Origin of the sequence: Pseudoalteromonas sp. SR43-5 (assembly GCF_014163835.1) — a bacterium.
GTDB lineage: Bacteria > Pseudomonadota > Gammaproteobacteria > Enterobacterales > Alteromonadaceae > Pseudoalteromonas > Pseudoalteromonas distincta.
This window is the reverse complement of sequence record NZ_JACJEA010000001.1, coordinates 1-115,343: the sequence shown is the minus strand read 5'-3', so window position 1 is coordinate 115,343 and position 115,343 is coordinate 1. Positions and strand designations below refer to the sequence as shown.

Annotated in this window: 114 protein-coding genes and 1 other RNA gene (1 of these 115 running past the window's edge); 64 read left to right on the top strand and 51 right to left on the bottom strand. The window is 39.2% G+C overall.

Annotated elements, in window-relative coordinates; translation table 11 throughout:
- The 10 genes from rapZ to H5090_RS00530 form a co-directional block, all read right to left on the bottom strand.
- Positions 1-424, bottom strand: the 5' portion of a protein-coding gene (gene rapZ, locus H5090_RS00575) for an RNase adapter RapZ (RefSeq protein WP_002957938.1). 422 nt of this gene lie to the left of the window's left edge; the window shows 424 of its 846 coding nt (coding positions 1-424); the start codon lies at positions 422-424; the stop codon falls past the left edge of the window.
- Positions 425-442: 18 nt separating this feature from the next.
- Complete coding sequence (ptsN, locus tag H5090_RS00570) at positions 443-895, bottom strand: PTS IIA-like nitrogen regulatory protein PtsN (protein WP_024595797.1); 453 nt, start codon at positions 893-895, stop codon at positions 443-445.
- A gap of 4 nt (positions 896-899) precedes the next feature.
- Positions 900-1,187 (bottom strand): ribosome hibernation promoting factor, encoded by a 288-nt coding sequence (gene hpf / locus H5090_RS00565; protein ID WP_007580301.1) that lies wholly within the window; start codon positions 1,185-1,187, stop codon positions 900-902.
- A gap of 26 nt (positions 1,188-1,213) precedes the next feature.
- Positions 1,214-2,713, bottom strand: coding sequence for an RNA polymerase factor sigma-54 (locus tag H5090_RS00560; RefSeq protein WP_002957941.1), 1,500 nt, complete (start codon positions 2,711-2,713; stop codon positions 1,214-1,216).
- A gap of 69 nt (positions 2,714-2,782) precedes the next feature.
- A complete protein-coding gene (gene lptB / locus H5090_RS00555; protein WP_002957942.1) occupies positions 2,783-3,508 on the bottom strand; it encodes an LPS export ABC transporter ATP-binding protein in 726 nt (241 codons plus the stop codon).
- Entirely contained in the window at positions 3,505-4,050 is a 546-nt protein-coding gene (lptA, locus tag H5090_RS00550) for a lipopolysaccharide transport periplasmic protein LptA (protein ID WP_002957943.1), read from the bottom strand. Before lptA ends, lptB begins: the two co-directional genes overlap by 4 nt.
- The gene (lptC, locus tag H5090_RS00545; protein WP_154903849.1) at positions 4,040-4,594 is read right to left on the bottom strand and encodes an LPS export ABC transporter periplasmic protein LptC; all 555 of its coding nucleotides are present in this window, start codon (positions 4,592-4,594) and stop codon (positions 4,040-4,042) included. The genes lptA and lptC overlap by 11 nt, the downstream gene beginning before the upstream one ends.
- Positions 4,591-5,142, bottom strand: coding sequence for a 3-deoxy-manno-octulosonate-8-phosphatase KdsC (kdsC, locus tag H5090_RS00540; RefSeq protein WP_007580311.1), 552 nt, complete (start codon positions 5,140-5,142; stop codon positions 4,591-4,593). The genes lptC and kdsC overlap by 4 nt, the downstream gene beginning before the upstream one ends.
- Entirely contained in the window at positions 5,143-6,114 is a 972-nt protein-coding gene (locus H5090_RS00535) for a KpsF/GutQ family sugar-phosphate isomerase (RefSeq protein WP_002957946.1), read from the bottom strand.
- A 3-nt stretch (positions 6,115-6,117) separates the two neighbouring features.
- A complete protein-coding gene (locus H5090_RS00530) occupies positions 6,118-7,086 on the bottom strand; it encodes a calcium/sodium antiporter (RefSeq protein WP_002957947.1) in 969 nt (322 codons plus the stop codon).
- 255 nt (positions 7,087-7,341) lie between these two features.
- Here H5090_RS00530 and H5090_RS00525 point away from each other — a divergent pair, with 255 nt between their 5' ends.
- Genes H5090_RS00525 through murA form a run of 7 tightly spaced genes read left to right on the top strand, consistent with a single transcriptional unit; the run spans position 7,342 to position 12,006 of the window.
- A complete protein-coding gene (locus H5090_RS00525; RefSeq protein ID WP_080945050.1) occupies positions 7,342-8,157 on the top strand; it encodes an ATP-binding cassette domain-containing protein in 816 nt (271 codons plus the stop codon).
- Entirely contained in the window at positions 8,157-8,936 is a 780-nt protein-coding gene (gene mlaE, locus H5090_RS00520) for a lipid asymmetry maintenance ABC transporter permease subunit MlaE (protein WP_002957949.1), read from the top strand. The genes H5090_RS00525 and mlaE overlap by 1 nt, the downstream gene beginning before the upstream one ends.
- 13 nt (positions 8,937-8,949) lie before the next feature.
- On the top strand, positions 8,950-9,498 hold the full coding sequence (gene mlaD / locus H5090_RS00515; RefSeq protein WP_002957950.1) for an outer membrane lipid asymmetry maintenance protein MlaD: 549 nt from the start codon (positions 8,950-8,952) through the stop codon (positions 9,496-9,498).
- A gap of 5 nt (positions 9,499-9,503) precedes the next feature.
- Complete coding sequence (locus H5090_RS00510; protein WP_039485391.1) at positions 9,504-10,184, top strand: phospholipid-binding protein MlaC; 681 nt, start codon at positions 9,504-9,506, stop codon at positions 10,182-10,184.
- Positions 10,177-10,470: a lipid asymmetry maintenance protein MlaB gene (locus H5090_RS00505; protein ID WP_002957952.1), complete on the top strand. Its 294-nt coding sequence runs from the start codon at positions 10,177-10,179 to the stop codon at positions 10,468-10,470. The genes H5090_RS00510 and H5090_RS00505 overlap by 8 nt, the downstream gene beginning before the upstream one ends.
- 5 nt (positions 10,471-10,475) lie before the next feature.
- Positions 10,476-10,733 (top strand): BolA family protein, encoded by a 258-nt coding sequence (locus H5090_RS00500; protein ID WP_002957953.1) that lies wholly within the window; start codon positions 10,476-10,478, stop codon positions 10,731-10,733.
- A 13-nt stretch (positions 10,734-10,746) separates the two neighbouring features.
- Positions 10,747-12,006 (top strand): UDP-N-acetylglucosamine 1-carboxyvinyltransferase, encoded by a 1,260-nt coding sequence (murA, locus tag H5090_RS00495; RefSeq protein ID WP_002957954.1) that lies wholly within the window; start codon positions 10,747-10,749, stop codon positions 12,004-12,006.
- A gap of 86 nt (positions 12,007-12,092) precedes the next feature.
- On the opposite strand, the gene H5090_RS00490 is transcribed toward murA, so the two are convergent.
- The 3 genes from H5090_RS00490 to H5090_RS00480 form a co-directional block, all read right to left on the bottom strand.
- Complete coding sequence (locus tag H5090_RS00490; protein ID WP_024595792.1) at positions 12,093-13,175, bottom strand: trypsin-like peptidase domain-containing protein; 1,083 nt, start codon at positions 13,173-13,175, stop codon at positions 12,093-12,095.
- 102 nt (positions 13,176-13,277) lie between these two features.
- The gene (locus tag H5090_RS00485; RefSeq protein WP_024606350.1) at positions 13,278-14,630 is read right to left on the bottom strand and encodes a Do family serine endopeptidase; all 1,353 of its coding nucleotides are present in this window, start codon (positions 14,628-14,630) and stop codon (positions 13,278-13,280) included.
- 129 nt (positions 14,631-14,759) lie between these two features.
- Entirely contained in the window at positions 14,760-15,203 is a 444-nt protein-coding gene (locus H5090_RS00480; RefSeq protein ID WP_002957957.1) for a YhcB family protein, read from the bottom strand.
- Positions 15,204-15,337: 134 nt separating this feature from the next.
- Between H5090_RS00480 and zapE the strand changes: the two genes are divergently transcribed.
- The 8 genes from zapE (at position 15,338) to H5090_RS00440 (ending at position 21,866) form a co-directional block, all read left to right on the top strand.
- Positions 15,338-16,426, top strand: coding sequence for a cell division protein ZapE (gene zapE, locus H5090_RS00475; protein ID WP_002957958.1), 1,089 nt, complete (start codon positions 15,338-15,340; stop codon positions 16,424-16,426).
- A gap of 283 nt (positions 16,427-16,709) precedes the next feature.
- Positions 16,710-17,138 (top strand): 50S ribosomal protein L13, encoded by a 429-nt coding sequence (gene rplM, locus H5090_RS00470; protein ID WP_002957960.1) that lies wholly within the window; start codon positions 16,710-16,712, stop codon positions 17,136-17,138.
- An 8-nt stretch (positions 17,139-17,146) separates the two neighbouring features.
- Positions 17,147-17,539 carry a 30S ribosomal protein S9 gene (gene rpsI / locus H5090_RS00465; RefSeq protein ID WP_024595789.1) on the top strand — a complete coding sequence of 131 codons (393 nt, stop codon included), beginning with the start codon at positions 17,147-17,149 and terminating at the stop codon, positions 17,537-17,539.
- 581 nt (positions 17,540-18,120) lie between these two features.
- On the top strand, positions 18,121-18,711 hold the full coding sequence (gene petA / locus H5090_RS00460) for a ubiquinol-cytochrome c reductase iron-sulfur subunit (protein ID WP_002957962.1): 591 nt from the start codon (positions 18,121-18,123) through the stop codon (positions 18,709-18,711).
- Entirely contained in the window at positions 18,711-19,976 is a 1,266-nt protein-coding gene (locus H5090_RS00455; RefSeq protein ID WP_002957963.1) for a cytochrome b N-terminal domain-containing protein, read from the top strand. Before petA ends, H5090_RS00455 begins: the two co-directional genes overlap by 1 nt.
- Complete coding sequence (locus tag H5090_RS00450) at positions 19,973-20,722, top strand: cytochrome c1 (protein ID WP_002957964.1); 750 nt, start codon at positions 19,973-19,975, stop codon at positions 20,720-20,722. Before H5090_RS00455 ends, H5090_RS00450 begins: the two co-directional genes overlap by 4 nt.
- An 80-nt stretch (positions 20,723-20,802) precedes the next feature.
- Positions 20,803-21,429: a stringent starvation protein SspA gene (gene sspA / locus H5090_RS00445; protein ID WP_002957965.1), complete on the top strand. Its 627-nt coding sequence runs from the start codon at positions 20,803-20,805 to the stop codon at positions 21,427-21,429.
- Positions 21,429-21,866 (top strand): ClpXP protease specificity-enhancing factor, encoded by a 438-nt coding sequence (locus H5090_RS00440; RefSeq protein ID WP_002957966.1) that lies wholly within the window; start codon positions 21,429-21,431, stop codon positions 21,864-21,866. Before sspA ends, H5090_RS00440 begins: the two co-directional genes overlap by 1 nt.
- A 57-nt stretch (positions 21,867-21,923) precedes the next feature.
- Here the strand turns inward: H5090_RS00440 and dolP are convergent, their stop codons facing one another.
- The 4 genes from dolP to H5090_RS00420 are packed head-to-tail and all read right to left on the bottom strand — an operon-like array spanning position 21,924 to position 25,382.
- The gene (gene dolP / locus H5090_RS00435; RefSeq protein ID WP_039485369.1) at positions 21,924-22,490 is read right to left on the bottom strand and encodes a division/outer membrane stress-associated lipid-binding lipoprotein; all 567 of its coding nucleotides are present in this window, start codon (positions 22,488-22,490) and stop codon (positions 21,924-21,926) included.
- On the bottom strand, positions 22,483-23,076 hold the full coding sequence (locus H5090_RS00430) for an SIS domain-containing protein (RefSeq protein ID WP_002957968.1): 594 nt from the start codon (positions 23,074-23,076) through the stop codon (positions 22,483-22,485). The genes dolP and H5090_RS00430 overlap by 8 nt, the downstream gene beginning before the upstream one ends.
- A gap of 32 nt (positions 23,077-23,108) precedes the next feature.
- Positions 23,109-23,480, bottom strand: coding sequence for a YraN family protein (locus H5090_RS00425; RefSeq protein WP_182694726.1), 372 nt, complete (start codon positions 23,478-23,480; stop codon positions 23,109-23,111).
- A gap of 24 nt (positions 23,481-23,504) precedes the next feature.
- Positions 23,505-25,382, bottom strand: a complete 1,878-nt coding sequence (locus H5090_RS00420) for a penicillin-binding protein activator (RefSeq protein ID WP_002957971.1) — start codon at positions 25,380-25,382, stop codon at positions 23,505-23,507.
- A gap of 61 nt (positions 25,383-25,443) precedes the next feature.
- Between H5090_RS00420 and rsmI the strand changes: the two genes are divergently transcribed.
- Positions 25,444-26,301: a 16S rRNA (cytidine(1402)-2'-O)-methyltransferase gene (gene rsmI / locus H5090_RS00415; RefSeq protein ID WP_182694725.1), complete on the top strand. Its 858-nt coding sequence runs from the start codon at positions 25,444-25,446 to the stop codon at positions 26,299-26,301.
- A gap of 41 nt (positions 26,302-26,342) precedes the next feature.
- Positions 26,343-26,720: RNase P RNA component class A (gene rnpB, locus H5090_RS00410), an RNA gene on the top strand.
- A gap of 268 nt (positions 26,721-26,988) precedes the next feature.
- On the opposite strand, the gene H5090_RS00405 is transcribed toward rnpB, so the two are convergent.
- Both H5090_RS00405 and H5090_RS00400 read right to left on the bottom strand, forming a co-directional pair.
- Positions 26,989-28,143 (bottom strand): lipase family protein, encoded by a 1,155-nt coding sequence (locus tag H5090_RS00405; protein ID WP_182694724.1) that lies wholly within the window; start codon positions 28,141-28,143, stop codon positions 26,989-26,991.
- Between the two features lie 32 nt (positions 28,144-28,175).
- A complete protein-coding gene (locus tag H5090_RS00400) occupies positions 28,176-28,706 on the bottom strand; it encodes a DUF6795 domain-containing protein (RefSeq protein WP_154903853.1) in 531 nt (176 codons plus the stop codon).
- A gap of 320 nt (positions 28,707-29,026) precedes the next feature.
- On the opposite strand from H5090_RS00400, the gene H5090_RS00395 reads away from it, so the two are divergent.
- Positions 29,027-29,365, top strand: a complete 339-nt coding sequence (locus H5090_RS00395; protein WP_259395014.1) for a transposase — start codon at positions 29,027-29,029, stop codon at positions 29,363-29,365.
- Between the two features lie 289 nt (positions 29,366-29,654).
- Here the strand turns inward: H5090_RS00395 and H5090_RS00390 are convergent, their stop codons facing one another.
- On the bottom strand, positions 29,655-30,734 hold the full coding sequence (locus H5090_RS00390) for a mechanosensitive ion channel family protein (RefSeq protein WP_182694723.1): 1,080 nt from the start codon (positions 30,732-30,734) through the stop codon (positions 29,655-29,657).
- A gap of 127 nt (positions 30,735-30,861) precedes the next feature.
- Here H5090_RS00390 and H5090_RS00385 point away from each other — a divergent pair, with 127 nt between their 5' ends.
- Positions 30,862-31,815 (top strand): YihY/virulence factor BrkB family protein, encoded by a 954-nt coding sequence (locus H5090_RS00385; RefSeq protein ID WP_182670939.1) that lies wholly within the window; start codon positions 30,862-30,864, stop codon positions 31,813-31,815.
- A 3-nt stretch (positions 31,816-31,818) separates the two neighbouring features.
- Here H5090_RS00385 and H5090_RS00380 read toward each other — a convergent pair whose 3' ends face one another.
- Both H5090_RS00380 and H5090_RS00375 read right to left on the bottom strand, forming a co-directional pair.
- On the bottom strand, positions 31,819-32,703 hold the full coding sequence (locus tag H5090_RS00380) for a LysR family transcriptional regulator (protein WP_182694722.1): 885 nt from the start codon (positions 32,701-32,703) through the stop codon (positions 31,819-31,821).
- Positions 32,704-32,791: 88 nt separating this feature from the next.
- Positions 32,792-35,896 carry an EAL domain-containing protein gene (locus H5090_RS00375; protein WP_182694721.1) on the bottom strand — a complete coding sequence of 1,035 codons (3,105 nt, stop codon included), beginning with the start codon at positions 35,894-35,896 and terminating at the stop codon, positions 32,792-32,794.
- Positions 35,897-36,097: 201 nt separating this feature from the next.
- Here H5090_RS00375 and H5090_RS00370 point away from each other — a divergent pair, with 201 nt between their 5' ends.
- Positions 36,098-36,940 carry a pirin family protein gene (locus H5090_RS00370; protein WP_182694720.1) on the top strand — a complete coding sequence of 281 codons (843 nt, stop codon included), beginning with the start codon at positions 36,098-36,100 and terminating at the stop codon, positions 36,938-36,940.
- Between the two features lie 21 nt (positions 36,941-36,961).
- Positions 36,962-37,936, top strand: a complete 975-nt coding sequence (locus H5090_RS00365) for a glutathione S-transferase family protein (RefSeq protein ID WP_182694719.1) — start codon at positions 36,962-36,964, stop codon at positions 37,934-37,936.
- A 3-nt stretch (positions 37,937-37,939) separates the two neighbouring features.
- Here H5090_RS00365 and H5090_RS00360 read toward each other — a convergent pair whose 3' ends face one another.
- The 3 genes from H5090_RS00360 to H5090_RS00350 are packed head-to-tail and all read right to left on the bottom strand — an operon-like array spanning position 37,940 to position 38,984.
- Entirely contained in the window at positions 37,940-38,182 is a 243-nt protein-coding gene (locus tag H5090_RS00360; RefSeq protein WP_024596383.1) for a hypothetical protein, read from the bottom strand.
- Position 38,183: 1 nt separating this feature from the next.
- Complete coding sequence (locus H5090_RS00355) at positions 38,184-38,639, bottom strand: hypothetical protein (RefSeq protein WP_182694718.1); 456 nt, start codon at positions 38,637-38,639, stop codon at positions 38,184-38,186.
- Between the two features lie 6 nt (positions 38,640-38,645).
- Entirely contained in the window at positions 38,646-38,984 is a 339-nt protein-coding gene (locus H5090_RS00350) for a DUF883 C-terminal domain-containing protein (protein ID WP_182694717.1), read from the bottom strand.
- 496 nt (positions 38,985-39,480) lie between these two features.
- Here H5090_RS00350 and mraZ point away from each other — a divergent pair, with 496 nt between their 5' ends.
- The 16 genes from mraZ to lpxC all read left to right on the top strand — a co-directional run bounded on the left by mraZ (position 39,481) and on the right by lpxC (position 57,224).
- The gene (gene mraZ, locus H5090_RS00345) at positions 39,481-39,939 is read left to right on the top strand and encodes a division/cell wall cluster transcriptional repressor MraZ (protein ID WP_007582904.1); all 459 of its coding nucleotides are present in this window, start codon (positions 39,481-39,483) and stop codon (positions 39,937-39,939) included.
- A gap of 28 nt (positions 39,940-39,967) precedes the next feature.
- Positions 39,968-40,906: a 16S rRNA (cytosine(1402)-N(4))-methyltransferase RsmH gene (gene rsmH / locus H5090_RS00340; protein ID WP_024606338.1), complete on the top strand. Its 939-nt coding sequence runs from the start codon at positions 39,968-39,970 to the stop codon at positions 40,904-40,906.
- Positions 40,903-41,229, top strand: a complete 327-nt coding sequence (ftsL, locus tag H5090_RS00335) for a cell division protein FtsL (RefSeq protein WP_002957986.1) — start codon at positions 40,903-40,905, stop codon at positions 41,227-41,229. Before rsmH ends, ftsL begins: the two co-directional genes overlap by 4 nt.
- The gene (locus tag H5090_RS00330) at positions 41,226-43,043 is read left to right on the top strand and encodes a penicillin-binding transpeptidase domain-containing protein (RefSeq protein WP_182694716.1); all 1,818 of its coding nucleotides are present in this window, start codon (positions 41,226-41,228) and stop codon (positions 43,041-43,043) included. The genes ftsL and H5090_RS00330 overlap by 4 nt, the downstream gene beginning before the upstream one ends.
- Positions 43,036-44,514 carry a UDP-N-acetylmuramoyl-L-alanyl-D-glutamate--2,6-diaminopimelate ligase gene (gene murE / locus H5090_RS00325; RefSeq protein WP_182694715.1) on the top strand — a complete coding sequence of 493 codons (1,479 nt, stop codon included), beginning with the start codon at positions 43,036-43,038 and terminating at the stop codon, positions 44,512-44,514. Before H5090_RS00330 ends, murE begins: the two co-directional genes overlap by 8 nt.
- Positions 44,511-45,893, top strand: a complete 1,383-nt coding sequence (gene murF, locus H5090_RS00320; RefSeq protein WP_182694714.1) for a UDP-N-acetylmuramoyl-tripeptide--D-alanyl-D-alanine ligase — start codon at positions 44,511-44,513, stop codon at positions 45,891-45,893. The genes murE and murF overlap by 4 nt, the downstream gene beginning before the upstream one ends.
- Positions 45,893-46,975, top strand: coding sequence for a phospho-N-acetylmuramoyl-pentapeptide-transferase (gene mraY / locus H5090_RS00315; protein ID WP_002957990.1), 1,083 nt, complete (start codon positions 45,893-45,895; stop codon positions 46,973-46,975). The genes murF and mraY overlap by 1 nt, the downstream gene beginning before the upstream one ends.
- Positions 46,976-48,310, top strand: coding sequence for a UDP-N-acetylmuramoyl-L-alanine--D-glutamate ligase (gene murD / locus H5090_RS00310; protein ID WP_182694713.1), 1,335 nt, complete (start codon positions 46,976-46,978; stop codon positions 48,308-48,310).
- Positions 48,307-49,482, top strand: a complete 1,176-nt coding sequence (gene ftsW, locus H5090_RS00305; protein ID WP_024606332.1) for a cell division protein FtsW — start codon at positions 48,307-48,309, stop codon at positions 49,480-49,482. The genes murD and ftsW overlap by 4 nt, the downstream gene beginning before the upstream one ends.
- Positions 49,479-50,555: an undecaprenyldiphospho-muramoylpentapeptide beta-N-acetylglucosaminyltransferase gene (gene murG, locus H5090_RS00300; protein WP_182692342.1), complete on the top strand. Its 1,077-nt coding sequence runs from the start codon at positions 49,479-49,481 to the stop codon at positions 50,553-50,555. Before ftsW ends, murG begins: the two co-directional genes overlap by 4 nt.
- Positions 50,556-52,007 (top strand): UDP-N-acetylmuramate--L-alanine ligase, encoded by a 1,452-nt coding sequence (gene murC, locus H5090_RS00295; protein ID WP_039485322.1) that lies wholly within the window; start codon positions 50,556-50,558, stop codon positions 52,005-52,007.
- Positions 52,004-52,924 (top strand): D-alanine--D-alanine ligase, encoded by a 921-nt coding sequence (locus tag H5090_RS00290; protein WP_058154153.1) that lies wholly within the window; start codon positions 52,004-52,006, stop codon positions 52,922-52,924. The genes murC and H5090_RS00290 overlap by 4 nt, the downstream gene beginning before the upstream one ends.
- Position 52,925: 1 nt before the next feature.
- On the top strand, positions 52,926-53,711 hold the full coding sequence (locus H5090_RS00285) for a cell division protein FtsQ/DivIB (protein ID WP_002957996.1): 786 nt from the start codon (positions 52,926-52,928) through the stop codon (positions 53,709-53,711).
- Positions 53,708-54,940 carry a cell division protein FtsA gene (gene ftsA, locus H5090_RS00280; protein ID WP_007582937.1) on the top strand — a complete coding sequence of 411 codons (1,233 nt, stop codon included), beginning with the start codon at positions 53,708-53,710 and terminating at the stop codon, positions 54,938-54,940. Before H5090_RS00285 ends, ftsA begins: the two co-directional genes overlap by 4 nt.
- A 21-nt stretch (positions 54,941-54,961) precedes the next feature.
- Positions 54,962-56,206 (top strand): cell division protein FtsZ, encoded by a 1,245-nt coding sequence (ftsZ, locus tag H5090_RS00275; RefSeq protein ID WP_058154155.1) that lies wholly within the window; start codon positions 54,962-54,964, stop codon positions 56,204-56,206.
- 106 nt (positions 56,207-56,312) lie between these two features.
- The gene (lpxC, locus tag H5090_RS00270) at positions 56,313-57,224 is read left to right on the top strand and encodes a UDP-3-O-acyl-N-acetylglucosamine deacetylase (RefSeq protein WP_182694712.1); all 912 of its coding nucleotides are present in this window, start codon (positions 56,313-56,315) and stop codon (positions 57,222-57,224) included.
- An 81-nt stretch (positions 57,225-57,305) separates the two neighbouring features.
- On the opposite strand, the gene yjjG is transcribed toward lpxC, so the two are convergent.
- From yjjG to H5090_RS00255, 3 genes are all read right to left on the bottom strand, one after another.
- Positions 57,306-57,980, bottom strand: coding sequence for a pyrimidine 5'-nucleotidase (yjjG, locus tag H5090_RS00265; protein ID WP_182694711.1), 675 nt, complete (start codon positions 57,978-57,980; stop codon positions 57,306-57,308).
- A gap of 13 nt (positions 57,981-57,993) precedes the next feature.
- Entirely contained in the window at positions 57,994-58,539 is a 546-nt protein-coding gene (gene yjjX, locus H5090_RS00260; protein WP_100218333.1) for an inosine/xanthosine triphosphatase, read from the bottom strand.
- A 63-nt stretch (positions 58,540-58,602) separates the two neighbouring features.
- The gene (locus H5090_RS00255) at positions 58,603-59,502 is read right to left on the bottom strand and encodes a phosphoribulokinase (RefSeq protein WP_002958002.1); all 900 of its coding nucleotides are present in this window, start codon (positions 59,500-59,502) and stop codon (positions 58,603-58,605) included.
- Between the two features lie 157 nt (positions 59,503-59,659).
- Here H5090_RS00255 and H5090_RS00250 point away from each other — a divergent pair, with 157 nt between their 5' ends.
- Entirely contained in the window at positions 59,660-60,535 is an 876-nt protein-coding gene (locus H5090_RS00250; protein WP_058154159.1) for a hypothetical protein, read from the top strand.
- 75 nt (positions 60,536-60,610) lie between these two features.
- The gene (locus tag H5090_RS00245; RefSeq protein ID WP_007376965.1) at positions 60,611-60,976 is read left to right on the top strand and encodes a hypothetical protein; all 366 of its coding nucleotides are present in this window, start codon (positions 60,611-60,613) and stop codon (positions 60,974-60,976) included.
- 82 nt (positions 60,977-61,058) lie between these two features.
- On the opposite strand, the gene H5090_RS00240 is transcribed toward H5090_RS00245, so the two are convergent.
- The 6 genes from H5090_RS00240 to H5090_RS00215 form a co-directional block, all read right to left on the bottom strand.
- Positions 61,059-63,632 (bottom strand): M1 family metallopeptidase, encoded by a 2,574-nt coding sequence (locus H5090_RS00240; protein WP_182694710.1) that lies wholly within the window; start codon positions 63,630-63,632, stop codon positions 61,059-61,061.
- A 148-nt stretch (positions 63,633-63,780) separates the two neighbouring features.
- Positions 63,781-64,461, bottom strand: coding sequence for a hypothetical protein (locus H5090_RS00235; protein ID WP_138488564.1), 681 nt, complete (start codon positions 64,459-64,461; stop codon positions 63,781-63,783).
- 99 nt (positions 64,462-64,560) lie between these two features.
- Entirely contained in the window at positions 64,561-64,911 is a 351-nt protein-coding gene (locus tag H5090_RS00230) for a DUF2750 domain-containing protein (protein WP_002958007.1), read from the bottom strand.
- Between the two features lie 17 nt (positions 64,912-64,928).
- Positions 64,929-65,507 carry a glutathione S-transferase family protein gene (locus tag H5090_RS00225; RefSeq protein ID WP_024605976.1) on the bottom strand — a complete coding sequence of 193 codons (579 nt, stop codon included), beginning with the start codon at positions 65,505-65,507 and terminating at the stop codon, positions 64,929-64,931.
- A 64-nt stretch (positions 65,508-65,571) separates the two neighbouring features.
- Positions 65,572-65,853, bottom strand: coding sequence for a peptidylprolyl isomerase (locus H5090_RS00220; protein WP_002958009.1), 282 nt, complete (start codon positions 65,851-65,853; stop codon positions 65,572-65,574).
- Between the two features lie 86 nt (positions 65,854-65,939).
- Positions 65,940-66,515: a glutathione peroxidase gene (locus H5090_RS00215; RefSeq protein WP_182694709.1), complete on the bottom strand. Its 576-nt coding sequence runs from the start codon at positions 66,513-66,515 to the stop codon at positions 65,940-65,942.
- 81 nt (positions 66,516-66,596) lie between these two features.
- On the opposite strand from H5090_RS00215, the gene H5090_RS00210 reads away from it, so the two are divergent.
- The 3 genes from H5090_RS00210 to H5090_RS00200 all read left to right on the top strand — a co-directional run bounded on the left by H5090_RS00210 (position 66,597) and on the right by H5090_RS00200 (position 70,381).
- Positions 66,597-67,085, top strand: coding sequence for a GNAT family N-acetyltransferase (locus tag H5090_RS00210; protein ID WP_039485299.1), 489 nt, complete (start codon positions 66,597-66,599; stop codon positions 67,083-67,085).
- 119 nt (positions 67,086-67,204) lie between these two features.
- Positions 67,205-69,199, top strand: coding sequence for an ATP-binding protein (locus H5090_RS00205; protein ID WP_182694708.1), 1,995 nt, complete (start codon positions 67,205-67,207; stop codon positions 69,197-69,199).
- A 54-nt stretch (positions 69,200-69,253) separates the two neighbouring features.
- The gene (locus H5090_RS00200) at positions 69,254-70,381 is read left to right on the top strand and encodes a PleD family two-component system response regulator (protein ID WP_182693580.1); all 1,128 of its coding nucleotides are present in this window, start codon (positions 69,254-69,256) and stop codon (positions 70,379-70,381) included.
- A gap of 34 nt (positions 70,382-70,415) precedes the next feature.
- Here the strand turns inward: H5090_RS00200 and queG are convergent, their stop codons facing one another.
- The 4 genes from queG to H5090_RS00180 form a co-directional block, all read right to left on the bottom strand.
- Positions 70,416-71,549 carry a tRNA epoxyqueuosine(34) reductase QueG gene (gene queG, locus H5090_RS00195; RefSeq protein ID WP_182694707.1) on the bottom strand — a complete coding sequence of 378 codons (1,134 nt, stop codon included), beginning with the start codon at positions 71,547-71,549 and terminating at the stop codon, positions 70,416-70,418.
- Positions 71,550-71,615: 66 nt separating this feature from the next.
- The gene (locus H5090_RS00190) at positions 71,616-72,836 is read right to left on the bottom strand and encodes a methyl-accepting chemotaxis protein (protein WP_182694706.1); all 1,221 of its coding nucleotides are present in this window, start codon (positions 72,834-72,836) and stop codon (positions 71,616-71,618) included.
- A 45-nt stretch (positions 72,837-72,881) separates the two neighbouring features.
- On the bottom strand, positions 72,882-73,586 hold the full coding sequence (locus tag H5090_RS00185; RefSeq protein WP_182694705.1) for a glycerophosphodiester phosphodiesterase family protein: 705 nt from the start codon (positions 73,584-73,586) through the stop codon (positions 72,882-72,884).
- Positions 73,583-74,449 carry a DMT family transporter gene (locus tag H5090_RS00180; protein WP_024594632.1) on the bottom strand — a complete coding sequence of 289 codons (867 nt, stop codon included), beginning with the start codon at positions 74,447-74,449 and terminating at the stop codon, positions 73,583-73,585. Before H5090_RS00180 ends, H5090_RS00185 begins: the two co-directional genes overlap by 4 nt.
- Before the next feature lie 159 nt (positions 74,450-74,608).
- Between H5090_RS00180 and H5090_RS00175 the strand changes: the two genes are divergently transcribed.
- From H5090_RS00175 to rlmB, 6 genes are all read left to right on the top strand, one after another.
- Entirely contained in the window at positions 74,609-74,779 is a 171-nt protein-coding gene (locus H5090_RS00175) for a hypothetical protein (RefSeq protein WP_167334955.1), read from the top strand.
- Entirely contained in the window at positions 74,776-75,876 is a 1,101-nt protein-coding gene (locus H5090_RS00170; RefSeq protein WP_182694704.1) for a sensor histidine kinase, read from the top strand. The genes H5090_RS00175 and H5090_RS00170 overlap by 4 nt, the downstream gene beginning before the upstream one ends.
- Positions 75,876-76,490, top strand: coding sequence for a DNA-binding response regulator (locus H5090_RS00165; RefSeq protein WP_182694703.1), 615 nt, complete (start codon positions 75,876-75,878; stop codon positions 76,488-76,490). The genes H5090_RS00170 and H5090_RS00165 overlap by 1 nt, the downstream gene beginning before the upstream one ends.
- A gap of 98 nt (positions 76,491-76,588) precedes the next feature.
- A complete protein-coding gene (locus H5090_RS00160; protein ID WP_182694702.1) occupies positions 76,589-77,350 on the top strand; it encodes an enoyl-CoA hydratase/isomerase family protein in 762 nt (253 codons plus the stop codon).
- Positions 77,351-77,523: 173 nt separating this feature from the next.
- A complete protein-coding gene (rnr, locus tag H5090_RS00155) occupies positions 77,524-80,019 on the top strand; it encodes a ribonuclease R (protein ID WP_182694701.1) in 2,496 nt (831 codons plus the stop codon).
- Positions 80,016-80,759 carry a 23S rRNA (guanosine(2251)-2'-O)-methyltransferase RlmB gene (gene rlmB / locus H5090_RS00150; protein ID WP_002958023.1) on the top strand — a complete coding sequence of 248 codons (744 nt, stop codon included), beginning with the start codon at positions 80,016-80,018 and terminating at the stop codon, positions 80,757-80,759. The genes rnr and rlmB overlap by 4 nt, the downstream gene beginning before the upstream one ends.
- A 419-nt stretch (positions 80,760-81,178) precedes the next feature.
- On the opposite strand, the gene H5090_RS00145 is transcribed toward rlmB, so the two are convergent.
- Both H5090_RS00145 and H5090_RS00140 read right to left on the bottom strand, forming a co-directional pair.
- A complete protein-coding gene (locus H5090_RS00145; protein ID WP_182694700.1) occupies positions 81,179-83,335 on the bottom strand; it encodes a TonB-dependent receptor domain-containing protein in 2,157 nt (718 codons plus the stop codon).
- Between the two features lie 212 nt (positions 83,336-83,547).
- Positions 83,548-84,393, bottom strand: coding sequence for a LysR family transcriptional regulator (locus tag H5090_RS00140; RefSeq protein ID WP_002958025.1), 846 nt, complete (start codon positions 84,391-84,393; stop codon positions 83,548-83,550).
- A 126-nt stretch (positions 84,394-84,519) separates the two neighbouring features.
- Between H5090_RS00140 and H5090_RS00135 the strand changes: the two genes are divergently transcribed.
- From H5090_RS00135 to H5090_RS00110, 6 genes are all read left to right on the top strand, one after another.
- The gene (locus tag H5090_RS00135) at positions 84,520-85,119 is read left to right on the top strand and encodes a hypothetical protein (protein WP_002958026.1); all 600 of its coding nucleotides are present in this window, start codon (positions 84,520-84,522) and stop codon (positions 85,117-85,119) included.
- A 98-nt stretch (positions 85,120-85,217) separates the two neighbouring features.
- Positions 85,218-86,300 carry a glycine cleavage system aminomethyltransferase GcvT gene (gcvT, locus tag H5090_RS00130; RefSeq protein ID WP_002958027.1) on the top strand — a complete coding sequence of 361 codons (1,083 nt, stop codon included), beginning with the start codon at positions 85,218-85,220 and terminating at the stop codon, positions 86,298-86,300.
- Between the two features lie 73 nt (positions 86,301-86,373).
- Positions 86,374-86,763: a glycine cleavage system protein GcvH gene (gene gcvH, locus H5090_RS00125; protein ID WP_002958029.1), complete on the top strand. Its 390-nt coding sequence runs from the start codon at positions 86,374-86,376 to the stop codon at positions 86,761-86,763.
- 175 nt (positions 86,764-86,938) lie between these two features.
- The gene (gcvP, locus tag H5090_RS00120; RefSeq protein ID WP_182694699.1) at positions 86,939-89,830 is read left to right on the top strand and encodes an aminomethyl-transferring glycine dehydrogenase; all 2,892 of its coding nucleotides are present in this window, start codon (positions 86,939-86,941) and stop codon (positions 89,828-89,830) included.
- A gap of 1,301 nt (positions 89,831-91,131) precedes the next feature.
- Positions 91,132-92,706: an AAA family ATPase gene (locus H5090_RS00115; RefSeq protein WP_182694698.1), complete on the top strand. Its 1,575-nt coding sequence runs from the start codon at positions 91,132-91,134 to the stop codon at positions 92,704-92,706.
- A 4-nt stretch (positions 92,707-92,710) separates the two neighbouring features.
- Entirely contained in the window at positions 92,711-93,799 is a 1,089-nt protein-coding gene (locus tag H5090_RS00110; protein WP_182694697.1) for a hypothetical protein, read from the top strand.
- A gap of 191 nt (positions 93,800-93,990) precedes the next feature.
- Here the strand turns inward: H5090_RS00110 and H5090_RS00105 are convergent, their stop codons facing one another.
- Both H5090_RS00105 and H5090_RS00100 read right to left on the bottom strand, forming a co-directional pair.
- On the bottom strand, positions 93,991-95,139 hold the full coding sequence (locus tag H5090_RS00105) for a hypothetical protein (protein ID WP_182694696.1): 1,149 nt from the start codon (positions 95,137-95,139) through the stop codon (positions 93,991-93,993).
- 545 nt (positions 95,140-95,684) lie between these two features.
- Positions 95,685-96,530: a LytTR family DNA-binding domain-containing protein gene (locus H5090_RS00100; protein WP_182694695.1), complete on the bottom strand. Its 846-nt coding sequence runs from the start codon at positions 96,528-96,530 to the stop codon at positions 95,685-95,687.
- 147 nt (positions 96,531-96,677) lie between these two features.
- Here H5090_RS00100 and H5090_RS00095 point away from each other — a divergent pair, with 147 nt between their 5' ends.
- Both H5090_RS00095 and H5090_RS00090 read left to right on the top strand, forming a co-directional pair.
- Positions 96,678-97,097 carry a DUF2141 domain-containing protein gene (locus tag H5090_RS00095; RefSeq protein ID WP_182694694.1) on the top strand — a complete coding sequence of 140 codons (420 nt, stop codon included), beginning with the start codon at positions 96,678-96,680 and terminating at the stop codon, positions 97,095-97,097.
- Positions 97,098-97,107: 10 nt separating this feature from the next.
- Positions 97,108-98,628 carry a carotenoid oxygenase family protein gene (locus H5090_RS00090; protein WP_182694693.1) on the top strand — a complete coding sequence of 507 codons (1,521 nt, stop codon included), beginning with the start codon at positions 97,108-97,110 and terminating at the stop codon, positions 98,626-98,628.
- A gap of 191 nt (positions 98,629-98,819) precedes the next feature.
- On the opposite strand, the gene H5090_RS00085 is transcribed toward H5090_RS00090, so the two are convergent.
- The 3 genes from H5090_RS00085 to H5090_RS00075 all read right to left on the bottom strand — a co-directional run bounded on the left by H5090_RS00085 (position 98,820) and on the right by H5090_RS00075 (position 101,359).
- Complete coding sequence (locus H5090_RS00085) at positions 98,820-99,863, bottom strand: acyltransferase (RefSeq protein ID WP_182694692.1); 1,044 nt, start codon at positions 99,861-99,863, stop codon at positions 98,820-98,822.
- Between the two features lie 557 nt (positions 99,864-100,420).
- Positions 100,421-100,729 carry a hypothetical protein gene (locus H5090_RS00080; protein ID WP_024596321.1) on the bottom strand — a complete coding sequence of 103 codons (309 nt, stop codon included), beginning with the start codon at positions 100,727-100,729 and terminating at the stop codon, positions 100,421-100,423.
- A gap of 384 nt (positions 100,730-101,113) precedes the next feature.
- Positions 101,114-101,359 carry a DUF4235 domain-containing protein gene (locus H5090_RS00075; RefSeq protein WP_002958040.1) on the bottom strand — a complete coding sequence of 82 codons (246 nt, stop codon included), beginning with the start codon at positions 101,357-101,359 and terminating at the stop codon, positions 101,114-101,116.
- A 350-nt stretch (positions 101,360-101,709) separates the two neighbouring features.
- On the opposite strand from H5090_RS00075, the gene H5090_RS00070 reads away from it, so the two are divergent.
- From H5090_RS00070 to H5090_RS00040, 7 genes are all read left to right on the top strand, one after another.
- On the top strand, positions 101,710-102,942 hold the full coding sequence (locus H5090_RS00070; protein WP_182694691.1) for a cytochrome C: 1,233 nt from the start codon (positions 101,710-101,712) through the stop codon (positions 102,940-102,942).
- A 212-nt stretch (positions 102,943-103,154) separates the two neighbouring features.
- Positions 103,155-103,649, top strand: coding sequence for a general stress protein (locus H5090_RS00065; protein WP_002958042.1), 495 nt, complete (start codon positions 103,155-103,157; stop codon positions 103,647-103,649).
- A 572-nt stretch (positions 103,650-104,221) separates the two neighbouring features.
- On the top strand, positions 104,222-104,791 hold the full coding sequence (gene sodC, locus H5090_RS00060; RefSeq protein WP_182694690.1) for a superoxide dismutase family protein: 570 nt from the start codon (positions 104,222-104,224) through the stop codon (positions 104,789-104,791).
- A gap of 16 nt (positions 104,792-104,807) precedes the next feature.
- Positions 104,808-105,041, top strand: coding sequence for a ChaB family protein (locus H5090_RS00055; protein ID WP_039485228.1), 234 nt, complete (start codon positions 104,808-104,810; stop codon positions 105,039-105,041).
- A gap of 213 nt (positions 105,042-105,254) precedes the next feature.
- On the top strand, positions 105,255-105,842 hold the full coding sequence (locus tag H5090_RS00050; protein ID WP_182694689.1) for an ACP phosphodiesterase: 588 nt from the start codon (positions 105,255-105,257) through the stop codon (positions 105,840-105,842).
- 111 nt (positions 105,843-105,953) lie between these two features.
- Entirely contained in the window at positions 105,954-106,889 is a 936-nt protein-coding gene (locus tag H5090_RS00045) for a hypothetical protein (RefSeq protein ID WP_182694688.1), read from the top strand.
- 37 nt (positions 106,890-106,926) lie between these two features.
- Positions 106,927-107,268: a YajD family HNH nuclease gene (locus H5090_RS00040; protein WP_024604747.1), complete on the top strand. Its 342-nt coding sequence runs from the start codon at positions 106,927-106,929 to the stop codon at positions 107,266-107,268.
- A gap of 58 nt (positions 107,269-107,326) precedes the next feature.
- On the opposite strand, the gene H5090_RS00035 is transcribed toward H5090_RS00040, so the two are convergent.
- Complete coding sequence (locus tag H5090_RS00035; RefSeq protein ID WP_182694687.1) at positions 107,327-108,685, bottom strand: serine hydrolase; 1,359 nt, start codon at positions 108,683-108,685, stop codon at positions 107,327-107,329.
- 145 nt (positions 108,686-108,830) lie between these two features.
- Between H5090_RS00035 and H5090_RS00030 the strand changes: the two genes are divergently transcribed.
- The gene (locus H5090_RS00030; RefSeq protein ID WP_244958612.1) at positions 108,831-109,175 is read left to right on the top strand and encodes a hypothetical protein; all 345 of its coding nucleotides are present in this window, start codon (positions 108,831-108,833) and stop codon (positions 109,173-109,175) included.
- A gap of 100 nt (positions 109,176-109,275) precedes the next feature.
- Here H5090_RS00030 and H5090_RS00025 read toward each other — a convergent pair whose 3' ends face one another.
- The 5 genes from H5090_RS00025 to H5090_RS20705 form a co-directional block, all read right to left on the bottom strand.
- Positions 109,276-111,978 carry a VCBS repeat-containing protein gene (locus H5090_RS00025; protein WP_182694686.1) on the bottom strand — a complete coding sequence of 901 codons (2,703 nt, stop codon included), beginning with the start codon at positions 111,976-111,978 and terminating at the stop codon, positions 109,276-109,278.
- Between the two features lie 314 nt (positions 111,979-112,292).
- Positions 112,293-112,970 carry a DUF799 domain-containing protein gene (locus H5090_RS00020; RefSeq protein ID WP_182694685.1) on the bottom strand — a complete coding sequence of 226 codons (678 nt, stop codon included), beginning with the start codon at positions 112,968-112,970 and terminating at the stop codon, positions 112,293-112,295.
- A 1-nt stretch (position 112,971) separates the two neighbouring features.
- Positions 112,972-113,319 (bottom strand): DUF4810 domain-containing protein, encoded by a 348-nt coding sequence (locus H5090_RS00015; RefSeq protein WP_008165258.1) that lies wholly within the window; start codon positions 113,317-113,319, stop codon positions 112,972-112,974.
- Positions 113,319-113,999 (bottom strand): CsgG/HfaB family protein, encoded by a 681-nt coding sequence (locus H5090_RS00010; RefSeq protein WP_182694684.1) that lies wholly within the window; start codon positions 113,997-113,999, stop codon positions 113,319-113,321. Before H5090_RS00010 ends, H5090_RS00015 begins: the two co-directional genes overlap by 1 nt.
- 702 nt (positions 114,000-114,701) lie before the next feature.
- Positions 114,702-115,076 carry a DUF1223 domain-containing protein gene (locus H5090_RS20705; RefSeq protein ID WP_259395013.1) on the bottom strand — a complete coding sequence of 125 codons (375 nt, stop codon included), beginning with the start codon at positions 115,074-115,076 and terminating at the stop codon, positions 114,702-114,704.
- Positions 115,077-115,343: the final 267 nt, after the last annotated feature.

Here is a 115,343-nt window from a genome sequence, read left to right as displayed (position 1 = left end):
GAACACTTAAATCAGTCGTATCTATCATAAAGTCGGCGCGAGTGGTTAATACATCAAGTAATTCTTTTTCTTTTTTGATGGCTAAATCAAGAGGCAACGAGTCTATTGATAGTGGGTGTAATCTGCGTGTTTCAGAAAAGCGTTTGATCAATGTCTGATCGTCACTATCTAAATAAAATAACGTAGGGTTTGCAAAGCCTGGTAAGTATTCAAGAATATCGTTAAATTCATCTTGTTCTTTAGGTATGTTGCGCACATCTATGCTAACAGCAATTTTATCGTAGCTATCAGACACACTGCGAACTAATGAAGGTAGTAGGTTTACTGGAATATTATCTACGCAATAATAACCTAAATCTTCTACAACGCGCAAAGCAACCGACTTTCCAGAACCAGAACGGCCGCTTATGATAATTAACTCCATTTAACACCCTTTATAAAACTATGATTGATCGACAATAACTTGGTAAAGCTCAGTATCAGATTTTGCACTGCGTAACTGTTTACAAAAATCTTTGTTGTTTAGTTTATCAGCAATGGTTGCTAGAGTCTTTAAGTGCTGCTGGTTATCGCCATCTGGTACGATGAGTGCGACAAAAATATCAACAGGGCGATTATCGATTGCATCAAAGTTTATTGGAGTTTCGCTAACGAGCACTAAAGCCAAAGGCTCTTCTGCACCGCTCATTCTTCCATGAGGAATAGCAATGCCACGTCCTATACCTGTACTACCTAATTTCTCTCTGCTCATTAAAGCATTAAGAATATCTTGTTGCGGTAAATACGGAAGTTTGTCGTGAGCAAGTTCGCTAATGAACTCTAAAATTCTTTTTTTGCTATTAAAAAGGACCGCAGCTTTGCTGCAGTCCTGGCATATAAGTGAACTTAATTTCATCATATTAGTGTCGAGCAAGCTTCTCTTTGTGTTTGATTACTTGGCGATCGAGCTTGTCGATCAACGAGTCAATAGCGGCATACATATCTTGATGTTCTGTAGAGGCAAATAGCTCAGCACCGCTTACGTGTATTGTGGCTTCTGCTTTTTGATTTAATTTTTCTACATCGAGAATGACATGAACATTATTAATATGATCAGAGTGTCTTTCAAGCTTCGCAAATTTAGTATTAATATAGTCTCTTAGTGAATCGGTTAATTCTACGTGACGACCAGTTAAGTTTAGTTGCATAAGCATTACCCTCTTAGTTTAGCGTCTTAAATCAGACTTTTACGCTGATTTGACGGTGGAATAGCAAGAGATTCGCGGTATTTTGCGATTGTACGTCTCGCTACTTTAATTCCTTGCTCAGCCAATATATCCGCTATTTTGCTATCACTCAATGGTTTTGCTGAGTTTTCTGCTGCGATTAATTTTCGGATAAGCGCACGTATTGCTGTAGATGAACATTCACCACCGTTTTCAGTACTTACATGGCTTGAGAAAAAATATTTAAGCTCAAATATACCACGGGGTGTATGCATGTACTTTTGAGTAGTTACGCGAGAAATTGTCGATTCGTGCATTTCTACCATTTCAGCAACATCATTTAAAACCATTGGTTTCATGGCTTCAGGGCCATGTTCAAAAAAGCCTTGTTGTTGCTTAACAATACAATTAGTAACTTTTAATAGCGTGTCGTTTCTACTTTCTAAGCTTTTAATAAACCATTTAGCTTCTTGTAAATGTGAGCGAATAAACTGGCTGTCGCCACTTGATTTTACAGTGCGAGACATTGCTGCGTATTGGCTATTAACACGAATTTTAGGCATGCTATCTGGGTTTAATTCGACAACCCAGCGGCCTTTAATTTTTTTAACTGACACATCAGGAATAACATACTCAGATTCTTCCCTTACAATAGTATCTGCAGGTTTTGGGTTGAGAGTATGTATTAGTGTCATTACTTCTTTAAGCTCTTCTTCTTTGAGCTTAGTTTTTTTCATTAATGTACGATAGTCGCGAGCTGCTAATAGATCAATATGCTCGGTTAAAATCATTTTCGTTTCATTAATATAAGGTGTTTCTTTATCAAATTGATTAAGCTGAATACACAAACACTCTTGTAAACTACGTGCAGCAATACCAACAGGATCAAACAGTTGGATGCGTTTTAATACCGCTTCAATTTCATCAAGTTCGACTTCGTTATCATCTTCGTTTTCTTGATTAAAGCTTTCTAAAATCTCTTCGCAGCTTAGTGTTAAAATACCTGAATCATCGACAGCTTCTACAATAGCAATAGCAATAGCTTCGTCTGTAGGGCTAAATGGCGTTAGTTGTAATTGCCACATTAAATACTCATGGAGCGTTTCAGTAGAGGCGCCTTGGTATATTGATTCGTCTTCAGGCATTGGACCTGATGAGGCTGCAGGAGCGGCACTCATGTACTCATCCCAACTGACATCCATAGCCATGTCGTCACTTAGCGTGTCTTTTGCAAGTGCTTCACCAGTATCTTGTTCGTATTCGCTCGGAGCATCATCAGCAGATGCGCTAACAGTTATGTCATCGGTATCAGCTTTTTGCTCGTTTTTACCAGCAGCGTCTTCGGAATAGTCTGCCTCTTCAACCTCTAATAGTGGATTACTGTCGAGAGCTTCTTGTATTTCTTGCTGGAGATCCAATGTACTGAGTTGCAACAAACGAATAGCTTGTTGCAACTGTGGAGTCATTGTAAGTTGCTGGCCCATGCGCAGCTGTAGTGATTGCCTCATGTATCTCTAACAATCCTTTTATGTTGTTATAATTAATACTAGCAGATGCTTAAAGACATGGCGTAAATGTTACAGCCTAAATTGCTCGCCTAAGTAAACATCGCGTACTGTTTTATCATTTAATACGTGTTCTGGAGTACCTGATGCAATCAGCTCCCCATGAGAAACAATGTAGGCTTTTTCACAAACATCAAGGGTCTCTCTTACGTTATGGTCGGTAATTAATACACCAATCCCACGATTTTTAAGATGTTCTATTATTTTCTTTATATCTAATACCGAAATAGGGTCAACACCGGCAAACGGTTCATCCAGTAATATAAATTTAGGATCTGCTGCCAGCGCTCGTGCTATTTCTACACGACGACGTTCTCCCCCCGATAATGCCATACCTTGGCTATCACGAATGTGTTGTATGCTAAATTCATCTAATAAGTTATTGAGCGTGTCTTCTCTGGCTTGTTTATTTAGTTCTTTGCGCGTTTCTAAAATGGCCATTAAGTTTTGATAAACAGTCAGCTTTCTAAAAATCGATGACTCTTGTGGTAAGTAGCCTATGCCTAATCTAGCACGACTATGCATAGGTAAAAGAGTAATATCGTTATCATCAATAGATATTTTACCTTTGTCGCTAGGAACAAGCCCTACAATCATATAAAAAGTCGTTGTTTTACCAGCACCGTTAGGGCCAAGTAAGCCAACTATACTGCCAGCTTGTACTTCAAGGCCGACGTTTTTTACAACTTCACGACCTTTATAGCTTTTTGCTAATAGTTCTGCTTTTAATGTGCTCATGGTTGACCTTTATCGCCTTTTTTACTTTTTTTAGTTTCGATCGGTACTAAAATTGTGTGAACGCGGTCAGTTGAGTTTTCATCTTTTTCGGCACTGATGAGCTGCTGCTCTATGTCGTAGGTAATACTTTTAGCATTTATTTTTTGTCCGGCTTGCGAAACTTGTGCATTACCAACAAGCGTTAAAAAACGCTTAGATACATCATAACGTACTTCGTCAGCACTGGCGCTCATAGTCGTGCCGTCTGATTGCTTTTCTTCAAAGTGCGCAGGGCTACCTGTGGCAATTAATAATTGTTTATTATCACCAAGTTCATCACGTTTGTGTACTTCGAGGCGATCGGCTGTAATGCGGCGATTACCGTGAATAATCTCAACGTTTTTCTCAAAAATACCCACATTAGCTTTCAATTGACCTTCTTGCTTGTCGGCACTTATTGAAATTTGATTGGCAGCAGGTTGCGTGTTTTGCTCTGCAGCACTACTATTAAACGCTAGTATAAGTGTAGGAATTATAAGTGATTTTAATATTTTATTGGTCATAATATATGGTTCGCGTATGGTTAATTAGTTTTATCACTTCGGTTTTCAAGTCGGCTTCTAGGCCTTTACCGGTGATTTTTAAATTGGGTCCAGTGATAATGACGGGTTGCTCCGAACGCATTGTTAATAACTTTATATCAACCTGAATATTATCAGCATTGATTTTGTCTATCATGGCGTTATCGGTTAAATTTTTGGCAACCACATTACCTTCTAAAATTAATTGTTTATCTTCATATAATGTTGCTTCGTCTGCATTTATTTGCCACGTTTGTTGCTCGTTATATAAAGTAAAAATGGGTTTTTCAAAAAACGTGAAACCTAATTGCTGGTATAGCTCCATTTTAGCCGCAGTGACTTTGTGGCTAATTTTACCTTGCTCATCATAGGCTGTCTGTTTGAGCTCAATAGCTATGTAATCAGGCTTAGCAACAACTTCAGGCTCAGCCTTAGGCACAATATTTGTTTGTGTAAAATAAGGGTACCAAAGCCAAACCATACAGCTAATGAATAAAACGCTTAATATTATGCGCGCTGCATTCATGAACTAGTGCCTTGTGTAGTCAATGCTTTACCATTTTCAAGCATGAGCAAATCGGTGAGTTCTCTCACAGCGCCAAAACCACCAGGCATTTGCGTTACATAATGTGACAAACGCTTAATAAGAGGGTGGGCATCATTTACTGCAACGGCAAAGCCTACTAACTCCATAACAGGCATGTCAGGACCGTCATCACCAATATAAGCAATTTGTTCATCGCTAAGGTTGAGTTTATCTTTTAATTCTTGATAGGCAATGAGCTTATTTTCTTGGCCTTGATAAATATGCTGTACGGTTAAGCTGCTCATACGTTGTTGTACTATCTGTGAATGACGACCAGTAATAACAGCTACTTCAAAGCCACTGTTTATAAGTGCTTTAATGCCAAAACCATCTTTTGTATTAAATGCTTTTAGCTCTTCACCTTGATTGCCAAGGTAAATACGGCCATCAGAAAATACACCATCAATATCGCATATAAGTAGTTTTACTTTTTTAGCGCGTGCTTTTGCATCATCGCTCAGCGGTTGATAGAGTTCTTCAAATTGCATTTATAACACTCCTGCTTTTAATAGGTCTTGCATATTTAATGCGCCAATAGGTTGGTTTTTCTCATTGACGACGATTAGGCCATTTATACGTTTACGTTCCATAATATTGAGCGCTTCAGCGGCTAAAATATCTTGCGTAGCTGTAGTGCATGACTTAGTCATAACAACATCTATTTGTGTTGTATGAATATCAATTCTTTGTTCTAAAATGCGACGTAAGTCACCATCGGTAAATAACCCTACGAGTTGCTGATTTTCATCAACAATGGCTGTCATACCTAATCCTTTAGCTGACATTTCTATTAGAGCATCTTTAACTGTTTGTGAAACATCAATAATAGGTGTATTTGCGCCGCTGTGCATAACATCTTTTAAAGTAAGTAATAAGCGCTTGCCTAAACTACCACCTGGGTGAGATAGCGCGAAGTCATCAGCTGTAAAGCCGCGAGCTTCTAATAATGCAACTGCCATGGCATCGCCCATCGCAAGCGTTGCAGTGGTACTTGATGTAGGGGCTAGACCCAATGAACAAGCTTCTTTTTCTACTTTAATGCACACATGTACATTAGCAAGGGTTGCCATGGTTGATTGCGTATTGCCAGTCATCGCTATCATTTTGGCACCAAGTCGTTTTAAAACCGGAATGATATTTAAAACTTCGCTGGTTTCCCCTGAATTAGAAATAAGCATAACCACGTCATTTTTAGTGATCATACCTAAATCACCATGACTTGCTTCACCAGGGTGAACAAAAAACGCTGGGCTGCCAGTACTTGCAAGGGTTGCCGCTATTTTATTGCCAATATGGCCTGATTTTCCCATGCCAATGACAATAATACGGCCTTCACAGTCGTACATTAATTGGCACGCATTATGAAAATTTTCATCTACATATTGTGCAATATCACTAAGTGCTTGGCGCTCAACATCTAAAACGCGAAGGCCTTGTTCAATAAAGTTTAGCGTTGCCATCATTTACCCTACTTGACTAAAAATATACCCTTGGTAACCCAAAAACGCTATTAGCAATAAGCCGCCTTCTACCCTATTGATACGCTGGGTGCCTCTAAAGTTCAATGACATAATAATAAGAGCAAGTGTTGCACCAATCATAATTAATATATCTCGGCTTACTAACGATGGATCAATTGCTGAAGGATTAATAATACCTGCTAGAGGTAATACAGCTAAAATATTAAATATGTTTGAGCCAACAATATTACCTAGTGCTAAATCATCTTCATTTTTAAGTACACCTGCAACCGAGGCGGCAAGTTCAGGCAAGCTAGTACCAATGGCAATAATTGTTAAACCAATGACTAAGTCGCTTAAGCCGAAGTATTTAGCAATATCAACAGCTGAGCCGATTAAAAAATGAGAACTAACCGGCAGGAGTATCATGCCAACAATTAACCAAAATACCGCTTTTTTAGTAGGTACATCGTTTGGTACATCGTCGCAGGCTTCTGAGACAAATGGGTCATCTTGGTTTTTTGCACGCATAGATACAATGATTAACCCACCGATGAATACGATAAAGCCAACTAAAAGCGCAACACCTTCACTAAATGAAAAGTAGTTATCTGAGAACACATACCAAGTAGCTAAAGATACGAGCATCACTAATGGCATTTCACGTTTTAACGTACTAGATGAAACTGAAAGAGGGCGAAATAGAGCAGTGATACCTAACACAAGTAAAATGTTTGTAATATTAGAGCCAACAGCATTGCCAACGGCTGTGTCGGTTTTGTTAGCCAGAGCGGCAGAGGCTGAAACCATCATTTCAGGGGCTGAAGAGCCCATGGCTACAACGGTCAAACCAACAATAAGTGTAGGTACACCAAAGTTTTTAGCAAGAGCCGCAGCCCCATAAACAAACCTATCGGCACTCCAAACAAGAGCTGCAAAACCAAGAATTAAAATAACAAACGAGGTAACCATTGTGTTAAGCCAGTTATACAAAATACGGATGGCGCGAATAGTAACAAAAGCCAAGATGAAAGTATAAATAAAAGAGTAAGGTCAACTAGGTAACAATGTTGCTTTTAAACAGCTAATTTAAAAATTTAAGCTGGGGTTAAGCTGTTTTGAGCGAGTCTTATAATCCTTTTCATGGGTGTATTACAAAATCTTACGAATTGTTTTTTCCATCTTTGACAAAAAAGCTTTAAAATAGGGGCACTAGTGAACATTTTTATGGAGAGCGACTTGTCGCAATCAATAGTAGAAGTCAAGGATGTTAGCTTTTCGAGAGGCAATAGAACCATATATAAAAATATGAGTTTTAGCGTTCCTAAAGGTAAAATTACTGCGATTATGGGGCCAAGCGGAATTGGCAAAACCACTATGTTGCGTTTAATTGGTGGTCAGCTTAAACCAGATTCAGGTGATATTTTATTTGAAGGTGGCAGCATTCCTAAAATGTCTCGTAAAGAGTTATACGAAGCACGTACTAAAATGAGTATGCTTTTTCAAAGTGGTGCGTTGTTTACTGATATGTCGGTATTTGACAATATCGCGTTTCCTATAAGAGAGCACACAAAGCTAAGTGAAGACCTGATTCGATTAGTTGTGTTAATGAAACTGCAAGCGGTTGGACTACGTGGCGCTAAAGATTTAATGCCATCTGAGTTATCCGGCGGTATGGCAAGGCGTGCTGCACTTGCACGCGCTATAGCACTTGATCCAGAGCTAATCATGTACGATGAACCATTTGCAGGGCAAGATCCTATTTCGATGGGCGTATTGGTTAAGCTAATTAAGTCGCTCAACGAAGTATTAGGTTTATCGTCTTTAATCGTGACGCACGATGTAACAGAGGTAATGAGTATTGCCGAACACGTTATAATTATCGCCGATCAAGGGGTAATTGGTTCTGGTACTCCAGATGAAATGCGTAATCATGAATCTCCTTTAGTTCAACAGTTTTTAAAAGGCTTGTCGGATGGTCCTGTACCATTTCATTTTCCGGCTCAGGCTTATGCAGACGAACTACTTGGAGAAAAAGCATAATGTTGGATTTATTTCAAAAGCTAGGACATAAAACGCTAGGACGCTTTGCGGCCCTTGGTCGTTCTGCTTATATGCTGTTTAGTGCATTAGCGCATGTTCCTAATTTTAAAAAAGGCACACCGTTACTTGTTCGCCAGCTTTATATGGTTGGTTCGCAATCGTTACTCATTATTATGGTGTCGGGTTTGTTTATCGGTATGGTGTTGGCTTTACAAGGTTACACCGTATTGGTTGGTTATGGCGCTGAGGATAGTTTAGGGCCGTTAGTGGCACTGAGCTTATTGCGAGAACTAGGCCCGGTTGTTACTGCATTATTATTTGCAGGACGCGCAGGTAGCGCTTTGACAGCTGAAATTGGCTTAATGAAAGCAACAGAGCAACTTTCATCACTTGAGATGATGGCAATCGATCCGCTAAAACGTATTATTGCACCGCGCTTTTGGGCGGGTTTTATAAGCATGCCATTGCTTGCATTGATATTTTCAGCTGTAGCAATTATAGGCGCTCATTTAGTGGGGGTAGATTGGCTGGGGGTTGATACAGGTAGTTTTTGGTCAATCATGCAATCGCAAGTGTCGTTTCAGCAAGACATACTAAACGGTATTATTAAAAGCTTTGTATTTGCCATAGTGGTGACCTGGATTGCGCTTTATAAAGGATATGACTGTGTGCCGACCTCAGAAGGGATCAGCAAAGCAACCACCGAAACGGTTGTTCATTCGTCATTAGCAGTTTTAGGTTTTGACTTTATTTTGACAGCGGTAATGTTTACCAGCTAATAGGGTATAGATAATGAATTCACGGAAATTAGAAATTTTAGTTGGTTTTTTTGTAGCACTTGGCATTTTAGCTTTTGCGATGCTTGCACTTAAAGTTGCCAATTCAGGGATTAGTGGCTCTGGCGAAACATATACGCTTAATGCCAAGTTTGAAAACATCGGCTCGTTAAAAGCGCGTGCGCCAGTAAAAGTAGGTGGTGTTGTAATTGGCCGTGTTGAATCAATTTATGTTCACCCACAAGAGTTTTTACCAGTCGTTAATATGACCATTGACGCACAGTACTTATGTCGTTTTTCAGACACAAGCTCAATCTCTATTTTAACGTCGGGTATTTTAGGTGAGCAGTACTTAGGTATTCACCCTGTAATTTCTCCAGATTCTGCTAAGCAACGTTGTTTAGGCGAAACAGTGACAGAAAACAAGCAAGATGAAGCAATTGACGATTTATTTGGTGTGGAAAGTAAAGCACTAGGTGATGGCGATTCAATCACTGATACTAAGTCTGCCATTGTACTTGAAGAATTAATCGGGCAGTTTTTATTCAACCAAGGTAGTGAGTAATTATTATGTTGAAAAAGTTTTTAGCTATTGTAGCAATTGGCACAATGACGCTAACTCAAAGCGTAAGTGCAGCAGATGTGAAATTAGTCGATCCTAATAAAATGGTACGCCAAGTTGCCGATAATACATTTGCGCGCATTAAAAAAGATCAGCCATTAATTGTTAAAGATCAGGAATACCTTCGCGTAATAGTCGAAGAAGAATTAATGCCTTATATCGACTATAAATATGCAGCACTTCGTGTACTTGGCAGTGAAGTATCTAAAGTTCGTGCAATTACCGACGAGGCTGAAAAGGCCAAAGCAATTAAAGAAATTCAACGCTTTATTGGTGTATTTAGAGAGTACTTAGTTGCTACTTATGCAGGTGTATTTACTCAATACACAAACCAGAAAGTTGAGTTTGGTGCAGAGCAAGCGTTTAAAGGTAAAGACGTCGTTGTTGTTAAGACTAAAATTATTGAAGACGGTAAACCTGATATCAGAATCGATTTTAAAGTACGCGAAGACCGCGACGGTGAATGGCGCGCGTACGATATGATTGCCGAAGGTATTAGTTTACTGGATGCAAAGCAAAGCGAGCTGCAAGGTATTTTGCGTCAGCAAGGTATTGATAATGTAAGTAACCTTTTAGAGCAAAAGAGTCAGCTACCAGTTCAGTTTAGAGGCAGTAACTCGAATGACTAAATTGGCAATAAGCCAAGTTGATGGACAACATTTTGGAGTAAGCGGTGAGCTTACTCGAAATTCAATTGGCGATGAACAGCTTCTGAACAATAAGTTATTAACTAAGCATAAAATCATCTATTTCGACCTAAGTGGAGTATCAAGGGTTGACACAGCTGGCTTAGCTTGGTTAATTCACTCTTTTGCAGAATTAAAGCAGCAAGGCATTCGCCTTGAATTGCAAAACCTACCTGAGCAATTGCAAAATTTAATGCAATTGGGTCAGGTTACAACCCTATTTGAGTGAGAGTTATGGAAACTAGCCAAGTCGAAACATTATTACGCGAAGAACTTCAATTAGCTGAAGTACATGTAAAAGCCAATGGTAGTCATTATGAAGTTGTTGCAGTAGGCGAATGCTTTGACGGTTTAAGCCGAGTTAAAAAGCAGCAGCTAGTTTATGGTCCATTAATGAATACAATTTCAGATGGGACAATTCACGCAGTATCTATTCGTGCATTTACTCCTGTAGAGTGGAAGCGTGAACAAAAATTTATTTTACCGCAATAACTAGGGCCTCCTAATGGATCAATTTGTAATTCAAGGTGGCACTTCACTTGCTGGTGAAGTGACTATTTCGGGCGCTAAAAATGCCGCACTTCCTATCTTATTTGCTTCACTATTAGCTGATGGTAAAAGTATATTTACTAATGTACCGCGTCTTCGCGACATAGTGACCACTGAAGCCTTATTAAAAACTTTAGGTGCAGATGTTAATTGGCAGGGCGATACGCTAGTAATTGACGGTGCAACGGTTAATAAAACATTAGCGCCTTACGACTTAGTAAAGCAAATGCGCGCCTCTGTGCTTGCATTGGGCCCTCTAGTTGCACGTTTTGGTGAGGCTCAAGTGTCTTTACCTGGTGGGTGCGCTATTGGTGCTCGCCCTGTTGATATCCATATTCAAGGTTTGGAGCGCATGGGCGCACAAATAAACGTTGAAAATGGTTATATTAATGCCAAGGTTAATGGTCGCTTAAAAGGCGCTGAAATTTTTATGGAAATGGTAAGTGTAGGCGCTACCGAAAACCTATTAATGGCAGCGGCCCTCGCTGATGGTAAAACCATACTTGATAATGCGGCACGCGAGCCTGAAATAATTGATTTAGCTAACTGCCTAATTGCTATGGGCGCTAAAATCACAGGTGCAGGTACTAGCCGCATTGAAGTTGAAGGCGTTGAGCGTTTAGCTGGCTGTGAACACAGTATTTTACCTGACCGAATTGAAACTGGGACGTTTTTAGTCGCAGCAGCAATGGCTGGCGGTGAAGTACTTTGTAAAAATACAGACTTTCATTCTCTTGAGCCTGTGATTGAAAAGCTACGTGCTACGAATGCGCACCTAGAAGTACATAACGATAGTATTTATCTTGATATGCGCGGCCGAGAACTTAAAGCCGTGAATATTAAAACAGCTCCACACCCAGGTTTTCCTACGGATATGCAAGCTCAGTTTACAGCATTGAATGTAGTAGCAAATGGTAGTGCAACGATCACAGAAACGATTTTTGAAAACCGTTTTATGCATGTACCAGAGTTGCAGCGTATGGGCGCTAATATTCGTTTAGAAGGGCATACCGCAATTTGTGGTGAGACTGAAAGCTTAACGGGTGCGCAAGTGATGGCAACCGATTTACGCGCTTCAGCTAGCTTAATTTTAACGGGTATAGTGGCACAGGGTGAAACGGTTGTTGACCGTATTTATCACGTTGATAGAGGCTATCAGCGCATTGAAGATAAGCTAAGTGCGTTGGGTGCAAACATTAAACGTAGAAGTAGCTAAGTAGATAACTAGTTAAGCTATTTAAAAAAGGTCGGATACGCAAATTGCTATCCGACCTTTTTATTGACGATTGGTATTACTCTTTTTTAAAGCTTTGTTTCAAGCTCAGCTACAACCACCATGATTTTTTCTATTTTGCCATCTCTGTATAGCTCAAATTCTATTTCTTTACCGGGCTCCGTATTACCTATTTTTTCAAGCACTTTTTGTGGGTTTGCTACCGAAAGCCCTGCAATTTTAATGACGATATCTTGCTCTTCAATGCCTGCTTGCCATGCTGGCCCCAAAGGGTCTAAATTAGTAATACGCATGCCGGTAACCGGCGTTAGGCTGTCGTTTACTTCTTTACCCGTACTATCTACTGCTGTGCCTTCAAAGCCTAAATAGCCGCGCACAACCCGACCGTGACGAATGAGTTTACCCATCACTTTTTTAGCAAGTGAGTAAGGAACCGCAAAAAATATTCCTTGAATATTCAAGTTCTCACGCGTTTTAAATTGTGCAGAAGTAATGCCGACTAAATCACCATTGGAGTTAACTAATGCGCCGCCGGAGTTGCCCACGTTAATAGCTGCATCCATTTGCAATAAGTTATTGTAAGGGCTATCTGTAATTTTTTGCTTACCCGTTGCACTAATAATGCCTTGAGTGATTGTTTGCCCTAAGTTAAGCGGGTTGCCTATAGCAAGTACAACATCGCCTACATTTGATACATAGCTATCGTTTACGGGAATCACTGGGAGGTGATCTGCATTGATTTTAAGTAAGGCTAAATCAGTAATAGTATCAAAACCAATGAGTTGCACATCAAAAAAGCGTCGGCCATCGGTTAAGATAACCATAATTTGGTCTGCATTATTAACAACATGATAGTTAGTAAGAATATAACCGTCTTGCGACATAATGACGCCAGAGCCTAGCTCTTGTACCGTGTTTTTTCTTTTATAACGAGGTTCTTTGGAAATACTTTCTGAAAAAATAGTAACTACAGAAGGAGCTGCTCGTTTAACTGCATCAGAAAAACTCAGGTGACTCGCACTCATCGCGCTTGGAAGGGGAACATTAGGAAGTAAGGCGGCTCGCATATTAGGGCTGAAAAAAACCACTAAAAAAGCAATACTTAGACCTGCAAATAAAGGGGGAAGAATAAATTTTATTAATTTCAGCACAGTTTTCTTATTATGTAAGTGAGCAATCTCTTTATGATGACATAAAAAAAATAACAGCGGCAAGTGCCACTGTTATTTTTATTACATTAATAGTGCTATTTATTACTGAATTAAAATAAATATAGACTCACGACCACGTTGCACGCCAAGTACGATATTACCTTTGGTGTTTTCGATAATCTTATTCATATCACGAATAGTCTCTACTCGTTGACGATTTACTTGCATAATAATATCACCTTCTTCAAGGCCAACACGGGCAGAAGGTGAGCGAGGGTCTACAGACGTAACCTCAACACCTTTATTACTATTTTTTTGCACGTTTTCAAGTGTCGCGCCTTGGAACGCAGGATGCAGCTCTTCGCCAGTCGCTGTAACACCTGATGCACCATCAAGAGTTACTTTTACCGTTTTAATTTTACCATCGCGGTAAATACCAAGTTTTATTTCGCGGCCTTCACCTAGCGTAGCAATTTTGCTGCGTAGTTCATGGAAACCACTAATATCACCGCCATTAATGCTAACAATTACGTCACCTGCTTTTATACCTGCTTTACTTGCAGCAGTGTCGTCCATTACTTGCATTACATAAGCACCTTGTTTAACGTCAAGTTGCTGCGCTTTAGCAAGGCCTGCATCAAGTGGGCGGCCAGAAATACCCAGCGAACCTCGGCGTACTTCACCGTGTTCAACAATTTGATCAACTAAGTTTTTCATCATGTTTGATGGAATGGCAAAACCAATACCCACGTTACCGCCAGAAGCACCTAAAATAGCAGTGTTAATACCAATCAATTCACCGTTTAAGTTAACTAATGCACCACCAGAGTTGCCTTGGTTAATAGCAGCATCGGTTTGAATGAAATCTTCGTAGCCCTCAATATTTAAACCACTACGGCCAAGAGCACTAACAATACCAGATGTAACTGTGTGGCTAAGTCCAAATGGGTTACCAATAGCGACAGCAAAGTCGCCCACTCGTAAACTATCTGAATTTGCGAGTTTTATTTCAGTTAAGTCATCAGCGTCTATTTGTAAAAGAGCGATGTCTGATTCTGTATCAGTACCAATTTTAGTTGCTTCAAATTCACGGCCATCTTCGAGGGTTACTACCATTTTTTCGGCATCTTGGATTACGTGATTATTAGTGACTACATAACCCTCATCAGCATCAATAATTACCCCAGAGCCTAATCCACTAAATTGACGCTTTTGACTGCGAGGCTGTTGCTGTCCAAAAAAGTATTCAAGCGGATCTGCACGGCGGCGTACTTCTTTTGAGCCTGAAACTTGGATACTTACAACACCTGGAGATATTTTCTCTAGCATGGGGGCAAGAGTTGGTAGTTGTTGACCATTTACTGCAATTGGCATTTTTGCATAAGACGCTACTGGGCTCATTAACAAGCTTGTAGATAAAATAGCTGCGCTGATAAGTGATAATTTCATTTTCATAGTCAGGGGTAACTCCACTTAAGATAAAGCAAAACAAAAAGGGCTACTTTACAGCAGCCCTTTTCGGTTTATTAAGATAAAACAACAAAGCTGTTATATCTAAAGACTATGGGGTCAAAAAAAAGTTCATCAAGATGCTTTAGAATGTTCTGAAACTTTATTTTGACCAGCAAATAAACCTGATTCACCTGATACATAATCAGCTGGTTGTGCTGCGGCTGTTGAACGATCGCATTGACGCTCTTTTAATGAAGCCTGCAGTTGTTCTGTTGTTTCTTTTGAAAAGAATGGTTCAGCTGGTGCTTTATTTCTATCTTCTAGAAGAAGCTGGTTTGTTTCTTCAACGTGACTAAGCAGTTGATCATAGTTTTCTTTCATTTTATTTACGAGCTTACCAGTATTCGCTAAATGATCAGCTACATCTTGGCGATACTGCTCTAACGCATTTTCAGCTTGCTCTGCTTGCTCTTTTAATTCATCTTGTTTGAACTGTTTTTTAGTAACAAATGCGCCAATAAAAAATGCTACAACAGCAACAATAACAATCAAACCTACCCACATAACTGTGCCCATAAAAACTACCCCTTTGGGAAAATAACTAACGAATGCCGATTCAATTATAAATCATACTAAGTGTAATATACCCCGAGTTATGATGCGTGTTAATATGCTTTGCAAATTAAACTGTGTTTTAACTGTAAATAGATATGACTCCTTGGCAAACATACCAACAAGACTTAAAGCGAGATGACTTTGTACACGACGCAGCACAAGAAAATGCTGTGCGCCATTTACAACGTCTATACGATGACCTAACTCAGACAAAGCCAAAACAAAAAGGCTTTTTTGCTAAGCTATTTAGTAAAGAAGAACCTGCGCCTGTAAAAGGTTTGTACTTTTGGGGGGGAGTAGGGCGTGGTAAAACTTATTTAGTTGACACTTTTTACGAATCATTACCGGGCACACGTAAAATGCGTGTGCACTTTCATCGATTTATGCACCGAGTGCATAACGAGCTTAAAAAGCTAAATAATACGGCTAATCCATTAGAAAAAATTGCTGACACTTTTAAAGCAGAAACAGACATTATTTGCTTTGATGAGTTTTTTGTACAAGACATTACTGATGCCATGCTATTAGGTGGCTTAATGGAAGCGCTATTTGCACGGGGCATAGTACTTGTAGCAACCTCTAATATAGTGCCAGATGAACTTTACAGAAATGGCTTACAGCGAGCTCGTTTTATGCCAGCTATTGAGCTTGTTAAAAAAAATACCGAGATAGTTAATGTAGATTCAGGTATCGATTATCGTTTACGTACTTTAGAGCAAGCTGAAATTTTTCATAGTCCATTAGATGAAGATGCGGATAAGAACCTATTTGAGTACTTCGATAAGTTATCGCCAGAGCCAGGGCAATTAGATGAGCCGATAGAGATAGAAGGGCGAAAAATCAAAACGCGTAAAGTAGCTAAATGCGTTGTGATGTTTGAGTTTAGTGAATTGTGCGAAACAGCACGTAGCCAGGTCGATTACATGGAGATTAGCCGCTTATACAATACGGTGATTATTTCTAACGTAAAACAGCTAGGTCAAACTAATGATGATGCTGCTAGACGTTTTATTGCTTTAGTGGATGAATTTTACGAGCGCCATGTAACTTTAATTATATCGGCTGAAAAACCTATTACCGAACTTTATACCCAAGGTAATTTAAATTTTGAATTTAAGCGTTGTATTAGTCGTTTACAAGAAATGCAATCCTTAGAATATTTAGCTAGAGAGCATTTAGTTTAAATAAGTAAGTAAATGTGTAATAGGGCAACTATAAAAAAAGAGGTACATATATAGTATTTCTTATTTCTGAAATTTCTTGTGGAAAAAACAACCGGCGAGTAGCAATGTGTTTTAAGTGCTGGTATACTCCCGCGTCTGCCACGTTGCGTTCTATGTCCTCATATAGTCTAGCCACTTGTGAGCGGCGCAAAAGTCTAAAACTCGAAGGGGTTATAGCAAACTTAGAGCAGTAGTTAATATTAACTACTTGTGGTTTTAATTGAAAAACATTGGATTTTTATAAATGAAAACGTTTGTTGCTAAACCAGAAACAGTAAAACGTGACTGGTACGTAGTTGACGCTGAAGGTAAAACTTTAGGTCGCATCGCTACTGAAATCGCTCACCGCCTACGCGGTAAGCATAAAGCTGAATACACTCCTCACGTAGATACTGGTGATTACATCATCGTTATCAACGCTGAAAAAGTTACTGTAACTGGTAACAAATTCAAAGATAAAGTGTACTACGCTCACTCTGGTTTTCCAGGTGGCCTTAAGTCTACTACTTTTGATAAACTTCAAGCTGCAAAGCCTGAAATGATCATCGAGAAAGCTGTAAAAGGCATGTTGCCACGTGGTCCTTTAGGCCGCGCTATGTACCGTAAACTTAAAGTTTACGCAGGTACTGAGCATAACCATGCTGCACAACAGCCTCAGGTTCTAGACATTTAAGGAGCACCATCATGGCAAATCAATACTACGGTACAGGTCGTCGTAAAAGTTCAAGTGCTCGCGTATTCTTACGCCCAGGCACTGGTAACATCGTAATCAACAAACGCTCTCTAGAAGAGTATTTTGGTCGCGAAACAGCACGCATGGTTGTTCATCAAGCTCTTGAGCTAGTTGATATGACTGAAAAATTTGATCTTTACATCACCGTTTCTGGTGGTGGTACAACTGGTCAAGCTGGTGCTATCCGTCACGGTATCACTCGTGCACTTATGGAGTTTGACGAGTCACTACGTCCACAACTTCGTAAAGCAGGTTTTGTTACACGTGATGCACGTAAAGTTGAACGTAAGAAAGTGGGTCTTAAGAAAGCGCGTAAGCGTCCACAGTTCTCAAAACGTTAATCTATACGTTATCAAGAATTCAAAAACCCAGCTTATGCTGGGTTTTTTGTTTTCAAATCAAAAAGTTTACATTTGCTACTTAATTTAAATTTGTTTATAGCGGTCGCCATACTTGGTATTGCTGTAATTAATGATGATCAAATTTATTAATAACTGCGTATTAATCGAACGAAAGTTAAAAAACACTCAGATAGCTGCAAAAAAGTTAAATAATTATCGTAATTAGTTTAAATCCATCAGTTAATTGGTGGAATTTTTTGCTACAATTGGCGTGGAAGTAAAATGAGTGAGTTTAACGACACTATGTACAGTTTTTACTGTTTCCTCTTAGTGGTGTTGATCTCGGTCAGTATATTGTTTTTACAGAAGCGTTATTATAGTCGTTCGGCTTTATTCTCGAGCTAGCTTAATCAAATTTTTGATCAAGTCAGGTTTATTCGAGCATGGGGCTTTGAATAACCTTGTTTTAATCAAGGGTTTTAATTATGATCGCTTCTATTTTAAAAATTTCGAATAATTAACCTGCTGTAACTGATGTTCTCAATATAGCAAGTGTTGAGAATCATAGTGGAGATAAGTGGATGAGCAATGCGCCTGTAGACAATGGCCGACGTCGCTTTTTAACCATAGCTACCTCTGTTGTAGGTGGTGTTGGTGCGGCTGGGGCTGCTGTTCCTTTTATTGCGTCTTGGAATCCAAGTGAGCGAGCTAAATCTGCGGGTGCGCCTGTAGAAGTAGATATCAGCAAACTTGAGCCTGGACAATTAATACGTGTCGAGTGGCGTGGTAAACCTGTATGGGTTGTATCACGTACCCCAAAAATGCTTGAGCAGATGAAAGAACATGAAGGTCAACTTCGTGATCCGCAATCGCAAGAGCCACAACAATTAGAATCATCAACAAATGATTACCGTTCATTACGTCCAGAAATATTTTTGGCTGTAGGTATTTGTACGCATTTAGGATGTTCACCAGGCTTTTTACAAGGTAATTTTGGTGAGAAAGTAGAAGGGACTGATGACGGTTTCTACTGCCCGTGCCACGGTTCTAAATTTGATATGGCTGGTCGAGTATTTCAATCGGTACCTGCACCATTAAACTTAGAAATACCACCTTATACTTTTCTAGATGACACCACTATTTTAGTGGGCGAAGAAAGAGGGGTAGCCTAATGTTTGGTAAGATTATTGGTTGGATAGACGACCGAATCCCAATGACACGTGTTTGGAACATGCACATTGCACAGTATCCAGCACCTAAAAACTTTAACTTCTGGTACTTTTTTGGCTCACTAGCCATGTTAGTACTAGTAAACCAAATCCTAACAGGTATTTGGTTAACGATGAACTTTGTTCCGTCTGCTGAAGGTGCTTTTGCCTCGGTAGAGTACATCATGCGTGATGTAGAATATGGCTGGTTACTACGTTACTTGCACTCAACAGGTGCATCAGCGTTTTTCATCGTTGTATATATGCATATGTTCCGTGGCATGATCTACGGTTCTTACCAAAAACCGCGTGAATTACTGTGGTTATTTGGTATGTTCATTTTCTTAGCGCTAATGGCTGAAGCATTCATGGGATACTTATTACCATGGGGCCAAATGTCGTTCTGGGGCGCACAAGTAATCATTTCATTATTCGGTGCTATTCCGGTTATTGGTGATGACTTAACACTTTGGATCCGTGGTGACTACGTAATATCAGGTGCAACGCTTAATCGCTTCTTTGCATTACATGTAATTGCACTACCACTGGTTATTGTAATCTTAGTTTTCTTACACATTGTTGCTCTACACGAAGTGGGTTCAAATAACCCTGAAGGTATTGAGATTAAACGTAAGAAAGGCTCAGTAGCTGAAGAAGATAAGCCTAAATTTAAATTCCACGAGTATTACACTAACAAAAAAGACATTGTTGATGCGATACCGTTCCACCCTTACTACACAGTTAAAGATATTGTGGGTGTGGTTGGTTTCTTAATACTGTTTTGTTGGGTTGTGTTCTTTATGCCGGCGATGAATGGCTTCTTTTTAGAAGGTCCAAACTTCGAGGCAGCTAACCCACTTAAAACACCTGAGCATATTTTCCCGGTTTGGTACTTTACGCCATTCTATGCAATCTTACGTGCAATCCCTGATAAGTTAATCGGTGTTGCGGCGATGGGTGCATCGATTGTAGTACTTGCATTACTACCTTGGATAGACCGTGGTAGAGTTAAATCGGTTCGTTACCGTTGTGGTTTCCATAAATGGAACATTGCAGGCTTTGTTGTAACTTTCGTTCTTCTTGGTTGGGTGGGTGCAACTCCACAAACTGATATGAAAACGATTATTTCTCAAATCTGTACTGTGACTTACTTTATGTTCTTCGTACTGTTGTTTGTATACAGTAAGAACGAAAAAACTAAGCCATTGCCAGAGAGGTTAACGAAATGATGAAGAAGCTTATTATTGGTTTATTTGCTTTATCAGTAAACTTGTTGCCTAACATGGTTATGGCAGCAGGTCCGTCGGTTCCTTTAATGGAAGCGAATAACGACCTTACTGATCAACCATCTTTACAACGCGGTGCAAAGTTGTTCATGAACTACTGTCTTGGTTGTCACCAAATGCAGTATCAACGTTATGAGCGTACTTTTCGTGATATCGGTATCCCAACAGAAGTTGGTTTAGAGCAGTTAATTTTTGACGGCTCTAAAGTAGGTAGCCATATCACCAACGCAATTACAAAAGACGATGCAGCAAAATGGTTTGGTGCGGCTCCGCCGGATTTAACTCTAATTGCACGTGTAAAATCACCAGATTATATTTACACGTACCTAAAATCGTTTTATAAAGATGAATCTCGCCCGTTTGGAGTTAACAATATTGTTTTTCCATCGGTAGGTATGCCTCATGTTCTTCAAGAACTACAAGGTTTACCAACGCCTATCACTAAAGAAGTAGAAGAACATGGCCACACTGTGACCAAAGTTATTGCTACTGAAACTGATGGTACGGGTGAATTAAGCGTAGATGAATACGACCAAGCGGCTCGTGATTTAACAAACTTCCTTGAGTACGTGGGTGAACCTTCACGTCTTGAATCGGAAGCGCTAGGTATTAAGGTAATAGGATTCTTAATAATTCTATTTATCTTGGCATTTATGCTTAAGAAAGAATACTGGAGAGATGTTCATTAACTTGAACATTTTTAAAGGTAATTTTGCAATAGGGGCTTAAGCCCCTTTTGCTGTTTTAGTTATTTAATGGAGGTATAGGCATGGCCGTAGCTGCCAATAAGCGCCCTGTAATGACCCTTTTTTCTGGTGCTAACTGTATGTATAGCCACCAAGTACGTATTGTACTTGCGGAAAAAGGTGTAAGTGTAGATATTCATTTGGCTGAAAAAGATAACTTGCCAGAAGCACTTCACGAAATTAACCCTTACGGCACAGTGCCAACACTGATTGACCGTGAGCTTGGTTTATACCAGGCAAACATCATCATGGAATACCTTGATGAGCGTTTTCCTCATCCTCCACTAATGCCTGTTTACCCGGTAATGCGTGGTCGTAGCCGCTTAATGATGCATCGTATTGATACTGACTGGTACAGCCTAGCTGACAAAATCAGTAACAACACGTCAGATGCTGCTCAAGCTCGTAAAGAGCTAACAGAAGCATTACTTGCTGTAGCACCTATTTTTAGCGAAGCACCTTACTTTATGAGTGAAGAGTTTAGCTTAGTAGATTGTTATTTAGCTCCACTATTATGGCGTTTACCAGAGTTTGGTATTGAGCTTAATGGTGCAGGTTCTAAAGAGCTTAAAGAGTACATGATCCGTTTATTTGAACGTGAGTCATTCCAAGCCTCTTTAACTGAAGCTGAGCGTGAGATCCGTTTATAATGACGCCTAATCGTCCTTATTTATTACGTGCTTTTTTTGATTGGATAGTCGATAACGAGTGTACACCGCATTTAGTGGTAGACGCTGGGTTTGCAAATGTACAAGTGCCAACACAGTTTGTTCAAGACGGACAAATTGTTTTAAACATAAGTCCATCAGCGGTCACACAGTTTTCGTTAGACTTAACCCAACTTAGCTTCAATGCGCGCTTTGGTGGTCAGCCAATGCAAGTGTATGTGCCTCTAGGTGCTGTGCTTGCAATATACGCGCGTGAAAATGGCGAAGGAACAGTCTTTACTGCAGATGAGTTTTTAGAGGACGAAGACGATTTTGTGCCTGAGCTTGAAAGTGTTGATTCATCAGCTGAATTTATTGATGAAACACCACCAGAAAAGCCACAGAAGAAAAAAGGCTCTCATTTACGCGTTATTAAATAATAAGTAAATGCAAAAAAAACCGCTTAATAAGCGGTTTTTTTATGTCTGTATTTTACTTTACATATATTCAAATACTTTAATTACCCGCTCTACGCCAGATACATTTCGGGCAATGTTTACAGCTTGAGTAGACTCAGAGTCAGATACTAAACCCATTAAAAATACTTCAGCGTTTTCAGTAACTACTTTAATGTTATTACTGCTAATGTCTTTTGCTGTTAGTAGCTGAGCTTTTACTTTAGATGTTAACCAAGAGTCATGCGTTTGTGTAGTAATGCCAATATTTGAGCCAATACGAATTTGGTTATGTATCTTACGAATACCTGAAACGCCCTCAATGGTACGCTGTGCTTCGTTTCTCATTTCTTCATTAGATACTTGGCCTACAAGTAAAACAATACCGTTAACGCTTACAGCGCTTATATTGGCAAACTTTTCAAGGCGTTCTACTTCGCTAAGTGCAATACTGGCTTTTATTTCAATATTGTTATCGTCAATTTGAGAGCCAATGGTACGGCGATCGTTCGCTGCAGTTACTGCACTGGCTGTACCTGCAACAACAGCAGCTGCGCAGCCTTGTAGTAATACAACAGTACCTAAAACAATAAGAGAGCGTTTAAACATAATTTTCATCCTGAGGGAAAAGCGTTAAATCAACAAGTTCGCTTAAACAATGTAAGTTAACTAAATGGGATTCGATAATGCGGCTAGGGCGTTTAGATGGCGATCTAATTTCAACATCGTTAGGGCCAAGTAGGCCAACCAACTCGCCACCATCATCACCAACCATAACTATGACCTTCATATCTTTAGTTAGTGCTGCTTCAACGGCAGAAATAACATGCTTTTCGTTACCGTTAATAGCCAGTACGAGCAATAAGTCGCCTTGCTGGGCAAAAGCGCGGACTTGACGAGCAAATGTATCGTGATCGTCTACCTGGGTACTTTGCCCAAGATTAACGTTTTCTTGCGATAGAGCAATTGCGGGTAAACAAGGACGCTCGGTTTCATAGTGATTAACCAATACACCCGCCATATGCTGAGCGAGCATGTGGCAATTTGCAGTACCGCAGCAAATGAGTTTATTTCCGTTGATCAGACTTTGTGCAATAGTAAATGCAGCTGACTCAAGCGCACTAGGTAGCACTTCACCAGCAGCGATTTGAACTTGAATGCTTTCTGTAAAAATTTCTTTAATTGTGTCTTGCATAGCCTACCAATAATTTATCTTTGTATTTGCGTTTAAAATACATTTTTAAGCCAATTAATATTAGGAGATGCTTCTCCTGTAATGGCTACATAATCAATTCTTAGTGCTTGGTTAGTTAAATTTTTAGCTGCTAAGTAATGATAAATACTACGTTTTAATCGAGCTTGTTTTTGTGGGCTAAGTGCATAGTTGGCACCGCCACGGGCATTATTTTTGCGAAACTTGACCTCAATGAATACAAGGGTGTCGCCTTCTTTCATAATGACATCAAGCTCGCCAAAGGGGCAGTAATAATTACGTTCAATGGGTGTTAAGCCCTGAGTAACTAAGTATTTTTGCGCTTCAAGCTCATAATACTGGCCTTTTTCGCGACTATTTTGCCACAGCTCTTTAAACCACGACATGCCGCCCCCTTAACTTAATAAAGTTTAATTTATAGTTTGTATATCACCCGCTGATTGCATAAACAATGGTACCGGGCGTTGTGTTTCTAATTGCACAGGCTTAATGCGACGGTTTGTATATTGAGCCCAGTCGAGCATGCGTTCTATATGGCCGCTGGTATTAACAGACAACTTACCACTTAAACCACTATATTGATTGCCTGGCATTACGCTTAACTGTCTAATGTCATGTAATATTGATACAGCATCGTACGCCATTGCAAATAAGCGTTGGCTAATATCAATTTGCTCAGGCCATAGAGAGTTGTACTGCTGGCGTAAATTATGTTGTTTAATTTGTGAATCAAGCATCCACGGTAATTCTGTGAAGTATAGGCCGTCTAAGTCGCCTTTGTCTGTACTGTCAATTTGTTTACTATGACTTTTAGAGCTTGCATAAAGTGGGATACGATCAGCAAATGTACTGACGTTTACATCAAGGTAAGGTTTAATTAAGCGAGTTTCTATGGCATCACCCAAAATATAAATAACGTCTATATCACTGCGTGAACGCGTTTCGTTTTCTACTTCTTGCTTAAATAATGCTTTAACTGTTTGTATGCGATCTTTTGACTTATCAACTTCTAATAAGCTGGTAATTGTGTTTGGCATATCTTTTTTATCGTTATAAAAACCGATTTGTGGCTTGGTTTCGCTGTAGCGTTGCCACTGTAGGTTAAAATAATCAACTAAACGTTGGCCATTTGCATTATTTGGCGCAAGCAGCATAGGCTTTTGATAGCCCTTAGTTAAAAAGTGTTCCAGAGCTTGTTGTACTTCGTGCTCAGGGTTCAATGCAAAGTAATAATGCTGAAGCGAAATGCGCTCACCATCAAAGGTGTTTAAATGCAGTACCGGAGTATCAATAAGAGTTTGTGCATTGGCTAGTTTATCAATATTTGCTTTAAGTAGAGGACCAATTACAAAATCAGGCTTTATTTCTTCAAGTTGCGCTGCGATTTCCTCAGTGCTTAGGTTTTCATCAATAAAAATAGTGTCGTTGATAGTTTGCGTATCAAGTGCAGCTAACACACCCGCTTTAAGCGCATCACCTAAGCGTTCGTTAGGGCCCGATTGTGGAAACAACACAACTAAACGCTCTATATTAATAGGGGCGAGCTCAGTAAGCATTTCGTCTTGTTCAGGTAATACAGAAAAAGCCGGATGCCCAATATAGCGCCTGCGCCAATTATTAATTGCTTGGTCTAGTTCCACGCCACTACTTGCATATACTTGATAGTATAGACCAAGGTTTACCCAGCCTTGCTGGATAACCGAACCACGGTTAAAACGTTCAAGCGCATATGAAGAGAGCTGTTTTAAGTTATCCCACAAATTTTGATTGAGCTGAGGGATTTCTATATTGTTTTTTGTAGCTGTTTCAGAAGCTCTAAAGAAATAGGGGGCAGCTTTTTTTGGAAAATTTTGCGATGCATAAATACTGGCTGTTAAAAACTGATGCCAAGCAAAATGCTCAGGTTGAGTAAGTTGTCCGTCTAGCGATTGTAAAATCACCAAAGCTTGATCATTCTTATTCTGTTGTTTTTGTGCAAATGCAATATAAAGACGGTTTTGGATTTGATCAACACTGGCGGTTAATTCAAGCTCATTACCAATTTTCTCTAACAAAGGCCAATTTTGCTCACTAATTGCGGCATCACGGGCGCTATACAATAACTGTATTTTATCGGCACCTTGGCGGTTTTGCGCCAATTGATAGATAGATTGCGCACTGGTTGCCTGATTTTGCAGTGCATTAGTGCGGTTACTTACGTTATCGCTGTTTTTAGTTGGTTTTTCGGTTGTGCTACACGCCGATAACCCTGACAATATAATTAATAGACTAACTAGTTTAAGTCGCACAATGATTTCCCAATACGTTAACGCGATTTGCTTATATTACTGACTGAAGCAGGAGACCTCAATGTTAAATGAGGAGAATTCACAGAAAATTGGCACTCTTTACATTGTTGCCACCCCAATTGGCAATTATGACGACTTAAGTCACCGTGCCATTGCGACATTATCGCAAGTTGACTTAATAGCTGCTGAAGACACTCGCCATACCGGCAAGCTACTTAGCCACTTTGGAATTAAGGCAAAAACGTTTGCATTACACGACCACAACGAAAAGCAAAAAGCACAACAAATTATTGATCAACTTAATCAAGGTTTAAATATTGCTTTAGTATCTGACGCTGGTACGCCACTAATTAGTGATCCAGGCTACGCGGTTGTAAATCTATGTCGTGAACAAGGCGCTCATGTTACACCTGTTCCAGGTGCATGTGCTGCAATTACAGCCGTATGTTGTTCAGGCTTACCAACCGATCGTTTTCAGTTTATTGGTTTTACGCCAGCTAAAAGCAAAGCTCGCCAAGACTTTTTTACCGAAGCTGTTAACTCAGGTATTACCAGCATAATGTACGAAAGTACGCACCGTATTATGGCAAGCCTTGATGATTTAGCACTAGCTCTTGGTGATGAGCAGCAAGTTGTGTTTGCTAAAGAGCTAACCAAAACCTTTGAAACATTTTTTAATGGTAGTGTAAGTGAGCTTAAACAGTTTTTAACAGATGATCCTACCAAGCAGCGCGGCGAAATAGTGCTTATGCTTGCGGGCAAACCAAAGCAAATAGACGATGTTCCGCCAGAAGCGCGCAAAATGCTGGCACTTCTTGAAAGTGAAATGCCAATGAAAAAAGCCTGTGGCGTTGTAGCCGAGTTCTTTGGAATGAAAAAAAATGCACTATACAAAACAATTATTGAAGAAAAAGAGTAAATTTTACTGCGCTTGGTATTAGCCTCATGTATACTGCGCGCCGAGTCAGCCAAGATGATCGCTGCCTGTGACGAAAATGATCAGGGGGAGGAAAGTCCGGGCTCCATAGGGCAGAGTGCCAGCTAACGGCTGGGGGGCGTGAGCCCACGACAAGTGCAGCAGAGAGGAGACCGCCAACCTCGGTTGGTAAGGGTGAAAGGGTGCGGTAAGAGCGCACCGGGCCGCTAGTAATAGTCGGTTGCAAGGTAAACTCCACTCGGAGCAAGACCAAATAGGGTTCTATCATTTTAAATAATGAACGCGTGGCCCACGTGAGAACCGGGTAGGTTGCTTGAGCCATAGAGCGATTTATGGCCTAGACGAATGATTATCACTTTCTTCGGAAAGGACAAAACCCGGCTTACCGGCTGACTCACTCATTCAATAAAAAAGCCCGCAGTTAACGCTGCGGGCTTTTTTGTGCTTGTAAATTAAGGCAAGTAATTAGTTTTTGGCTATCTGTTTGCAGTACTCGTTAGAATTTCAACAAAGAGTGATAACCGGGCAGTGAGAAATTATGATGTATGAAGTCAAGATTTGGCCCCGTTGGCTTTTGCACATTGGCTTTTGTTAAATTTCACATAACATTAACAGCTTTACTTGTTAATAAAAAACCGCCATTTGGCGGTTTTTTTGTATAATTTCATTTTAGGAAGGTTTTGCTAATGCTATCGCTTCACCCGCAAGTGCGAAAATATTTTTAAGCATTAATTGTAAAATATGTCTAATCGAAGCGTAAGTAAAAGAAATTACCTTAAATGGATAGCCACAAAATGTTAGTATGTGCCCTAAAATCCCTTTTATATCTTTGGTACAGTTTTTAGAGAAGTCAATGCTATCAGCTAATGCTTTAGCTATCTGATCGTACACTGTGAGAGCGTTCGATAAATGATTTTGTATCGCATATAGCTTACCAGTATCACGTAAATGAGTTATTAAAGCTGCACCAATTTTCCTAGCCCATTTAGACGTGCGGCTACATTCGAGCCGTCTATCATAATCAAGCCTTACCTCTTCTTGAATTCGTTTTTCCATTCCTTTGTTGATAGCAGAGTAACTTTTGAAGTTGCTTGCTGTATGTAAATATCCTGGCGTCTCATTAGTCATACTATGTGCTTTTGGAGTAATAGTGGCAGCACCGTGTAAAATATATTCTTGTTCAGTATGCATAAATGGCCACACAGGCACTAAAGGAACTGGATCTGCGGCATGTACGCAACGATAGATGTTGTTATCTGTTGCGGACTCTGTTTTTACAGCAAAGCTATTATAACCAACGCGCGGCGCACCAAAAGTATATAATTTTACATTGGCACCGAAACGTTGCTTTAGCCAGTTAGCAGCTAAGTTTGCTAAAGCCCCACCTAAACTATGACCTACAACATGAATGTTTAACTTTTTCTTAGTGCTTTTTTTAAAGTATAGTTCTAACTGATTTTTGAAAGAGTTAAATGTATGGTTAAAGCCTGCATGTACAGGTTGATTATTACTATAAGTACTTAAGCCACAATGTAAATCAGTGACAACATCACGAACTTTAGCCGTGCCTCGTAAAGCTAAAACATAATCATCTTCATCTTCATATGCTCCTTTCTTACCCTCTGCAATGCAGCCAAAATTGGTCGAGTGGTTAAAAACTCGTTCGAGAATAGAACCACTTACACCTTTTATAGATTCTGATTCGAATGAAAATAAAGAGCTAATTCTTTCAAAATATGGATTAGCTCTCAAGCCTCTTTTGTCAAGGCTTTCGTATGAGATAGCTGCAAAATTAGCAGCTATTGCAGGGCTTAAAACATTCATTAATATTTCCTTATAATTTAGTTTTTGATTTATTAATTATTATCCGTTTCAATTTCTGAAAGGTCAAAATAAGCATTTTGTTCCACTACTTCAAAATCATCAGACCAACGACAAATACTTAAAGCCTCAAATTTATAGCCTTCAGTTTTCTTATTCTGAAATTTAAAAAGAACCTTTCCATTAGAGATGTCGGCTATTAATTGCCTTAACTTTCTTGCATATTCCTCTCGATATTTAACGCCTGATAATCTAGAACCCCAAAGGCAATATTCTTCATTATTGTAGGATAGATAAATAGCTTGAGAAGTGAAAATCTCAGCAAGTGGGACTGCTGGTTGATTAGAACGGATATTAATTTCAGGTAATGAGAAGCCCCCATTATTATCCGTGTAAGTGAAATCTTCAACACTTTTACCATCAGAAAAATTCAATACTCTCTCTATTTTTACATTCGATAAAGGTTTGCCTTTTTCACTAGCTTGGCCTTTTACCTCAGGGCACAAGTGCACTTTGTAAGCACCAATATGATTACCAAACTTTTTAAGTGTTGTTAAAAATGACATAAACAAGAAGCCTTAAAAATAGGCTGTGAATTTTTTGTGGGGAGGCTACATGATTCCCTTGCAAACTTTAATATTCACATGCCTTTGTAAATAGATCTCATATGATAAACAAGCTTATATAAAGTACAATAGTTAAAACTTAAGATGTATAGATAAAGCGAAAGATAAAGCTGGGCGCGAAGAAAATGACTTTGAGCTAAGGTCATTAATATAAAGGTAGGAGGGTGTTAACTGCTTTTTAGCGATTCGGCAGGGTCAAATCTTACCTTCATACATCAATGATCTAGATTTATAGTTTATTGCTCATTGAGTTTATTATTATGGCTAGACCACTACGAATAGAGTATGAAAATGTGTTTTATCATGTGATGAATCGCGGAAGAGGGCGTGAAAACACCTTTTTGAGTGATGACGATTCTAAGCATTTTTTATACTGCATTGAGGAAGCCAGTTTTCGTTTTAATATTGAAGTGCATTCGTATTATTTAATGACCGATCATTACCACCTACTAATAAAAATCCCTGATGCAAACATGGGCAGAGCCATGAAACATATTAATGGTCTCTATACGCAATATTCTAATAGAACACATAATACAGATGGTGAACTGTTTAGAGGTCGATACAAGGCGGTGTTGGTGGATTGTAGTAGTAACTAGACCAGACTAGCTGTGGGCATCTGATCAATGAAGTAAATTTAAATCCAGAGAAAAAAGAAGCAATGCGGGCGGCATAAAATTTTATTTGATGCGACAACTAACTTGAAAAACTCCGCAAACAAAGGGCAAAAGTCGATTAATATCCTATAAAGCCTTTTGCCTTTTCATAAGATACTTCCTAACCAGCGTTAATATATATTAGCGTTGATTACTTATTTTGCTTATTTTGCTTATTGGGTCGAGAGTATTAATATTGAGCTAAATACTAATATATACAACTTCAGCATTATTAAATAATATTTTTACCTTGTTCTGGGTCTCTTGATTGCTCTGCTTGTTCACGTATTTCGTCGGTATCACTGCTCACATCATCAAGTGTTTTAGTTTGATCAACTGTTTCACTTTTTTCGCTTTGCACTTGCGATGGTTGTTTTTCCTCTAAATTAGAAACATTTTCACTAGGGTCGGTGAGTATAATTCTTTCTCGTGCATCATCAGGCATGCTGATGTTTTGTTTTGTGAACTCATTGACTAATTCGCGCATAAGCTGGGAAGCTACTTTTAATGGACTGTGTTGCTCGCTATTAACCCAAAAATACAAAACGAAGTTAATAGTAGATGAGCCTAAGTTTTTTATTAAAACCTGCGCAGGTGGATCGCTAAGCACCGCATTTTGTTGATTGGCAATAGCTAGGGCAAGAGTTTGTGCGCTGCGTATATCATTATCATAGCCAATACCAATTTCTACTTTTCCGCGCATTTTTGGATTGGCAGTCAGGTTTTTAATAGTATTTTTATATACCGTCGCATTGGGTATTTGAATATGATTGCCATCGTAATCAACAAGTGTGGTTGCTCTTGCGGTTACTTTTTTAACAACGCCTAAACGATTGTCTACTTCAATTACATCGTCGATTTTGAAAGGCCTCTGTATGCTCAGTAATAAACTAGCGATAAAGTTCTCAGCTATGTCTCTAAAGGCAAAACCTAATATAAGTCCTATTAGTCCCGTGCCACTCATAATGGCGACAGCAAACTCGGTAAGCCCTGCTAAACGCAGGAATAAGTACACGCCAAATAAAATAATTAAAGTGCTTATACTGCGCCTTACAACTAGATGAACTAGTTTACTGTCAGTCATGTAGTCAACAGGCTTTATAAGCAATCGAGAAAGTGGCCCTGCAATTAAATAGCTTAATGCTAAAAGTATTATACCGAGTAATAGTGTGGGTAATATTTGCGCTGTTGCATGAAGTAATTGCACAGCTTGTTCATGAAAAAACTGCCACGTAAACACATCGCCTTGAAAACTTTGCGTGCTGGGAGGCGTATTGTTTAAAGCTATAATGTTTGATTGGCTACTAGGCATGGCTTATCGTCCGTGTTTGGTTTTTATAATCGCTAATATTAGGTAACAGCAAGTTTAGTACCAAATACTTTATTTAACTTGGCAAACATTTTGCTGTAGTAATGTAATACAAATATTGAGGTTTAGAATGAAAGAAGCTAAACGAGGACAGCAAGCTGAGCAGCCTGGTCATATCCCTTTTATAGGTTGGTGGGATATTGTTAAGCGCATTTTTAAGCAAATGAGTGAAGATAACTTATCTATAGTGGCAGCGGGTGTGGCATTTTATGCGTTACTTGCTATTTTTCCGGCCATTGCGGCGATGGTATCTGTGTATGCGTACTTTTCATCCCCCGCAGATATTAGTGATCATTTAAGTAAAATAGTTACTTTGCTCCCACCAAGTACCAGTGAACTAATTTTATCTCAGGTTTCTAGCCTTGCAAAAACATCAAGTGCAAGCTTGAGCTTAAGTGCAATCGGTACGCTTATACTTACTATTTGGAGTAGTTCTAAGGGCAGCCAAGCACTTATTACTGCGTGTAATATTAGTTATCGTGAATATGAAAAGCGTTCATTTTTTAAAGCTCAATTAGTACGCTTTTTATTTTCGGTAGGGGCGATTGTTGTCGCAATTTTTGCGTTATTAATTATTGGTATTTTACCTATTGTACTTAATTTAGTGGGACTAAAAGAAAGTATAGATTTATTAATTAAACTCATCTCTTGGCCATTATTAGCTTTTACCTTTAATTTTGCATTGGTACTTTTATATCGTTATGCCCCACATCGTAAACCGGCCAAATGGCGTTGGATCACGATGGGTTCGTCTATTGCTACTGTACTTTGGATTTTGGCATCTATAGGTTTTTCTTTTTATGTGTCGCGTTTTTCTAGTTACAACGAAACTTACGGCTCACTAGGTGGTGTAGTGATCATGTTGATGTGGTTGTATATCAGCGCTTATATAATCACATTAGGTGCTGTTATTAATGCAGCTACTGAGCAGCAAACAGGTAAAGACAGTACTATAGGCCCAGCTAAAGAGCGTGGGCAGCGAGGCGCCTATGTGGCAGATCACCTCGATGTAAAAAACGAATAGCTATTAGCTAAAGTTAGTGAGAGCTATAAGCTGCTCTTTAAACTCTTGTGCTGCAGGACCAAGCCTGTCGTTGTCGTTGCACATTAAATATAAATTAAGGGTACGGGTTGTACCTTGGTCTAAATTAAGTGGGATGAGCGTTTTATCTTCAATTAAATGTGCTATTTGTGTTTTTGGCAGCCAAGCGTAACCCAAATTTTGACTAACCATATCAATAGAGTTGCGTAAATGGCTGACTGTCCAGCGCATATCAGCACCTAACCAGCCATCATTGTGACTGGTGTGGGTTGCTGAGTCGCGAACTACTATTTGCCGGTGTAGCTTTAAATCGCGAAAGTTGAGTTGTTCAGTTTGTTGGTGTAATACATGGTCTTTATGCGCAACGGCTATAAACTCTATATCGCATAACGTACTGCAACTAATTCCATAGATAGGAATTGATGAAATGGCTAAATCAACCACTGAGTTATGTAGTAATTCGTTTGCACCGGTTAGCACGCTTTCTACTAAATCAATCTTTAAAAGCGAGTAAAGTTCACTCGTTTTAGCAAGTGCCTGGTATAAAATGGTGTGTGGAAAAACTTCATCAACAGCTATTTTTAATGTGCTTTCTACGCCTTCGCTTAGTGTGCTCGCTACCGATTCTATTTTAGTTGCTTCTTCAATTAAAAATTCAGCTCTGCGTAAAATTAGTTTACCGCTATCGGTTAAAAATGCTTTACGACCTTTTACTTCAAGCAACTTAATTTGCAAGGCGGCTTCAAGTTTTTGAACAGCATGGTGTACGGTTGACTGACTTTTATGTACAGCCGCACTTGCGCCTGCAAATCCGCCGTGATCCACAACCGCTTTAAACATTCGCCATTGCTCTAATGTTGCTTTTGCCATTTTTAAATCCTGTTACTACTTATATCTGATTGCTTAACTTGACCGCGCAGACGCATTATTTATTGCGTAACAGTAATTTTTTGTTTATTTATTTTAATAAAGCGACTTTTTTATCAGCTAGAAGTGCCATAAAACTGCTTTTATTTAAAGGTCTTGAAAATAAATAACCTTGTCCGTAATCACATCCGGCTTCAAGTAATAGCTGCATTTGTAATTTAGTTTCAATTCCTTCGGCGATTACTTTTAAGCCCAGTTGATGCGCCATAACAATTATTGCTTCACACAGTGCAAGTTCTTGACTGCCTACTTGGATATTATCAACAAAACGTTTATCTATTTTTAAATAATCGGTATCCATTTCTTGTAAGTAAGCGAGTGACGAATATCCTGTACCAAAATCATCAAGGGCAAGCTGCATACCTGATTTTACTATTTCTTTTAAGCGACGTTGCGTTAATGCTTCGGGGTTAATCATTAGGCCTTCAGTTATTTCTGCCACAATTGAGGATGCAGGTAATTTTGCAGCTTTTAGCATATCGTACCATTCATCTATACCACTCTCTGGCGTGGATAACTGCACTGGCGACACGTTTACACTTATTTGAAAAGTGTCATCGGTTAGGGTTTTTATATCGTTAAGCGTTTGCAAGGTTTGAGCAAATACAAATTGGCCAATTGCATTTATTTGCCTAGTTTCTTCAGCAAGAGGAATAAATGCGACAGGGCTAATTAGGCCTTTTTCGGGATGTTGCCAACGAATAAGTGCTTCAGCTTTATGAATATGTAAATCATTCAAAGCAACAATGGGCTGATAAAACAACTCAAACTGTTCAAGTTCAATGGCACTTCGTAAGTCTTTTAATAGCACCATGCGCGCGTGTGCATATTCGCGCATGTCAGCAGAGAAAAATTCAAAACAGTTACGACCATTACTTTTTGCTTTATACATAGCCTGATCGGCTGCCTTTAAAAGTTGTTCAGTATTTTCACCATCATTAGGGGCGCATGCTATGCCCATGCTGGCGCTAATAAATAACTCTTCGTTTTCAAGATGCAAAGCCGACGATAGGCTAAGCAAAATATTACTGGCAATTTGATTAATATGACGCGTACTTTTTATACGATTAAACACAATAACAAACTCATCACCACCAATACGTGCCACAAACTCAGCATTTTTTGCCGACTGGACTATACGCTGAGATACGAGTTTTAATAAGTTATCACCATAGTGATGGCCTAATGTGTCATTAATATCTTTAAAGTGATCTATATCTAAAAGCATGACAACCAATTGATTGTCGGGAGTAACAATGCTTGAAAATCGTTGATTTAATCGCTCCTTTAACTCTAAACGATTTGGTAAGTCAGTTAGGTGATCATAGTGAGCTTGTCGCCAAATTGTTTCATCGGCTTGTTTTTTCTCAGTGAGGTCTGTAAATATCGCGATTCGACGAATAGGTGCGTTGTTTGTATCATAAACCGTATCGATTGTGAGCCACTCAGAGTATAGCTGCCCGTTCTTTTTACGGTTAATAACCTCGCCTTGCCAGCGGCCTGTTTGCTGTAATTCAGACCACATTTTATTGTAAAAATTCTTATCATGTTTTCCTGATGAAAGAATTGAAGAGGAGCGCCCAATAACTTCTTCTTTATTATATAAAGTCGTTTTGCAAAACGCAGGGTTTACATCAAATATTATACCCGCTGGATCTGTGATTGCCATGCCTTCACTACTGTTGTTATACACTAGCGAGGCAAGGTGGAGTGCTTCTTCATTTATTTTTCGTTGTGTTATATCTCTTAGCACAACAACGTATTCATTTTTACTTTGCATTGCACTAATACGCGCTTCAAAGCTGCGTTTAGGATCTGATTTTTCGAGTGTAAATTCTAAATTACTCGAAACATCAAGCTTAGATAACTGCGATAACAAAAGCTGCACATTGTTGTGAGAAAGTATTGATGATAAATGAGGTACTGCAGTGCTGTTAGGATTTACTTGAGGCTTAAACTGCCCTGTTATGTTGAGAATATCGCCATGGATGTTAATTCTAACGTAGCTATCGGGCAGAGTATTAAGCAAGCTAGTAAGCTCATCGTGCTTGTTTTTTAAATTAGCCTCGGCGGTTAACCTAGTTTGCGCCATTGATTTAAAGCGCTGATAGAGAGTATTTAGCTCTGGATTATTTGGCTGTGTTTTTTGTGACGGCATTTCGCCCTTAGCCAACACGTTTGTTGCATTTGTTAGATTATTAATTGGGTCGATAATGCTGGTGTTAAGCAGCTTACGTGCAATTAAACATAGCACTAGCAGTGATAAAATAAACACACCAATCGCTATAAAAAAATTATTATTTATTTGCTTTAAAGCATGCGTAATAGGAAGTGCAATATGTATATTTAAGCTGTTATTACTCGGATCTTTATAAATAATAGAGTGATGAAGCATTCGATCTTCACCCTCAATAGATTTTATTTTTGTTGATGACTCATTATCAATCGAAGAATCAGTTGCTAATAAAGTCTTTGCAATATTATCGCCAAGGGCTGCAGTTGTTGGTGGGTAACGCGCTAAAATTTTTCCATTAGAATCAGCGATTGCAGCAATAGAGCCAGTCGGCAGTTCAATATTATTAAAAGCATTGTTCCACCAGTCAAGCGCAACAACGATAACTACAACGCCCTGAATTACATTTTTTTTATTAATGATAGGCAACGCAAAGTTAAGGGTGTTTTTTTGCAAGTTTCTATCGTGCTGAAAATAACCTACCGACAATTGGTTACTTTTTAAGGCATTTTGAAAATACGCACGATCTGCAATACTTATTGTTTTGGTTAATCCGCTTGTTGTACACATAACAATGCCATTTGGATCTATAATCCCGATATTGGCAACATGGGCATAAATAGCTCTAAATTGATTAAAATAATTAGGGCAGGACGTTGCTATATTTTCTTTCTTACTTTCCTCTTTAGCCAAATAACGCGCTAAACGGTCAATATCATCGACTAAGTGCTTTTGCTGTAAAATTAATTGCTTAGCAATGTTTTCTACTTTTTTTTCACTTTGCTCAATAGAGTGGTGGCGTTCAAGCAGCAGAGTAAAAATAATTACAGCGGTGCCCGGAATACTTAGCAATATAAGCAAACGATAAAGCTGATGTTTGAGAGAATAAGTAAAAATAACCATTCCTTAGTTTCGTATTTTGCAATAACAATTGTAGCCAAATTCACTCCAAATAACCATAGTAATTATAAGGTTGAAAATGTAACCAATGAATCAATGTCGTTCTATTTTTTAGAACCTTAAGCTCGATTTAAAGACATAGTTGTTTTGTTTAATGAATGATTTAATAGCCTCATAAACTTATTCTTTAGAGTGAATTAAAAAATGAAAATATCAAAAATACTTACAGCTTATGCAACTCAAGATGGCGATGGCGTGAGCATTAGCCGTATACCTGGGTTTGATGGTAAATATTTAGATCCGTTTTTGATGATTGATGAACTTAAGTCAGACGACAAAAAAGATTATATGGGAGGCTTTCCAGAGCATCCGCACCGAGGAATTGAAACGTTTACTTATATTCTAAAAGGTGGCTTTGAGCATCGTGACCAAATGGGTAACAAAGAAGCAATTAAAGCAGGCGATGTGCAATGGATGAGCACAGGGTGCGGCGTCATGCACAGTGAAATGCCACTCGCTGATGCTATAGATGGTCTGCATGGCTTTCAAATTTGGATAAACATGCCAAGCGCAGAAAAAATGCGTGATTCACGTTATCAAGATACGACTAAAAACCCAGCTCCTAGTTTTACAAATACGCAAGGCGTGACGTTAAAAGCACTTGCGGGATCGTGGCAGTTCGAAAGTGAAACGCTTGCAAGCGAGCTGCAAAGTTTAGCTGCTAATGCGGCGCTCGCTGATATTACATTACCTGCTGGTAAAAGCATTTATTTAGAGCCTCTTAGCCAACAAAAAGTAATGCTTTATATTCATAGCGGCTCACTAATAATGAGCGACTATCAAACAATACCAGCGGGTAAGTTACTTATTTTAGAACCAGGCAGTGATATTAATATTAGCTCTGAACAAGGCGCTGGCGTTTTGGTTTTAGCAGGCGATCCACTTAATCAGCCAATTGCTCATATGGGTCCGTTTGTAATGACGACGCAAGCTGAAGTACAGCAAGCAGTGCGTGATTATCAAAACGGCGAGTTTGGCAAAATATAACGGTATTTTTAGGAGAGTTTTATGGGATTATTAGTTAACGGCCAATGGCAAGATAAATGGTACGACACAGATTCAAGTAACGGTAAGTTTGAACGCGAAACGGCGCAGTTACGTCACTGGGTAACTGTTGATGGTAGCGCTGGAATAACGGGCGAGGCTGGTTTTAAAGCACAAGCGAACAGGTATCATTTATATGTGTCACTTGCGTGTCCTTGGGCGCATCGAACGCTTATATTTAGATCGTTAAAAGGACTGCAAGATTTAATTACGGTGTCGGTTGTTAGCCCTGATATGCTTGATAGTGGTTGGGCTTTTGATACGCAAAACCACAGTACTGGTGATGCTTTATTTAATAGTAACTACTTACATCAAGTGTATACAAAAAATAATCCTAAGTATTCCGGGCGAGTTACCGTACCCGTATTGTGGGATAAAAAGCTAAATAAAATTGTCAGTAATGAGTCTGCCGATATTATACGTATGTTCAATAGTGCATTTAATGAATTAACAGGTAATAACGATGATTACTACCCAGAGGCACTACGACCAAAAATTGATGAATCAAATGCGTTGATTTATCCAAATATAAATAATGGTGTTTATCGTACGGGATTCGCAACAACTCAAGATGCATACGAAGAGGCGTTTAACGATTTATTCAAAGCACTCGATAAAGTAGAAGGGATACTGAGCAAGCAGCGTTATTTAACAGGTAATAGGCTCACCGAGGCAGATTGGCGATTATTCACTACACTCATTCGGTTTGATAGTGTGTACGTTGGCCATTTTAAATGTAATTTACGCACAATTGAAAGCTATCCTGCATTGAGTGGATACCTTAGGGAGCTATATCAAGTTAAAGGAGTGGCTGAAACAGTTGATTTTTATCATATTAAGCGTCACTACTATTTTAGTCACACAATGATCAACCCAACACAAGTTGTGCCAAATGGTCCAAGTATTGATTACTTATCTGATCACGGTAGAAATGTTTAGCGCTTAAGCTATCAAGTTCACTAGCCAGCCGTATTTTCTTACGAAGCTGGTTTCGCTTTTACCCGCTTGTACTGCTGCACCTGCGATAAAGGCACTTGAAAGCCCAACTTTGGTTACGGCAAAACGCTTTAGTCTATATTGGAACGCTGCATGATGTTGGCGTTTCAATTCACTGCGCGTATCCATTTGCTTACTTAGAGCATCAACGTTTTCATTAGGTGCTTTAATTAAGTAGTTAACTAACATACTAATTTCCTTGTAAGTTAAATAGATGCTTTAAACTTTTAAGTGTTTTACTAAAGCCAATTTTATTGCTTAAGTAAACTGTATTTTTCCAAAGCCATATTAAACAAGCAACTTGTAGTAAAGTAGCTGTTGCTATACTTAGCCATACCGACCCAAAAACATCGTATACACCGTATCCAACAGCACCTAGAAATCCTGCCCACAACAAAACCAAACCACTGGCAAAGCATCCTAAAAATATAGTGATCAATGCAAGCGATCTAAGCGATAACCGCCATTCAGCTTTAGCAAGCTGGTGGGTGATCTTTCCTTGAGTTTGGTAATCATCCTTGAGCTGCTTAGAATACTCTAAAAGCATTGCAACATGATCTTGCCAATCGTCCTTTTGGCTATGTTGCTCAGTAGTTTGGTCTTGCGCATTACCATCCTTGGTTGCTGTTGTTTGTGGGTTATTCATCACTAATTACTTACGACTAAGTAGTGATGTGATTAACATACCCGCAGCAAAAGCAATACCCGCAGTTGCTAATGGATTTTCAGAAGCAAAAGCACGAGTTTTTGCAGTACATTCGCTTAGTTTTTCACGTGCAATAAGTTGTTTTTCGCTCAATGCATCTGCCGAGCTAGAAGCTCCTTTACGCACACTGCTTTCAGCTGTTGCAGCTTTGCTAGAAAGTGCATCTACAGCATCGTGCGCCGCTGATGTTGCTTTCTCTGTAAGAGGAGACTCAGTATTTGTTAGTTTAACGTCAGGCTTAACATCTGAAGTTGTATTTGGTTTCGTATTCGTTGCAGTAGCCATAATCAATCCTTAATAAGTTAAAAATTTAAATAGTGATTTAGATGATGCAATGATTAAACCAAACTTGTTATTTATTTTAACTGCCTGAATTTGAAAGGTTTTGTTTGTGTTTTTTAATTTTTGATAATTAGTATTTTAAAATAAACAGTAACTATTACTACACGGCTAGGTAAATTTTACAAAGAGGATAAAAACGCCTTAAAAATTGTAAATATTCATTGGTTATTCAGTAAGCAATGCATGTAAACAGAAAGTTATAAAAGCAAAGCTGATATTTTTCTTTACCTCAATCCCACTTTTTCCCACGTAATTCAAACGCTTCGCTTGAGCCCTTATTTTTTCTAGCTTTGAGACTCACTAAAGCTGGTCAGCTTACTTGACAAAATGGCTTGTCAAGCCCTAAACTGGAGCACTGTGGTAAAAAGTGGTTTTTAGTGGATCTCATTGGATAAAATAAGCAAAAAATTGAATAAAACAATTTCAAAGTAGGTTTTTTATGTTTCGTGGCGCGAGTTCACTGAGTTTGGATGATAAGGGGCGTTTTGCGGTACCGACAAAGTACCGAGAATCTCTGTTGTCTGAAGATCAGGGGACAGTTATTTGTACCGTCGCATTAAATGAACCGTGTTTATGGTTATATCCATTGGCTGAGTGGCTCGAAATAGAAAGCCGTTTAGCGAAAATATCTAATATGAATCCACGAGCTCGACGAATGCAACGTATGTTGCTAGGTAACGCTACAGAGTATCAACTTGATAAAAATGGTCGAATTTTGCTTGCGCCGTCATTACGTGCCCATGCATCTCTTGGCAAAAAAATCATGCTGGTTGGTTTGATGAATAAGTTTGAAATTTGGGACGAGGCGCGTTGGCACGAGCAAATGCAGCAAGATACTGAGCTTGAAAGGCTTGGTGATTTTGAACCTAACCAAGATTTAGATAATTTTACACTCTAACGGCACAAAAAAAGGCACACAATAGCTAATGACAGCGCAATTTGAACACGTATCCGTATTAATGGATGAGACCATCGATGCCCTTGCAATTAAGCCTGACGGTATATACATGGATGGTACATTTGGACGTGGTGGCCACTCTGGGCAAATTTTAGCACGCCTTGGTGATGAAGGTCGCCTGCAAGCAATTGACCAAGATCCACAAGCAATACAATCAGCTGAAAAATTTGCTGATGACCCACGTTTTGCAATTGCACATACTCGCTTTTCAAACCTATACGAAGTAGCACAGCAAAACGATCTAATTGGTAAAGTCGATGGCATTTTATTAGACATTGGTGTTTCGTCACCACAATTAGATGACGCTGAGCGTGGCTTTAGTTTTATGAAAGACGGCCCACTCGATATGCGTATGGACCCTACAACAGGTCGCAGTGCAGCACAGTGGTTAGCAGAGGCTGAGTTGGATGATATTACCCACGTAATTAAAAAATTGGGCGAAGAAAAGTTTGGTAAACGCATTGCACACAAAGTACTTGAAGTTCGTGAGCACACGCCAATCACAACTACCAAGCAGCTTGCTGACCTTGTTGATGAAGCTGTACCGGTAAAAGATAAGTTTAAACACCCAGCTACCCGTACTTTTCAGGCTATTCGTATTTACATTAATAGTGAGCTTGAAGAGATTCAAACTGCGCTACAGTCTGCAGTTAAAGTGCTAAAGCCAGGCGGACGTTTAGTAGTGATTTCGTTTCATTCTTTAGAAGACCGTATTGTAAAACAGTTTATTAGAAAACAGAGTAAGGGAGAAGCATTACCCAGAGGTCTGCCTTTAACTGATGCACAAATAAATAAAAATCTGACGTTAAAAGCAGTGGGTAAAGCTATTAAGCCAAGTGCTGCAGAAGTAGAGCGTAATCCACGTTCTCGTAGTTCTGTACTTAGGATTGCACAGAGGTTGGGATGAGTAAAAAAGCGAGCTATCGGCAACCTAATTTATTCTTTGAAATATTAAAAGGCCTAGGAGCTAATAAGCTAACCTCGGCCTTGTTGGTTGTGATATTCGCTTCTAGTTTAGCTGTTGTGCAAACAACCCACTTAGCTCGTGGCCAACTTATACAGCAAGATCAATTATTACAAGAACGCGATGAGCTCGATTTAGAGTGGCGCTACTTACTTGTTGAAGAAGAATTTTATTCGCAACATGCACGCATTGAAGAAGTAGCTACATCACAATTGAAAATGAAAAGACCTACGAGTCAAGATGAGCAGGTAATAATAGTACAATGAGAAATAGAGGCAAAAAACCAGTCACTAATTTAATCACATGGCGCTTTATGCTGGTGTGTGCAGTTGTGTTTATGGTGTTTGTAACACTCGTATCTCGCGCTGCTTATTTACAAGTAATAGAACCTGATAAAGCACGGTCAGAAAGTGACAAACGTACCGTGCGCGTTGAAAAACTACATGTGCAACGCGGGATGATTTTTGACCGTAATGGTAAAGAGTTAGCGGTAAGTGTGCCTGTTGTAAGTGTATATGCTGATCCTAAAGCATTGCACAAGTCGCTTGTCTCTAAAGTAATTAAACAAGCACGTAAAAGCGGCGAAGATCATTTATCTTTAGCTGAAAATACCGCTGAGCTTGATAAGCGTACCGCACTTTATTATAAAAACGATTTACGCTGGCGTGAGCTTGCAGATGTATTGCGCATTGATACTAAGAAGATTAACTCTCGACTATTAAACGATCCCTCGCGTCGCTTTGTTTATTTAAAGCGCCAAGTTACTCCTGCTGTAGCAAATTATATTGGCGATTTACGCCTACCAGGTATTCATTTACTAGATGAATCTAAACGCTATTACCCCGCCGGTGAGGTTACCGCGCATGTTATTGGTTTTACTAATATAGACGGTAAAGGCATTGAAGGTATTGAAAAGCTATACGAAAACGCTTTAACGGGCGAGGAAGGCCGCCGCACTATACGTAAAGACGCACAAGGGCGTGAAGTAGAAGTGCTTGACGAGCGTGAGCGCGTAGAGCCAGAAAGTATAGAACTAAGTATTGACCAGCGAATTCAAGCTATTGCCTACAAAGCTGTAAAATCAGCTGTACTGACTTACAAAGCCACATCGGGCTCAGCTATGGTAGTTGATGTTAAAACCGGTGAAGTGCTGGCAATGGTAAATAGTCCTTCATTTAATCCAAATAACTTAAGCGATGCTGCACCTCATAAGCGTCGTAATCGCGCAATTACAGATTTGTTTGAACCAGGCTCAACTGTTAAGCCTCTAGCCATTTTAGCTGGGCTAGACTACGGCGCCATTCAGGCAGATGACACGATTGATACCTACCCAGGTTGGATGCGTTTAGGTGGTAGTTTAGTTAGAGATACTCGTAATCACGGCGAACTAACACTGCGCGAAATACTAAAGTACTCCTCAAATATGGGGGTTGCGAAGGTTACTCAGTTAGTGCCTAAAGATTACCTTGTTGGCTTATATCAAAAAGTAGGCTTTGGCAGTGACACCGGTACTGGAATGGTAGGTGAAAGCAGCGGTTTGTTTTATCCAAATCGTCGTTGGTCTGACTTTGAAATTGCCACTTTATCATTTGGTTATGCAATTTCGGTAAGTACTGCGCAAATGGCGCGCTTTTATACCATGTTAGGCGCTGGTGGAGTTAATCGACCACTGACTATTTTAAAGCAAGATAATATACCTGAAGGCGAACGTATTTTTAAACAAAAAGACGTAGAAGCCGTAGTCCACATGATGGAAAGTGTATTTGAAAAAGACGGTACTGCTCGCAACATAAAAGTTGATGGGTATCGTGCTGCCGGTAAAACAGGTACATCTAAAAAAGCCGTAGCAGGTGGTTATGGTGATGAATATGTAGGTTACTTTGCAGGTGTAGCACCGGCAAGTAATCCTCGTTTAGCCGTGGTAGTTATGATTAATGAACCAGGTGGTGATGTGTACTATGGAGGTGCCACCGCTGGCCCTGCATTTGCAGAAATCATCTCTAACGCATTAAGAATATTAAACGTAGCGCCTGACAAGGAAGAGGTTGCGTACGTACAAGGTAAAGATAACGATGCGTGATTTAAAGGATATTTTAAAATACATCGAAATAGATGCGCCCTCGCAACTGGTAAAGCATTTACGCCTTGATAGCCGTGAAGTAACGCCAGGTGATGTATTTGTTGCTATTAAAGGCCATACACTTGATGGCGGACAATTTATTGCTAAAGCAATTGAAAATGGCGCAATAGCTATCATTGCTGACAGATTATGTGAATTTGAAAGCAGTTTTGAGCCACTGTATTTAGTCTCAGAGCTTGATAAAAAGCTTCCAGAATTAGCTAGTCGCTTTTATAGCCAACCAAGTCAGACTCTTGATTTAATTGGTGTAACAGGTACAAATGGTAAATCGACTACCACAGCAATGATTGCCCACTTAGCGCAATTTTGTAGTACTGATTCGGCTATTATAGGCACTTTAGGTTATGGCCATCCTGATAACTTAATTCCACTGATAAACACTACGCCTTCAACAGTTGATTTACAGCATATTTTGAGCGATTTAAATTCGCATCATAAAAAGCTGGTAGCCATGGAAGTATCATCTCATGGGTTAGTGCAACAACGCGTTGCTAAATGTCAGTTTAAAGCGGCTGTGTTTACTAATCTTTCGCGCGATCACTTAGATTACCATGGTGATATGGCAAGTTACGGTGATGCGAAATTAATGCTTTTCCGTGATTTTGAGCCGCAAGTTGTAGTGCTCAATCAAGATGACTTTCAAGCTGAGCAATGGCTTGAAAAGTATGATTTTAATAACCTAATTTGTTATGGCCGCAAAAACTTAGCTCCTAAGAATGCCCGATACGTTTATTTTTCTGATGTTGAATATTCAAGTGAAGGTATTTCGGCGCAGTTGTCGACAAGTTGGGGTGATATTTCAATTAAATCGCCTCTGTTTGGCGAATTCAACTTATATAACTTAACGGCAGCGCTCGCTACATTACTAGGGCTAGGTTATCCGCTTGAACAACTAGTTGCTGGTTGTGCGCAGTTACAGCCAGTCGCTGGTCGAATGCAAGCTTTTAGTCAAGCTGGCATGCCAACGTGTGTTGTTGATTACGCCCATACACCCGATGCACTTGCACTTGCATTACAAGCATTGCAGTTGCATGTGCCAGGTGGTGTAAGTTGTGTATTTGGTTGCGGTGGCGACAGAGACAAAGGTAAGCGCGCATTAATGGCGCAAGCTGCAGAGCAAAACGCTAATAAAGTGATTATTACCAGCGATAACCCTCGAACAGAAAATCCTGATGACATTATTGCAGATGTAGCAGGCGGTCTAACCCATCCTCAAAATGCACATTTAGAGGCTGATAGAGCAACTGCAATTCGTTTTGCTATAGAAAATGCTACAGCTGATGATGTTATTTTGATTGCAGGTAAAGGCCACGAAGATTATCAAATTATAGGCGATAAGCGCATCGACTTTTGCGATCGCCGCTATGTACAAGAACAACTAAAAAAAGCAGTAAGAGGGATAACACAATGATCCCAATGGATTTTGATTGGTTAGCTAATGTGCTAACAACTGATTATCAAGGTGATAATCAACACGTGCTAAATATAAATACTGATACTCGCACAGTGTGCGATGGCGAAGTGTTTTTAGCACTTAAAGGGCCAAATTTTGATGGCCATAAATTTATAGCTGAGGCTAAACAAAAAGGCGCTATAGGCGTTATTGTTCAGCACAAAGTTGATGTAGATATTCCACAATTTATAGTAAGCGATACACGTATTGCACTAGGTACAATTGGCACTGCTGTTATGGCACAAGTGGCGCCTAAAACAATTGCAATTACAGGGAGTGTAGGCAAAACCACCGTAAAAGAAATGTGTGCGGCAATTTTGTCGGTTCACGGTGATGTATTAGCTACTAAAGGTAATTTTAACAACGATATTGGCGTCCCTCTTACGTTATTGCGCTTAGAGCCTCAACATCGTTTTGCTGTTATTGAGCTAGGTGCAAATCACTTAGGTGAAATTGCTTACACAACGGCAATGACAAAACCAGATGTGGCCGTTGTATGTAATGTTGCAGCAGCTCACTTGGAAGGTTTTGGTAGCTTAATGGGCGTTGCAAAAGCTAAAGGTGAGATTTTTGATGGCCTAAAAGATGACGGCGTTGCCATTGTTAATTGCGATAGTGAATTTAGCCAGTATTGGTTAGATAAACTTGAAGGGCGTAATGTTAAGCGCTTTTCTACAACAGAAAAACTAGACATTTGGGCTGAGAACATCACGCTTGATGCCAATGCACGTGCAAGCTTTACGCTTTGCACTAAAAACAAGCAAGTGCCTGTTACTTTGGCACTACCTGGTAAGCATAATATTAGTAATGCACTTATCGCTGCGGCGCTGACCAGTGAATTTGATGTAACCCTTGAAGAAATAGCCAATGCACTTGCCACAATGGGTGATGTAAAAGGGCGCGTTAATTTAATTGAAGTGTCTGATTTACTTACCGTGGTTGATGACACCTATAATGCCAATGTTAAGTCGGTAAAGGCTGCGATTGACTTGTTAAGTGATATGCAAGGTCACCGCATTTTTGCACTCGGAGATATGGGTGAGCTTGGTGAAGATGCACGTAAGTACCATCAAGAAGTTGGCGAGTATGCACTTGAACAAGGGATTGATGAGTTATTTACATTAGGCGTGTTAAGTAAATACGCAAGTGATGTGTTTGAACTCCCTAATCGTCACTTTTCGAGCCGCGAACAGATGCAGCAAAAAATTCAAGAAAGTATTAATAAAGTGAATAAAAAAACAACAATAGTAGTGAAAGGATCGCGCAGTTCTCGCATGGAATTATTAGTAACCGATTTAGTTAATGGCCAGCAACAAGCCATCAATGGAGTATCATAATGTTAGTTTGGCTGGCAGAGTATTTAACACAGTATTTTAGTGGTTTTCATGTTTTTTCGTATTTAACGCTACGTGCCATTTTAGGTATTTTAACTGCGCTAATTATGTCTCTTTATTTGGGGCCTAAGTTAATTCGTGGTTTGCAACGTATGCAAATAGGTCAAACAGTTCGCGACGATGGCCCGCAATCGCATTTGTCTAAATCGGGTACACCGACTATGGGTGGCTTACTTATTTTAGCGGCTATTTTTACCAGCACGCTACTTTGGGCCGATTTATCAAATAAATATGTGTGGGCAACACTGTTTGTAATTGGCTCATTAGGTATTGTTGGCTTTGTTGATGATTACCGTAAAGTTATTCGCAAAGACCCAAAAGGTTTAATTGCTAAGTGGAAGTACTTTTGGCAATCGGTCATTGCATTAGTTGTAGCTACTGCTTTGTACTTTACCAGTGCACAAGCATCTGAGACATCACTTGTTGTTCCATTTTTTAAAGACGTATTACCGCAATTAGGTTTGTTTTATATTGTGCTTACGTACTTTGCGATAGTAGGTACATCAAACGCAGTAAACCTGACCGATGGTTTAGATGGCTTGGCGATTGTGCCAATTATTTTGGTGGCTGCAGCATTGGCAATTATTGCTTACTTAACAGGTAATATTAACTTTTCGGCTTACTTACATATTCCACATTTACCGCTGGCGAGTGAGCTTGTGGTTGTGTGTACTGCCATTGTGGGCGCAGGGCTTGGCTTTTTATGGTTTAACACTTACCCAGCACAAGTATTTATGGGCGATGTTGGCTCATTAGCACTTGGTGGCGCATTAGGTATTATTGCTGTTTTAGTACGCCAAGAATTACTGCTTATTATTATGGGCGGTGTATTTGTAATGGAAGCACTATCGGTAATATTACAAGTGGGGTCGTATAAATTACGCGGTCAACGTATTTTTAGAATGGCGCCGATTCATCATCATTATGAATTAAAAGGTTGGCCAGAACCTCGCGTTATTGTGCGCTTTTGGATTATTTCTGTTGTGCTAGTGCTTGCTGGTTTAGCTACTTTAAAGATTCGATAAATGCAGTATTTAAACGAGATAAAAAACAAACAAATAGCAGTGCTCGGACTCGGTGTAACCGGTCTGGGCATTGTGCGTTTTCTATTATCTCATGGCCTCGCCCCCAAGGTCGTTGATAGCCGAGCAACCCCGCCGGGGATTGATTGGTTAAAAGAGCATGCTCCAAATCTAGATACCCACTTTGGTAATTTAGATGACGCTGAGCTTTGTTCAAGCAATATGATTATTATAAGCCCTGGGCTTAGCTTAAAAATACCAGCTGTTGCAAATGCAATTAACGCAGGTGTTGAAGTGATTGGCGACGTTGAGTTATTTGCACGTATTAATACAAAACCGGTTGTTGCTGTTACGGGCTCTAACGGTAAATCAACCGTGGTTACGCTCGCTTATGAAGTATTAAAAGAAGCCGGCTATAAAGTTGCTTTGGGTGGGAATATTGGCACAGCGGTGCTTGATTTACTCAACGATGATTTTGATGTGTATGTACTTGAGTTATCTAGTTTTCAGCTAGATACCACAACGAGTTTAAAACCTGTGAGTGCAACGGTATTAAATGTGTCAGAAGATCACCTTGACCGATACGACAGTTACCAAGCTTATATAGACTCAAAGCTAAGTATTTATGACGGTGCAGAGCTTATTGTTGTCAATGCCGACGATATTCAAACACATCCAGTTGAGCGTGGTACAACCCCCCTAATCAGCTTTGGTGCTCAACAAGGTGATTACCATTTAGCGCAGCATAATGGCGAAACTCATTTTATGCTTAAAGGCGATGCCTTTTTACCTGTTGATACGCTTGCGGTAGTGGGTAAGCACAATTATTTAAATACGCTTGCAGTAATGGCGCTTTTAAGTCCGTTTGAAGTAAGTAAAGATCAATATAAGAACGCGTTAGGTCAATTTAATGGGTTGGCTCATCGCTGCCAATTTGTAGCTGAGCTTAACGGTGTAAAGTATTTTAACGATTCAAAGGCAACGAATGTTGGAGCGACCATTGCTGCAATAGATAGCTTGGCTAGTGATGGTGAAAACCTGATTGTTATTGCAGGTGGCGATGCTAAAGGCGCTGATTTAAACGCACTTAAACCCTACATAGAACAGCATGTAAAAGCATTAATTTGTTTTGGTAAAGATGCAAGTGACTTAGCTGCGATTACCAATAAAAGCTATTTAACTAACAATATGGAAGAAGCCGTTGCTTTGGCCAACGTACTTAGTAGTACAGGCAATATTGTTTTGTTAGCACCTGCATGTGCCAGCATTGATATGTATAACAACTATATGCAGCGCGGTGATGACTTTATTCAATGTGTTATGGCAGGGCAACTATGATTGCTTTTGCCGATATAAGAGATGCATTAACACCAAAACCTTCAGGTCAGTTGTATGATGTACCGCTGCTGTACTGCGTAATTATGTTAATTGGTGTTGGTTTTATCATGGTAACCAGCGCTTCAATGCCGACCGCTGAGCGGTTATTTGATGACCCATACCATATTACTATTCGCCACAGCATGTTTTTGGCAATGTCTTTTGTGCTTTTTTGGATAAGTGTTTGTGTGCCAATGGATTGGTGGAAACGTTCCAACCCTTATTTATTAATACTAGGCATGGTGTTGTTAATAGCGGTATTGATTGTTGGGCGTGAAGTGAATGGTGCTAAACGATGGATACCTATTGGCCCTGTTGGTTTTCAGGTTGCTGAGGCCGCTAAATTATACTTTTTTAGTTATATTGCGGGTTATTTGGTAAGAAAACGCGAAGAAGTACAAGAAAATATTAAAGGCTTTGCCAAGCCAATAGCTGTATTTGCAGTGTATGCGCTGCTTATTTTGCTGCAACCTGATTTAGGCACAGTGGTTGTTATGTTTGTAACAACGGTTGGTTTACTGTTTTTAGCTGGCGCTAAATTATGGCAGTTCTTTGTACTTATTCTAACTGGCGTCGGTTTGGTTGTATTACTGATTATTGTTGAACCATATCGAATGGCGCGTGTTGTCGGCTTTTTAGACCCTTGGGATGATCCTTTTGGTAAAGGTTATCAGTTGGTTCAATCGCTAATGGCTTATAGCCAAGGTGGTTGGTTTGGCCAAGGCTTAGGTAATAGTGTACAAAAATTGCAATATTTACCTGAAGCGCATAACGATTTTATTTTTGCTGTAATAGGTGAAGAACTTGGTTTAATAGGCGTTGTAAGTATTTTAATGGTATTAGCTACTTTAGTATTTAGAGCGTTATTAATAGGCCAACAAGCGCTTAAGTGTGGCAAAGAATACGAAGGCTATTTTTCGTTTGCCATTGGTATTTGGTTTGCATTTCAAACCATGGTGAATGTAGGTGCGAGCGCAGGTATTTTGCCAACTAAGGGTTTAACCCTGCCATTTATTTCTTATGGTGGTTCAAGCTTGTTAATTATGACCATTGCCACGGGCATTTTATTGCGTGTTGATTTTGAAACCAAAATGGCAACCAAACAAGCCACCTCACGTGGAGGCAAGCGATGAGTAAAAAATTAGTAGTAGTGGCTGGTGGAACTGGCGGACACATTTTTCCTGGTATTGCAGTGGCTGATTATTTAAAACAGCAGGGCTGGCAAGTTAGCTGGATTGGCACACCAGATCGAATGGAAGCAAGCGTTGTACCTAAGCATAATATAGATATTGATTTTATTAATGTAAAAGGTGTTCGTGGTAACGGATTAAAACGTCTTATTAAAGCCCCATTCATGGTAGTTAATGCAGTATTGCAAGCGCGTAAGGTATTGAAAGAACAGCGCCCTGATGTAGTACTCGCAATGGGCGGTTATGTTACGGGACCCACGGGAATTGCCGCAAAGAGTTTAGGTATTCCGTTAATTATTCACGAGCAAAACGCTGTAGCGGGTATGAGCAATAAACTGCTAGCTAAGGTGGCTACACGTGTATTAGCAGCATTTCCAAGTGCTTTTGCACAGGGTCAAGCCGAGCTAGTAGGTAACCCAGTTCGCCAAAGCGTTATGAATATAGCCAAACGCGATGTATCAAGCCCTATTAATATTTTAGTAGTGGGCGGCTCGCTCGGTGCACAAGTGCTTAATCAAACATTACCAGAAGCATTTAAAGTACTAAATAATACAGCTCCTATAAGCGTATGGCATCAAACAGGTAAAGGTCATTTATCTACTGTAGAAACAGCTTATAAAATGCATGGCTTTGCGGATGGTAATACAAAAATAGCTGAATTTATTGATGATATGGACGCGGCGTATAGCTGGGCTGATATTGTTGTTTGCCGCGCTGGTGCATTAACTGTTAGCGAAATTGCAGCAGCAGGTAAAATGGCTGTTTTTGTTCCTTTTCCACATGCCGTGGACGACCATCAAACAGCAAACGCACAATATTTAGTGATGGCTAATGGCGCATTATTAATGCCACAAGGGCAGTTTAATAAACAATCAATTGTTGAACTATTAAGCCCATATTTAGCCCAACCTTCATTAATTACTGAAATGGCTACAAATGCAAATAAACAAGCCATTTTAGATGCCACAGCAAGCGTAGCAACGCACTGTGAGCAAGTAACAAATAAGAGAAAATAAGTGAAAGAAACGTCAGTACAAGAAAAACACACGCGCCCAGCAATGCGCCGAATAGAAACCATTCACTTTATTGGTATTGGTGGAGCCGGTATGGGCGGTATTGCTGAAGTACTCGCTTTTGAAGGCTACCGTATTACAGGTTCTGACATTGCTCATAGCGCTATGACAGATCGCTTAATTAAAGCCGGTGCTGAGGTATTTATTGGCCATCATGAAAATAACGTGAAAGATGCCAATGTAGTGGTTGTTTCAAGCGCGATTGATGAAACAAATCCTGAAATTATTGCAGCTAAAGCCGCAAGAATCCCTGTTGTGCGCCGCGCAGAAATGCTCGCAGAGCTAATGCGTTTTCGCCACGGTATAGCGATTGCGGGAACGCATGGTAAAACAACGACAACAAGCCTAATTGCAAGTATTTATGGACAAGCAGGGCTCGATCCAACTTTTATTATTGGTGGCTTGTTAAATAGCGCAGGTAGTAACGCAAAAGTAGGTAAAAGTGATTTTTTAATAGCAGAAGCTGATGAAAGCGATGCGTCGTTTTTACACTTGCAGCCAATGGTCTCGGTCATCACAAATATTGAAGAAGATCACATGGATACTTATGGCGGCAGTCTTGAAAAAATGAAAGACACGTATGTCGATTTCATTCATAACTTGCCGTTTTATGGTTTAGCTGTTGTATGTATTGACTCTGAAGTTGCAGCTGAGCTTATCCCGCGCTTTGGTCGCCCAGTTATTACGTATGGCGAATCGAAGGATGCTGATTATCGCATGAGCGACTTTAGCCAATCAGCTAATACGTGCACATTTACAGTAACTAACAAGCAAGGTGAGTGTTTAACTGCCACGTTGAATATGCCAGGTAGACACAACGCACTTAATGCAACCGCTGCGATTGCTGTGGCAAAAGATCAAAACATTGCGAATCATGCAATTTTAGAAGCGCTGCAGAAGTTTGAAGGTATTGGTCGTCGTTTTCAGCACTATGGTGAATTTGAAAACGAGCGTGGCAATGTGATGTTAGTTGATGATTACGGGCATCATCCTTCAGAAGTTGCAGCAACAATTGCAGCAGTACGTGAAGGTTGGCCTGATAAGCGTTTAGTAATGGTATATCAACCTCATAGGTTTTCTCGTACACGCGACTTATACGAAGATTTTGTAAAAGTTCTTGCTGATGTAGATCAGTTACTATTGCTTGATGTGTATAGCGCAGGTGAAGATCCTATTGTAGGGGCCGACAGCAAAAGCTTATGCCGTAGCCTTCGCCAACGTGGCAAAGAGCCGCTGCACGTAGCAACAAATGCTGAGCTTGCAGGTGTTTTGGCCGCAAATTTACAAAACAATGATTTAGTATTAACCCAAGGCGCTGGTAATATAGGTCAGTTAGTTAAAACATTAGCTGCAACGGGTATGTCGATAGAAAAACTTAAGCAAGGTGAAGTATGACTCAGGTAAACACACAATTTGGTAAAGTAGCGGTACTGCTAGGTGGTAACTCAGCAGAGCGTGAAGTGTCTTTACGATCGGGTCAGGCTGTTTTAAATGCGCTGCAAAATAGTGGTATTGATGCAATTGCATTTGACCCACAAAGTCGTTCTTTGTGGGAGTTAAAAGAATTAAATGTAGATCGCGTTTTTATCGCTTTGCATGGCCGTGGTGGCGAAGACGGCACAGTGCAGGGAGCACTTGAATTTATGGACTTGCCTTACACGGGCAGTAATGTACTAGGTTCAGCACTTGCTATGGATAAAGTACGTTGTAAGCACTTATTTAAATCAGCGGGTTTAAGCACTGCACCTTATACCGTAGTTGATGCTAAAAAAGGCTTTGATGCTGCAGCCATTATGGATGAATTTAAAAAGGTCATGGTTAAGCCATCGCATGAAGGTTCAAGCATAGGTATGGCGCAAGCAAGTACAACACAAGAGCTTGAAGATGCACTAGCTAATGCATTTAAGTTTGATAACCAAGTACTTGTAGAGCAGTGGATCACTGGTCGTGAATTTACAATCACGGTGCTTGGCGACGATGTACAACCAGTCATTGAGATGACGACACCTAATGGCTTTTACGATTACCAAGCTAAGTATCAATCAAATACAACCCAGTATCATTGCCCTGCAGATTTATCAGAGCAAGATACTAAGTACTTACAAGCCATATCGCTAGATGCGTTTGATTTAGTGGGTGCAAGTGGTTGGGGTCGTGTTGATGCTATGCAAGACGAGCAAGGGAATTTTTACCTGCTTGAAGTGAATACAGTACCAGGCATGACTGAAAAGTCACTAGTACCGATGGCTGCAAAAGCGAACGGGGCAACTTTTGAGCAATTAGTTGTTCGCATTTTAGAGCAAACGCTTTAATATGCATCCCCTTTTAGAAAAAGCTCAACAACTAAAACAGCAACTTAACTTTAATTGGTCGCTGATTTTTGGAGTGAGTTTTTTTCTGGTTGTGGTTATAGGCTTAGTACAAATAACCACAGGTGTATCTGATTGGTTAGTTGAAAATAAAGATGCTCAAATTAAGCACCTTACAGTGCAAGGGCATCCCAAATACACAGATGAAACGGCAATTATAAAAGCAATTAAAAAAGCCGATTTAAGTAGTTTTTTTGAACTTGATGTTAAGCACGTGCAGCAGCTAGTTCAAGACTTGCCTTGGGTTGCTACCGCTTCGGTACGTAAACAATGGCCTGATACTATACAGGTGTATGTAGTTGAACATGAAGTAGTTGCTCACTGGAATAGCGACTTGTTGCTCAACCAAAGTGGCCAAGCATTTCAAGCCAGCAGCGATAAGTTAGATGATAACTTACCGCAGTTATATGGCCCAGAAGGTAGCGAAGAAGAGGCGTGGGTTGCTTTTAAGCAATTTGATGAAATGCTCAGAGTTAATGGTTTAACATTAACAAGTTTGGCATTATCGGAGCGTTTTTCGTGGCAACTTTGGCTAGATAACGGGATTCGCTTAAATTTAGGGCGTAAAGATAAAGCCAAGCGTGTACAACGTTTTATAGACGTTTATCCACGAATGGAACAACGTGCAGATGCACAAGTAGATACAATCGATTTACGGTATGATACCGGCCTTGCAGTAAGCTTTAAGCCAATGCAAGAAGAACAATTACAAAATAAGAGTAAGGCATGACTAAGTCAGCAGAAAGAAACCTAGTAATAGGATTAGACGTTGGCACCTCGAAAGTGGTTGCCACGGTAGGTGAAATCACCGCAGATAACAAGCTCAGCATTGTTGGTGTGGGCAGCCAAGTATCTCATGGTATGGATAAAGGCGGCGTTAACGATTTAAACTTAGTGTCTGAGTCTATTCGACGAGCAATAGACGAGGCCGAGTTAATGGCTGATTGTCGTATAAGCTCTGTGTATTTGGGTATTTCTGGCAAGCATATACAATGCCAAAACGAAAGTGGTGTGGTGGCAATCAATAACACCGAAGTCACTGACGAAGACATTGAAAACGTAATACATATTGCGCGTTCTGTGCCTATTTCAGCAGAGCGTAAAATGCTGCATGCATTGCCGCAAGAATACAGCATCGATATGCAAGAGGGCATTAAAAACCCACTAGGCATGAGCGGCGTTCGTATGGAAGCGCGTGCACATATCATTACGTGCTCAAACGATATGGCAAAAAATATCGAAAAATGCGTTGAGCGCTGTGGTCTTGAAGTCGATCAACTTATCTTTACTGCACTGGCGTCATGTTATTCTGTACTAACAGATGACGAAAAAGAGCTAGGTGTTGCAGTACTTGATATTGGTGGCGGCACTATGGATATCACCATTTATATCAATGGCGCACTTCGTCACTCAGCCGTTATACCTGTAGCGGGTAACCAAGTTACTGGTGATATTGCAAAAATATTTCGCACACCTATATCACATGCCGAGTCACTCAAAGTACAATACGCATGTGCTAGTAGCCAAATGGCAAGTAGCGAAGACACAATTGAAGTACCAAGTGTAGGCGGACGACCAGCAAGGTTGATGTCGCGCCATACATTATCTGAGGTGGTAGAGCCTCGTTTTAGAGAATTATTTGAGCTTGCGATGGAAGAAATTCGTCGTTCAGGCTTAGAAGACCAAATTGCGGCAGGTCTCGTTATAACAGGCGGAACTGCTAAAATGACTGGCGCTATGGAAGTGGCAGAAGACATTTTCCAAATGCCAGTAAGAATAGGCAAACCAATCGGGATGGTTGGTTTGACAGACTATGTAGATGATCCTTCGTACGCAACCGCTGTTGGTTTGTTACAATACGGGCGTACCATGCAATCGATGAATGCACAAAAGTCGAAAGCAGAGGATAACAATAATTGGTGGAACCGCATTACTAAATGGTTCCAAGGCGAGTTTTAAGACTCAAGTCGGAGAGTAAACATGTTTGATATAATGGAACAACACAGCGAAGAAGCTGTAATAAAAGTAATCGGCGTGGGCGGTGGTGGCGGTAACGCTGTTGAGCACATGGTAAAACAACAAATAGAAGGCGTGCGTTTTATAGCCGCTAATACGGATGCGCAAGCATTACGTAACTCTGCTGCCGATATTACAGTTCAACTAGGCACGCAAATAACCTCTGGGTTAGGTGCGGGCGCAAACCCTGAAGTAGGCCGTAAGTCGGCTGAAGAAGATGCAGATACAATTCGTGCCAGCCTTGAAGGCGCCGATATGGTATTTATTGCAGCTGGTATGGGCGGTGGTACAGGTACTGGTGCAGCACCGGTAGTTGCTAAAATTGCTAAAGAACTCGGTATTTTAACTGTTGCAGTTGTAACACGTCCTTTTGATTTTGAAGGTAAAAAACGTGCAGCAGCCGCTGAACAAGGCATTAATGAATTGTCAGAAATTGTAGATTCACTTATTACAATTCCTAACAATAAATTGCTTAAAGTTTTAGGGAAAGGGACTACACTTCTAGATGCCTTCGCTAAAGCTAATGACGTATTATTTGGTGCGGTACAAGGTATAGCAGAGCTAATTACACGTTCTGGTTTAATTAACGTGGATTTCGCCGATGTTAGAACAGTAATGTCTGCAATGGGTACTGCAATGATGGGAACGGCGTCTGCGTCAGGTCCTGATCGTGCACAAGAAGCTGCAGAAGCCGCTATCTCAAGCCCACTACTAGAAGACGTTGATTTAACAGGTGCTAAAGGTATCTTAGTTAATATTACCGCTGGTATGGACATTGCAATTGAAGAATTTGAAATTGTTGGTAATCACGTTAAAGCACTTGCGTCAGAAAACGCAACGGTTGTTGTTGGTGCGGTAATCGACCCAGAAATGACTGATGAGCTACGTGTAACGGTTGTTGCAACTGGTTTAGGCGGCGATCGCCGTCCACAGTTTGGTATTGTTGATAACGGCTTTAAAAAAGCATCAGGTTCTGATGTTGCAAGCACATCAAACCAAACGAGCAGCATGTACGTGCCAAGCTTTGCAAGCCAAGATACAAACGCTGAAGAAAACACGACTAAAGAGCAAGCGCAAAGTAAAGAGAAAGCGCCTTCAACGAGTTCAAGTAGTTCAAGTTCTTCAGCGCAAAATAGTAAAAAAGCAGATAAATCAGAAGGTGGTGATTATTTTGATATTCCCGCTTTTTTACGTAAGCAGGCAGATTAACATTTAATAATACTTTTGTTTGAAATATGTACAAATATTGAAAGGCAATAGGATTTATGTTAAACTCCGCCGTCTAACTGTAACTGATTTAAAAGTGAGCATACCTATGATTAAACAGCGTACGATTGCACAAGTAGTCAAAGCCATAGGAATTGGACTTCATAAAGGTGAGAAGGTCACAATAACTCTCCGACCTGCGAGCGCAAATACTGGGATTGTATTTCGTCGTGTCGACCTTGATCCGGTTGTTGATTTTGAAACAACACCTGAAGCCGTTGGTGATACGCAGTTGTGTACCTGTTTAATTAACAAAGATGGTGTTCGCTTATCAACTACTGAGCATCTTATTGCAGCTGTTGCTGCAATGGGCATTGATAATCTAATTGTAGAATTGGACAGCTCAGAGGTGCCGATTATGGATGGTAGTGCATTACCATTCATATATCTGTTACAAAAAGGCGGAATTGAAGAACAAAACGTTGCTAAACGCTTTATCCGTATTAAAGAAAAAGTACGCATTGAAGAAGATGGTAAGTGGGCTGAAGTTGAACCATATGATGGTTTTCATATCGACTTTGAGATTGCATTTAACCACCCAGCTATCAATGAAAGTCGCCAACGTATTGGGTTGGATATAACAACGCAAAGCTTTATTGAAGAAATTAGCCGTGCGCGTACTTTTGGATTTATGAAAGATATTGAATACATGCATGCAAACAACCTAGCGCTAGGTGGTAGCATGGATAGTGCTGTGGTACTTGATGAATTCAAAGTTTTAAATCCTAATGGCTTACGTTATAGCGATGAGTTTGTTAAGCACAAGATATTAGACTGTGTTGGTGACATGTTTATGACAGGTCATAATCTTTTGGGTAAAGTAAATGCATTTAAATCGGGTCATGATTTAAATAATAAATTACTACGTAAAATTATGGCTACAGAGTCAGCATGGGAGTGGGCAACATTTGAAACGCCTGTGACGATGCCTGCACCCGGTCTTGAGTTAGCTCCAGCCTAAAAGCAGTAAAAGAACAGCTCACAAACAGTTATAAAAAATGACGCTAATTAGCGTCATTTTTTTTGCGTAAAATTTACTCTATTATAACTCTAAAAGAGCTTGTAACTGATTTAAATGAGTTACTGTATAAGTTGGCTTTATTCCTTCGGCTAATTGTTCACCAGTGTGTTGTAACCAGCAAGTATCAATACCTGCATTGTTGCCGCCAAGTATGTCGCTTGCAGCAGTATCACCCACCATAAGTATCTCGCTTTTATCTGGGTTACCCATTAGCTCAAATGTGTGCTCAAAAATCGCTTTATTTGGTTTTGCTATACCCACAAGTTCAGATATTACTAACCATTCAAACATATCTTTTAAGCCAGTATGCTCAAGGCGTACGGTTTGTAAGCGGGCAAATCCGTTAGTAATAATACCTAATCGAGCATTTGGCTTAAGTTTATTTAAAAGCTCAATAGCACCAGGTAATGGCTCGCAAATTTGCGCCATAGCATCTAAAAAAGCATCGTTTAGCTCTTTTGCGGGCACATTAAGTTTTGAAGCCCATTCATTAAAGCGTGTTACTTGTAAGTAATCTGCGCTAATAGTGCCATTTTGATAATCAACCCACAGCTGCTTATTGGTTTTTTGATAATGAATATAGTCGTCTTGGCTAAAATCTACGTTGTAAGCTTTAAACATGCGAGTCATGCCCGCTAAAATATCAAACCTAAATAAGGTTTCGTCTGCATCAAACAATACATAGTTGTATTTCATTAAACTTCCTAAATTAATTTGTTTGGCTGTAGAGATCTACGTGTAGAAAGGGCGCCATAGCTAAAGTGAGTGCTTGTGTATAGGTGCTTTCGCGCGTGGCATGATTGTTTGTAAGTAACCCAATAGCGCCCCCTTTTTGTTTAACGTTGGTGGTATTAAATGCTTTGTCCATTACATCGCCAAGCTCTTCGCCGTTAAGTAATGCGTTATAAAGCACTTGAGGCAAGGGGAGGTTGCTGCTGCGCCCTACAACCTGATTTAAGGCATTATCAATAACTACGTAAGCAAAGGTTGCTGCACCATAGCTAAATTGCTCTGCACCGCCTTCCATTGCCACGTAGTAGTGAGCTTGGTAATGCTCTTTGCAATAATTAACACGGTTTTGTGCGCCAACACGTGTTTCTTCTTCGCCAATAGGTTGATCTGGCACATTGGATGGAGCATCAACACCTTGGCAATCAATTTCATGTTCAGGGAAATACATTGCAAAAATATGTTTAGCAGCGTTAATTTTTACAGGGTTTTTAGAACCCACAATAATTTTTAATGAGTACAACACAATGTCCCTTATTGTTACTAAAATCAGCAGTGTACGTGAGAGAGCTCAATCTTAGAAGAAGAGTTAAATAGGTATATCCAAAGGTGCTAAGTTTTCCAGTGCACGCTTTTTCAAAATAATATCTTTAATAAGTGGAGTAAGAACCAGCTCCATAGCTAAGCCCATTTTGCCCCCTGGTACTACAAGCGTATTAATACGAGACATAAAACTGCCTTCGATCATCCGTAAATAATAAGGAAAATCAACATCATCAATACCCCTAAAGCGAATAACTACAAAGCTTTCATCAAGAGATGGAATATCTTTGGCGCTAAATGGGTTTGATGTATCAACGGTCGGCACGCGTTGAAAATTAATATGGGTACGAGAAAACTGCGGGGTAATATGATTTATATAGTCATCCATACTGCGCACAATAGAGCCCATAACCGCTTCGCGAGAATGGCCTCGTTCGGATGTATCGCGTATTAATTTTTGAATCCATTCAAGGTTAATAATTGGAACCATGCCTATTAATAAATCGACATGCTTTGCAACGTCTACATCTTGATCAACTACACCACCGTGTAACCCTTCATAAAACAAAATGTCAGTATTATGGTCAAGATCTTGCCAAGGTGTAAATGTACCTGGTAATTGATTGTACGGAACGGCTTCATCAAAGGTATGTAAGTAGCGGCGTAACTTTCCTTGACCTGTTTCGCTATAGTTTTCGAACAGCGTTTTTAAAGCGCCAAAGTCATTGGCCTCTCGGCCAAAGTAACTAATATGTTTACCTTCTTGTTGTGCTTCTCGAACTTTTTTATCCATTTCGGGGCGAGTGTAACGATGAAAGCTATCTCCTTCGACAAAAGCCGCTTGAATATTAAGGCTACGGAAAATATGTTTAATTGCATTCGTTGTGGTGGTTGTACCCGCACCAGATGAACCCGTAATCGCAATAATAGGATTTTTAGCTGACATGTTAATTCTCTTTTTTAGGACCAGGTTTTATAACCAGACTAAACTTAACATTATTTTAAGTCGTTTGGGTATCTTAAGAGTTGACTGACTTAGCTCAAGTGACGCCATCAGCAAATAACGTTATCATGAGGTGCTTAAAATTAAAACGAGAGAAAGCATGAAACTTATTAAACCATTACTTGGATTATTTTCTATAGCAGCGCTGAGCCCAATAGTGGTGCAGGCTAGCATGCCAAAAAGCCAAGTATTACTTGCTGATTTAAATACACCTTTCGGGGTACAAGTTAGTATTGTGAGCGATAAAAATAGTTATAACAACCAACCGCACTTAACAAGTACAGGTTTATACTTTACTCATGAAGTAATTAATAAAGGGCAAAGCCAAACTGATATTGCTTATTATGATTTCACGTCAAAAAAAGTTACCAATATAACTAACTCTCCCGTAAGCGAATACTCACCAACAGTTATGCCAAGTGGTGATGCGATATCAGCGATTGTTGTAGAAGCTGACGGTAAGCAAAAATTGTGGCAATACCCACTCAAAAATGAAGATGCGCCACGTCGTATTTTTGATTGGATTGAACCTGTTGGATACCATGCATGGGGTGTCCAAAATGATTTAGTGATGTTTATTTTAGGAAAGCCTCACACGCTTCAATATACTTCTGTTGCACAAGCGAAGGGGGAAATAGCTGCCAGTAATATTGGCCGAACGCTTATTTATAACAACTCAATGGCTGCATTTTTATTTAGTTACACTAAAAACGAGCAACACATTTTAGCGAGTTTTAATCCACAAGATAAACAAGTTGAAGACCTATTAAGGTTACCGGCTCAAGTTCAAGATTTTATTTTAAAAGATAATGCGACCATTGCTTATGCTATTAAAAACCGCGTTTATCAGCGTAAACTTGATGGAAGTGATGAAGTATCGCAATGGCTTAATTTAAGCACCTACTGCGAAACAAATATAACAAGAATGAGTTACAACAATGAAAAACTCGCTTTTGTATGTGATATAACAAAGTAAAGCAGACAAATAAATTCAGATTTTATTGTGCGTATGCGTTAATCTAATACGCAAATTAACTAATAGGGATTACACGTGGCTTATAGTGCAGACGAGCTGACAGAACAGCTCATTAAATTACAGTGCAGAAGTAATTTTAAGATTAAAAATATTGCAGAGTACATGTTAGTAAACTCTAAAGAAGCATTTTATACCCACAGCGAAAGCGGCAAGGGTAAAATAGTAATTCGCCCAGCATTTGAGGTGTTTAGCGATGATTTTAATGATATAGATGGCGTAACGCGTGCGCAAGGGTACTTCCATAGCAGTGAGATGACACGCTTTCCTACGCGCATTTTTAAAAGCGCTCAACCTATTCACTACGGTGTTGCGTTTAAAATAAATTCTGAGCAAGCAGCCAAAGATTTTATAGCCAAGCTAACTATGATTATTGGTAATTAATAAAGCAAAAATATAAACGTAAAAAGCCGCTGAATTTATTTTCAGCGGCTTTTGTATTTTTATAGCTCAATAAACCTAATAATTACTTACTTTTTAAAAAGCTATTAACCGATTCAAGTTCACGTGTTTTAAGCGCGATACAATCGTTTGTGCTTTCTTCAAGCTTACTTAATGTACGAGCGTAACCAGCTACATCAGCTACTTTTTCGTTAAAGAAGGTTTTTGTTGTCGCTAAACTTTCTGCATCACAGCTTGCAGTTGTAAAGTACGGCAAGTTAGGTATAAAGAACGGCGGTAAGCTTGCTGTTACTTTATCGTAGTTACTGTAAACCCAATCAATAAATAATGCTTGGCGCTCATCTGTGTAACTTTGACCTGACAAAATAGTACGCATGTCAGATGCCGTTACTTCATCCGTTAAGCTATAAGCTAATACCGCTTTTTGTAACTCAGGTTTACCAAAAAAGCCCATAGCTGCAAGCATGTTTGTGCGTACTTGCGGATCTTTAGTCGTTTTAAACGTTGTCATGAATTGATCAAGCAGCGCTTTGTCACCATGAAAAGCAGCAAGAGTTAAGTACGTACCCGCTAAGTATGGGTCTACCTTTTGTGGATCATTTAAATAAACCTGCGTTTGTTCTTTGGCTTTATTGATGACGTTTTGATCTTCACCATCAAAACCTAAGCGTGATACAACGGCTGCACGAAGTTGTGCAATAGCACCATCTTCACCCGCTTTTGCTTCTAAACCATATTTTTTAGCAGCAGGCGTTACTGCACCGCGAATAAATTCAGGCCATAGGTCTTTATTGCTATCGTCTTTAAAAGTGCGCTGTTGCGACACTAAGTAACCTAGTGCGGTATTTGCTACGCGAGGGTGGCTATCGCTTACGAACACTTCAAGTGTTTGCATTAACTTAGCAGCAGATATAACACCAGCATCAAGTAGCGCATCAGTAGCAGATAGTAACGCTAAGCGTTCACGGTCACTCAGTACGCTTGGCGCCTTGTTAACAAGTGCGCTAAATTGTGCATCATCCATTACCCAGCGGTAGTAGCCTAATGCACCTTGGTCGGGATAAATCCACTCTGGTTCAAAGTCTAAATCTAGTGTTTGGCTTTGTTTATTAAGTAATACGTTTGCTGTTTTCACTCTATCGCCAGCACCATATTTAATTGCCACCGGTACATTCCATAACTGCTCTGGCGCATCAACGCCTGCGTTTACAAAGCGGCTTTGTGAAATAGTTACTTTGCTACCTTGTTGAGTTACTTTAACTAGTGGGAAAGAAGATTGCTCAATAAACGATTTTAAAACACTCGCTACGTCTTTATTTGACGCTTTACCAAGTGCTTCCCATAAGTCGGCCGCTTCAGCATTTTTATATGAAAACTCTTTTAAGTAGCTTTGAATACCTTTTTGAAATGCATCTTCGCCAATCCAGTTTTCAACCATAGCAAGTACTGAGCTGCCTTTACTGTAAGCAAGACCTAAACCGTCCATAATGTCGGCTTCAGTTTTAATTGGCTTACGAATAGGCTTGGTGCTTAGGCGTGCATCAAGTGCCATTACGTTGTTTTGTGGCAGGTCTAAGTGCGATTCAAACTCAGGGTTAAGCTGTTTAGTAATTTTTGCAGCCATCCAGCTAGCAAATGCTTCGTTTAACCATAAGTCGTTCCACCATTTCATGGTTACTAAATTACCGTACCATTGGTGAGCAAGTTCATGAGCAATAATTGATACATTACGCTGTTTTTTACTGCGTGTTGCTGCAGCTAAATCAACTAATAAAATATCTTCTCGGTAGGTTACTAAGCCTGAGTTTTCCATTGCGCCAAATGGAAACTCTGGTACCGCTACTGAGTCTAATTTTTTGTAAACGTAAGGAATACCAAAATACGCTTCAAGTGCGCCCAGTACTTTTGGCATGTTTTCTTTTGCGTATTGGGCTAAGTGAATTTTACCTTGAGGGGTAATTACACGACCAGGAATTGGCATGCCTTTAATATCTAATTCTTCAAATGGGCCAACAGCCATCGCGACTAAGTATGAAGGAATTGGCGGCGTTTTATCAAAAAAGTGTGTGGTCATATCGCCATCAACCGTTGTTTTTAGTTCTGGCGTATTTGAATATACTTTTTGTGATGTAGGCGCGGTAATCGTTAACTGAAATGGAATTTTGTAACTTGGCTCATCAAAAACAGGAAATGCACGGCGTGCATCACTCATTTCAAATTGAGTAAATAAGTAAGGTGTGCCTTGGTCTAACGTTTTGTATAAACCAACACTTTGACGGTTATATGGCGCTGAAAAATCAACTTTAAGGGTGTATTTACCTGGTTGAATTTGCTCATCACAGCTAAATTTAACTTTACCTGTTTTAAGCATTTCGTTGTTTAAGTCACAGTTTTCGTCGCCAAGCAGTTGCGCCATTTTAACAGCGTAAGCTACGCCATTTAATTCAATGTATTTTGTTGGTTTTAGTACTTCTAGGGAAATCTCAGTCATCCCTGTGAATGTATCTTGGCTCGGATCGAGTGTTAACGATACCTGTTGTGAACTTGGTTTTGCGAGTTTTTCAATAACGAATTCGTTAGCGTTTGCAGCACCCATTGCCAAAGCAACGCTCACTGTTAAGAGGCTTTTAAGAAACATAGTGATCCCTAGATTGTTGTTGTTAGAAACTACCCTAAATAGGCTTTTTTATGCTCATATTATTAGGGGGTTAGATATCCTAACAGTTTTTTTTAATAGAGTAATTGATTATAACGATGACTTTAAGGGGAAATAGTAACAAAGTTTGTCAGTGGCTTTCGCGTGTTATAAAACGCTGCCAATGCAGGTGTGAGTTAATAATACGTATTTTTTGGATCACGTTATTTAATAAAAGCACGTCCTTAAATTCATTATGTGGGTATTCGTTAAATCCCATGAGATAATTAAAGGCGTCTTTAGAGTTGGCTTGCAGAGCATGTATACGCACTTGTTGCTCAAAGTTAAGACGAAGACTGCTTATGGCTGTTTTCATACCGAGTTGATCAACGTTTGGTATATCACACTTTTGTAAATAGCCGGCTCGCTCACCTTCACCTGAAAACCAAATACGGACTTTTTCACTGTATCTGCCAGTTTTAGCGGGTAAGTCGAACATTAATCGTTGTTGATTTTGTGATTTTATGAATGCTAAATATTCATTAAACCCGGCATCTATAAGTGCCTGATGCACTGGAACTAAGCGAGGTTTTATCTTACCGTGAGTATGAAAATTAAAACATAAGACATCTTTTTCAAGAGACAGATCATCAAGCGTTAGATAGCCAATTTCATCGCTATATGCACCACTGTAATATGCAATTAGAGGAAGCCAAAAATGCCAGTGTTTTGGTTGCTCACGTGCAACTTTAAAATCACCGTATATATATCCATTATAAAGAGTGTGCAGTTCCATGGCTGAAAAGGGCCGGCGACCAAGATGGGTTTTCAACGTAATACCTTGAAAATAATGATGTGTTTTATTTTATACCCAACTAGCAGTAGATGCTAGTCGGGTTTTATCCGCTCTTAAAATAAAGCGTATAAAGTATTACTCACTTAAAGCGCGAGCTAAACCAGTAGGTTCAATCTCTGTACATACTTGGTCATCATTCCAGTTAATGCCAACAAGTGCGTTATCTTCATTTAAATCTTCAACCCATGCATCTAAAAATTCATCAAGATTTATTTCTACAGGGCTGTAGTCTTTCCACTCTTCTTTACATTGCGCTTTAGCTGCTTCTTCACTTTCCCAAAGCAGTAGTACGTCAGTTTCGTCAAATTGGTTAGAATCGCACACTACAAAGCCATTATCTTCTGCACCAAGTGCCCAAATTACTTCGCTAACACGTACTTTTTCTACAAAGTTAACTAGTTGTGATTCAATTTCGATATCGCTCATGTGTTTACCTTTTTAAATTAGTGACGAGGATTAGTATCTATTGCTGCTTGACGCTTGCCATATTGCTTATGAAAAGCAACAAGCTCTGAATACTGACTAAAGTCAGTTAATTCACGAAAGCAAATCCAATCAAGCAGGCAGTATAAACTGATGTTGAGGTATTCACAGCTTTTAAATTCTTCATCGCTTAAATGGGTATTTAAAAAGCTTAATGTTTGTTCAATTCGTTCGTTTTGCAAATTAAAAAAGAGTTTATCGCTTTTGGTGTCAAATCCAGAGCGTTCACATAGCAACATTTCTACTAGCGAATCGTTACAGGCATTTATAGTCGTAAGTAAGTGCTCTTGCGGCCACGTTAGTTTTGGTTGACCTGTTTTTTCAAGTAAATAGCGCAATATAGAATTAGAGTCACTAAGTGTTAAGTCGCCATCTACCAGAATAGGAATCTTTCGAGCTGGATTTTTACTGGCCATAGTAGGGCGATCTTGCTCAGAAAATATATCAAGACTCACAAGCTCTAGTTTACAGTTGTTTTGTTGTGCCCAAATTCTAATTCGGCGCACGTAAGGTGAAGGTACAGAACCAATTAATTGCATAATTACTCCATAAAAAAGCCGCATAAGCGGCTTTTATAAAACGTTACTTACGATACAGTTAAATTTATTCTGAACGGCTAGTAACTTCAAGTAAATGATAACCAAATTGAGTTTGCACAGGGCCTTGTACTTGGTTAATTGGAGCTGAAAACACAACTTTATCAAACTCTGGAACCATCATACCAGGACCAAACTCACCAAGAGCACCGCCATCTTGACCTGATGGGCAGTTTGAATGCGCTTTGGCTAATTCAGCAAAGTCTTCGCCTTGCTCAATTTTTGTTTTTAAGTCTAAGCATTGTGCTTCACTGTCTACAAGTATATGTCGTGCGCTTGCTACTGTCATAAAATCTCCCGAGTATAGTGTGGTGTTTTTTTAACCGAATTAAAATATCATTCTAGTTAGTTTCAACTAATTGTACCAGTATAAACTTATTTATCAGAAAGCACAGTTTCAATTGCAGCAATCATTTGTTCTGAATCAGGTGCTGCTTTGCTGTTAAACCGTAAAACCGTCTCACGATCAGCAGACACTAAATACTTATAAAAGTTCCAATTTGGAGAGCTAGTTTGCTCATTCAAATATTTAAAAATTGGGTTCGCTTTACTACCACGCACTTCGCTTGTAGCAAACATAGGAAAGGTTACACCATAATTTACAAAGCATACTTTTGCAGTTTCTTTTTCACTATCCTCTTCTTGAAAAAAATCATCAGAAGGGAACCCTAATACGACTAAACCTTGTTCTTTGTATCGTTGATATAGCGCTTCAAGGCCTTTAAATTGGGGTGTAAAACCACAGTTGCTTGCCGTGTTTACTATTAATAAAGGCTTATTTTTAAATTGGCATAAATTAATAGATTCTTTTGAGCGAAGCTTTCGAACATCGACATTGGTAAAATCTTGACAGTCTTGGGTAGAGGTTTGGTTAATAGTTGATGATGTTTCAGCGTGGAGTGGGGCATTAATAAATAAAGCCATTAATCCTATTATAATTTTTTTTAGCATTACATTACCTAAACTTTTCAATTGTTTGATTGGATAATCATACGCTAATATGAAACAAATTGATCAACCTTTGAATGACCTATGACAACCCGTTTAGCAACTATTGATGATCTTAATGAAATTGTAGCCATTTATAACGAAACCATTGCAGGGCGAATGGTAACTGCAGATACCGAAGAAGTTACTGTTGACGAAAAGCGTGACTGGTTTAATAGCCATAACGATAAAAGGCCTATTTATGTTTACTGCGAAAATAACCAAGTACTTGCTTGGGTAAGTTATAAATCGTTTTATGGGCGTCCTGCTTACGATGGCACAGTAGAGATGAGCATTTACATTACCCGTAAAGCACAAGGTAAAGGGCTTGGTAAAAAGCTAATGATATTTGCTCAAACACAAGCTAAGCAATTAAATATTAAAGTATTGCTTGGTTTTATTTTTAGTCATAATTTACCCAGTGTTAAATTATTTAAGCATTTTGATTTTGAAATATGGGGCGAGTTACCAAGCGTTGCCATAATGGATAACAAGCCCTACAGCCTGACTATTTTTGGAAAGCATCTTAAATAAACTGTTTTTTGAAAGCTTGTAATATTTTTTTACAAAATAACGATAGGGCTTTATGCCAATTAAATAAAAATAGACTACGCTATTAGGATATTAAGTTTATTAATTTGAAGTGTGGCTTGATGATTCGAAAAATATTAATTATTGATAGTAGTAGTGTCATCGCGATGCGTGTGAAAGTGCTTTTAGAATTAATAGGGTGTGAGGTCGAATTAATTCATTTCAGCATGCTAGACATGTATACCAATATAGGCGATTACGACTTAGTTGTTGTTGCCCATGGTGTGCCTGTTGATTCTATAAAACCGCTTGTAAGCGAAGTAGCGCAAGAGCGCTTTATGCTGCTTGCGCCAAAAGCACAAAGCGGTGAACAACTAACTGCGTTTAGCGAGCTAAATCATATTGCGCCTGACGCAACCGTGGTCTACCCATTTTTTTCTAATAAAGAAATTACTTCTCTTTTAGAGAGCCTATTAGAATTAGGCTCTAACCATATTTTGCAATTACCTACTATTTTACTCGTCGACCATGTTCCTGAACGTCTCGAAAAAATGAAAAATAGCTTAATCGGTGCTCATATTGAGACTCATACTGCAACAACCTCCGCAGAAGCTTTAGAAATTAGTAAAGAAAAGCAAATAGATATACTGATAAGCGATTTTATTTTAGATGACGGAACAGGTTTAGGAATTTTTTCAAATTTAAAAGTAGCCCAACCCCATTGTCGTTGTTTGTTATTTACCTCCCGCCCTGATCAAGTTTCAATGATCGACGCAATTCGTCAAGGCGTAGAAGATGTACTTATTAAACCTTTAAACGATAGCTCATTATTACAATCAATACATAAATTATGGCAAACAGAGTTATTAAAACGTCATAACGCAGAGCTTGTAGAAAGGCTACAAGATACGGTTGATGCACTGATTGAAAAAGACAGCCTACTTCAGGTTATTTATAAACATACGCCCGATGCAATTATGTTATTTGAAAAGTGCGGTAGAGTGATAGAAGCTAATGATGCTTGCTTGAGACTATTTAACTTACCGTTTAATGAACTCGAAGGTAAATCAGTATTTGATTTTTTAGATGATGATTCAATTTTAGGTATTAAAGATAAGATTTCGACATTAAATAGTAATCGACAATTTAGCTGCGATTTACGTTTATCTAAAACAGCAGGAGGTTATATACCCTTAGTTGGCTCTTTTAATGAGATAGATCACCATGGCGAAATAGCACTTGCGGTCATATTTAAAAATGTAACCCATCTTAAGCAAAAAGAGGATTTATTACTTGAAGCAAAAGATGTTCTTGAAGAGCAAGTAAGAGCACGTACTTCACAACTCGAGCATGCTAAAAATGTGGCTGAGGCTGCAAACTTAAGTAAATCAGAATTTTTAGCAAACATGTCGCATGAACTTCGAACACCTATGCACTCTATTTTAAGCTTTTCTCGTTTTGGTTTAAGTAAATTAGAAGCTGGAGATTTTGCAAAAGAAAAACTCATTAAGTATTTATCGCGAATAGAGAGTAGTGGTGAGCGTTTACTGTCGTTACTAAATAATTTACTCGACCTATCTAAGCTAGATGTAGGTAAGTTTCCATTTAACCCTCGTCCCTATAATTTAGCGAATATTATTAAAACAAGTATTGATGATGTGTCTGGTACGGCAATGGAAAAAGAAATTGAGGTTATATTTACCGCACAGCCATTACCTGTAATTGCACAATGTGATGAAGAGCAAATAAACCAGTTACTTCGAAACGTACTAGGTAACGCACTTAAATTTAGCGAACCTAAAAGTAAAATACGGGTAAATTTAGAGTCAGATAATAAGCTTGCTACTATAGAGGTTACCGATAATGGGGTCGGTATACCAGAAGATGAGTTGGAGCATATTTTTACTAAGTTTGTGCAAAGCAGTAAAACAAATAGTGGTGCTGGTGGCACAGGGTTAGGCCTTGCATTGTGTAGAGAGTTTGTATCTTTACACCAAGGTGAAATCACTGCACGTAACAACGAAAATGGTGGTGCAACTATATCTATACAAGTGCCATTAGAAATAAACTTAGACGAGCATTTAGCTGAAGATCAGTTAATACAACACACTAATTAATTGTTTTTTGGCATACCAAGTAACTTTTTAAAGAATTTGAATGGATGATAAATTATGGCCTTAACTAAAATACTTGCCGTTGATGACGAACCCTTTAACCTTGAAATTATTGAGGAAATTTTAGAGGAGCTTGATTTTGAATTACAAGTAGCAACAAATGGTCCTGAGTGTTTAAACATGGTTGAAGGTTATATGCCTCAGGTTATATTACTCGACGTAAGTATGCCGCAAATGAACGGCTATGAAGTATGTAAAGCACTTAAAGCAAATCCAAATACCGCACACATTATTGTTATGTTTGTTTCTGCTCGCGGCACTGTTGAAGAACGCATGGAAGGCTATTCTGTTGGCGCAGAAGATTATATTGTAAAACCTTTTGGCCATGACGAACTTAAATCTAAGCTTAAAAATTTAAATCAAGTACTCGTTGAAAAGCAAAGTCTAGAAAAGCAAGTTGAAGATGCAACATCAACTGCATTTAATGCAATGGCCAATAGCAGTGAAATGGGGCAAATAGTTAACTACGTTGAAAACATAGGCTTTATTAACGATCCTCAAGAGCTAGGTAAAGCGCTTGTAGATTGTCTGCAGTCTTTTGATTTACAAAGCAATGTAGAATTTAGAGAAAATAATGAAATTAGCCACTTTGCGCTAAACGGCGTGTGTTCACCTATTGTGGTGGAGCTATTTGAAATGCTGAAAAACAAAGGGCGCTTACATGAGTTTTCGCACCGAATTTTAGTTAACTATGAATTGATTAGCTTACTCATTTTAAATATGCCCGATCATGACCCTGATAAGCATGGTCGTATACGCGACCACGTATGTTTTATTGTCAGTGTTACCGAGCAGCAGCTACGCGCCATTATGACCAAGAAAATGCTTGAATCACAACGAGCGAAACTTAATGCCGTAGCAAGTACTGTTCATAGTAAGTTTCATAGCTTAATTAGCTTGTTGAATGAAAACCGTCAAAACAACGAAAAAGTGTTTAAACAGTTACAAGAAGAGCTCGAAGAACGTATCCCATCAATGGGACTGGATGAAGATCAGGAGGTGTTTATTTATAAAAAAGTAGATGAAACTATCCAAAACTCAGTAGCAAGAGAAGAGTCTGTTAAACAAGTCAAAGCAGCCTTTACAGAGATAGAACAAGATCTATCGTTACTTTTGAAAAACTAGTTACTTCGCAATATAAAGGTTTACTTAAGCGGTGCTATGCGTCCCTTGGTAAGCCTTTTTCTACAATTCTAATTAACCTAGCTGTTTTACGAATTTGTAATCGTTGTTTATCGTTTTGCTGAGCAAGTGCCCATTCAATATGCTCTAAAACAAGTTCGCTGCATATTTGGCTTTTATCTTGTAGGGCATTAATAATAGCGGGGCTGAACTCTGCATTACCTAAACCAACTGCTAAATTACGTAACCAACGTTCGTGGCCAATGCGACGAATAGGGCTGCCTTCGGTATTTTTTAAAAATGTAGGCTCATCCCAAGCAAACAGCTCAAGTAAATCTTTATCTTTTAATTGAGTGCGAGGATGAAAGTCATTTTCGTCAGTTATTTGTCCATAACGATTCCAAGGGCATACTAACTGACAATCATCACAACCATAAACACGATTGCCTAATAAAGAACGGTACTGCTCTGGTATTGGCCCTTGGTGTTCTATGGTTAAATACGATATACATTTACGTGCATCAACAACGTAGGGCTCTACAATTGCACCTGTTGGGCAAAGAGTAATACAAGCAACGCATTTACCGCAACCTTCAAAGGTGTTTTCTGCATCAATTGGTAGAGGTAAATCAATAAATAGCTCGCCTAAAAAAAACCACGAGCCAGCTTCTTGGTTAATTAATAACGAATGCTTACCACGCCACCCTAAACCGGCTTTTTCGGCAAGTTGACGCTCAAGTACAGGGGCTGAATCTACAAAGGGTCTAAAGCCATACTCGCCAATTTCTTGCTCTATTTTTTGGCCGAGTTTTTTTAAACGATTACGCATTAATTTATGGTAATCACGACCTAATGCATAGCGGCTTATATATGCTTTTTCTTTATTTTTTAAGGTTTTTGCAAAGCCAGCATCGGGAGGCAGATAATTCATTTTTACAGATATAACACGTTGTGTACCAGGCACTAACTCAGCAGGGCGGGCGCGTTTCATACCGTGGGCAGCCATATAATCCATCGAGCCGTGGTAGCCTGCATCAAGCCAACGTTGCAATTGGGCTTCGTGCTTAGATAAGTCAATATCAGTAATGCCCACTTCGCTAAAGCCAAGCTCTTGCCCCCAGGTTTTTATTTGCAGGGCTAATTTTTCATAGTCTGGGGTAGGGTTGCTCACACGCTTTACACACTTAAATTAATAGCTGCGTAATTTACCATATTTCTCTGAGCCCGAAAACGCTTCTTAGTGCACAAAGCGTTTTAACTGTTGTTGGGTTTGCAAGCTTAGCTGTTGAGATTGCTCGCTATCGGCTAATGCCGTATCTATTTGCTGTTTAGCTTGCTCCCCTAAAGCTACGATTTGCTCTACCGATTGGTGAGTCGTACTTTGGGTGCCCTCAAGCAAATGTACAGCACTGGCTATTTGTTGCAGCTGCTGCTGGTTGTGCTCAAACTCACTAAGCATTTTAGTAAAGCCATCACAGGTTGCACTAATTGAGCTTTGTGCGTTATTAGAGTGAGTCATTAATTGCTCTGACTCTTTATTTGTCTCGTTTACCAAATCATTCATCTGATTTATAAAGTCGCTAATCTTCCTAGTTGCGCCACTTACCTTTATTGAAAGCGTGCGTACTTCGTCTGCAACTACGGCAAATCCTCTGCCAGCTTCACCCGCTCTAGCTGCTTCTATTGCGGCGTTGAGGGCTAACAAATTAGTTTGATCAGAAAACTCTTCAACCATTTTTAAAATACTACGAATGTTTTCACTGTTCTCTTTTAGTCCCGCAATTGTATTTGAAAAGCTACCTAGCATATTAGTAATAAGTTTCACCTGCTCTACTAAAGCAGCGAGTTCTGATGCAGATAGTTTTACAAAGTTAAGGTGTTCATTATTAACGTTATGTACGCTATCTGTATTATTTACTATGTCTTGTAAGCTTTGGGTTATTTGCATACTGGCATTAATAATACTGTGGCTTAACTGTATTTGTTGCTCACTTGATTGCTCAGTATTTTTCATTGATTCAGTGACTTGTGTATTGCTGTGTGCACTAGCTTGAGCACTGTTATATGTTGTGCTGAGTAACTCACTTAAATGGGCAGTAAATATATTGTATTGTGAACTTAAATCTTTAAATTCGTCATACGAAAAGTGGGGAAGTTTTGCTGCTAAATTTGCATCTTGTTGGTTTATTTCTATCAAAGTATCGCGCATAGCAGTAACAGGGCGAACAATTAAAAAACGCATATAAAAAAGAGTAAAAATAAAACCAGATATAATCACAAGCGTAAGCAGCCAAAATAGCCCTGTACTTTGCTGTTGTTCGCTTAAACTCTGATGCAGCCAAAATAACGTAATTGCTTGGAACAATAATACAAAACTTAAATTACCGACTATTTTACGGGTTAACGTAAAAAAGAATGTTTGCTCTATATAGTTATAAATTTTCATAAAACCACTCATTATGCTCAAGCCCTACGATTGTTATTTAAGTGAGGGGAATGTAAGTTAGCCTTTTTGTAACGACAACAAGTAAGCTTTGGTTCGCGCTGGGTAATTTGTAAAAATTCCGTCTATGCCATACTCAAGCATTAGCGCTATATCTTCTTCCCTATCGACTGTATAAGCATAAATCTTTAGGCCTCTTTTTCTTGCATCGTCTGCAAAAGCCTTATTTATAAAGGTTTTATCTGCATGTACGCTATAAGCGTTTAAATCACTAGCAAATTTTGCATAGTTAATTGGAATAGAAGAAGTAAGGGCGCCTATTTTAAGCCATGGTAGCTTGTTTTTAAGCCACTGTAGTTGATGATGATCAAACGATGATACTAAAATATTGGCTTTCGATATTTTTTTAGCTTCAATGTTTTGTTCTAATTGAGCCACAAACCTTTCTAGTGCAAACGTGTGTTTAAGCTCAATATTTAATAAAGATTTATTGTTATTCCAATCAAACAGCTGCTGAAGAGTAGGGATTTTTTCACCATTTCCAGCATCAAGCTTAGAGAGCTCATGAGCGGTAAAGTTACTCACCCTACCTGTACCGCTGGTGGTTCTATCAAGCCATGAGTCGTGTATTACCATGTAATCATCTAAGGAACTTTGAATATCTACTTCAATACCATCAACACCTACTTTTAACGCTTCTAAAATAGCGCTTTTAGTGTTTTCAGGAAAATCCCCACTGGCACCACGGTGTGCAAATACTTTCATTGTCGAGCCTTTTTAGTGATTGACCACGTTTCAAAACAAGCGGCACTAACTATGAGTGCTCCACCAACTAACGTCATAACAGTAGGACGTTCATGAATAATTACTATAGCCAGTATGGTGCCATAAAGTGGCTGCAAGCAAGATATTAACCCAGCGGTTGCCGCTGATAAATGCTTTAAACTTGCTGCAAATAACGAGTGCGGTGTAGCTGTAAATATAACACCCGCTACAGCAATTAAAATCAGGTCGTGATTACTAACCTCATACACTGGTACTTCTATAAATGCACACAACATAATGCTTGCCACTAAGGTTTGATAAAACATCGTTTGCGGCCCGCCATATTGGCTAAAGTAGCGCTTGTGAGTAATGTTTCTTATTGAAAAAAATAATGCCGATATCACACCTGTTATTACACCTAGGGTTACATCATCGCCTAAGTTTGCACTTGGTACTAATAAGTAAATGCCTAACACAACCACCGCTGCACTTATTATATCTTTTGCTTTTGGCCTGCTTTTATTAAATAGGGGTTCTAAAAACACCGTCATTACGGGATAGCTAAAAAATGCCAGCATTCCAATAGTTATACCGGCCATTTGCATACCAGCAAAATAGGTAACCCAGTGAATACCCACAGCAACACCTAAAAATAATGCAATAAGATAGTCTTTAGGTTTGTTGAGTTTAATTTGTTTTTTTTGAAAATAAAGCATGGCTAAAATAGCCATTCCTGCAATTGCAGTTCTGTAAACGGTAATATCTAAAGCATTTAACCCAATAAGTTTGGCAAATAGAGCGGTCCCGCCAAAAAGTAATACCGCTATGTGTAAATAAATTAAACTTTGTTGCTGAGGCTGCATTTAGTTTCCTTGTTGTACTTTTTGAATATATTAACATTGCTTAAAAATTCTTAAGATGAATTTTTTATCGCATGACAAAAGTCATTAAAGTTGATGACACTTCACACTCTTATTATTTTTGTACGCGGGCATAGTTACCTTACTCAACAGGAGATAATTATGAATTCTTTAATTTTAATCAGCTTAACTATTAATGAAGTGCTAGAGGCGTTAAGTTTTACGGTTACGTACGCAGATTGCTTTATGCTGGTATGCATTTTTATGTTATTTATATTTATTAATAAAAATAGTGCTATAAGTAAAAATAATATGCCTGAGGTATTAGTATGAGCTCGTTAAGCAGCTTTTCTCAACAAAGCGATAAAGGTTTTTGGAAATATGGACATTTAATTTTTACCGGCTTTTATTTACTCCCGCTAATAATTAATTTTGCGAGCTTTACAGTTAACCAAATTGTTATGTCTTTAGCCTTCTATATTGCCTTTATTCTTTTGTATATAAAAGCAATAAACTGTAAAAGTGCAGGGGTGACTAAGTTATTTGTAGCCATGCTCTTAATTTGTTTTTGCGCTACTTTTTACACCACAGGTACGCCTACTTTATTTGGTTTCGTAGCCTACATAGCAGGCTACTCTTACAGCTCCCGTCAAAGAATTTATGCTGCGATCGCAATTATATTCACGGTTTTATTAAGCACATATATTGGAGATATAGGTAAGGTTCAATACTTTTTAGGCGTTGCTTTGATTCTATGCGCCACATTATTTAGTTACGGTATTGCAGCAAAAAGAGAAAGCTTATACAAAAAGCGCGAACAAGAAAGCGCTAACCAACTAGAGCAATTAGCAGCTATTGCAGAGCGAGAACGAATAGCTCGCGACTTACATGATATTTTAGGCCATTCACTTTCATCTATTGCTTTAAAAGCTGAGCTTGCTAATAAATTAAACCAAGGAGAGCGCTACGCTCAAGCAAATAGCGAAATTGCTCAAGTGGCCGATTTGGCAAGGCAGTTACTTAGCGATGTAAGAAGCGCCGTAAGTGATTTAAAACAGCTTAATCTTGTCAGCCAAGTAGCACAGTTAAAGCAAAGGTTAATAGAGCAAGGATTTAACGTTTCATTTAATGTGGTTTTAAATGCTCTGCCCGCTAAAGTAGAGGGTATAGCAGGCCTTATAATTAAAGAGGCAGTTACTAACTTATTACGCCATAGCAACACAAAAAATTGCGAAATAAATATAGAACAAACAGCGCAGCAGTTACTTATAACCGTAATTGACCATGGTTCGTGCAGTACATTGAATTCGGGCAATGGCCTAAATGGTATTAAAGAGCGAGCAGAGCAACTAAATGGCAGTGCAGCATTTACCTGTGGCGATAATTTTACTTTAAAAGTAGTGCTGCCAATTACAGCTAAGGATTTATAATGATCAGAGTATATTTAGTGGAAGATCAGGCGCTTGTACGCGACGCAGTAGCAGCATTGTTAGGGCTTGATTTTAATATTGAGATTATTGGGCAAGCAAGTAACGGGCAAGATGCACTTAAAGCAATTGAGGCGCTTGATAGTGATTTGCATCCCGATATAATTTTAACCGATATAGAAATGCCAACCATGAATGGTATAGAGCTTAGCGAAAAAATAGCCGCTAAATTTCCTGCTATAAAAATGGTTATTATGACTACATTTTCTCGTGCGGGTTATATTAGGCGAGCGCTTACGACTGGTGTTAAAGGTTTTATTTTAAAAGAAGCACCAAGTGAAGAGTTAATAAATGCGCTTAAAAAAGTAATGCAGGGACAAAAGGTAATTGACCCAGAGCTTGCTATTAATGCATTAGACGATGCAGATCCACTTACCGATAAAGAACGCAAAGCCCTTAAGCTTGCAAGCGATGGCCTTAAAACAAGCGACATAGCCAAGCAGCTATTTATTAGCGAAGGGACTACGCGTAACTACCTATCGGATGCCATTGCAAAATTAAATGCCACTAACCGCATAGATGCTGCGCGTATAGCTAAACAAAAAGGGTGGCTTTAATTAGCGGGTTTATAAATTATAAGCAAAGTATTACTATGTTATGTAAAAGTAACGAACAGCGCTTAAAATTAGCTTAAAAAGCGCTAAAAGAGGTTTTAATGGCAAATTTAATAGAACTAACAACTAAAAATAATATCGCTATACTCACCATGAATACCGCTGAAAACCGCCACAACCCAGCGTTTTTGGCTGAGTTTAATTTACACCTAGACCACATTGAAGCAGAACAAAATATTAAGTCAGTTATTTTAACGTCTTCAAGTGATAAAAATTGGTCATTGGGTATCGACCTTCAATGGATGTCTAATCCAAGTATTTTACCTGCAGCAATTTCTGACTTTATGATTCAAATAAGTGACTTATTTAAACGCATAGTTACTTTTCCTATGCCTATTATTGCTGCGTTAAACGGGCATACCTATGGTAATGGTTCTGTACTTGCGTGTGCGTGCGACTTTAGATTTATGAAATCAGACAAAGGCTTTTTTTGTTTTCCTGAAGTGGATGTAATGGTGCCATTTGTTCCGTCGATGTTTCCTATAATTAATAAAGCAATTTCGCAAACCTTCTTTAATCGTCTAGCTATGTCAGGAGAGCGGGTTGGTGCACAGCAGTTGCTAGAGAACAAAGTAGTTGAAGCTGTGTTTGCAAATAACGACGAACTACAAGCGGGTGTACTTGAGTTTGCCCAGCAGTTTAATAAAAACCGTTGGATTTACGCTCAAAATAAAACACAAATGAATAAGCAGATTTTACTTACGATGAAAGAAGAAGACCCAAGCTTTATTGATAATATAAGTAAACTGCTGTGGAAAAACCTACAAAAAAATAGTATAGATTTTAGCATTGCTACGAGATGACTAAACACTTTGCAGTTAAGGGATCGTTAAGCCCCATTGCGCTAGATTTTTAAACTATACAGCAAGGTAAACAGCAAGGTAAAAGTGCTTTCTTAAAAGTTTAATAGCTTTTACCTGTCTCATTATAACTATATGGGTTAAAATACCTACATAACCAACTAACAAGATAGTGAATGTCAAACCAAGATCCAAATCTCAGTCGAGAACAAGAAAAGTACGAAAACCCAGTCCCTAGTCGTGAGTTTATACTTACTCACCTTCAAGAGCGTTCAAAACCTGCTAACTATGCGCAATTATGTGAAGAGCTAGCAGTAAACGATGACGAACGCCAAATAGCATTTAAACGCCGCCTTCGCGCTATGGAGCGTGACGGACAGCTGTATTTCAATAAATTTAAATGCTACGCCCTAATTGACGAAGCCGGTTTAACCAAAGGCAAAGTAATAGGCCACAGAGACGGTTTCGGCTTTTTAGAAGTTGAAGGCGAGAGTAAAGATTGGTTTATTGCTAAGCACCAAATGAATATGGTGTTACATGGCGACATTGTACTAGCTAAAGGCACTAAACGTGGTTCTGGCTCAAAATGCGATGCACGTATTATAAAAGTGCTTACTAACGAGCGCGCGCCAATTGTTGGCCGTTACTTTGTTGAGCACGGTGTTGCTGTTGTAGTCGCTGAAGACCCGCGCATAACACAGGATATAATGATTTTACCAGGCAACGAAAACGGTGCCCGCCATAACCAAATGGTGCAGGTTAAAATTACGCAAAATCCAAGCCGTAACATGAACGCGGTAGGTAAAGTTGTAGATGTACTTGGTGAGCATTTAGCCCCAGGTATGGAAATTGAAGTTGCACTGCGCAATCACGATATTCCACATGTATGGCCAGAAGAAGTTGAAGCACAAGTTGCTCACCTAGGTGAATTTGTTGAAGAAGCTGACAAACAAGGTCGTGTAGATTTACGTGATTTACCACTTGTAACTATTGATGGCGAAGATGCACGCGACTTTGATGACGCCGTATATTGTGAACCTAAAAAATCAGGTGGCTGGCGCTTATGGGTTGCCATTGCCGATGTATCGCATTACGTAGGAATGAACACGCCGCTTAACAAAGAAGCAATTTTGCGTGGTAACTCAGTGTATTTCCCTGAGCAAGTTATTCCGATGCTACCAAAAGTGCTTTCTAACGGATTATGTTCGCTTAATCCAAAAGTAGATCGCTTATGTATGGTTGCCGAAATGACCGTGTCGAGCGCGGGTAAACTTTCGGGTTATAAGTTTTACGAAGCGATAATGAACTCGCATGCACGTTTAACTTACACCAAAGTAAATGCCATTTTACAAAACGACGAAAAACTACGCGAAGAATACTCAGCCGTTGTGCCACATTTAACTGATTTACAGCAAATGTACATGGCACTTAAAGCAGCACGCCAAGACCGTGGTGCCATAGAGTTTGAAACCCTAGAAACACGTTTTGTATTTAACGCTCAGCGTAAAATAGAATCAATAGTGCCTGTTATTCGTAACGACGCGCACAAACTCATTGAAGAATGTATGATTTTAGCCAACGTATCAGCGGCTAAAATTCTTGAAAAGCACGAAGCAAGCGCGCTTTATCGCGTGCATGACGAACCAGACCAAGAAAAACTAGGTAACTTTACTAAGTTTTTAGGCGAGTTAGGTATTGAAAGTACATTAAGCGACGAGCCAACACCAAAAGAAATAACGCAAGTATTAGCGCGACTAGGTGACCGCCCAGAAGCCGAGCTTATTCAAACTATGCTACTGCGTTCAATGAAACAAGCTGTATATCAGCCAGATAACATTGGTCACTTTGGTTTAGCGTTATCGGCTTACGCGCATTTTACATCGCCAATACGTCGTTACCCAGATTTAGTAGTGCATCGTGCTATTAAAGCAGTAATAAAAGCACAAGGTCAGCAAACGTCTGGCGAATATGCTTACACCGACGACGAAGTTGATCAACTAGGTGAGCAGTGTTCTACGACAGAGCGTCGCGCTGACGATGCAACTCGCGAAGTAGCTGATTGGCTTAAATGTGAGTTTATGCAAGACCATGTAGGTGAAGAGTTTGATGGTGTTATTTCATCGGTTACCAATTTTGGTTTGTTTATTCGTTTAGACGATTTACAAATTGATGGGCTTATTCACGTTACTAATTTAGGCGACGAGTTTTTTGCGCATGATGCTGCAAAACACACCCTAATAGGTGAGCACTCTCACAAAGTTTATCGCCTTGGCGATAAAGTAACAGTAAAAGTTGCGTCGGTTAGTTTAGACGATCGCCGTATAAACTTAACGCTTAAAGGCGATGTTGCACAAGACAGATACTCACGTCGTCGTGCACCAAAAAAAGGTTCAGGTAAGTCTGAGCATGCGCCAGCAAGTGTGCGTTCGCAATTAAAAGCAGGCAAAGTACCAGGTAAAAAGTCGCACAGCGATGACAAACCAAAAGGTAAAAAAAAGCCAGCAAATAAAGATAAAGGCAAGCCTGCAAATAAGTCTGCAACAAAACCTGCAGATAAAAAAGTAGCAGACTCTGCCGTAAAGAAAAAACCAAAGAAGAAGGCCGTTAAAAAGCCTAAAAGAGCAGGCAAAAATGCCCGCAAACGTACTAGCCCAGGAGCAGACAATACGTGAGTAATGAATTAATTTTTGGCTTTCATTCTGTTGAAGCAATTTTAGAAAGCGAACCAGAGCGCTTTGTAGAAATTTACGCCCTTAAAGGTCGTGACGACAAACGCTCAACTCCGATTATTGATGAAGCACGTAAATTTGGTATTTCAGTACAGTTTATGCAGCGTAAAGCCCTTGATAGCAAATCAAAAGGTGAGCAGCATCAAGGTATTATTGCTAACGTAAAAGCAGCGCCAACGTTTAATGAAAAAGATCTTGATGCGATAATCGCTCGTGAAGACACACCGTTTTTACTTGTGCTTGACGGTATTACCGATCCGCATAACTTAGGCGCATGCCTACGTAGTGCAGACGCTGCTGGTGTTCACGCTGTGATTGTACCTAAAGATAAGTCGGCAAAGCTTAACGGTACCGCACGTAAAGTGGCTTGTGGCGCAGCCGAAACAGTACCGCTTATTCAAGTGACTAACCTTGCACGTACGCTTCGCGAAATTAAAGATGCAGGCGTATGGGTTGTAGGTACCGCTGGCGAAACTGATAACCACGTATTTGATGCAAGCTTAACGGGGCCAATGGCTATTGTTATGGGCGCAGAAGGCGAGGGCATGCGACGCTTAACGCGTGAGCATTGCGATATGCTCGTTAAAATCCCAATGGCGGGTACTGTTTCAAGCTTAAACGTATCGGTAGCCACGGGTATTTGTTTGTTTGAAGTATTGCGCCAGCGTAACGCAAATAACTAATATATAAAACGATAAGTTTTATGTATTAAAAAGCCGAGATTGAAATTCAATCTCGGCTTTTTTGTGTCTGTAATTTACGCTTTAACTTTACACTAATTGATACTCTATTATAGCGATAGGAAAATAACTCTATAGCAAGGCAAAAATAACGAAATATAGTTGTTCTTATATGAGTTATTTTTAACGCAGCTAGTGAACGATTTCTCCTATACAAAGCGCAGGTAAACGGTTTAATAACAAGGCAATAATTTAGATGTGTAGTGCTTTTACATAAAAAATTATTAACGCTGTTAGTGGGCCGTTTATCTCATACAAAGCGCAGGTAAACGGTTTAATAACAAGGCAATAATTTAGATGTGTAGTGTTCTTACATAAAAAATTATTAACGCTGTTAGTGAACCGTTTAACCAGCTTTCAATTTAGAATGAGTAAGTGTAGCCCATCTGTACAGTACGCGGCTTACCTGGTTGAATGCCACCGTTTGAACGGTTAGCAACGTATGTTTTATCAAACAAGTTATCAACGCTTAGGTATACTTTTTGATTTTCATCGATTAAGTATTTAGCAGCTAAATCCCATACTACGCGGCTATCAATTGCGTTTAAGCCCGCCTCAGTTAAGTTAGCATGCGCATCAGATACGTAACGTATTTGGCTGTTAACTACAAACGCAGAAAACTCAGCACCTAACGATAACGCTACTTGGTTTTCTGGTACGTAAGGCATTGCATCGCCTTTTTCTACCGCGCCCCAAATTTCTGAATCAAAATCGTTTTTAAACTCAGAGTCTGTGTAGGTGTACGTTAATTTAACTGGGAACATAGCTGTATCAGTTGCAAAAGTACGTGCTGCACTAAATTCAAAGCCCGCTACTTCTACTTCACCGTAGTTGTATTGGTCGCCAATGTTGTCGTCGCTACAACCAACCGCTGCAGTACAGTTACCGTGCATGTTGTCGTAATCTGAGTAAAAGGCAATTACTTCACCGCTAAAGCCATCCATATTGAAGCGAGAGCCAAACTCAATGTTTACACTTTCTTCTTCTTCTTGGTCAGCATTACCAGGTGCTGCTGGTGCATAACCTTTTTGAATGCCCGCAAGTAGCGTTACGTTTTCGTTAAGTGTGTAAGTAGCACCTAGTGACGGCACTAAAATTTCAGTGTCGTTCGACACATCTTTAGTTAAACCGTTGCTGCGTGTTGGATCTGATTTAGACCACTCTTCACGCGTAATAGTAATGTCTTCATAACGAAGACCTGCACTTACTACTAATGTATCAATTGTCCACTCGTCTTGAATAAACAAGGTACTTGCTTCTGCGCTATCTACGCGGTTGCTATCAGAGCCCGGAACGCCTTGCTCTGTAAGTGTTAAGCTTAGGTCTTGATTAAGTGTGTATTTGTCTTCCCATTGAAAACGATCCATTTCGTCTTCGTGGTAACGTACACCAACAGTCACATAGTGATCGCCTGCAGGAATATGTAATTCAGACTGAATACCTTTAGCTTGGTAGTCGCGGTTATTAGCTTTAACGCCAATACCTTCAATACCTTCGCTTGTAGGGTTTGCTTCAAAATCGCTGTACTGCTCAAGAGTACTTAAGCCTACGCTGCTGGCTTTATACCAGTTACGATGAAAATCGTTTAAGTAAGCGGTAGCTAAAAACTCATAGCCATCACCAAAACGGTACGCGTAGTTAAGTTGGTATGCGTTATGGCGAGTATTCATTTCATCGTTTTGCGATGCAGCATAACGACGGTAAGGACTTTCTTGATAGTCTTCGTCAGTTAAGCCCATGTATGTTTCGTCTGATGTTTCGTCAGAGTACTTAATTTTTAGCTCAAGATTATGCGCATCGTTTTGACCAAACGTATGGCCAAACTTTAATAGTAAATCTGTTTTTTCAAAGCCGGTGTTGTCATTGCCTACTGGCAGCTCTTTAAAGCCGTCTGCGCCGTAAGTAAATACTTCAATTAAACCCGCTGTGTTATTTTTTTCTTTACCAAAGTAAGCGTGGCCTTTGTAGTAACCGTCGCTACCAAGGGCTGCATCTACCATACCTTTTGAGCTATTTGGCTCAGTTGGTAAGCTGCGCGAAAGTAAGTTTAAAACACCACCTGTAGTACGCGGGCCGTACTTAACTGAGGCTGCGCCTTTTAATACTTCAATAGATTCCATACGACCCATAGTAGGGAAGTAGTATGCAGAGGGTGCTGAATATGGTGCTGGTGCAACTAATACACCGTCTTCCATTACTGATATTTTATCGTTACGGCCAGTACCTGTACCGCGCATACCAATATTAGGACGAAGGCCATAACCGTCTTCTTCTTGCACGTAAACGCCCGGAACAGACGCTAAAACGCGAGAAATATCGGTAAACTGGAATTTTTGCAGATCTTCTTCAGAAATAAACGTAGCTGAACCAGGAATATCGTTAATTGCCTGCTGAGAGCCAATAACAGTAATTTGTTCAAAGCGTTGTTCTTTATTGCTGGTGTCTTTTGCTATTGCAGTAGCACTAAAAGACAAAGCAACCGCAGTTGCCAAAGTAGATACTAAAAACTTAGGGTTCATTGTGTTCCTAATCATGTTAATTATCTTAATTGGCGTAATTTGAACACGTTAACGAATACGAATCAATGTTATTAACTATTTAATTATTCAGTTTAATAGAACTAAAAACACCTGCTTATGCAACTTAATTAACTAAATTGTTTCTTTTGTATTATTTTGTAATTGTTTTACTAACTATAAAGGCTGAACGATTTATACGTGCTACGTAAGCGCTAGCCCAAGCGTAGGGCTATAAATTCAGCGAGTTTATCTACCGCATTTTCCGACTCACCCGAACTTTTAACCAAGCTAATACCAATATTACCAAGAGCTGGTAAATGCTTGGTTTGAACTTGATAGTTAAGCTCACTCGGTACTGTACTTTTGGCAAGTACCGTAATACCTAAGCCTTCTTTTAATGCTGCTATAAGGCCGGTTAAATCGGCGTTGCTATAAACTATTCGGTATTTAATGCCTGCACTTTTTAATGCATCAGTAGCACGGCGACGATAAATACACCCCTCTGGTGCGGTAACTAGGGTAACCACCTCATTATGCGCAAGTGACAGGTCGCCCACCCACACTAGTTCGTCTTGCATAAAAATAGGAAACTTATCAGAGTTGAGTCGCTCATTTAGCGCAAGTACTAAATCAAACTGATCTTGGCGAGAAGCCGAAAGCAAATGCTTACTTAAACGCGACTTAACCTCTAACGACACCTCAGGGTAGAGCGCCACAAAGTCGCCAATAATTGAGGGTAAAATACGCGCTGCAAATTCGCTCGGAATACCCAAGCGCACTTTACCTGCAATGTTTTCTGAGGTGAACTGCTGCAAAATAGCATCGTTGTGTTGCATCATTTGTTTTGCCATAGGCAATAATAGCTCGCCGTACTGGTTTAATACTTGGCGCTGCCCTTGTTTTTTAAATAGTTTATAGCCAAGCACGTCTTCTAAGCGCTTTATTTGCAAACTGACAGCAGGTTGCGACAGGCCAAGTAAATCGCCTGCTTTAGCAAAGCCACCTATTTCAACTACCATTACAAAAGTACGTAAACCGTCTGTTGATATGTTTTTCATATTTAAAATTACAATTTATATAGCCATATATATAAGTATTATTTATCAATTGATAAATAATTACAATTTGTTGTTGATAGGCGTGGGCAATATACTTTTGTAATCGAAAATACACAGGTGTTTGTTATGACTTTTAACCCAATAATGTTTGCCCGCCACAGCAACGCAAGTAGTGCGGTTACTAACGCTTTGCAAACTAACAACAATCACGTTGTAATGGATTTTAGCGGCACCGAAACCAGTGTATTTTTAAGCACTATTTTAGGCCTTGATTTAACTAAGCTTACCGCCAGCGGTTTAGGCTTAAAAGGCACGCTTGATGGCGACTATAATTCTGACTACAGTTTTGCTGTTTATTACTTTAGCGAAACCGCCTTTAGATTCGTACTACCACACAACGCAAGCCTTCAACTACAAGCGCTTATAAACGAGCAGCAATTACGTTTTGATATTGATTATGTAGTACGCACCGATCTGGCAAGCTTTATTTTAAGTGGCGACAACGCATTTGATACCCTAGTTAATGCTTTTAAATTAACACCAGGTTTGCGCCTTTCTGACGCGCAACTTTGCTACGGTGCACAAAGCGGTGATGTATTTATTACCGCCATTGATAAAAACGACGAACAACACTTTGTATTAGTAGCTAAACAACAAGAATTACAAAAATGGCAAAGCTACATGCAAGCGCAAGGCTTTGCACTTATGCATAGTGAAGCCGCATAACGAATAAAAACAACAGGCGAGCATAAAAATGTTTACCTGTTTTTATATCTATTTAAGCCACGCCCTAAACAGGGTTAATTTAAACGTGAAGGAATGTTATGACTTCTAAAACTGTACTACATGCTAAGCACCTAGAAGCGGGCGCAAAAATGGTTGATTTTCATGGCTGGGAAATGCCAATCAACTACGGCTCACAAATAGAAGAACACAATAGCGTACGTACCGACGCAGGTATGTTTGACGTATCACACATGACTATTGTTGATATTGAAGGGCCTCAAGCAAAAGCATTTTTACGTAAGCTAGTAGCTAACGACGTTGCAAAATTAACCGTACCAGGCAAAGCGCTTTACACAGGCATGCTTAACGAGCAAGGCGGTGTAATAGACGACTTAATTATTTATTTCTTTAGTGAAACGTTTTACCGCCTAGTTGTTAACTCAGCAACGCGCGAAAAAGACTTAGCGCATTTAGCTAACGTATCGAGTGACTTTGACGTAACTGTTACAGAGCGCCCAGAGTTTGCAATGATTGCAGTACAAGGCCCTAACGCTAAAGCAAAAACAGCCACTCTTTTAAATGCTGAGCAACAAGCTGCTGTTGAAGGTATGAAGCCGTTTTTTGGTGTTCAAGTAGGTGATTTATTTATTGCCACAACGGGTTATACTGGCGAAGACGGTTACGAAATAGTAGTACCGAACGACCAAGCAGCCGATTTATGGCAACAACTGCTAGACGCAGGTGTTAAGCCTGCTGGTTTAGGTGCACGCGACACGCTACGTTTAGAAGCAGGTATGAACCTTTACGGACTAGATATGGACGAAAGCGTATCACCACTTGCAGCTAACATGGCATGGACCATTGCATGGGAACCAGAAGATCGTGACTTTATTGGTCGTGACGTGCTTGTTAAGCAACGCGCAGAAAAAAGCACTGACAAACTAGTTGGCTTAGTGTTTGAAGAAAAAGGCGTTTTGCGTAGCGGTTCTAAAGTAATTGTTGATGGTGGTGAAGGGGTTATTACCTCAGGTACTTTCTCACCAACACTTGGTTTTAGTGTAGCCCTTGCACGTGTACCACGTTCAACAGGCGATACAGCTCAAGTAGAAATGCGTAAAAAATTAGTAAACGTTAAAGTAGTAAAGCCTAGCTTTGTACGTAACGGTAAATCAATAATTTAAATAATTTGGTTATATCAATCAGTGTAATTACAGTGATTGATATCCTCCCAATATAAACCAAAGGACAAATAAAATGAGCAACATTCCTAGCGAGTTAAAATACGCACCTTCACACGAGTGGGTTCGTAACGAAGGCGACGGTACATTTACTGTTGGTATTTCTGAGCATGCGCAAGAACTTCTTGGCGACATGGTATTTGTTGAATTACCAGAAGTTGGCGACGAAGTAGACGCTGGCGAAGACTGTGCAGTAGCAGAGTCAGTTAAAGCAGCATCAGACATTTACGCACCTATCAGTGGCGAAATTGTTGCTATTAACGAAGAACTTGAAGACTCTCCTGAAACGGTAAACAACGACGCTTACGGCGACGGTTGGTTATTCCGTATTAAAGCATCTGACGAGTCTGAGCTAGATAACTTACTAGACGCTGAAGGTTACTCGCACACTATCGACGAAGAATAATTATTCTTTGTAGATAACTAAAAGCCCCGCGTGTTTTATTTAGATATCGGGGCTTTTATGATTTTACAGTTAACTTTTCCATACAAAGTGGGCTGTTAAATCATAAGAATTTTAAGTTATTGCTGTTTACCCATCAGCAGTAGCCACATTTTTTGGATCATAGGAATCTGGACACATGTCAAACGCCAAATCTCTTGAAGAACTAGAGCAAAAGCAAGACTTTATTCGCCGCCATATTGGGCCAAGCCCAGCACAAGTAAGCGATATGCTAAGTGCTTTAGAAGTATCGAGTGTGCAAGAGCTCATTGACCAAACTGTACCGGCTAGCATTCGTCTAGAACAACCGCTAACAGTTGGACAAAGCCGTACTGAAGTTGAAACACTAAGCTACTTAAAATCAGTAGCAAGCAAAAATAAAGTTTTCAAATCGTACATTGGCCAAGGCTACCACCCAACTAACGTACCGCACGTAATTTTACGTAACGTACTAGAAAATCCAGGTTGGTATACAGCGTACACACCGTATCAGCCAGAGATTGCTCAAGGGCGTTTAGAATCATTATTAAACTTCCAAACTATGACCCTAGATTTAACCGGTCTTGATTTAGCAAGCGCATCACTACTTGACGAATCAACAGCCGCTGCAGAGGCTATGGGCCTTGCAAAACGCGTATCAAAAGCTAAAAAAGCCAATGCCTTTTTTATTGCCGACGACGTACACACACAAACAATCGACGTAGTAACAACGCGTGCCGAGCAGTTTGGTTTTGAAATAATTGTAGGTAAAGCAGAAGATGCCGTAAACCACGATATTTTTGGCGCATTGTTCCAATACCCAACTACATCAGGCGAAGTGGTAGACATAACTGACCTAATTGCTGGCGTACAAAGCAAAAAGGCCATTGCCTGTGTTGCTGCCGACATAATGAGTTTATTACTATTAAAAGCACCGGGTAAACTAGGCGCAGACGTAGTACTTGGTTCGGCTCAACGTTTTGGCGTACCTATGGGTTACGGCGGTCCACACGCTGCATTTTTTGCAACACGTGACGCGTACAAACGTTCATTACCAGGTCGTATTATTGGTGTATCTAAAGACCGTTTAGGTAACGACGCACTACGTATGGCAATGCAAACGCGCGAACAACACATTCGTCGCGACAAGGCCAATTCAAACATTTGTACAGCGCAAGTATTACTTGCCAATATGGCCGCGTTTTACGCGGTGTACCACGGCCCACAAGGCTTAAAAACTATCGCGCAGCGTATACATCGCTTTGCTGATATTTTAGCAAGTGGCCTTAAAGCTAAAGGCATCGCACTTAAGCACAGCACTTGGTTTGATACGCTAACAGTAGTAAGCGACAACAAAGACGACGTAATAGCGCGTGCAATTGCAAAAGGCGTAAACTTTGCAACAAACCACGAAGGCGAGTACTCAATTTCGGTATCAGAGACAACAACACGCGCCGATATTACTGAGTTATTTGATATTATTTTAGGCGAAGGCCATGGCCTAAGTGTTGACGCTATTGCAGCCGACGTTGAAGCAAATGGCAGCGAGTCAATCCCTGCAAGTTTAGTACGTGATGACGAAGTACTAACGCATCCAAACTTTAACAGCTACCATAGTGAAACAGACATGCTTCGCTACATTAAGCGACTAGAAAGCAAAGATTTATCGCTTAATCACTCAATGATCTCGTTAGGCTCATGTACCATGAAACTAAACGCGACTGCTGAGATGATCCCAATTACGTGGCCTGAGTTTGCAAACCTTCACCCATTCTGCCCGCTTGATCAAGCAGAGGGTTACCAAATAATGATTGGCGAGTTACACGACTGGCTAGTAAACATTACCGGTTACGATGCAGTATCACTACAGCCAAACTCTGGCGCGCAAGGTGAATACGCAGGCTTAATCGCGATTCGTAAATATCACGAATCACGCGGCGATGCACACCGTAATGTATGTTTAATCCCAAGCTCTGCGCACGGTACTAATCCTGCATCAGCGCAAATGGCGAGCATGAAAATTGTAGTAGTTAACTGCGACAAAAACGGTAACGTAGACATGAGCGACCTTAAAGCGAAAGCTGAGGAAGTGTCTGAAAACTTATCGTGTATTATGATCACATACCCGTCTACGCACGGCGTATACGAAGAAACAATTCGCGAAATTTGTGACATTATTCATGAGCACGGCGGCCAAGTTTACATGGACGGCGCAAACATGAACGCGCAAGTTGGCGTAACAAGCCCAGGCTTTATTGGCTCAGACGTATCGCACTTAAACTTGCATAAAACGTTTTGTATTCCACACGGTGGCGGTGGTCCAGGTGTTGGCCCAATTGGTGTTAAATCGCATCTTGCGCCATTTATGCCAAACCACAGCGTAATTAACGTACCAGGTACTAACATCGGTAACGGTGCGGTATCGGCAGCGCCTTACGGCTCAGCCGCTATTTTACCTATTTCATGGGCTTACATCACCATGATGGGGAGCCAGGGCTTAAAACAAGCCACTGAAATGGCCATTGTGAACGCTAACTACTTAACGCATGAGCTAAGCAAGCACTTCCCAATTTTATACCGTGGTCGTAACAACCGTGTTGCTCACGAATGTATTGTTGACTTACGCCCACTTAAAGAGCTATCAGGCATTACTGAAATGGACGTAGCTAAGCGCTTGCAAGATTACGGCTTCCATTCACCAACTATGTCGTTCCCAGTAGCTGGTACATTAATGATTGAGCCAACTGAGTCTGAATCAAAAGGTGAGATTGACCGCTTTATCGAAGCAATGGTGTCAATTAAAGGCGAAATTGAAAAAGTAATCTCTGGCGAATGGTCAATCGAAAACAATCCGCTAGTGTTTGCACCGCATACACAAGGCGACGTATTAGGTAACGAATGGGACCGCGCGTACGACCGTTTTTACGCTGCATTCCCAGTGCCTGCAGTGGCTAAAAACAAGTTCTGGCCAACCGTTACACGTATTGATGACGTATACGGCGACCGTAACTTAGTATGTTCATGCCCAGCGGTTGAGACTTATCGCGACTAAGAGCAGAGACTAATTTTTGAACTTTAATGGGAAGTAAGTTCTATTATAGTTTGGGAATTTATCAAAATTATAAAAGCCGTTGCAGCAATGCAACGGCTTTTTTGTGTGTGGTGATTCCACATAAATTATATGGGCGTAGGTTGGGTAGAGTGAAACGAAACCCAACGAATCACAAATATACTTACTCGCTCAAAAGCCAAGAGTATGTGTTATTTATTGTAGGCGTTTAGCTTGCTGACGCGCGGGCGACAGCCCGAATAAGTATTTAAATAGGTGCTTGAGGTTACCATCACCGATAACGCGAATGCGTTTCACGCTTTTTAAATATTAGAAACCTTATTCAAGGTTTTTTTGCCAGATTGCTGGCGGCAACCAAGGGGCGGCTACCGCCGACCGCCCCTTGGAACCCCACGACGCCCCGAGCATCACGCTTAATCCTTCAATGCACAATTGATGTGAACGTAAACGGCGAAGATAGGCCATCCATGGCCTAGTTCCGCCTTATCGCGCATCCATGCGCGACATTACTCATCAATTGCTTATTTTCAGGGCGTGATGACGGGGAAGGGTGTTAAACGTGAGATTGCTGTTTGGTCTTGGCAATAAACAAGACCTGATCCTCTGTATTTTCTCTAGGTTGGGTTGAGCGAAACGAAACCCAACGAATCACAAATATACTTACTCGCTCAAAAGCCAAGAGTATGTGTTATTTATTATAGGCGTTTAGCTTGCTGACGCGCGGGCGGCAGCCCGAATCAGTATTTGAATAGGTGCTTGAGGTTACTATTACAGATAGCGCGAATACGTTTTGCACTTCTAGAAATCAGAAACCTTATTCAAGGTTTTGTCGCGCTGGCGACGGCAGCCAAAGAGGGGCTATAGATTTTCAAACTTAACTCTGCTGCAAGTAATTCATCCTTGAAGCTGGGTTACTGTCGGCATCCATGCCTTCACTTCCTCATACTGCGAAGCTGCGCTTCGGTTATTCGTCACCTCTCAGCGCACCCGAGCATCACGCTTAACCCTTCAAACCACAATTGATGTGAACGTAAACGCCATGAAAGCACATCCATGTGCAAGCATGGCTTTCATTTCATCCATGAAATGAATTACTCATCAATTGCTTATTTTCAGGGCGTGATGACGGGGGGGTGTCAAAGATGGGATTGGTGCTTAGTATAGGGGAGTAATATTTTAACAACTCTATTAGTTAAGTACTTGTAATTTTATCAAAATTATTTGCCTTGGATTAGCGAATGCTAGTAATGTAGATGGAAACATTCAAATAAAATTAAGAAAACATGCAACATACTTTAAATGGAATTCAGGTTGAAGGCTTAAGGTCAATTATTAACTCGAATAAAATAGACTTTAGTCCTATTAATATTCTAGTGGGTACTAATAGCTCTGGAAAAAGTTCATTTTTGCGATTGTTTCCACTTTTAAGTCAGAGCGTTGAGGCCAGAACTCGTGGGCCTATATTATGGAATGGTCCGTATATTGACTATGAATCTATAGAGAATACGTTGTCTTCTAGTTTGAATATTGAAAATGACTGTCTTAAGTTGAGCTTTTTCTCAACACTAGCTACTAATAGTAGAGGCTTTCAATTCAAAGGAGAGAAAAAATTAACAGATATAAAATCAACTATAGCTATAGCTAAAGGAAAAAGGCCATTCACTAGCTTTACTAAAGAATATAGCCTGAGTTTTGATGATGATAATATTCAATTTACATTTAATGAAAGTGGCGAGTTGTTGGACGTTACATGCGAGAGGCTTGTTTGGAAAGTAAATAGTGCTGCTGATGATGTTGCAAAATATTCTGTTTCAGAAACAGACAGTCTCATACCATTTTTTAAAACAGGAAGAAATTACTTTTACTTTGAAAGCTCGAAAGATACAAAAGATGCAGCACAAGTAATAAAAAATAATATTCGGAATTATATTGAAAAGCTGACTAAAGGAACAGATGGTGCTCGTTTGACAAGAATCTGTAACCAATTAAGTAACACTAGGGGCAGTGATAGTGAAAAGTTGGTTAAATTTAGAAAAATTATTGATTATGCAAAAGCTAAAAAAACGTTAGTAAATTGGACTGAAAGTAATACTGATTTTAGGTTTTTAACAGGCCTATGTAACTTATTATTTGCTTTAGAGTACTCGGAAAACTTAAATATTTTTTTGACCAGTACGTTTCAAAATGTTCACTATGTTGCACCTTTGAGAGCATCAACTGAGAGGTATTACCGGTACCAACACTTAAATATTGATTCTTTAGATCATACAGGATCAAATTTAGCTATGTTTATATCTGCATTATCACCTAGATGGCAGAAATCCTTAGATAGTTGGACGCAATCAAGTTTTAATTTTACTATCAAAGTTGATTATTCAGGTAGTAACTTAGCATTAAAAATTGCTTATGCGAATAACAATAATAGCTACAACAACGTAACTGATATGGGCTTTGGTTTTAGTCAAATATTACCAATATTAGTTAGTCTTTGGTCTGTATCATCTGGTTATGAAAGAATAAAGAATTTTGATTACACAAACCAAGTCATATTTGCAATAGAGCAGCCCGAACTACATTTACACCCCAAAATGCAATCTAAAATGGCCAAAATATTTAGTGAATCTATAGCATTAGCTAAATCAAATAATATTAACTTAACGTTATTTATTGAAACTCATAGTGAGGCTTTGATAAGTAAATTTGGTGATATGATTTGTTTAGGCGAAGAGATGCCTGAAAATGTAAGTGTCAGACTTTTCGAACAAAACAGACAAACAGGGATTACTGGGCTTAGAGAGGCTGAATTCTCGAGTGATGGTATATTAAATAATTGGCCCACAGACTTTTTTGCATATTAAAACTATGATAATCATTTTAGATAAGTCAATATTTGATGCATACAAAGATCGAATTGATGTAAACATAATAGATGAACTGATTGAGGATATTTGTAAGCAAAGACGCAAAGGGAAACATCTGATTTTTGCTAATAAGAAAGACATCTTACAACTAATATCGGACGAAAATCTAAGTCGCCTGCAAAGTGCTACATTGCAACAAGTTAATAAGGAACTGACAAGTTTTGATAAAAGTCTTTTAAATGAATGTATGAGTGTTGAGTTCTTTCATCCGAACTATCTGACTGGTGAGCCTAAAACCGGTAGGCATGTTATTGATATTACTTTGATAGATCTAGAGAAAGACATTATACCATTGCCTAATCTTGTTTTAGAAAACTCCAAAGACGATATTATTTTTTCTGCTATAGCTTCTTATACTTTGAAAAAGAAGTCACTTTCAAACTTTAACTTAAATTATCAGGTACTTCATGGTGGTGGCAACACTATGATTGAGGTTTGTCGAGATTATTTGAATGTAAATCCATTAACGTTTGCAATTTGTGACAGTGACAGAAGGACACCATTATGTAAATCAGGTGAAACTTCTAAAGGAGTCCTTAGAGTATTTGATGCCTTTAAACGTCACGCACAGTTCCATGAGATGTTAGTGCATGAGGTCGAAAATCTTATTCCTATGTCATTTTTGAAAGAAATAGCTAGAAAAGAGCAATTGCCAACTTTGGAATTTTTAGACTTTTCGATGGAGGAGTATCCAGAAAGCTATTTTTACTATGATCTGAAAAATGGGTTTAAATATTCACAAGTTTGGGATGAAGACAGCGATATATCAAAGTATTGGAAGTCTATTTATGAAGAGTATGCTAAGAAAAATGATTTATGTTACTTGGCACTTTCTAAAAAACAGCTTCCTTTAGATGAAAATGATAATGTTATATTTAATAAGCTAAGCTCATTACTTCCTCACGCGATAAATAATATTCCTTATTCTGATAGCTCTAAGTTTAAGCCTGAGATTTTGGAAGATGCATGGTTAGATATAGGAGAGAAGTTAGTTAGTTGGTTTATATCGCCTAAACCGATCAGAATATAGTTACTACTAGAAACCAAAGGTGCCAAACCTTGACTACACATCAAGTACCTAGGTTTTAAAGTCGCTAGGGTCAGCTCTTTCTTTTTGCCTATTGTGATTAAGGAAAAATGCAAAACTTTCCCCTAGTAACCCCATTTATAAAAGGGCAATATTATTGCCCTTTTTTATGCGCTTAAATTGGTTTTTATAAACTATAGCGCTACTAAGCTTTGCTCTAGCATTGCCTCTATTTGTTTTACTATTTTAGCTTCTGTTTCTGGTTCGAATTGTTGTATACGTGGGGTGTGAATATGCCCTGTAGGTATACTTGAATTAAGCGCATCGCGCAGGCGAATACTTCGGTACGATATTTCGTTAGACAAGTAACCACCGCCGCCGCCATTAACCGCAATACTATTTTTAAGCTCGCCGTACGAACTCGCTTTATAGGTTTTTTCAAGCGTGGTGACTTCATGATTGTCGATAACTTTATAAGGGCCTTTGGCTTGTTGCATGTAAGTTACAGGCAAGCTAAATTTTACAAACTCGTTGCCCGGGAGTGGTCGGCCATTAAGTTTTGGTATTACTGGGCTTGTTTGCGTTCCACCATACACAATATTGGCATTATCGGGGGCGGTTACACTGCGACGTTTACCCGGGAAGTGCTCTAAATCAAACTCTGTTCTGCCCATACTTACGGTTACTACCATGTCTACATTATTAAGTGCGTAGTAGGGGGCAAGTAGCGACTCTATTATACCTTGATCGAAGTCTTCGTAGCGTACAGGCACCATAACGGTGTTAATTTCTGCGCTTATGCCGTTGTAATTAATAACTTGGCCGTCGAGTAATAACGCCGCAACACCTGAAGGATTACTTTGGTTTATGTTTTTATCGAGTAAAAAAGGGTCAAAGCCTGTTAGTAATATTTTTTTAGTGCTGCCTGATGAAAAAGCAAGGTCGGTACGGCCTCTGCTGCCTTCTTCAAGTAGGGTTAGTAAAGTATTTAGTTGAGCCTGCGTAATTGAAAATTTAGGTGAAGTTGTGCGTATTACTTTGCTTGAAAGCAGGCGTGCCCAGTAAAGCTCTCGGTCGTCGTAGTTACTGGTTTTTACAATGCGTTGTTTTGCGTTTTCCCACAGTTCAAAGCTAAAGCTTTGTACTAATGCTTTTGCACTTTTAAAGTCGTTTAATTCTTTAAATTGTTGCTCAAAACTTGATACTTGTGGGGTAAATGTATTTAAAACATTTGGCATTGCTGATTGGGCTTTGTTGATACGCTGTTCTTCAACAGTTAAAGGATTACTTAAAGCAGCGAATGAAGAGGCAATTAAGCTGGTCGCTAATAATACTTTGATCATAATACTCCTAAGATAAAGCTATTGTTTTATGTGTAATTTACTATCCTATTATTACTAACTTAGGGCAACCAATTAACGTTGAATCGACTGAAATTTGCTTTTGTTGTTTGTTATGCAATTCAACACTGCAACATACTAAGGAGCTCAGTGCGGCCTTGTTCTTCTTATTTTTCAGCAGTATTGAGTACAAGCGCTTGCTGTTTTATTTGCACTGCAGAGTGTTTTTCTATTAATAAAATCGCAAATTAGCGAGCTGCTAAAAAGTGGAGTCGGGATGGGCATTATTCAAAAGCTTGTAGACGGGCAACAACTGTAGGTTGGTTTGGGATAGGCGAAACCCAACGCATAGCCAATGTAATAAATTCAGCTACAGATAAATACCAATGCTATTGGTTGTAGGCGCTTAGCTTGCTGGCGCGTCGGGCGATAGCTCGAAAAGTTTTACAAAATTGTCTACAGACGCCTCTACTATTAATAAAGCCTAAGTCACTTTGATAATTAAGTAACTGTGGAGCTCTCATAGTTTGCTAGAGGCTCTTTTTTAGCTAAATATTTAAAGCTGCTTTGGCGTTTGCTAAATAGGTTTGTGATACTGGTACTTCCAAACCATTTTCCATAATAAGTATAAGTTTTCTGCCTTCTTTTTTACTTGCAGCAACTGCTTCACGCGATACCCACCAAGAGCGGTGTGTTTGAAAACCATCGTAATTTTCTAATTTTAATAAAGCATCTTTAAACCGTATAAGTAATAGGTGCTGGCCTTTATCTGTAATTATATTTAGGTAATGGTCGTCCATTTGTAGACAAATTAATCGACCTCTTTTTTCTAGTGGTAATTCGTTGATTAGGTCGTTTACTTGTTGATTTTGAATAGTTACGATTTTTTCAGACTCATCAGTAAGTGCTTTTTCACTTTGCTGTAACTGTTGATTTTGTTGTATTAAGATGCTTTTTATAGAACTTACACTCGCAATAACTCCGCCAATAAATACACACGCAAAAAAAGACATGGGGAGCGATTGCCAGTAATTTTCAAGCGAGTTAAAAAATAGGTTAATGATTAAGGGGGTCAAAAGAGCCATGATGGCACTGGCCGTGAGTGTTGAAATAATTAGCCTAATTGCTGCATTGTTATAAGGCTTAGGTAAGGATTTCAACAACCATACGGATAAAATTTGTATTGTAGGTGAGTAAATTACATAGCCGCTAAAGCAAATGATTGTCCAAAAAGCTCCGCTGTATAAAAAGCTAATTTCATGCATACCAAATGGTTTTAGAAACGTTAAAAAAAGCACAAAAATAGCCACAACCACGCAGTCAGATAAAATACTTCCTTTATCCAAGCTCCCTCTTACATACTGATTAATATGGTTTATTTCACGATTCGTCAATTGAACTCCTAGTTTTTTTACTTATTTTACGAAGTTTACTGTATAGCTTACGAAAGCGCTGTGGAAGGTGTTGGTTGTTAACCTTATTGTTATTTCAACGAGCCAAGAGGGCTCCGTCAATCTAACTTATTAGGAGTAGGAAATACCATGAACTTATTACAGCTTTCAGCGCTTTCACTTACATTAGTAATAGTACCTGTATCGGCACAAACGGTGCAATTTGATATTCAATCTATTCAGCATAATCAAGGAAAACTATACATACAACTGTATAAAGGTAAACAAAGCTATAAAAGTAATAAGCCTTATAGTGCCACGATAGTAAAAGCAAAAGAGGGCACTGTTAGTGTTAAGTTTAGCGACATTGAAGCAGGTGATTACGCTATTCGCTATTTTCATGATGAAAACAACAATGGCAGCATGGATACCAACTTATTTGGCTTACCAGTTGAAGGATATGGTTTTTCAAATAACGCCATTGTGAATTTTGGTCCTCCAAGCTATGAACAAATGTCGTTTAAGGTTGCTCAACAGCCTGTTAAAACTCACTCTACTATTAACTATTGAGGGCACCGATATGGAACGCAGAGAGGTACTTAAAAATATATTTAGCTTATCTATTGCTGCAGCGGTTGCTCCGCTACCATCTTTTGCTAATTTATCTTCGGCCGAAGGTGATTTATTAAAGCAGAACGCGCAGAGCTTTAATAAGGCTTTATTAATCAATCCAAATTTACAGGGCTTTGTTGGATTAAAGCAAAATATCCCCCCGCAGACACTGATGATTGAAGGAGCAATACCAGCTGATTTTAAAGGGGCATTTTATAGAAACGGTCCTGCAATACATCAAAGGCAGGAGCAACGCTATTCACATTTATTTGAAGGTGATGGCATGGTGCAACAGTTTTCATTTTCTGAAGAGGGGGTGACCCATCAGGCAAAATTTGTTAATACAGATAAATTTATCCAAGAGCAGCAAGCAGAGAAGTTTTTATTTTCAGGCCCCGACAGCAAATTAAAGCATAGCCGTTCAGTTACTGGCCCTGACAGTATTAATACAGCCAATATAAATGTATTACCAGTAAATGGTGAATTATGGGCTCTTTGGGAAGCCGGATCAGCAACCGCACTTGACGCGAATACGCTCAATACAAAAGGGTTGGTTGATCTTGGTAAAAACACTAAGTATGGCCGTAGTTTAAAAGGGTTGGCATTTTCAGCTCACCCTAAGGTAGATCCCGATGGCACTATTTGGAATTTTGGTAGCACTACTACTGGCGATATTGTGTTGTACCATTTAAGTAAACAAGGGATTACGCAAAAAGTTAATATTTTAAAAACGAATTACCGTGGCGGCATGTTGCACGACTTCTTAGTTACTCATAAGCACTTACTTATTATTTTGCCTTCTATTATTCAAGACAAAACTAATAATACATTTTTTGGCGCTATTAGTTTTGCTAAACAGTTACCAATGCGAGTGCTCGTTGTTGATAAGGAAACGCTGACATTAAAAAGAGAATATAACCTCGAACCGGGATTTGCTTTTCACTTTGGAAATGCGTGGGAAGATCAGCAAGGTAATATTCGCTTTGATGCTAGCCTTTATCCAAATTTAGATAACTTGCATTATATGAGTGATATTATGCAAGGTAGGATTAATCATCCTGAGCCGGCTAAAACAACATTTTTTACATTATATAAAAATGGCCAAACTAAGAAAGAAACCTTATCAGGGGTGAGTGAATTTCCTCGTATTTATAATCATTTAACGGGATTAAAAAACGATACTTTAGTTACATTATCCTCCATTGAAAGTGATGTGTGGAGTGACTCTGTGCGTGTTATTAATACTAATACAGGAAAACAGGATATATTTACATATGGTAAAGAATACCTAGTAGAAGAGCACATTGTGGTTGATACCTCACAAAAAGAAGGAAATGGTTACCTAGTTGGCACTGCTTTACACGTGCCTTCAAAGCGCACCTGTGTAAATATATTTAAAGCGAGTAGGGTGAGTGAAGGCCCTGTTTGTAAGGCATGGCTGCCTCATTCAATACCACTTGGTTTTCATGGAAATTTTATGTCTATTTAATAGAGTATTAAAAATAACGTTGTTTGCTTTTATTTTGTTAAGTGTGTTGCGAATGTCAGACCTTAATCACTTTGTGGAGTGAGTACACTCACTTCATATTGTAAACGAAAGGGAGCAAACATTGAGGAACCACACACTCTTATCCGAACGACAAGTACTCACCACAACCCTTATTTAATTGTAACAATACGTTAGGAGCCGATTAGCTTTCGTGAGTGTCGCCCTACTGGTTTCTTTATTAGCCATGCGAGGGCCATTGTTGTACCGACTCCAACAATCATATTTGCAATACCTAATAAGCCGATAATGAAGGCATCTCGGTGACTTTGAATGTAGTCTTGTAGGCCCATAATTAGAAAGCCAACGAATAACACATGGTAAAAATAAATAGAAAACGAATATTCACCAATGTTGCATATGGCTTTGGGTAGACGTGTTTCAATATTTTGAAGCCACTTTAAGATTAGTAAACAAGCTAAGATTTTTTGAATGTAGAAAAGAGTTTGTCGGGATGAATACCACCCATCTACTTTATATTCATTAATATATTGGATAAGGATGGCTGCGCTGATTAAGGCAGTAAAAGCGATTAACCACGTTTTATATTGATTGACCGTAGCCATTGCCTTTTCGTAATGACTCCCTATTATCATTCCGAAACAATATGCACCACAAAAATACACCAAACTCTGCATGCTTAAAAAATCAGGAAAGGCGCTGCGAGATATAATTAAGGGCACACATGCAAGGAGAAGCATAAGCTTTGGCGTGCGTTTATTCACAAAATTTAGCAATGGTGTCAATATAAAAAGTACCAATAAAATCGGTATGTACCAAAATTGAATAGCTGCGGTTCCGGATACTAGATTTGTGGCGACAGTGGTAATAAACGATATATCGGTTGCTGCACCATCAGCAAGGTAATATTGCCAGTACACAGCTGTCGCTATTGTGCTTGCGACAACATAGGGTAAAACAACATTTAGTGCTTTACTCTTATAAAATGAAATCCATCCTTTATTCTGTAAAACTTTGCTGAAAAGTAATCCCGAGATAATGGCGAAGTATAGTGTGCTGCCGTGAAACAATAATTCAGTTGAGTAAAACAGCGCTTTTAAACCGAGAGAATCTAAATCGCCAGTCCAAAAAATAGCAAATGACCACGCATGAGCTGCGACAATACTTAAGATCGCAATGCCTCTAAAGGCTTGTAAATGATAAATATGTGAAGACATAGGCAGAGTCATCTATCGTTAAATATACGTTATAATTATGTTACTGCTCAGGTGGTGCGATAGATACCCACTACATACGTATTCAGGGCTTACAAATTTAAACGAGGTAAATATTACTACTTAAAATGTATCGCCAAAATGCCACCTTGAGGTTTATGTATCTGTGTTTGATGAAGTTAAAACATTGATATTCAATTTTACCTACAGAAAACGCGTTGCTAACTAAGCTCAATGATACAAAGCGAGCCGTGTTATTAAAACGATTTACCAAAGGACTATACGGTGTTTATCAACAAAATAAACAGGTTGTTATTAGTGATTTAAGAATGGGGGATAGGGCAACTATGTGTTTTCGTTTGTGGTTGCTGAACAAAAAGATCAGCAGTTGATCTTAGGACAATATGAGAAATTGAGTAATTAATTGCCGCTATATAAGCTCAAGCAGATTTTGCTCGAATTACAGACTCAAATATCGATTTATAAACGAGCGCGGTAGTATCCACGTTTTTTTACTGTGGATATTAGTTAAGGGTTACCTGCTATTACTTAAGCCTAGTTTAATCATCTGGCCCTTTTAAGGTAAACACTAAATGTTTACGCATATCTTTTAAAATCACGCCTTTTTTAAGCATTGCGCCGCTTAAGCGTTTTTGCCATTTTAATAAATCAGGCTCTGCGGCTGCTAAGGCTTGCTCGTTTTCAAACTGAAAGCACAGCAGTAGTGAACTTGGAAATAAGTGATATTCCACATCAAACCAGCATTGCAACATACCAGGGAGCTCAGCGCGGCCTTGCTCTTCTAATTTTTCAGCAGTATTAAGTACAAGCGCTTGCTGTTTTATTTGCACTGCAGAGAGTTTTTTCATTATTAAAATCCAAGTTAGCGGCTAAAAAATGCAGCCGGAATATGGGCATTATACGCAAGCTTGTAGGCAGGCAACAACTTTGAAAGGGAGTTAATGTCCAATAGAGTGTATCTGCTTAAAATAAAGGGTCATGTTGCAAGGCACCCCCAGTTTTTCAACCTAAGTAGGTTGGATAAGCGGCGCAGCCGTGCCATCCGACTTTTTAAGTTTCACCACTGAACCCCGATTTGGGTATTAATATATTTTTTAGCTCAATAGTTAAGTAATCTTAACCTAAGCTTTTGCCAAGTTGCTTGCGACAACTGGGGAGTGGTTGTCGCAAGCCGCCTTTAGCGTCTCACCAAATTACGCTTAATACTTATAAGAGGTATTAATTGGGTAGGTTTATTTGGAGCGGCGCTTGTCTAGCACATAACGTACGGCCATTCTTGCAACACCCGCACCAATACCTGAGACTACTGCCCATGTAACGGCCTCTTTAAGATCTGTTTCTTCGCTTGGTCTATCTTTTGGAGCTGGTTCGTTGGTAACCTTTTCCCACGATTTTTGTAAAGTTTTCCTTGTTAACATACCTGCAGATGCAGCGGCGAGACCTATACCTATTGTCGTAATTAGTTGTTTATTACTCATAATGTTCTCCTTTTTATAAATAACGGCAGCGTTATTTATGTATAACTCTTTAAGTAAGAATATTTATAACAGCAATTTACGTACCGATAGGCTGAGGCACTTTTAAATCAGGGCGTTCTTGTTTTATGCAAATTAGTCGTTTAAAACCACACTCACATCACACTTTCACCACATTTACACACAAGCTAAATAACCATTGTAGAGCGTGCGCAACTCTGCTCAAAATCTTCTTTTTAGATATTAACTCTGCAATTTAACTTACCTTCTAGGCGGCTTATCGCACTCATTTCTGTACAGATAGTAAACACTTTCACCCTATGCTTTAATATTAAAAAACAAGGGAGGGCGTTATGAGTAAAAATCGATTTTTATTTAATAAATACGTTTTGGTAATGGCTGTGTCGGGCACTTTGTTTGCACCGCTACCAGTGCTGAGCAACGATAAGGGGCCAGTAGTTGAGCAGCTTTGTGCTAGTTGCCATAGTTTAACTAACCTTGAGCGCAGCGCGGGTTATAGCCAGCAGGACTGGCAAACATTAATAAGCTATATGGTTGATGCGGGCGCAGATACCGCGCTTAATAAAGATATAAGTGCTTATTTAGCCGAGCATTATCCTGTAAACACTAAGCGCGAGTCTAAGGTTGTTGCTGGCGACTTAAAGCTTAGCTTTAAGTACTGGCAAGTGCCAACGCTTGGGCAACGGGCTCGCGATCCGGTGCAAAGCAAAAATGGCATTATTTGGTGGGTTGGCCAGTGGGGTAATATTTTAGGCAGGTTAGACCCTCAAACCGGCGATATGAAAGAGTACACACTGCCAAGTGGTACTTATGCGCACAGTGTGTCGCTTGATAAAAATCAAACCCCTTGGTTTTTAGGCAATAAAAATGGCACGGTTGGATATTTAGACTTAAAAACCGAAAAATTTAAAGTATATAAAATGCCCGATAAAAACGCCCGCGACCCGCATACCGGTGTATTTGATGAGGCCGGTATATTTTGGTTTACCCTCCAACATAGTAATATGATTGGCAAGCTAGACCCTACAACTGGCGATATTCAATTGGCTACTTTGCCCACTAAAGGCTCGCGGCCATATGGTATTAAGCTAGATTCAAAAGGCACGCCGTGGGTGTCGTGTAATGGTAGTAACTGTTTGGTTAAAGTTGATAAAAATACCATGGAGCTTAGTGAGATAATACTCCCAGGCGCTAAAACGCATACTAGGCGATTAGCCATTACACCTGACGATATGGTTTTTTATGTTAACTCTGGTATGGGTAAACTTGGCCGCTATAACCCCAAAAACGGTAAAATAACGCAGTGGGATAATCCCAGTGGTGAAAACAGTCACCCGTATGCAATTGAATATGCCGATAACGCCATTTGGTTTAACGAGTCAGCCAAGCGTCCTGAAACCTTAGTAAGGTTCGACCTTAATACCGAAACTGTGCAGAGCTGGCAAATTCCGAGTAAAGAAGGAGTTTACTCAGGCTTAATTAGGCATATGCGCATGGGGAATAATGGGTTGATCATTCATCAAACAGCGACCAACCAATTAGCTGAAATTACGTGGAGTAAGTAATAATTTATTTTGTGTTAAAGCTGCGTACTGCTTATTAGTAAGTTTTCTTATATTAGGTAGGAGTTTTTTACAAAGCTTAGCAATTTTTACCTTTTAAATAAGTAAATTGATACAATTATTTATGTAAGATACTGATTTTTATTAGTTAAATTTGTGGTTTGGGTTTTGCTTAGTAGTAAGTGTATTTTCTTAAATAAAATAAAGGAGTTATTATGAGTACCGTTATTACTGGGTTATTCGAAAGTGCATCACAAGCAACACTCGCAATTTATAGATTAGAAGCTTTAGGTATTAATGAAGCTGACATAAGCATTGTAGCCAACGACTCATACGCAAAGGAAGATTTTGCTGTAGACGAAGGTACAAAAGCCGCTGAAGGTGGCCTTGTAGGCGCGGCTTCAGGTGGTATTCTTGCTGCAATTATTGGCGGTTTTACTGCAGTAGGTACTGTAGCAACCGGTGGTACGGGCTTATTAGTTGCCGGACCATTAGTCGCAGCATTTGCTGCTGGTGGCGCAGGCGCCGCAGTAGGTGGTACTTTAGGTGCTGCAATTGGTGCGTTTATTCCTGAGCACGAAATTAAGTATTATGAAGATGCCATTGAAAAGGGCTCTATATTAATTGGTGTTAAGTACGATAGTGACAACAAAAACGCTATTGAAGAAATACTTAACAATGCAGGCGCAAGTAACGTTTCTACGGCTTAACGCTAACTAATTAGTTTCAAAATTAATTAAAAAGGTGAAACTTAGTTTCACCTTTTTTTCGTTTTTAACGGCGGAGCAATCATAAATATTAACGTAATTTATTGTCATTAAATAAACTCCATATATAAGTAAATTGGTTTTAAACATGCTTTGATTATAGAAAAGACTTATTTAGATAGGCGCTTTTTATTACATGTCGTAAGGCCCCCTAACAACACCAACTCTCGAAACTACCGCCTATATAATAACGGCCTTTTAACTTGGCTTGTCTTTTTGGACTGGAGCGTTGGTAATCTTCTTTTATGAGTTTTGTAAAGTTGCCATTCTGTTTGTAAATATGCCTTGGTTTTTGCTTAACTTTTGGGTGAAAGTCAGTTTTTTTAATTAATTAGCTATTTATTTAAACGTAATAAAAACTATAAATTTACTTTTTAATCAATAAATTAAAAATAAATAATACATAAATTCATGTTTACTCGTAGGGCTGGTATATACATTGAAGCTACTTATTTAATAGTCGCTTAATTTAGCGTTATTGCTTTATTAATTTGATACTAAACGAGGAGATGATGATGAATTGTTTGCAGTTTGATTCAAACGCTAAAAGACCTTTAACCCGCGTTTTAAAACCAACTTTTGCGATACTACTTACCGGTGTGTTACTACAAAATAGCGCACTGGCTAATGTAAAAGTTCAAATGCACCAAGTAACTAAGTCGGGCCTGGGGCAATCACTAGGTACTATTACACTAACAGAAAATGATAACGGCGTTGTTTTTTCACCAAGTTTAAAAGGTTTAACGCCGGGGCAGCACGGCTTTCATGTTCATCAATTTGCTAGTTGTGAACCCAAGAAAAAAGGCGATAAGGTAGTGCCAGGTGGTGCCGCTGGTGGGCATTTCGATCCAAAAGCTAGCGAGCATCATGATGCTCCTTGGGCTAACGGCCATTTAGGCGATTTACCGGCGTTGTATGTAAATGAAAGTGGCCAAGCTAAATCGCCTGTTTTAGCACCAAGGCTCACGCTTGAACAACTTAAACAACATGCTGTGATGATCCACGAAGGAAGTGATAACTATGCAGAAGAGCCAAAGCCATTAGGTGGCGGTGGTAGCCGTGTTGCTTGTGGCGTAATTAAGTAAATATAAGGAGAAAGTTATGCCATATAAAAACCGTGACGAACTACCTGAGTCGGTAAAAAGTAACTTACCTAAACATGCTCAAGAGATATATCAAGAGGCGTTTAATAGTGCGTGGGATACCTATAAGGACCCTAGCGATAGAAAAAACGATGATGACCGCGAAACAACAGCGCACAAAGTAGCTTGGTCGGCGGTTAAAAATAGTTATAGCAAAAATGATAATGGAAATTGGGTAAAGTCGAGTAACTAAACCAACAACAAAGCTTAAGCATTAAAAAGCCGCCATAGTAGATATAGCGGCTTTTTATATACTCGTTTTATATTTGCGATGTTTATACAATACTTTGCAGTATGTTTGAGTAAAAACTGGTAAGAAAAACCATAAGTACTGCTTTAAACACGAATGTGAGTTTGGTTTAAATTTGCGTTATTATTTATTTGTATTAGCCAATCAGAGAACACTTTGAATTATTTAGCTCATCTTTATTTAGCGCAGCCCACAGCCGATTCTCATTTTGGGAACCTGTTGGGTGACTTTGGTGGAAAAAGACATGTAAAGCACTTACCAAACACGGTTAAAAATGGCCTCGATAACCATTATTTAGTTGATAAATTTACCGACTCTCACCCAGTAGTAAAACACGCTAAACATTACTTTTCACCCGAGCGTAAGCGCTTTGCTGGTGTAGCTATTGATGTGGTGTTTGATCATTTTTTAATTGTGCATTGGCAGCGATTTAGCAAGCAACCTTTAAGTGATTTTAAGTACACCAGCTATCAGCTTTTGAATAATCGCATACCTGTTATGCCAGCGCGAATGCAGCACGTTGTAACAAGTATGACTAAAAACGATTGGTTTAAAGAGTACGAAACCGTTGAGGGAGTAGGGCTTGCGCTCGATAACATAGCCAAACGCATTCGTTTTACGAACACTTTTGCGGGCGCGGCTGATGATATAAAGCGTAACTACAATGAATTAGAAAACGTGTTTTTAACGTTTTTTCCGGAGCTGGTTAAGCATGTGAATGAGTTTAGTCTTGAAAGCACTTAAAAAGTTAGATAAAGAACTTTATTTAAAGTTTTCATAAATTGTTAATCTTTTGTGATAAGTTAAGGTGAAAAAAACGCTACTCTAATACAAATTAATCTTTGAGTGTTTTTAATGAATCGCAATTATTTAGTTATTGTGGGCTTTGCCGTTTTATCGGCATTTCTATCTGGTTCTGTATTAGCTTTTGACTTCGACTTAAAATCGGTACGAACCACTATTTCAAACCCAAGCACTAGCCACGCGCTAATAAACGATGACTTGGCGCAGAGTAATCAAAAAACACTGTTTTCGTTAGAGCCCATAAATAACCAGCGTGTGGGTGTGTTTTTTGATATTAACGACATTGAAATTGGTTACTCAGCCGATATTTTTGAAGATGATGTTGAAACAAAAACACAGGATATACTGCTTTCGTATAGAAAATTTAAAAATTCTAAAATCACATTTAACTATCAAACGCTTGAAGGGCTGCAAAGCACGGCTAGCAATTTAAGCGGCAATCAAACAGATCAAATTTTCTCGCAAAATACACGTTCAACCAAGTTTGAGTTATCTGGCCAACACAACTTTTATACCTTCAATAATAAAGCGTCTTTGTTTGAGCATTTTTTTCTTAATAGGCCAAAGTTAAGTAACAAATTTGATATGTCGTTAAGTATTGTTGGCGCGTGGTCTTTCAAGCATGTATCTCTTGAGAATAAAGATAATATTGTGTTTCAGGCTGATTTTTTAAATTCGTCTGCACCACAGGTCACTAAGTTAATTTCTAATTCGTATGGGGCGAGTATTGGCTCGCTTTTATCATTTTCGTTACCGCATAATGTTCACGTATTTGCTGAATACAAAGTAGGTAAAGGGCATATTCAAAACACAAACCCTGGGCTGGGGTTAAAAGATTCGGGCGCCGAAAAAGTTGAAGCATACGGCGGTGGAATTTCTTGGACTTCCGACAATAAAAAACTTATGGTCGTACTACGCGCGTGGGAGCAAACAGGCCGGCATATAGATACTTCTTTTGGTGATTTGTCAGTAATTAAGTTTTTTTAGTATTGATCACCGAAATAGTAAATTTACCAGGAATACTATGAGTAAGAATAACGCAGTACCTCAGGCTTATGTGAAGCAAGAGGAAGGGTACCGAATTAAAGCCTTAAGATTGTACCCTTGGGTATGTGGGCGTTGTGCCCGTGAGTTTGAGTACTCTAATTTACGTGAGTTAACGGTGCATCATATAGATCATAACCACAGTAATAATCCAGAGGATGGCAGTAACTGGGAGTTATTGTGTATTTATTGCCACGACAATGAGCACAATAAATACCACGAACATATTATGTATGGCGGGTCGACTACAGAGCGAAAAGTTGAGGCTGCAACACATTCTCCATTTGCCGATTTAAAAGCGATGCTTAATAAATCAAAGTAGCTTTAGAGAGAGCTATTTAGCAAGAGCGAAGCATTGTGTGCCTCGCTCAAACTTGTCGCTAAATTTTAATCGCCTCAGTGGGCGTTGTTGATAATCCACTAAAATACTTCATTACTAATTGGCCTTGGCTGTCTTTTTCTATTACTAAGTAATTGTTTGAATTAGGATAGTAAAAGCTATTTTTAGACATCGTAATAAGTTTTGTTTTATCGCCACCGGTGTGCTTAGAGTACAAAACGTCATTTTCAAAAATTAGGCTGCGTAAGGTGTTTTTATCAATACGGTAATCACCCAATACGGGCGCTAACTGCTGCGCTGTTACATCTGCTTTTTTAAACTCGGGGAGCGCAATACCCAGTGCTTTGGCTGTGAGTTTTTCGTTGATAAAAATAGGGTTTATGTGGTTTGAATTAGCCAGTACTGCAACATATAGCTTTTGCTCTGGAATATAGCGTGCATGTGCTAAAAAGCCATTTATTCCGCCAGTGTGTTTAATTACGGTGTATTCATTCAAAGGCTTAATAATTAATCCGTAACCATAGGATGAAAAGCTGCCGTCATTGAGTTTAAAAGGGCTGACCATCTTCTCATAACTTGCTTTACTAATGAGCCTGCCAGACGATAGGGCACTAAACCAAATGTTTAAGTCAGTTGGAGTAGATATAAGCGCACCAGCGGCATATGGCCAATCCATATTAATGTAGCTGGTGTTGATAAATCCTTGCTCTGTTTGCTCATAGCCAGATGCGCGATGGGCAACAAGTTCTTGCCCTTCATAACTACTCTGGTTCATTTTTAGCTTTTTAAATATGTGTTGTTCAATAAAGTCTTTGTAAGACTGGCCACTTGCCACTTCAATTATTTTACCAAGCAGTGAATAGCCGGTATTTGAATAAGCCATCGCTTCGCCGGGTTTAAACACCATTGGGTGTTTGGCAAATCTCGCTAACGCATCGTCAACGCTGGTGGGTACTTGTATTTCTTTATCAAAGAGATCGTCGTCATCTGTGTAGTTGGCGATGCCTGAGGTGTGGGTTAATAAGTTTTCGATTGTGACGAGGTTGCCTTCAGTAGGAAAGCTTGCAACATACTTATGAATATCATCGGTAACCGCTAGCTTACCTTGCTCTTGCAGCATCATAATTGCAGCTGCAGTAAATTGTTTTGAAATAGAACCTAAACGTAAAACGCTTTGCTCATTAAGTGCAATGTTATGCTCAAGGTTGGCAAGCCCGCGCGCTCCTTTAAAAAGTACTTTGCCATTTTTACTTATAATTACCGATACCCCGGGCTCGTTTTCAACTAGGCTCTCGTTAAGAATTTCCTGATACTGCGAGGCTGTCGGGTTTGCTTTTACAAGGCTGGGTGTTAATAGCGAGAGGGCTAACAAACAGCTAGCGTAAAATGGCTTAATCATATTCATCCTTTTATTTTTATACCAAACCTGTAAATAGGTTTAGCAATCCTTGTACTTATTAGTGAATTAATATTGCACAGCTAAAAAGTAAACACAATTATCAGATTTTATAGGGACTCAGTAATAGGTATAATCGCCGCGTTTATTGGTTTTATTATTTTCTTACAAGGAAGTTATTTATATGCCTGATATAACGGCTCTATTTTATATTGCGATTATGGCTTTTTATTTATTACACAAAAACGAAGAGGGCAAAATATTAGTGCCCATAATAGGTTTTGCTGCAATTCCTCTTTTTAGCAACGATTACTGGCTATGGTTTAAGGTAAGCGTAGGGTTAGGAATTTATGTATTGATGGTGGAAAAAGCTAAAGCAGGGTATACCGGTGGCGGGGCTGTTTCAGCATTTGCTATGTTTTTTATGGTGGCTTTTTTAGTTAGTATTATTATAAAAACTATTTTTTCTGTTGCTATTAATTTTAGTTTTTAAACCTCATGTTTATTTAGTCAAAACTAAATTATCTCTACTTTCTCGCGCATACTTGTGGTTTATTATTTTTAATAAACCACAAGTAGCCCTTTAATTTAAATTAATGAGTTAAAAACATTCCAACATTAGTGCCAAAAACTAGTGGCACTGTATCTTTACCTATTTTGCCAAATTTTATTGAGTTACCCATTACTTCTCCCGCTAATGGGTAGCCTTGCCATACAATGTCACCTGTCTTTGTACTAACTTCAGAGATAAGACTTGATTGTGAATAATAATTATTGTCACTTGAGTTTGTGGTTATTAATACATTATCAGAATCAGGTAATTGTATTAGGCCTGTTACTTCACCATTAATTCGAGCTTTTAGTAATAGTTCTAAGTCTAATGAAAAAGTAACTAAATTACCCTGATATGAGTATTCAGGAGAAAAACATAAAACACTATCCGTTTGAGGTTGTGCATAAAGACTCTTACATTCCTCTGAGTTTACTGAACTGGAGCGCATGCTCAGTTTATTATTCTCAAAGGTAAGAGTTGTTAGGCTATCTCGAGTACTTAGTATTACTAATTTTTCCCCTAAAGTACTTGTTGTGGCAGTAATTGAGGTGATGGCACTGCTAGCTGTCCATGTAGCTAGAATATTATTGTTACTAATGTCGTGTACGGTAAGTGTTTCATATGTGGCTATTAATGCATCGTCATAGCCATCGTTATTAATATCAGTAACCTCTAAAGCATTATAATTAGAAGAGTCATCTTCTGTCGTTACTTGCCATTTAGAAATATCAGACTCTAATTCAATTACGTTTAGGGAAGGAGAGTAATTGCGAGTTCCAAATATAAATAATTCATCATAATTGTCTGAATCTATATCACCTATTGCTGCTAGGGCTGCTTCGAGAATATTTGATGAGCTATTATAATTAGGTGTAACTTCACCATCTTCATTCATAGTTAAGTATCGAGGGCGAATATAGCCACTATTTGTACTAGGAATTATATAAACTGCCGCCTCTTTTTCAGGGCTTATATTTGCCCACCCAGCTGCAATATAGGAATCGTATTGTGAAGGTGATTCTCTATTTGCGTTATGCCATAAAATTTCGGGATTTGGAGTAATACCAGCGACTACTAGTATATCTTTACCTGAACTGCTTAAGCCTGTCCCCCAAACAATTTCTTCTTTACCATCATTATTAATATCGCCAACAACCATCGCAGCGCTGCCATGATCTATAAGTGGCAGTGTCCACAGCTCTGCATGGGTATTATCAATAATATCGTAGGCGTGAACTTGACCCCATTGGCAGTCGCCAATTATTATCTCATCGGCTGGGTCGTTATCTATATTTGCTGTGGCTACAGAACAATTATCCTGATTATTAATAGTTAGGATTTGAGAGCGATCATTAGCATTCCATACTGTTATCGAATTCCATCCTCCAGTGCTAATGATCTCATCTATACCATCGCTATTTACGTCGCCCGTTGCCATAATTGGGCCAAAGCCGTCAGCGTTAAACCATTGACTGCTAGCACTTTGGATATCAAAAATTTCACCGTTTGAGAGTATTAATTCTAATGATGTGTCGCTATCGATATTGGCAACAGCTATTTCAATAGGAGAATCTCCCTCTAGAGAAAAGCTAAAAAGCTCTGTTTGAAAATTATTGTCGTAAACAACAGCTTCTTTAGCGCTATAGCTTTCACCAAAAATTACGATTAATTCAGGTTCGCTATCACTATCAATATTTTTTACCATAAAATTGTGGATAGTTTTATTTGTCGAAAATACACTGCGAGGGGGCTGTGTAAAACCACTTACTTGATAGATATTATTATTTGTTCCTACAAAGGTATTGTTTGCGCCATTATCTTCTTTAAATACAGATAGGCGCATTTCATTCTGATTACCGCCAAAAGAGTATGGGTAGCTGTAAATTGATTCGAATCCATCGCTTTTTTGAGATATAACAGACAGTCCACCTAATTTATCAAGCACCAACATTTCGTTATTTTCATCGCCAATGAAGTTACCAATTTGCATACCGTTAGATATATGGGTGAGCTCAATATCCTTTCGCATTGTAGGTGCTTTAAAGTTTTGTATTGTTACATTTATTTCACTAACTAATGGCTCAAGGGTTCTATCAGATGTAAAAGCAAATTTAACCGTATTTTGTTGCGTTATCATAGGCAATAGTGGGGTCCATTTTACTTCCCCTTTGCTTGATACCGTCATTCCATTGGGTCCGTATAATAACTCGACTGGGGGGCCTGACTCAGCATCTTTATTTACATTGAATGTAACTTCTTCGCCTGCTTTTGCTTCAGTAGGTGCGCTTGATAAAGACAACGTTATTGCTCTATCAAGTGTAAAAATAGCACTGCCGCCAGCGCCTGATTCATACCATTGCATTTGTTGTTCATTAGGAAAACTAGCAAATAGCTCAAGGTTAGCCCCAACAATATAATCAAAAGAACTTTCACAGTCATACCCTTGATTTTGTTGCTCAAAGCTTAGGGTTAATGAGTGACGTTCACCGCTATCAACAGATGCATCAAATGAGTAGCTACCGGTTACATTCGACTGATTAGAATTGATTTCGAAACTACCATCTGTATTAAACTGAAATGTTTCTAAGCATTTATTTGGGTACTCGTAAAACCAAGTGGCACTAATTGATTTTGATGTTTCATTAACAGCAGGTACAGCGGAGTTTGGGGCGTCTTCACCCCCGCCACCGCAACCGGAAATGAAGCTCGTTGATAAAAATATTACAGAGAGTAGCTTTCGCATTACATCTTCCTTAATCTGAGCTTTGATAAGCCATATAAATAAACTGAAATATAAGATTAGCCATGACGCTGAGCATAACTAATATATAAAAGTGAACGAATTGTGAATAAAAATAATCAGTAAATCTAGTTAAATCATAGTTATTTGTAAACATAAGTAAATTGAACGACTGCTAAAGTGGTTGGTTTGAGATAATTAATAGTCGTACGGCTGTTGCGCATAGCCGGTACTAATTGAGCGTTCAAAAAAAAGGCCGGTTACTACTTGGTAGTACGGCCTTTTAAAACTCTAGAATAGATTAGTAATTATGAAGTTTATTTTTTCTTTTCGCTTGGTGCTGGTTGGCCATAATTAGGTGAACGAGGTCCATATAATAAGCCGTTGTAAACATCTGAAGAAAGTAAGCGTGTTGAAGTCATTGCTGCGATTTCAAAGCCTTTATCGGTTACCGTTTCAGCAATTTGATTGATTGCTGCAATAACAAGCATACCTACAAGGCCACCACCGCCATTACTTTGTTGTTCAGCTGAAGAGGCTCTTGCTTTGCCTTGCCATAATTGCTCGCCCGTGCGTAAATCAACTAGTGAGGCTGACACAGTTACAGCTGTTTCGCTAGAAATTACAACATAGCTAGTGCCGTATTCTTCAATAGTGATGTAAAGCGCAGAATCTGCACCAAAAATTTCATGTAATTTATTCACCGGTACTTGGTGTACGTCGCTTGCAACAGTGAGGCCATTACCTCTAAAGGTTTGATCAACTAAAGCAACAGGAAAAACATAAAAACCCGACTCAGCTATAGGCGCGACCATTTGAGTCATCACACTGTATGGTGCAATTACTTCAGGTGTATTATTTAGCGGAGGTAAAATAATAACTGAGTGAGGGTCTGCTTGTTTAAATGCTGTGTAGTCATGTGCTGGTGGAGGTGAAACACAACCAGCGAGTAATGCGACTAATGCGATCGCTGTGTATGATTTTAAATTAAGCATATTAAGCGCCTTTCGCAGATTTTAGAAGGAAGTCGATGTAATGAACTGATTCTGGGAAAAGTGATTTCTCAGTTTCGAAGTGAGTAGTGCCTAATGAAGGATTACCCGTTTCAAAGTACAGCATACCTAGGTGAGCATGTAGGCCAGGTGCAACATTCTTACTTTTGTTTGCGGCATCGGCAATAATTTGCTCAAGCATACTAATTTGCTCTTCGGCTGTTACGTCATCTGCTTTTAAATAGGCGTATACGGCAGTGCTATAGTCGCCGTAATAGTAAATAGGTTCTTTCGTTGAGTTACAACCCGTTAGGGCTATACAAACAAATGCTAAGGTAATTAGCTTTTTCATTATTTATTGCCCCATTGGCCAGCTTCAAGACCAGTAACTAACTTGTTAACGACTTCGCGAATAGCTAGGTCAAGTACTTTGCCATTTAATGTGGCATCGTATGAAGCTGTGCTACCAAAACCAATAACTTCACGTTCTGATAGGCTGTATTCACCAGCACCTTGCACTGAATAAATAACTTCTGATGTAGTAACATCAACAACATTAAGCGTTACTTTAGCATAAGCAATTTGCGATTTACCTTTACCCAATAAACCAAAAAGCTGGCGATCGCCAATGGCTTTACGGCCAAACTCTGTTACATCACCAGTTACAACAAATTTAGCACCGCTAAGAACTTGTTTTGTACCTGTTAACTTTGCCTCTTCCGCAAGGGCTGCCATATTGTCGCGATCAAGCACACTAAAGCGATTTGTTTGTTGTAAGTGGCTCATTAGTGTTGTTTTTGCTTGGCTACCTAAACGGTCTTGGCCTGATGCAAATATACCATTTTGAAAGCTCGAACGGTTTACAAACTGACCTACGACTAGTTCGCTTTTTGCACCTGAGTAGGTTGTGTTATAGCTAGCAACAGTTGGTGTTTCTATTACTTTTGATGATGTTGTAGCACACCCAGCTAAAGACGAAGCTGTAATTGCAGCGATTACAATTGTTTTAATGTGGCTTTGGTTAATTCGCATAAATTTTTGTCCATATAGATAATTGCAGAAGTTTTTATTGATAGGCACTTGATTTTTATACTTATAAGTCAATTACTTATTTCAAGAGTCCATTCAACTTACTTTATAAACAAAAGTTGATGTAAATACAATGTTATTTATGTTTTATACAGATACACACAATGAAAAAGAATAAATTCTTTGTAATAACAATGCTAATTCATTAGTTTTTAAATTATTGAAAGCCTTTTTCTATAGTTGATATACAAGGAGATTTATTGCGCGCTGAGTTGTTAATTAGTAATTTTATTCAATTAACTGTAATTTTTAAAACCAATCGGCTGCAACTTGTAGTGGGGAAGGATCGCCTTTTTTAGATACCTAAAACACTAAGGCTTGCTTTGTTGGCGATATTTTTTTAGCGCGAGGCAGGGTTAAGTCAGCTAATGATAATTGCTGCTTGGTCTGCATGTTATTTTGCTCGTAGCCAATAACAACAAAGTCGTGTTTTAACTTATGGCCTGCGTTTTCGCCGCTGTGTATTGGTGTTTCTATGCCAAAGCCTAACAGAGCTACATGGGCTATTAAGTTTTGGTCAGTAGTATCTTCGATATTAACAGCATCGTATTCGAGATTAATTTTACTGTTGTTTATAGTCGCTTTTAAATTACCTAAATAACGGGCTTTAGCTACAGGAATAGCTTGTTTATAAAACCAACCTAGTCACCCGTTGCCGTTAACCATAAATCTTGGAGTAGCTACAATCCTACTTTTACCAAGTGCCTTATAAGTGCGTTGTCTGTTACTAAACACAGCAGAGGCAAACGGGTCTTTCCAACCCAAATAATTCCAATAAGTAACATGAAAATTAATAGGGATTAAATCAGTCCATAGTTTTTCATCATCTGTAAACGTTGAAATCCAGCGCTCTGCTGGTGGGCAGCTACTGCAACCTTGCGACGTGTAAAGCTCTAAAAAGGTAGTCGGATTAGCTGTACTGGAAATAGTTACTTGCTCAGCAGCTTGGCTTTGAAAGCAAAAAATTATTAACCCAACAAGTGAAATTAAAAATGGATGGGATAGTGCTTTAAAAGGCATGTTACTTCTCGCAAAGGCTGATATTGCATTCAGCCTAAATGATATTTACGAATGTAGTATCACGAAATACTCACAATTAAATCACGTTTTAACTGTGTATTTTATTTAGCTGCTCAATTATTGAAATACTTTACATGACTAAATTTTATTTTTAGGAAATATTATACTTAATTTGATGGTTTGTTAGTTAAAAGCGTCAACCTTTATTGTGTAAGTGTTTTTTTTATATAGAGGTTATCAAATTTTGAGTTTTTATTTATTTATTTA

Bases quoted from the DNA above. Each gene is read 5' to 3' on its own strand.
- H5090_RS00290 (WP_058154153.1), top strand. From the start codon at position 52,004: ATGACTCAGGTAAACACACAATTTGGTAAAGTAGCGGTACTGCTAGGT.
- H5090_RS00010 (WP_182694684.1), bottom strand. From the start codon at position 113,999: ATGCGAATTAACCAAAGCCACATTAAAACAATTGTAATCGCTGCAATT.
- H5090_RS00135 (WP_002958026.1), top strand. From the start codon at position 84,520: ATGACTTTTAACCCAATAATGTTTGCCCGCCACAGCAACGCAAGTAGT.
- mlaD (WP_002957950.1), top strand. From the start codon at position 8,950: ATGAATTCACGGAAATTAGAAATTTTAGTTGGTTTTTTTGTAGCACTT.
- H5090_RS00180 (WP_024594632.1), bottom strand. From the start codon at position 74,449: ATGCAGCCTCAGCAACAAAGTTTAATTTATTTACACATAGCGGTATTA.
- H5090_RS00255 (WP_002958002.1), bottom strand. From the start codon at position 59,502: ATGTCAGCTAAAAATCCTATTATTGCGATTACGGGTTCATCTGGTGCG.
- H5090_RS00015 (WP_008165258.1), bottom strand. From the start codon at position 113,319: ATGAAAAAGCTAATTACCTTAGCATTTGTTTGTATAGCCCTAACGGGT.
- H5090_RS00450 (WP_002957964.1), top strand. From the start codon at position 19,973: ATGATGAAGAAGCTTATTATTGGTTTATTTGCTTTATCAGTAAACTTG.
- ftsA (WP_007582937.1), top strand. From the start codon at position 53,708: ATGACTAAGTCAGCAGAAAGAAACCTAGTAATAGGATTAGACGTTGGC.
- H5090_RS00365 (WP_182694719.1), top strand. From the start codon at position 36,962: ATGGGATTATTAGTTAACGGCCAATGGCAAGATAAATGGTACGACACA.
- ftsW (WP_024606332.1), top strand. From the start codon at position 48,307: ATGATTGCTTTTGCCGATATAAGAGATGCATTAACACCAAAACCTTCA.
- H5090_RS00190 (WP_182694706.1), bottom strand. From the start codon at position 72,836: ATGAGTGGTTTTATGAAAATTTATAACTATATAGAGCAAACATTCTTT.
- H5090_RS00085 (WP_182694692.1), bottom strand. From the start codon at position 99,863: ATGTCTTCACATATTTATCATTTACAAGCCTTTAGAGGCATTGCGATC.
- gcvP (WP_182694699.1), top strand. From the start codon at position 86,939: ATGTCAAACGCCAAATCTCTTGAAGAACTAGAGCAAAAGCAAGACTTT.
- ftsZ (WP_058154155.1), top strand. From the start codon at position 54,962: ATGTTTGATATAATGGAACAACACAGCGAAGAAGCTGTAATAAAAGTA.
- H5090_RS00035 (WP_182694687.1), bottom strand. From the start codon at position 108,685: ATGATTAAGCCATTTTACGCTAGCTGTTTGTTAGCCCTCTCGCTATTA.
- H5090_RS00225 (WP_024605976.1), bottom strand. From the start codon at position 65,507: ATGCAATTAATTGGTTCTGTACCTTCACCTTACGTGCGCCGAATTAGA.
- H5090_RS00370 (WP_182694720.1), top strand. From the start codon at position 36,098: ATGAAAATATCAAAAATACTTACAGCTTATGCAACTCAAGATGGCGAT.
- gcvT (WP_002958027.1), top strand. From the start codon at position 85,218: ATGACTTCTAAAACTGTACTACATGCTAAGCACCTAGAAGCGGGCGCA.
- gcvH (WP_002958029.1), top strand. From the start codon at position 86,374: ATGAGCAACATTCCTAGCGAGTTAAAATACGCACCTTCACACGAGTGG.
- H5090_RS00500 (WP_002957953.1), top strand. From the start codon at position 10,476: ATGGAAACTAGCCAAGTCGAAACATTATTACGCGAAGAACTTCAATTA.
- H5090_RS00510 (WP_039485391.1), top strand. From the start codon at position 9,504: ATGTTGAAAAAGTTTTTAGCTATTGTAGCAATTGGCACAATGACGCTA.
- H5090_RS00045 (WP_182694688.1), top strand. From the start codon at position 105,954: ATGAATCGCAATTATTTAGTTATTGTGGGCTTTGCCGTTTTATCGGCA.
- rnr (WP_182694701.1), top strand. From the start codon at position 77,524: ATGTCAAACCAAGATCCAAATCTCAGTCGAGAACAAGAAAAGTACGAA.
- murD (WP_182694713.1), top strand. From the start codon at position 46,976: ATGCAGTATTTAAACGAGATAAAAAACAAACAAATAGCAGTGCTCGGA.
- rsmI (WP_182694725.1), top strand. From the start codon at position 25,444: ATGTTAAATGAGGAGAATTCACAGAAAATTGGCACTCTTTACATTGTT.
- petA (WP_002957962.1), top strand. From the start codon at position 18,121: ATGAGCAATGCGCCTGTAGACAATGGCCGACGTCGCTTTTTAACCATA.
- H5090_RS00075 (WP_002958040.1), bottom strand. From the start codon at position 101,359: ATGAGTAATAAACAACTAATTACGACAATAGGTATAGGTCTCGCCGCT.
- H5090_RS00430 (WP_002957968.1), bottom strand. From the start codon at position 23,076: ATGCAAGACACAATTAAAGAAATTTTTACAGAAAGCATTCAAGTTCAA.
- lptC (WP_154903849.1), bottom strand. From the start codon at position 4,594: ATGAATGCAGCGCGCATAATATTAAGCGTTTTATTCATTAGCTGTATG.
- H5090_RS00425 (WP_182694726.1), bottom strand. From the start codon at position 23,480: ATGTCGTGGTTTAAAGAGCTGTGGCAAAATAGTCGCGAAAAAGGCCAG.
- H5090_RS00485 (WP_024606350.1), bottom strand. From the start codon at position 14,630: ATGAAAATGAAATTATCACTTATCAGCGCAGCTATTTTATCTACAAGC.
- H5090_RS00395 (WP_259395014.1), top strand. From the start codon at position 29,027: ATGGCTAGACCACTACGAATAGAGTATGAAAATGTGTTTTATCATGTG.
- ftsL (WP_002957986.1), top strand. From the start codon at position 40,903: ATGAGTAAAAAAGCGAGCTATCGGCAACCTAATTTATTCTTTGAAATA.
- H5090_RS00380 (WP_182694722.1), bottom strand. From the start codon at position 32,703: ATGGCAAAAGCAACATTAGAGCAATGGCGAATGTTTAAAGCGGTTGTG.
- H5090_RS00165 (WP_182694703.1), top strand. From the start codon at position 75,876: ATGATCAGAGTATATTTAGTGGAAGATCAGGCGCTTGTACGCGACGCA.
- lptB (WP_002957942.1), bottom strand. From the start codon at position 3,508: ATGAGCACATTAAAAGCAGAACTATTAGCAAAAAGCTATAAAGGTCGT.
- H5090_RS00140 (WP_002958025.1), bottom strand. From the start codon at position 84,393: ATGAAAAACATATCAACAGACGGTTTACGTACTTTTGTAATGGTAGTT.
- lptA (WP_002957943.1), bottom strand. From the start codon at position 4,050: ATGACCAATAAAATATTAAAATCACTTATAATTCCTACACTTATACTA.
- H5090_RS00115 (WP_182694698.1), top strand. From the start codon at position 91,132: ATGCAACATACTTTAAATGGAATTCAGGTTGAAGGCTTAAGGTCAATT.
- H5090_RS00170 (WP_182694704.1), top strand. From the start codon at position 74,776: ATGAGCTCGTTAAGCAGCTTTTCTCAACAAAGCGATAAAGGTTTTTGG.
- H5090_RS00145 (WP_182694700.1), bottom strand. From the start codon at position 83,335: ATGAACCCTAAGTTTTTAGTATCTACTTTGGCAACTGCGGTTGCTTTG.
- H5090_RS00080 (WP_024596321.1), bottom strand. From the start codon at position 100,729: ATGAAAAAACTCTCTGCAGTGCAAATAAAACAGCAAGCGCTTGTACTT.
- H5090_RS00525 (WP_080945050.1), top strand. From the start codon at position 7,342: ATGGAGAGCGACTTGTCGCAATCAATAGTAGAAGTCAAGGATGTTAGC.
- H5090_RS00200 (WP_182693580.1), top strand. From the start codon at position 69,254: ATGGCCTTAACTAAAATACTTGCCGTTGATGACGAACCCTTTAACCTT.
- rplM (WP_002957960.1), top strand. From the start codon at position 16,710: ATGAAAACGTTTGTTGCTAAACCAGAAACAGTAAAACGTGACTGGTAC.
- H5090_RS00020 (WP_182694685.1), bottom strand. From the start codon at position 112,970: ATGCTTAATTTAAAATCATACACAGCGATCGCATTAGTCGCATTACTC.
- murF (WP_182694714.1), top strand. From the start codon at position 44,511: ATGATCCCAATGGATTTTGATTGGTTAGCTAATGTGCTAACAACTGAT.
- H5090_RS00350 (WP_182694717.1), bottom strand. From the start codon at position 38,984: ATGGCTACTGCAACGAATACGAAACCAAATACAACTTCAGATGTTAAG.
- H5090_RS00175 (WP_167334955.1), top strand. From the start codon at position 74,609: ATGAATTCTTTAATTTTAATCAGCTTAACTATTAATGAAGTGCTAGAG.
- H5090_RS00405 (WP_182694724.1), bottom strand. From the start codon at position 28,143: ATGAATGTTTTAAGCCCTGCAATAGCTGCTAATTTTGCAGCTATCTCA.
- H5090_RS00250 (WP_058154159.1), top strand. From the start codon at position 59,660: ATGAAACTTATTAAACCATTACTTGGATTATTTTCTATAGCAGCGCTG.
- murG (WP_182692342.1), top strand. From the start codon at position 49,479: ATGAGTAAAAAATTAGTAGTAGTGGCTGGTGGAACTGGCGGACACATT.
- H5090_RS20705 (WP_259395013.1), bottom strand. From the start codon at position 115,076: ATGCCTTTTAAAGCACTATCCCATCCATTTTTAATTTCACTTGTTGGG.
- H5090_RS00455 (WP_002957963.1), top strand. From the start codon at position 18,711: ATGTTTGGTAAGATTATTGGTTGGATAGACGACCGAATCCCAATGACA.
- rsmH (WP_024606338.1), top strand. From the start codon at position 39,968: ATGACAGCGCAATTTGAACACGTATCCGTATTAATGGATGAGACCATC.
- H5090_RS00400 (WP_154903853.1), bottom strand. From the start codon at position 28,706: ATGTCATTTTTAACAACACTTAAAAAGTTTGGTAATCATATTGGTGCT.
- H5090_RS00440 (WP_002957966.1), top strand. From the start codon at position 21,429: ATGACGCCTAATCGTCCTTATTTATTACGTGCTTTTTTTGATTGGATA.
- H5090_RS00210 (WP_039485299.1), top strand. From the start codon at position 66,597: ATGACAACCCGTTTAGCAACTATTGATGATCTTAATGAAATTGTAGCC.
- H5090_RS00355 (WP_182694718.1), bottom strand. From the start codon at position 38,639: ATGAATAACCCACAAACAACAGCAACCAAGGATGGTAATGCGCAAGAC.
- H5090_RS00160 (WP_182694702.1), top strand. From the start codon at position 76,589: ATGGCAAATTTAATAGAACTAACAACTAAAAATAATATCGCTATACTC.
- H5090_RS00205 (WP_182694708.1), top strand. From the start codon at position 67,205: ATGATTCGAAAAATATTAATTATTGATAGTAGTAGTGTCATCGCGATG.
- H5090_RS00070 (WP_182694691.1), top strand. From the start codon at position 101,710: ATGAGTAAAAATCGATTTTTATTTAATAAATACGTTTTGGTAATGGCT.
- H5090_RS00535 (WP_002957946.1), bottom strand. From the start codon at position 6,114: ATGGCAACGCTAAACTTTATTGAACAAGGCCTTCGCGTTTTAGATGTT.
- H5090_RS00375 (WP_182694721.1), bottom strand. From the start codon at position 35,896: ATGGTTATTTTTACTTATTCTCTCAAACATCAGCTTTATCGTTTGCTT.
- H5090_RS00025 (WP_182694686.1), bottom strand. From the start codon at position 111,978: ATGCGAAAGCTACTCTCTGTAATATTTTTATCAACGAGCTTCATTTCC.
- H5090_RS00095 (WP_182694694.1), top strand. From the start codon at position 96,678: ATGAACTTATTACAGCTTTCAGCGCTTTCACTTACATTAGTAATAGTA.
- H5090_RS00330 (WP_182694716.1), top strand. From the start codon at position 41,226: ATGAGAAATAGAGGCAAAAAACCAGTCACTAATTTAATCACATGGCGC.
- zapE (WP_002957958.1), top strand. From the start codon at position 15,338: ATGACTCCTTGGCAAACATACCAACAAGACTTAAAGCGAGATGACTTT.
- H5090_RS00505 (WP_002957952.1), top strand. From the start codon at position 10,177: ATGACTAAATTGGCAATAAGCCAAGTTGATGGACAACATTTTGGAGTA.
- H5090_RS00215 (WP_182694709.1), bottom strand. From the start codon at position 66,515: ATGCTAAAAAAAATTATAATAGGATTAATGGCTTTATTTATTAATGCC.
- murE (WP_182694715.1), top strand. From the start codon at position 43,036: ATGCGTGATTTAAAGGATATTTTAAAATACATCGAAATAGATGCGCCC.
- H5090_RS00240 (WP_182694710.1), bottom strand. From the start codon at position 63,632: ATGTTTCTTAAAAGCCTCTTAACAGTGAGCGTTGCTTTGGCAATGGGT.
- H5090_RS00090 (WP_182694693.1), top strand. From the start codon at position 97,108: ATGGAACGCAGAGAGGTACTTAAAAATATATTTAGCTTATCTATTGCT.
- H5090_RS00230 (WP_002958007.1), bottom strand. From the start codon at position 64,911: ATGAGCGATATCGAAATTGAATCACAACTAGTTAACTTTGTAGAAAAA.
- H5090_RS00385 (WP_182670939.1), top strand. From the start codon at position 30,862: ATGAAAGAAGCTAAACGAGGACAGCAAGCTGAGCAGCCTGGTCATATC.
- sodC (WP_182694690.1), top strand. From the start codon at position 104,222: ATGAATTGTTTGCAGTTTGATTCAAACGCTAAAAGACCTTTAACCCGC.
- mraZ (WP_007582904.1), top strand. From the start codon at position 39,481: ATGTTTCGTGGCGCGAGTTCACTGAGTTTGGATGATAAGGGGCGTTTT.
- dolP (WP_039485369.1), bottom strand. From the start codon at position 22,490: ATGTTTAAACGCTCTCTTATTGTTTTAGGTACTGTTGTATTACTACAA.
- mraY (WP_002957990.1), top strand. From the start codon at position 45,893: ATGTTAGTTTGGCTGGCAGAGTATTTAACACAGTATTTTAGTGGTTTT.
- mlaE (WP_002957949.1), top strand. From the start codon at position 8,157: ATGTTGGATTTATTTCAAAAGCTAGGACATAAAACGCTAGGACGCTTT.
- H5090_RS00220 (WP_002958009.1), bottom strand. From the start codon at position 65,853: ATGACAGTAGCAAGCGCACGACATATACTTGTAGACAGTGAAGCACAA.
- sspA (WP_002957965.1), top strand. From the start codon at position 20,803: ATGGCCGTAGCTGCCAATAAGCGCCCTGTAATGACCCTTTTTTCTGGT.
- H5090_RS00185 (WP_182694705.1), bottom strand. From the start codon at position 73,586: ATGAAAGTATTTGCACACCGTGGTGCCAGTGGGGATTTTCCTGAAAAC.
- hpf (WP_007580301.1), bottom strand. From the start codon at position 1,187: ATGCAACTAAACTTAACTGGTCGTCACGTAGAATTAACCGATTCACTA.
- lpxC (WP_182694712.1), top strand. From the start codon at position 56,313: ATGATTAAACAGCGTACGATTGCACAAGTAGTCAAAGCCATAGGAATT.
- yjjG (WP_182694711.1), bottom strand. From the start codon at position 57,980: ATGAAATACAACTATGTATTGTTTGATGCAGACGAAACCTTATTTAGG.
- murA (WP_002957954.1), top strand. From the start codon at position 10,747: ATGGATCAATTTGTAATTCAAGGTGGCACTTCACTTGCTGGTGAAGTG.
- H5090_RS00110 (WP_182694697.1), top strand. From the start codon at position 92,711: ATGATAATCATTTTAGATAAGTCAATATTTGATGCATACAAAGATCGA.
- kdsC (WP_007580311.1), bottom strand. From the start codon at position 5,142: ATGCAATTTGAAGAACTCTATCAACCGCTGAGCGATGATGCAAAAGCA.
- H5090_RS00530 (WP_002957947.1), bottom strand. From the start codon at position 7,086: ATGGTTACCTCGTTTGTTATTTTAATTCTTGGTTTTGCAGCTCTTGTT.
- H5090_RS00065 (WP_002958042.1), top strand. From the start codon at position 103,155: ATGAGTACCGTTATTACTGGGTTATTCGAAAGTGCATCACAAGCAACA.
- ptsN (WP_024595797.1), bottom strand. From the start codon at position 895: ATGAAATTAAGTTCACTTATATGCCAGGACTGCAGCAAAGCTGCGGTC.
- H5090_RS00560 (WP_002957941.1), bottom strand. From the start codon at position 2,713: ATGAGGCAATCACTACAGCTGCGCATGGGCCAGCAACTTACAATGACT.
- H5090_RS00040 (WP_024604747.1), top strand. From the start codon at position 106,927: ATGAGTAAGAATAACGCAGTACCTCAGGCTTATGTGAAGCAAGAGGAA.
- H5090_RS00390 (WP_182694723.1), bottom strand. From the start codon at position 30,734: ATGCCTAGTAGCCAATCAAACATTATAGCTTTAAACAATACGCCTCCC.
- H5090_RS00105 (WP_182694696.1), bottom strand. From the start codon at position 95,139: ATGATCAAAGTATTATTAGCGACCAGCTTAATTGCCTCTTCATTCGCT.
- H5090_RS00360 (WP_024596383.1), bottom strand. From the start codon at position 38,182: ATGTTAGTTAACTACTTAATTAAAGCACCTAATGAAAACGTTGATGCT.
- H5090_RS00285 (WP_002957996.1), top strand. From the start codon at position 52,926: ATGCATCCCCTTTTAGAAAAAGCTCAACAACTAAAACAGCAACTTAAC.
- H5090_RS00480 (WP_002957957.1), bottom strand. From the start codon at position 15,203: ATGGGCACAGTTATGTGGGTAGGTTTGATTGTTATTGTTGCTGTTGTA.
- H5090_RS00055 (WP_039485228.1), top strand. From the start codon at position 104,808: ATGCCATATAAAAACCGTGACGAACTACCTGAGTCGGTAAAAAGTAAC.